This window comes from Pseudomonas sp. NPDC086251 (assembly GCF_044746405.1).
Lineage (GTDB): Bacteria > Pseudomonadota > Gammaproteobacteria > Pseudomonadales > Pseudomonadaceae > Aquipseudomonas.
Window position 1 is genome coordinate 1 of record NZ_JBIVBY010000003.1, and the last position, 98218, is coordinate 98218.

At 58.9% G+C, this 98218-nt stretch carries 86 protein-coding genes, 1 tRNA gene and 3 pseudogenes; 55 read left to right on the top strand and 35 right to left on the bottom strand.

Annotated elements, in window-relative coordinates:
* Positions 1 to 119 precede the first annotated feature (119 nt).
* The 20 genes from rpsU to ACIPL2_RS05855 all read left to right on the top strand — a co-directional run bounded on the left by rpsU (position 120) and on the right by ACIPL2_RS05855 (position 18777).
* Positions 120 to 290 (top strand): 30S ribosomal protein S21, encoded by a 171-nt coding sequence (gene rpsU / locus ACIPL2_RS05760; RefSeq protein ID WP_401354285.1) that lies wholly within the window; start codon positions 120 to 122, stop codon positions 288 to 290.
* Positions 291 to 760: 470 nt separating this feature from the next.
* Positions 761 to 2740 (top strand): DNA primase, encoded by a 1980-nt coding sequence (gene dnaG / locus ACIPL2_RS05765; protein WP_401353831.1) that lies wholly within the window; start codon positions 761 to 763, stop codon positions 2738 to 2740.
* 67 nt (positions 2741 to 2807) lie between these two features.
* Positions 2808 to 4658 carry an RNA polymerase sigma factor RpoD gene (gene rpoD / locus ACIPL2_RS05770; RefSeq protein ID WP_401353833.1) on the top strand — a complete coding sequence of 617 codons (1851 nt, stop codon included), beginning with the start codon at positions 2808 to 2810 and terminating at the stop codon, positions 4656 to 4658.
* Between the two features lie 123 nt (positions 4659 to 4781).
* Positions 4782 to 8528, top strand: a complete 3747-nt coding sequence (locus tag ACIPL2_RS05775) for a bifunctional diguanylate cyclase/phosphodiesterase (RefSeq protein ID WP_401353835.1) — start codon at positions 4782 to 4784, stop codon at positions 8526 to 8528.
* Positions 8529 to 8543: 15 nt separating this feature from the next.
* Positions 8544 to 8620 (top strand) — tRNA-Ile (locus ACIPL2_RS05780).
* Between the two features lie 124 nt (positions 8621 to 8744).
* Entirely contained in the window at positions 8745 to 9761 is a 1017-nt protein-coding gene (locus ACIPL2_RS05785) for a tyrosine-type recombinase/integrase (protein WP_401353837.1), read from the top strand.
* A 259-nt stretch (positions 9762 to 10020) separates the two neighbouring features.
* The gene (locus tag ACIPL2_RS05790; protein WP_401353839.1) at positions 10021 to 10290 is read left to right on the top strand and encodes a hypothetical protein; all 270 of its coding nucleotides are present in this window, start codon (positions 10021 to 10023) and stop codon (positions 10288 to 10290) included.
* 300 nt (positions 10291 to 10590) lie between these two features.
* Positions 10591 to 12798, top strand: a complete 2208-nt coding sequence (locus ACIPL2_RS05795; protein ID WP_401353841.1) for a DUF3987 domain-containing protein — start codon at positions 10591 to 10593, stop codon at positions 12796 to 12798.
* A gap of 258 nt (positions 12799 to 13056) precedes the next feature.
* Entirely contained in the window at positions 13057 to 13350 is a 294-nt protein-coding gene (locus ACIPL2_RS05800) for a hypothetical protein (RefSeq protein ID WP_401353843.1), read from the top strand.
* A gap of 358 nt (positions 13351 to 13708) precedes the next feature.
* Complete coding sequence (locus ACIPL2_RS05805; protein WP_401353845.1) at positions 13709 to 14119, top strand: hypothetical protein; 411 nt, start codon at positions 13709 to 13711, stop codon at positions 14117 to 14119.
* A gap of 95 nt (positions 14120 to 14214) precedes the next feature.
* Entirely contained in the window at positions 14215 to 14691 is a 477-nt protein-coding gene (locus tag ACIPL2_RS05810; protein WP_401353847.1) for a hypothetical protein, read from the top strand.
* Between the two features lie 3 nt (positions 14692 to 14694).
* On the top strand, positions 14695 to 15177 hold the full coding sequence (locus tag ACIPL2_RS05815) for a hypothetical protein (RefSeq protein ID WP_401353849.1): 483 nt from the start codon (positions 14695 to 14697) through the stop codon (positions 15175 to 15177).
* An 86-nt stretch (positions 15178 to 15263) separates the two neighbouring features.
* Positions 15264 to 15524 (top strand): hypothetical protein, encoded by a 261-nt coding sequence (locus ACIPL2_RS05820; RefSeq protein WP_401353851.1) that lies wholly within the window; start codon positions 15264 to 15266, stop codon positions 15522 to 15524.
* Positions 15517 to 15882 carry a hypothetical protein gene (locus ACIPL2_RS05825; RefSeq protein WP_401353853.1) on the top strand — a complete coding sequence of 122 codons (366 nt, stop codon included), beginning with the start codon at positions 15517 to 15519 and terminating at the stop codon, positions 15880 to 15882. The genes ACIPL2_RS05820 and ACIPL2_RS05825 overlap by 8 nt, the downstream gene beginning before the upstream one ends.
* Positions 15879 to 16811, top strand: coding sequence for a hypothetical protein (locus tag ACIPL2_RS05830; protein ID WP_401353855.1), 933 nt, complete (start codon positions 15879 to 15881; stop codon positions 16809 to 16811). The genes ACIPL2_RS05825 and ACIPL2_RS05830 overlap by 4 nt, the downstream gene beginning before the upstream one ends.
* 106 nt (positions 16812 to 16917) lie before the next feature.
* Positions 16918 to 17307, top strand: a complete 390-nt coding sequence (locus tag ACIPL2_RS05835) for a hypothetical protein (RefSeq protein WP_401353857.1) — start codon at positions 16918 to 16920, stop codon at positions 17305 to 17307.
* Positions 17308 to 17322: 15 nt separating this feature from the next.
* Positions 17323 to 17529 (top strand): hypothetical protein, encoded by a 207-nt coding sequence (locus ACIPL2_RS05840; protein WP_401353859.1) that lies wholly within the window; start codon positions 17323 to 17325, stop codon positions 17527 to 17529.
* Positions 17526 to 17963, top strand: coding sequence for a hypothetical protein (locus tag ACIPL2_RS05845; protein WP_401353861.1), 438 nt, complete (start codon positions 17526 to 17528; stop codon positions 17961 to 17963). Before ACIPL2_RS05840 ends, ACIPL2_RS05845 begins: the two co-directional genes overlap by 4 nt.
* 2 nt (positions 17964 to 17965) lie before the next feature.
* Positions 17966 to 18157: a hypothetical protein gene (locus ACIPL2_RS05850; protein ID WP_401353863.1), complete on the top strand. Its 192-nt coding sequence runs from the start codon at positions 17966 to 17968 to the stop codon at positions 18155 to 18157.
* Positions 18158 to 18246: 89 nt separating this feature from the next.
* The gene (locus ACIPL2_RS05855) at positions 18247 to 18777 is read left to right on the top strand and encodes a hypothetical protein (protein WP_401353865.1); all 531 of its coding nucleotides are present in this window, start codon (positions 18247 to 18249) and stop codon (positions 18775 to 18777) included.
* A 24-nt stretch (positions 18778 to 18801) separates the two neighbouring features.
* Here ACIPL2_RS05855 and ACIPL2_RS05860 read toward each other — a convergent pair whose 3' ends face one another.
* A complete protein-coding gene (locus ACIPL2_RS05860) occupies positions 18802 to 19017 on the bottom strand; it encodes a hypothetical protein (RefSeq protein WP_401353867.1) in 216 nt (71 codons plus the stop codon).
* A 178-nt stretch (positions 19018 to 19195) separates the two neighbouring features.
* Between ACIPL2_RS05860 and ACIPL2_RS05865 the strand changes: the two genes are divergently transcribed.
* Both ACIPL2_RS05865 and ACIPL2_RS05870 read left to right on the top strand, forming a co-directional pair.
* Complete coding sequence (locus ACIPL2_RS05865; protein WP_401353869.1) at positions 19196 to 19933, top strand: hypothetical protein; 738 nt, start codon at positions 19196 to 19198, stop codon at positions 19931 to 19933.
* A 54-nt stretch (positions 19934 to 19987) separates the two neighbouring features.
* A complete protein-coding gene (locus tag ACIPL2_RS05870; RefSeq protein WP_401353871.1) occupies positions 19988 to 20680 on the top strand; it encodes a hypothetical protein in 693 nt (230 codons plus the stop codon).
* 316 nt (positions 20681 to 20996) lie between these two features.
* Here ACIPL2_RS05870 and ACIPL2_RS05875 read toward each other — a convergent pair whose 3' ends face one another.
* The 3 genes from ACIPL2_RS05875 to ACIPL2_RS05885 form a co-directional block, all read right to left on the bottom strand.
* Entirely contained in the window at positions 20997 to 21302 is a 306-nt protein-coding gene (locus ACIPL2_RS05875) for an XRE family transcriptional regulator (protein ID WP_401354287.1), read from the bottom strand.
* Complete coding sequence (locus ACIPL2_RS05880; RefSeq protein WP_401353873.1) at positions 21295 to 21660, bottom strand: type II toxin-antitoxin system RelE/ParE family toxin; 366 nt, start codon at positions 21658 to 21660, stop codon at positions 21295 to 21297. The genes ACIPL2_RS05875 and ACIPL2_RS05880 overlap by 8 nt, the downstream gene beginning before the upstream one ends.
* A gap of 193 nt (positions 21661 to 21853) precedes the next feature.
* Positions 21854 to 22501: a peptidase M41 gene (locus tag ACIPL2_RS05885; RefSeq protein WP_401353875.1), complete on the bottom strand. Its 648-nt coding sequence runs from the start codon at positions 22499 to 22501 to the stop codon at positions 21854 to 21856.
* 411 nt (positions 22502 to 22912) lie between these two features.
* Here ACIPL2_RS05885 and ACIPL2_RS05890 point away from each other — a divergent pair, with 411 nt between their 5' ends.
* Positions 22913 to 23917, top strand: coding sequence for an Abi family protein (locus ACIPL2_RS05890; protein ID WP_401353877.1), 1005 nt, complete (start codon positions 22913 to 22915; stop codon positions 23915 to 23917).
* Between the two features lie 48 nt (positions 23918 to 23965).
* Here ACIPL2_RS05890 and ACIPL2_RS05895 read toward each other — a convergent pair whose 3' ends face one another.
* Complete coding sequence (locus ACIPL2_RS05895) at positions 23966 to 26320, bottom strand: glucose/quinate/shikimate family membrane-bound PQQ-dependent dehydrogenase (protein ID WP_401353879.1); 2355 nt, start codon at positions 26318 to 26320, stop codon at positions 23966 to 23968.
* Between the two features lie 176 nt (positions 26321 to 26496).
* On the opposite strand from ACIPL2_RS05895, the gene ACIPL2_RS05900 reads away from it, so the two are divergent.
* The 10 genes from ACIPL2_RS05900 (at position 26497) to ACIPL2_RS05945 (ending at position 37389) form a co-directional block, all read left to right on the top strand.
* Complete coding sequence (locus ACIPL2_RS05900; RefSeq protein ID WP_008067391.1) at positions 26497 to 26958, top strand: Lrp/AsnC family transcriptional regulator; 462 nt, start codon at positions 26497 to 26499, stop codon at positions 26956 to 26958.
* Between the two features lie 164 nt (positions 26959 to 27122).
* Entirely contained in the window at positions 27123 to 28805 is a 1683-nt protein-coding gene (locus ACIPL2_RS05905; RefSeq protein WP_401353881.1) for a flavin monoamine oxidase family protein, read from the top strand.
* Between the two features lie 12 nt (positions 28806 to 28817).
* Positions 28818 to 29612, top strand: a complete 795-nt coding sequence (locus ACIPL2_RS05910) for a carbon-nitrogen hydrolase family protein (RefSeq protein ID WP_401353883.1) — start codon at positions 28818 to 28820, stop codon at positions 29610 to 29612.
* A gap of 48 nt (positions 29613 to 29660) precedes the next feature.
* Positions 29661 to 32084, top strand: coding sequence for a pyrroloquinoline quinone biosynthesis protein PqqF (gene pqqF / locus ACIPL2_RS05915; protein ID WP_401353885.1), 2424 nt, complete (start codon positions 29661 to 29663; stop codon positions 32082 to 32084).
* 155 nt (positions 32085 to 32239) lie between these two features.
* The gene (gene pqqA, locus ACIPL2_RS05920; RefSeq protein WP_009045898.1) at positions 32240 to 32314 is read left to right on the top strand and encodes a pyrroloquinoline quinone precursor peptide PqqA; all 75 of its coding nucleotides are present in this window, start codon (positions 32240 to 32242) and stop codon (positions 32312 to 32314) included.
* A gap of 72 nt (positions 32315 to 32386) precedes the next feature.
* Positions 32387 to 33298: a pyrroloquinoline quinone biosynthesis protein PqqB gene (pqqB, locus tag ACIPL2_RS05925; RefSeq protein WP_401353887.1), complete on the top strand. Its 912-nt coding sequence runs from the start codon at positions 32387 to 32389 to the stop codon at positions 33296 to 33298.
* Positions 33299 to 33428: 130 nt separating this feature from the next.
* Positions 33429 to 34181 (top strand): pyrroloquinoline-quinone synthase PqqC, encoded by a 753-nt coding sequence (gene pqqC / locus ACIPL2_RS05930; RefSeq protein ID WP_401353889.1) that lies wholly within the window; start codon positions 33429 to 33431, stop codon positions 34179 to 34181.
* The gene (pqqD, locus tag ACIPL2_RS05935) at positions 34178 to 34453 is read left to right on the top strand and encodes a pyrroloquinoline quinone biosynthesis peptide chaperone PqqD (protein ID WP_008024193.1); all 276 of its coding nucleotides are present in this window, start codon (positions 34178 to 34180) and stop codon (positions 34451 to 34453) included. The genes pqqC and pqqD overlap by 4 nt, the downstream gene beginning before the upstream one ends.
* Positions 34425 to 35600, top strand: a complete 1176-nt coding sequence (gene pqqE, locus ACIPL2_RS05940) for a pyrroloquinoline quinone biosynthesis protein PqqE (protein WP_008024195.1) — start codon at positions 34425 to 34427, stop codon at positions 35598 to 35600. Before pqqD ends, pqqE begins: the two co-directional genes overlap by 29 nt.
* Positions 35566 to 37389: a S9 family peptidase gene (locus ACIPL2_RS05945; RefSeq protein WP_401353891.1), complete on the top strand. Its 1824-nt coding sequence runs from the start codon at positions 35566 to 35568 to the stop codon at positions 37387 to 37389. The genes pqqE and ACIPL2_RS05945 overlap by 35 nt, the downstream gene beginning before the upstream one ends.
* A 111-nt stretch (positions 37390 to 37500) precedes the next feature.
* On the opposite strand, the gene ACIPL2_RS05950 is transcribed toward ACIPL2_RS05945, so the two are convergent.
* The 4 genes from ACIPL2_RS05950 to ACIPL2_RS05965 all read right to left on the bottom strand — a co-directional run bounded on the left by ACIPL2_RS05950 (position 37501) and on the right by ACIPL2_RS05965 (position 39950).
* Entirely contained in the window at positions 37501 to 37659 is a 159-nt protein-coding gene (locus ACIPL2_RS05950; protein WP_007904205.1) for a YqaE/Pmp3 family membrane protein, read from the bottom strand.
* Positions 37660 to 37744: 85 nt separating this feature from the next.
* Positions 37745 to 38065: a helix-turn-helix domain-containing protein gene (locus ACIPL2_RS05955; protein ID WP_401353893.1), complete on the bottom strand. Its 321-nt coding sequence runs from the start codon at positions 38063 to 38065 to the stop codon at positions 37745 to 37747.
* On the bottom strand, positions 38058 to 38414 hold the full coding sequence (locus tag ACIPL2_RS05960; protein WP_401353895.1) for a type II toxin-antitoxin system RelE/ParE family toxin: 357 nt from the start codon (positions 38412 to 38414) through the stop codon (positions 38058 to 38060). Before ACIPL2_RS05960 ends, ACIPL2_RS05955 begins: the two co-directional genes overlap by 8 nt.
* Before the next feature lie 252 nt (positions 38415 to 38666).
* Positions 38667 to 39950: an aspartate aminotransferase family protein gene (locus ACIPL2_RS05965; protein ID WP_401353897.1), complete on the bottom strand. Its 1284-nt coding sequence runs from the start codon at positions 39948 to 39950 to the stop codon at positions 38667 to 38669.
* Between the two features lie 169 nt (positions 39951 to 40119).
* Between ACIPL2_RS05965 and ACIPL2_RS05970 the strand changes: the two genes are divergently transcribed.
* A complete protein-coding gene (locus ACIPL2_RS05970; RefSeq protein ID WP_401353899.1) occupies positions 40120 to 41049 on the top strand; it encodes a LysR family transcriptional regulator in 930 nt (309 codons plus the stop codon).
* 227 nt (positions 41050 to 41276) lie between these two features.
* On the opposite strand, the gene ACIPL2_RS05975 is transcribed toward ACIPL2_RS05970, so the two are convergent.
* From ACIPL2_RS05975 to bioB, 11 genes and pseudogenes are all read right to left on the bottom strand, one after another.
* On the bottom strand, positions 41277 to 43055 hold the full coding sequence (locus tag ACIPL2_RS05975; RefSeq protein WP_401353901.1) for an acyl-CoA dehydrogenase C-terminal domain-containing protein: 1779 nt from the start codon (positions 43053 to 43055) through the stop codon (positions 41277 to 41279).
* 262 nt (positions 43056 to 43317) lie between these two features.
* Positions 43318 to 45113: pseudogene (locus ACIPL2_RS05980) on the bottom strand (acyl-CoA dehydrogenase C-terminal domain-containing protein).
* Positions 45114 to 45203: 90 nt separating this feature from the next.
* Positions 45204 to 46493, bottom strand: coding sequence for a GGDEF domain-containing protein (locus tag ACIPL2_RS05985; RefSeq protein ID WP_401353903.1), 1290 nt, complete (start codon positions 46491 to 46493; stop codon positions 45204 to 45206).
* 152 nt (positions 46494 to 46645) lie between these two features.
* Positions 46646 to 48790, bottom strand: a complete 2145-nt coding sequence (locus ACIPL2_RS05990) for a cytochrome-c peroxidase (protein WP_401353905.1) — start codon at positions 48788 to 48790, stop codon at positions 46646 to 46648.
* 550 nt (positions 48791 to 49340) lie between these two features.
* Positions 49341 to 51146, bottom strand: coding sequence for a phenylacyl-CoA dehydrogenase (locus ACIPL2_RS05995; RefSeq protein WP_401353907.1), 1806 nt, complete (start codon positions 51144 to 51146; stop codon positions 49341 to 49343).
* A 277-nt stretch (positions 51147 to 51423) separates the two neighbouring features.
* Positions 51424 to 51720 carry a pyrroloquinoline quinone biosynthesis protein PqqE gene (locus tag ACIPL2_RS06000; RefSeq protein ID WP_401353909.1) on the bottom strand — a complete coding sequence of 99 codons (297 nt, stop codon included), beginning with the start codon at positions 51718 to 51720 and terminating at the stop codon, positions 51424 to 51426.
* A 107-nt stretch (positions 51721 to 51827) separates the two neighbouring features.
* Positions 51828 to 52508 (bottom strand): dethiobiotin synthase, encoded by a 681-nt coding sequence (gene bioD, locus ACIPL2_RS06005; RefSeq protein WP_401353910.1) that lies wholly within the window; start codon positions 52506 to 52508, stop codon positions 51828 to 51830.
* The gene (gene bioC, locus ACIPL2_RS06010) at positions 52505 to 53317 is read right to left on the bottom strand and encodes a malonyl-ACP O-methyltransferase BioC (protein WP_401353912.1); all 813 of its coding nucleotides are present in this window, start codon (positions 53315 to 53317) and stop codon (positions 52505 to 52507) included. Before bioC ends, bioD begins: the two co-directional genes overlap by 4 nt.
* Positions 53310 to 54041: an alpha/beta fold hydrolase gene (locus tag ACIPL2_RS06015; protein ID WP_401353914.1), complete on the bottom strand. Its 732-nt coding sequence runs from the start codon at positions 54039 to 54041 to the stop codon at positions 53310 to 53312. Before ACIPL2_RS06015 ends, bioC begins: the two co-directional genes overlap by 8 nt.
* On the bottom strand, positions 54034 to 55212 hold the full coding sequence (bioF, locus tag ACIPL2_RS06020) for an 8-amino-7-oxononanoate synthase (RefSeq protein WP_401353916.1): 1179 nt from the start codon (positions 55210 to 55212) through the stop codon (positions 54034 to 54036). The genes ACIPL2_RS06015 and bioF overlap by 8 nt, the downstream gene beginning before the upstream one ends.
* Before the next feature lie 153 nt (positions 55213 to 55365).
* The gene (gene bioB / locus ACIPL2_RS06025) at positions 55366 to 56421 is read right to left on the bottom strand and encodes a biotin synthase BioB (RefSeq protein ID WP_059407420.1); all 1056 of its coding nucleotides are present in this window, start codon (positions 56419 to 56421) and stop codon (positions 55366 to 55368) included.
* 92 nt (positions 56422 to 56513) lie between these two features.
* Here bioB and ACIPL2_RS06030 point away from each other — a divergent pair, with 92 nt between their 5' ends.
* From ACIPL2_RS06030 to rarD, 5 genes are all read left to right on the top strand, one after another.
* Complete coding sequence (locus tag ACIPL2_RS06030; RefSeq protein WP_401353918.1) at positions 56514 to 57251, top strand: double zinc ribbon domain-containing protein; 738 nt, start codon at positions 56514 to 56516, stop codon at positions 57249 to 57251.
* A 63-nt stretch (positions 57252 to 57314) separates the two neighbouring features.
* Positions 57315 to 58079 (top strand): TOBE domain-containing protein, encoded by a 765-nt coding sequence (locus tag ACIPL2_RS06035; RefSeq protein WP_401353920.1) that lies wholly within the window; start codon positions 57315 to 57317, stop codon positions 58077 to 58079.
* A 68-nt stretch (positions 58080 to 58147) separates the two neighbouring features.
* Positions 58148 to 60049 carry a PhoX family protein gene (locus tag ACIPL2_RS06040; protein WP_401353922.1) on the top strand — a complete coding sequence of 634 codons (1902 nt, stop codon included), beginning with the start codon at positions 58148 to 58150 and terminating at the stop codon, positions 60047 to 60049.
* A gap of 182 nt (positions 60050 to 60231) precedes the next feature.
* Positions 60232 to 61206: a serine/threonine protein kinase gene (locus ACIPL2_RS06045; RefSeq protein ID WP_401353924.1), complete on the top strand. Its 975-nt coding sequence runs from the start codon at positions 60232 to 60234 to the stop codon at positions 61204 to 61206.
* A 163-nt stretch (positions 61207 to 61369) separates the two neighbouring features.
* Positions 61370 to 62257, top strand: coding sequence for an EamA family transporter RarD (gene rarD / locus ACIPL2_RS06050; RefSeq protein ID WP_401353926.1), 888 nt, complete (start codon positions 61370 to 61372; stop codon positions 62255 to 62257).
* 215 nt (positions 62258 to 62472) lie between these two features.
* Here the strand turns inward: rarD and ACIPL2_RS06055 are convergent, their stop codons facing one another.
* Positions 62473 to 62991, bottom strand: coding sequence for a glycine cleavage system protein R (locus ACIPL2_RS06055; protein ID WP_046029919.1), 519 nt, complete (start codon positions 62989 to 62991; stop codon positions 62473 to 62475).
* A 560-nt stretch (positions 62992 to 63551) separates the two neighbouring features.
* Between ACIPL2_RS06055 and ACIPL2_RS06060 the strand changes: the two genes are divergently transcribed.
* A complete protein-coding gene (locus tag ACIPL2_RS06060) occupies positions 63552 to 65729 on the top strand; it encodes a malate synthase G (protein ID WP_401353928.1) in 2178 nt (725 codons plus the stop codon).
* Between the two features lie 176 nt (positions 65730 to 65905).
* Here ACIPL2_RS06060 and ACIPL2_RS06065 read toward each other — a convergent pair whose 3' ends face one another.
* Positions 65906 to 66352: a response regulator gene (locus ACIPL2_RS06065; protein ID WP_401353930.1), complete on the bottom strand. Its 447-nt coding sequence runs from the start codon at positions 66350 to 66352 to the stop codon at positions 65906 to 65908.
* A gap of 251 nt (positions 66353 to 66603) precedes the next feature.
* Between ACIPL2_RS06065 and ACIPL2_RS06070 the strand changes: the two genes are divergently transcribed.
* The 8 genes and pseudogenes from ACIPL2_RS06070 to ACIPL2_RS06105 all read left to right on the top strand — a co-directional run bounded on the left by ACIPL2_RS06070 (position 66604) and on the right by ACIPL2_RS06105 (position 75882).
* Complete coding sequence (locus ACIPL2_RS06070; protein ID WP_401353932.1) at positions 66604 to 68544, top strand: putative nucleotidyltransferase substrate binding domain-containing protein; 1941 nt, start codon at positions 66604 to 66606, stop codon at positions 68542 to 68544.
* Positions 68541 to 69248 carry a PolC-type DNA polymerase III gene (locus tag ACIPL2_RS06075; RefSeq protein WP_401353934.1) on the top strand — a complete coding sequence of 236 codons (708 nt, stop codon included), beginning with the start codon at positions 68541 to 68543 and terminating at the stop codon, positions 69246 to 69248. The genes ACIPL2_RS06070 and ACIPL2_RS06075 overlap by 4 nt, the downstream gene beginning before the upstream one ends.
* A gap of 238 nt (positions 69249 to 69486) precedes the next feature.
* Positions 69487 to 70005 (top strand): RNA polymerase sigma factor, encoded by a 519-nt coding sequence (locus ACIPL2_RS06080; RefSeq protein WP_401353936.1) that lies wholly within the window; start codon positions 69487 to 69489, stop codon positions 70003 to 70005.
* Entirely contained in the window at positions 70002 to 70964 is a 963-nt protein-coding gene (locus ACIPL2_RS06085; protein ID WP_401353938.1) for a FecR domain-containing protein, read from the top strand. The genes ACIPL2_RS06080 and ACIPL2_RS06085 overlap by 4 nt, the downstream gene beginning before the upstream one ends.
* 225 nt (positions 70965 to 71189) lie before the next feature.
* Positions 71190 to 73620: pseudogene (locus ACIPL2_RS06090) on the top strand (TonB-dependent siderophore receptor).
* A gap of 72 nt (positions 73621 to 73692) precedes the next feature.
* Positions 73693 to 74823 carry a PepSY-associated TM helix domain-containing protein gene (locus tag ACIPL2_RS06095; protein WP_401353940.1) on the top strand — a complete coding sequence of 377 codons (1131 nt, stop codon included), beginning with the start codon at positions 73693 to 73695 and terminating at the stop codon, positions 74821 to 74823.
* Positions 74820 to 74999 (top strand): hypothetical protein, encoded by a 180-nt coding sequence (locus ACIPL2_RS06100; RefSeq protein ID WP_401353942.1) that lies wholly within the window; start codon positions 74820 to 74822, stop codon positions 74997 to 74999. The genes ACIPL2_RS06095 and ACIPL2_RS06100 overlap by 4 nt, the downstream gene beginning before the upstream one ends.
* Before the next feature lie 253 nt (positions 75000 to 75252).
* Positions 75253 to 75882 carry a glutathione S-transferase gene (locus tag ACIPL2_RS06105; RefSeq protein ID WP_401353944.1) on the top strand — a complete coding sequence of 210 codons (630 nt, stop codon included), beginning with the start codon at positions 75253 to 75255 and terminating at the stop codon, positions 75880 to 75882.
* Between the two features lie 210 nt (positions 75883 to 76092).
* On the opposite strand, the gene creD is transcribed toward ACIPL2_RS06105, so the two are convergent.
* The 4 genes from creD to ACIPL2_RS06125 all read right to left on the bottom strand — a co-directional run bounded on the left by creD (position 76093) and on the right by ACIPL2_RS06125 (position 80320).
* Entirely contained in the window at positions 76093 to 77463 is a 1371-nt protein-coding gene (creD, locus tag ACIPL2_RS06110; protein ID WP_401353946.1) for a cell envelope integrity protein CreD, read from the bottom strand.
* Positions 77464 to 77655: 192 nt separating this feature from the next.
* Positions 77656 to 79074 carry a two-component system sensor histidine kinase CreC gene (gene creC / locus ACIPL2_RS06115; RefSeq protein ID WP_401353948.1) on the bottom strand — a complete coding sequence of 473 codons (1419 nt, stop codon included), beginning with the start codon at positions 79072 to 79074 and terminating at the stop codon, positions 77656 to 77658.
* Positions 79074 to 79754 carry a two-component system response regulator CreB gene (gene creB / locus ACIPL2_RS06120; RefSeq protein WP_401353950.1) on the bottom strand — a complete coding sequence of 227 codons (681 nt, stop codon included), beginning with the start codon at positions 79752 to 79754 and terminating at the stop codon, positions 79074 to 79076. The genes creC and creB overlap by 1 nt, the downstream gene beginning before the upstream one ends.
* 59 nt (positions 79755 to 79813) lie before the next feature.
* Positions 79814 to 80320, bottom strand: a complete 507-nt coding sequence (locus ACIPL2_RS06125) for an ATP-dependent zinc protease (protein WP_059407439.1) — start codon at positions 80318 to 80320, stop codon at positions 79814 to 79816.
* A 269-nt stretch (positions 80321 to 80589) separates the two neighbouring features.
* On the opposite strand from ACIPL2_RS06125, the gene ACIPL2_RS06130 reads away from it, so the two are divergent.
* On the top strand, positions 80590 to 81477 hold the full coding sequence (locus tag ACIPL2_RS06130; RefSeq protein ID WP_401353953.1) for an acyltransferase: 888 nt from the start codon (positions 80590 to 80592) through the stop codon (positions 81475 to 81477).
* Position 81478: 1 nt separating this feature from the next.
* On the opposite strand, the gene ACIPL2_RS06135 is transcribed toward ACIPL2_RS06130, so the two are convergent.
* Positions 81479 to 82033 (bottom strand): DUF2780 domain-containing protein, encoded by a 555-nt coding sequence (locus tag ACIPL2_RS06135; protein WP_401353955.1) that lies wholly within the window; start codon positions 82031 to 82033, stop codon positions 81479 to 81481.
* A gap of 291 nt (positions 82034 to 82324) precedes the next feature.
* Here ACIPL2_RS06135 and ACIPL2_RS06140 point away from each other — a divergent pair, with 291 nt between their 5' ends.
* From ACIPL2_RS06140 to ACIPL2_RS06155, 4 genes are all read left to right on the top strand, one after another.
* A complete protein-coding gene (locus ACIPL2_RS06140) occupies positions 82325 to 82918 on the top strand; it encodes a fasciclin domain-containing protein (protein ID WP_401353958.1) in 594 nt (197 codons plus the stop codon).
* A 123-nt stretch (positions 82919 to 83041) separates the two neighbouring features.
* Positions 83042 to 83608: a sigma-70 family RNA polymerase sigma factor gene (locus ACIPL2_RS06145; RefSeq protein ID WP_401354289.1), complete on the top strand. Its 567-nt coding sequence runs from the start codon at positions 83042 to 83044 to the stop codon at positions 83606 to 83608.
* Positions 83605 to 84279: an anti-sigma factor domain-containing protein gene (locus ACIPL2_RS06150; RefSeq protein WP_401353960.1), complete on the top strand. Its 675-nt coding sequence runs from the start codon at positions 83605 to 83607 to the stop codon at positions 84277 to 84279. Before ACIPL2_RS06145 ends, ACIPL2_RS06150 begins: the two co-directional genes overlap by 4 nt.
* Positions 84280 to 84549: 270 nt before the next feature.
* Complete coding sequence (locus ACIPL2_RS06155; RefSeq protein WP_401353963.1) at positions 84550 to 85677, top strand: RHS repeat-associated core domain-containing protein; 1128 nt, start codon at positions 84550 to 84552, stop codon at positions 85675 to 85677.
* 135 nt (positions 85678 to 85812) lie between these two features.
* On the opposite strand, the gene fdhA is transcribed toward ACIPL2_RS06155, so the two are convergent.
* The 8 genes and pseudogenes from fdhA to ACIPL2_RS06195 form a co-directional block, all read right to left on the bottom strand.
* The gene (fdhA, locus tag ACIPL2_RS06160) at positions 85813 to 87012 is read right to left on the bottom strand and encodes a formaldehyde dehydrogenase, glutathione-independent (protein WP_401353965.1); all 1200 of its coding nucleotides are present in this window, start codon (positions 87010 to 87012) and stop codon (positions 85813 to 85815) included.
* 204 nt (positions 87013 to 87216) lie between these two features.
* Entirely contained in the window at positions 87217 to 88074 is an 858-nt protein-coding gene (gene purU, locus ACIPL2_RS06165; RefSeq protein WP_401353968.1) for a formyltetrahydrofolate deformylase, read from the bottom strand.
* A gap of 117 nt (positions 88075 to 88191) precedes the next feature.
* Positions 88192 to 88824 (bottom strand): sarcosine oxidase subunit gamma, encoded by a 633-nt coding sequence (locus ACIPL2_RS06170; protein WP_401353970.1) that lies wholly within the window; start codon positions 88822 to 88824, stop codon positions 88192 to 88194.
* A gap of 143 nt (positions 88825 to 88967) precedes the next feature.
* A complete protein-coding gene (locus ACIPL2_RS06175) occupies positions 88968 to 91985 on the bottom strand; it encodes a sarcosine oxidase subunit alpha (RefSeq protein WP_401353973.1) in 3018 nt (1005 codons plus the stop codon).
* On the bottom strand, positions 91982 to 92311 hold the full coding sequence (locus tag ACIPL2_RS06180; protein ID WP_046818244.1) for a sarcosine oxidase subunit delta: 330 nt from the start codon (positions 92309 to 92311) through the stop codon (positions 91982 to 91984). The genes ACIPL2_RS06175 and ACIPL2_RS06180 overlap by 4 nt, the downstream gene beginning before the upstream one ends.
* Before the next feature lie 14 nt (positions 92312 to 92325).
* Positions 92326 to 93581 (bottom strand): annotated as a pseudogene (locus ACIPL2_RS06185) (sarcosine oxidase subunit beta family protein).
* Positions 93582 to 93598: 17 nt separating this feature from the next.
* Positions 93599 to 94852 (bottom strand): serine hydroxymethyltransferase, encoded by a 1254-nt coding sequence (gene glyA, locus ACIPL2_RS06190; RefSeq protein ID WP_401353976.1) that lies wholly within the window; start codon positions 94850 to 94852, stop codon positions 93599 to 93601.
* A 285-nt stretch (positions 94853 to 95137) separates the two neighbouring features.
* Positions 95138 to 95854 carry a TraX family protein gene (locus tag ACIPL2_RS06195; protein WP_401353980.1) on the bottom strand — a complete coding sequence of 239 codons (717 nt, stop codon included), beginning with the start codon at positions 95852 to 95854 and terminating at the stop codon, positions 95138 to 95140.
* 131 nt (positions 95855 to 95985) lie between these two features.
* Here ACIPL2_RS06195 and ACIPL2_RS06200 point away from each other — a divergent pair, with 131 nt between their 5' ends.
* Together ACIPL2_RS06200 and ACIPL2_RS06205 are read left to right on the top strand one after the other, a co-directional pair.
* Positions 95986 to 97026 carry a low specificity L-threonine aldolase gene (locus ACIPL2_RS06200; RefSeq protein WP_401353982.1) on the top strand — a complete coding sequence of 347 codons (1041 nt, stop codon included), beginning with the start codon at positions 95986 to 95988 and terminating at the stop codon, positions 97024 to 97026.
* Between the two features lie 236 nt (positions 97027 to 97262).
* Entirely contained in the window at positions 97263 to 98090 is an 828-nt protein-coding gene (locus tag ACIPL2_RS06205; RefSeq protein ID WP_401353984.1) for an SDR family oxidoreductase, read from the top strand.
* Positions 98091 to 98218 lie beyond the last annotated feature (128 nt).

Below are 98218 nucleotides of genomic sequence, written 5' to 3' on the forward strand. Positions count from 1 at the left end.
CGCCCCCCCCCCCCCGCCCAGCGCCCGCCTCCCCCCAGCCTCTCGACCCCGGCACTGAACGAAGCTCGCCCTGCACGCCAGCCGTCAAAGTAAAAGAGAACGAACCCTTCGACGTAGCTCTGCGTCGTTTCAAGCGCTCCTGCGAAAAAGCCGGTGTACTGGCTGAAGTTCGTAGCCGCGAATTCTACGAGAAGCCTACTTCTGAGCGTAAGCGTAAAGCAGCAGCCGCTGTTAAGCGTCACGCGAAGAAAGTTCAGCGCGACCAGCGCCGCGCCGTTCGTCTGTACTAATACACAGACGTTCGTAGCAAGCTTCTGCCAAGCCCGGCCCTCAGCCGGGCTAATGGCATTTGCGGAAAACGCTTGATGCTTCACCGTCAAAGCCGCAGACGCGACCGAGACAAATCTGCTTCACAGCGTCAGACCTGGCTCTTTTGCCAGCGGTGCACGTCTTTTCTGACGAGCCTTCCAAGGCTACTGACGAGCACACCCACTGATTCCTCTCACGACGATCAGCCCAAGGCACCTTCTTGCGTGCCCGCTTATGAGCTATCCGAGGCCATCGACTGGCCGCAGCGGATTTCAGCGCAATACTTTCAAATAGTCGAATACTGATTGGTACTAACGTCAGTGGATTTTCGGCAGATACACTTCCCGACAGCGATGACGCAGACGACACTGGTCGAGCCGCACATTTTGCGCGCCTCAAACCCAGCCGCCCTTCGTTTCGGGTCTATTTCAGCGCAGATGACGAGAACGCCATGGCCGGGCTAATTCCCCAGAGCTTCATTGACGACCTTCTGAACCGCACCGACATCGTCGATGTGGTCAGCTCGCGCCTGCAAATGAAAAAGGCCGGCAAGAACTACACCGCCTGCTGCCCGTTTCACAAAGAGAAAACCCCCTCCTTCAGCGTCAGCCCCGACAAGCAGTTCTACTATTGCTTCGGCTGCGGCGCTGGCGGTAACGCCCTCGGCTTCATGATGGACCACGACAACCTGGACTTCGTCCAGGCTGTCGAAGAACTGGCCAAAGCCGCCGGCATGGAAATCCCCCGCGAAGAAAGCGGCCGACCGCATAAACCGCGGCAGCCGACTGATTCGCCGCTGTACCCGCTGCTCACCGCCGCCGCCGACTTTTACCGGCAGGCCCTGAAAAGCCATCCATCGCGCAAAGCCGCTGTGGATTATTTGAAGGGTCGCGGATTGACCGGTGAAATCGCCCGAGACTTCGGCCTCGGCTTTGCTCCGCCCGGCTGGGACAACCTGTTCAAGCACTTGAGCAGCGATACTCTGCAGCAAAAAGCCATGGTCGAGGCCGGCTTGCTGATCGAGAACGCCGAAACCGGCAAACGCTATGATCGCTTTCGCGATCGCGTAATGTTTCCGATCCGTGACAGCCGCGGACGCATCATTGCCTTCGGCGGTCGGGTACTGGGCGACGACAAACCGAAGTACCTGAACTCACCGGAAACCCCGGTCTTTCATAAGGGCCAGGAGCTCTACGGCCTCTATGAAGCCCGCAAGAACAACCGCAACCTCGACGAAATCATCGTCGTCGAAGGCTACATGGACGTCATCGCCCTCGCCCAGCAAGGCCTGCGCAATGCCGTCGCCACGCTTGGCACCGCGACCAGCGAAGAGCATTTGAAGCGACTGTTTCGCGTCGTACCGAACGTGCTGTTCTGTTTTGACGGCGATCAGGCTGGCCGCAATGCCGCCTGGCGGGCATTGGAAGCCGCCCTGCCGTGCCTGCAAGATGGGCGACGCGCGCGCTTTCTGTTCCTGCCGGAAGGTGAAGACCCGGATACGCTGGTCCGCTCCGAAGGCACTGACGCCTTCCGCGCGCGAATCAATCAGCATGCCCAGCCGTTAGCGGATTACTTTTTTCAACAGCTGACTGAGGAATCGGATCCGCGCTCGCTCGAAGGCAAGGCCCACATGGCCACCCTCGCGGCGCCGTTGATCGATAAAGTCCCGGGCGCCAACCTGCGCATCCTGATGCGTCAACGTCTGACCGAAATCACCGGCCTTACCGGTGAAGCCGTCAGTCAGCTAGTCCACAGCGCCCCCCAGGAAGCGCCACCGGCCTACGATCCGGGCATCGATTACGACGCCATGCCGGACTACAGCGACTACCATCAGCCGCAGGCGCAAGAGATGTACGCGCCGCAGCAAGAGTGGACGCCAAAGAAACCCGGTGCCGGCGGCAAGAAATGGGACAAGAAGCCCTGGGACAAGAACGGCAAGCGTGGCGGTGATCGCGACCAACAGAGCGCCCCGCGCACCCCGATCGCCGTGGAAGCCCCAACGTTAATTGCGCTGCGCACGCTCATTCATCATCCGGAGCTGGCGGGCAAGGTAGAAACCGCCAATCACTTCGCCAATGAGAGCAACACCTACGCGCAGCTGCTGGTGGCCCTTGTCGAGGCCGTGCAAAAAAATCCTAAGCTAAACTCAATTCAGTTAATGGCCCGCTGGCATGGAACCGAACAGGGACGATTGCTCAAAGCATTGGCGGAAAAGGAATGGCTGATTGAAGGCGACAACCTTGAACGACAGTTTTTAGACACCATTACTAGGTTATCAGCGGCTCAACACACGGATAGCCTGGAAGCATTAATCAGAAAAGCAAGGCAGCCAGGACTGACCGCGGAGGAAGCAATTCAGATCGCAAATCAGATGCGCGACCTATTAAAACGCAATATGGCTGTATCAACCCCGACCTCAACTGGCGCGTGAGGTCATAGCTCAGGTATAATCCTCGGCTTGTTTTTTGCCCGCCAAGACCTTCAGTGGATAGGGTGTTATGTCCGGAAAAGCGCAACAGCAGTCTCGTATCAAAGAGTTGATCACACTTGGTCGTGAGCAGGGTTACCTGACTTACGCGGAGGTCAACGACCACCTGCCGGAGGATATTTCAGATCCGGAACAGGTGGAAGACATCATCCGCATGATCAATGACATGGGGATCAACGTATTCGAGGTTGCGCCAGATAAGGATTCCCTTATGCTGGCCGACGCCGATACCGACGAAGCCGCGGCCGAAGAGGCAGCAGCAGCGTTGGCAGCGGTCGAGACCGACATTGGTCGCACCACCGACCCAGTGCGCATGTACATGCGTGAAATGGGTACGGTAGAGCTCCTCACACGTGAAGGCGAAATCGAAATCGCCAAACGTATTGAAGAGGGAATCCGCGAAGTGATGGGCGCAATCGCGCACTTCCCTGGCACGGTTGACCATATTCTCTCCGAATACACTCGCGTCACCACCGAAGGTGGCCGCCTGTCCGACGTCCTGAGCGGTTATATCGACCCGGACGACGGCATTGCACCGCCTGCAGCCGAAGTGCCACCGCCTGTCGATCCGAAAGCCGTGAAAGCGGACGACGACACCGACGACGATGACGCCGAAGCAACGACTGACGACGAAGAAGAAGCCGAAAGCGGTCCTGATCCGGTCATCGCAGCACAGCGTTTTGGCGCTGTCTCCGATCAGATGGAAATCACCCGCAAGGCGCTGAAAAAGCACGGTCGTGGCAATAAGCTGGCAATCGCCGAGCTGATCGCCCTGGCTGAGTTGTTCATGCCGATCAAACTGGTGCCGAAGCAATTCGAAGGCCTGGTCGAGCGTGTTCGCAGTGCCCTGGATCGTCTGCGTCAGCAAGAGCGCGCGATCATGCAACTTTGCGTTCGTGATGCTCGCATGCCGCGTGCCGATTTCCTGCGCCAGTTCCCGGGCAACGAAGTCGACGAAAGCTGGACCGACGCACTGGCCAAAGGCAAAAGCAAATACGCTGAAGCCATTGGTCGCCTGCAGCCGGACATCATTCGTTGCCAGCAAAAGCTGACCGCGCTGGAAACCGAAACCGGTTTGACGATCGCCGAGATCAAGGACATCAACCGTCGCATGTCGATCGGTGAGGCCAAGGCCCGCCGCGCGAAGAAAGAGATGGTTGAAGCGAACTTGCGTCTGGTGATCTCCATCGCCAAGAAGTACACCAACCGTGGCCTGCAATTCCTCGATCTGATCCAGGAAGGCAACATCGGCTTGATGAAAGCGGTAGACAAGTTCGAATACCGCCGCGGCTACAAATTCTCGACTTATGCCACCTGGTGGATCCGTCAGGCGATCACTCGCTCGATCGCCGACCAGGCCCGCACCATCCGTATTCCGGTGCACATGATCGAGACGATCAACAAGCTCAACCGTATTTCCCGGCAGATGTTGCAGGAAATGGGTCGCGAACCGACCCCGGAAGAGCTGGGCGAACGCATGGAAATGCCTGAGGACAAGATCCGCAAGGTATTGAAGATCGCTAAAGAGCCGATCTCCATGGAAACCCCGATCGGTGATGACGAAGACTCCCATTTGGGTGACTTCATCGAAGACTCGACCATGCAGTCGCCAATCGATGTTGCTACCGTTGAGAGCCTTAAAGAAGCGACTCGCGAAGTGCTCTCCGGCCTCACTGCCCGTGAAGCCAAGGTTCTGCGCATGCGCTTCGGTATCGACATGAATACCGACCACACCCTCGAGGAGGTTGGTAAGCAGTTCGACGTGACCCGTGAACGGATTCGTCAGATCGAAGCCAAGGCGCTGCGCAAGCTGCGCCACCCGACGAGAAGCGAGCATTTGCGCTCCTTCCTCGACGAGTGATCACAAAACCCCCGGCCCAGGCCGGGGGTTTTGCTTTATGCAGATTAAATCCCCCCGCTACGCCCCTCCCGCCGATTTGCCCGTCTACACTCGAAACATTCCCCGAGCCATAACGAGACCGTTATGCCCAGACTGCCGACCGTGCTTTTTTTGCTGTCGCTATTGACCTGGACCGCAACGGCTGGCGCGCTGACTCTGACAGACGATGAACGTCGCTGGCTGGCGGCCCACCCGGACTTGCGCCTGGGGGTTGATGCGTCATGGCCACCCTTTGAGTTTCGCGACGATCAGGGCCGCTATCAGGGCCTTGCAGCGGACTATATCGACCTCATCCGTCAACGGCTGGCCATCAAGCTCACCCCTATCGAGCCGGTCAGCTGGACGGTGGTCCTGGAGCAGGCCAAACAAGCCAAGCTGGATTTGTTGCCGGGCATCATGTCGACCCCGGAGCGCCAGGCTTATCTGTCGTTTACCCGCCCCTACCTGGACTTTCCGATTGTCATTCTGGCTCATGTCGGCGGCCCCCAGCCACGCAAGCTGGAAGACCTGTACGGCCTGAAAATCGCCGTGGTGGAGAACTACGCGCCCCACGAACTGTTGCGCACGCACAATCCCGATTTGAATCTGGTGGCAATGCCCAATGTCAGCTCGGCGTTGCAGGCGCTGGCGACCGATGAAGTGGACGCGGTGGTGGGCGATCTCGCCTCCAGCGTCTGGAGCCTGCGCCAGCTCAAGCTCGACGGGCTGTATGTCAGCGGGGAAACCCCGTATCGCTATCAACTGGCCATGGGCGTACCGCAAGGCAACAAGATACTGGTCGGCATCCTGGACAAAGTCCTCGCCGACATGACCCCCAGTGAAATCAGCGCCATTCAGGAGCATTGGGTCGGCAACGTCCTCGATCACCGAACATTCTGGTCCGATTTGCTGGTTTACGGCCTGCCGGGATTACTCCTGCTGGTGGGCGTGCTGGCAACCGTAATCCGGATCAACCGCCGACTGAGCTCGGAAATCTCCCGTCGGGTGGATCTGGAACAGGAACTGCGCAGCAGCGAATACCACTATCGCGGACTGGTGGAGAGCCTGTCGGCTATCGCCTGGGAAGCGCGGATCACCGACTTCACTTACAGCTATGTGTCGCCCCATGCCGAGGATTTGCTCGGGTACCCGCTGTCTCATTGGCTGATTCCGGGCTTCTGGCGCAACATCATTCACCCCGCCGACCTGACTCGCGCCCAGACCTTCTGCGATCACGAAGTCCTGGCCGGGCGCGATCACAGCCTCGATTACCGGGTGATCACCGCCGATGGCCGGTGCATTTGGGTGCGCGACATCGTCAGCCTGATCGAACATGGCCATGAACCGGTGATGCGCGGGCTGATGATCGACATCAGCGAGGCCAAGCGCACCGAAGAAGCGTTGCGCCTGTCGGAACAGAAGTTCGCTTCGGTGTTCCAGCAATGCCCGGACATTCTGGTCATCGCGCGCCTCTCCGACGGCTGCCTGCTGGAGGTCAACGAAGCGTTCGAAGAACAGATTGGCCTCAAGGCCGAAGAGGTCATCGGCCAGACCGCCACCGACCTGAACATCTGGGGTATTCCCGGCGTTGGCCCGGGGTTGCTGCAACGGCTACAGGCCGGCAGCATCCGCAACCTGGAGATGCCCTTTCGCCGCAACAATGGGCAGGTGTTTACCGGCCTGATCTCCGCTGAACCGTTCGACCTCGATACGACGCCGGCGTTGGTGGTGGTCGTGCGCGATATCAGCCAGCTCAAGGAAACCCAGCAGCAACTGCAAACGTCCGAAGAGAAATTCGCCAAGGCCTTCCACGCCTCCCCCGACGGCTTGCTGCTGTCCCGGCAGAGCGATGGTTTGCTGCTGGAGGTCAACGAGGGGTTCAGCCGGATTACCGGTTTCAACAGTGCGATGTCGGTGGACCGCTCAGCCTTGGACCTGGGCATTTGGGTCAATCTCAATGAACGTAAGCAGATGCTCGACCTGCTGCACCGCGACGGTTTTGTTCGCGACTTCAGTTGCCATATTCGCCGCAGCGACGGGCAGATCCGTCTCTGCGAGGTGTCCAGCCGTCCGCTGCCGATCGGCGACGAAGACTGCATGCTGACCATCGCCCGGGACATCACCGAGCGGCACGTGATGCAGGAAAAACTGCAACAAGCTGCCACCGTGTTCGAGAGCACCGCCGAGGGTGTGTTGATCACCGACACGCAACAGCACATCAGCGCGGTCAATCGCGCGTTTACAGAAATCACCGGTTATAGCGAGAGCGAAGCCCTCGGCCACACCCCTCGCCTGCTCGCCTCGGGCCTGCACGACAGCGCGTTTTATGCGGCCATGTGGCACCAATTGACCGCCGAAGGTCATTGGCAAGGCGAGATCTCCAACCGACGCAAGAACGGCGAGCTCTACCCGAGCTGGCTGACCATCAGCGCGGTGCGCAATCGCGACAAGTTCATCACCCACTTTGTCGCGGTGTTTGCCGATATTTCCAGCCTCAAACACGCCCAGGCCAAGCTCGACTACCAGGCGCACCACGACCCGCTGACCGGCCTGCCGAACCGCACGCTGTTCGAGAGCCGACTGCTGACCGCGCTCAACAACCAGCAGGAAAACGGCGGACAAGGCGCCGTGCTGTTCCTCGACCTGGACCGTTTCAAACACATCAACGACAGCCTGGGTCACCCGGTCGGCGACTTGCTGCTCAAGGGCATTGCCGTGCGCCTCAAGGAGCAGTTGCGCGACATCGACACCGTGGCGCGCCTCGGTGGCGACGAGTTCATCATCCTGCTGCCCGGCCTGCAGCAAGCCAGCGACGCCGACAACATCGCGACCAAAATCCTCAATTGCTTCGGAGCACCGTTCCAGGCCGGCGAGCATGAGTTTTTCATCAGCGCCAGCATCGGCACCAGCCTGTATCCCAAGGATGGCTGCGACGTCGCCACACTGGTGAAGAACGCCGACGCCGCGATGTACCGCTCCAAGGCCAAGGGCCGCAACCGGGTTGAAAGCTACACCCGCGACCTCACCGCCCAGGCCAGCGAACGGGTGGCGCTGGAGCACGAACTGCGACGCGCCATCGAACGCAACGAACTGCACCTGCATTACCAACCGAAGATCAGCCTCGACGACCATCGCCTGGTCGGTGCCGAAGCGCTCATTCGTTGGCGCCATCCGACCTTTGGCGACGTGCCGCCGGAACACTTCATTTCCCTGGCCGAAGAAAACGGCATGATCCTGCAGATCGGCGACTGGGTCCTCGAAACCGCCTGCCGGCAGATGTACGAATGGAACCAGGACTACGAATGCCTCGGCCCGCTGTCGGTCAACCTGGCGGGCGCGCAACTGCGCCAACCGAACCTGCTGGGCCGGATCGAGCAACTGCTCAAGGACAACCGTCTCAGGCCCGATTTCTTGCAACTGGAAATTACCGAAAATTTCATCATGAGCCAGGCAGAAGAAGCGCTGGCGGTGTTGCATCAGCTCAAACACTTGGGCGTGCAACTGGCGATCGACGACTTCGGCACCGGCTACTCATCCCTGAGTTACCTCAAACGCCTGCCACTGGATATTCTCAAGATCGACCAGTCTTTCGTCCGCGGCCTGCCGGATGACCCGCACGATGCCGCCATCGTCCGCGCCATCATCGCGCTGGGCCGCAGCATGCAATTCACCGTGATTGCCGAGGGCGTCGAGACACTCGCGCAGCAACAATTCCTGGCCGCCGAAGGCTGTGAACAGATCCAGGGCTACATCGTCAGCCTGCCCTTGCCACCAGAGGAATTCGCCGCGACGTTTCTTCGTATACGAGTTTCAGACTTTTCGGATAGCACAGCCGAGAAACCGTCGCTATAATCCGCGGCCTACTGAGGGCCTATAGCTCAGTTGGTTAGAGCAGAGGACTCATAATCCTTTGGTCCACGGTTCAAGTCCGTGTGGGCCCACCAGATTCTCCATCAACATCAAGGGTTTACCTGAGATGTCGCAACAACTGAAAGCGTGCAAGGTACGGGAAAAGGTACGTCCTCCCGTTCGACTAGCTAGGCCCATCCGGGCCTTGGGAGTTCAACCATGCACGTCACCTACGTCAAAAAGCCGCTCAAGGTCGGGTTCAGCTGGAAAGCTGTAGTCCGCAACGGCGATAAACTGATCAGCAGCAAAACCTTCACCCTGAAGAAAGACGCCAAGACCTGGGCAGAGGACTTGCTGCGCGACAGCCAGCGCCTTGAAGCACTGGGCAACCCTAAAGCCAGGATCACCCTCGATACCTTGGCCGAGTCGTACCTGAAAGTCTGGACGGGTCGGGACATCTCCCGCAAAGGTCGCGTCCAGGCACTGACTGATGCTTACGGCAAAACCCGCCTGCTCGACATCACCACGACCTTGATCAAGGCCGATCTCAAGACCTATGCCAAGGGTCGCAAACCAGCGACGACCAATCGCAGAAAAGCGTGCTGGTCGGTACTGATGCAGTTCGCCGTTGACGAAGAGTACATCGCGACCAACCCCGCGAAGGGCATCGCCAGCAAAACCGAAAATAACGCCCGCATCCGCTTCCTCGACGACGAAGAACGCAAGGCCCTGCTGGCTGCCTGCGACGTATCCGAGTGGCCGTTGCTGAAGCTGCTGGTCACGTTGGCGATGTGCACTGGTGCGCGCCTGGGTGAACTGCAAAGCCTGCGCTGGGAAGGTATCGACCTCAAGAAGCGGACCGCTACCCTCGCCATGACCAAGAACGGCGATCCCCGCGTGCTGGTGTTCCCGGCGCCAGCGATTGCCGCGCTGATGCTGCACAGGAAGGCCGAGGGGTTGGTGTTCGGTCGCGCCGATGGTAAGAAGCCGATGTGCTTCAGGAAGCACTGGAACGCCGCGCTGAAAGTGGCTGGCCTTAAGGCGTTCCGTCTGCATGACTTGAGGCATGACGCAGCCAGCCAGCTGATCAACGCTGGCGTTGATCTGTACACCGTTGGCCAGATACTCGGGCATCGCAGCCAGCAATCGACGGCACGCTACGCGCACCTCAGCATCAAAACCAAGCAAGCCGCCGCCGACAAAACGATGGTCGAGGTCTTCGGGAGGATGAAATAAAAACCTGATTCGGACAGGCGGCACACGTTGGCATAATCCCCTACAGACCGGAAAACTGTAGGGGATTTTTTCCATTTAGCGAGCTGTTACCAGCAGAACCCCCTACAGTTTTAATTCGTCTCAATTGTAATGAAGTTACCCACCGCTTATCCCCTAGTTACCCTAGTTACCCACAACCCCGAAATTTGCTCGACTTCCAAGTTAGCAGTATTAAGTAGTTGTCACCGCAACTACAACAAACCTCTTCGGAGTCTTGATCATGACCACTGCAACTTCCCCTATCGTTACGCACGGCTGCGATCAGACCTTGCCGCAGCTGCTGGCGCAGGCCAAAGTCGTCGTTGTTTCGCGCCAACAACTGCTGGAAGCCATTCCCGCCCTTAAGCCTGCCACGCTCTCTTATCTGCTGCGTAACTCCGAACACAACGGTCTGGCTAAAGCGGGCGCCGTGTTGCGTCCAGGCAAGGAGTTTTTATTCGACCTGGAAGTGTTCCTGACTTGGCTGCGTTCGCAGAAAGCGTGGTCGTGATGGCTAACTTCCTGTGCATCAAAGGCGGTAAGAAATACATCAACGTCGACTTCATCGAGTATGTATATGTTAACGACGACGAGGGTATTGCTTACGTCTACACAACGGAACACCGCGAAGGACTTTCTTAGAAGAGAGCCTATGAAGTGACTGCCGACGACTGGCTGGCGTATTTAGATACACATAAATAAGCCCCGTCGATGGTGATGTTATCGAAAGGGCTTAGTTGGATGCACGCGAAGCAACCGAGGAAAGAATAAACCCCGTTTGCTTGCTTAGCAATACTGGGGATTCATGTATATGGACACTGGTGAAATTTTCCAAGGGCTGGCCTCACTCCCTAGATGGGTGAGTTACAAAATGGTATGGAATCTGAAACGGAAGAAGTTCGATAAAATCCCGGCGCGTGACGAACGCTACAACCTGTCGACTTCCACACCGGGGGATTGGTCGGATTTGATGACTGCCGTTCAAACCGCAAAAGATGTATATGGTTTGTCGGGTGTCGGTTTTGTCATGACTGGTGGTATCGAGTTAAACGGCTTGACTCTGATCGGCTTCGACTTCGACGATGTAACAGAAAAATGGAAACCACCATTCAAAACCTACGCTGAGAAGTCCCCTTCCAAGAAGGGCGCTCGATCCTTCGGCTGGGTGCCTGCTGCCTGGGCCAAGCAGTATCAGGATACCCTTGACACCACGCCGCCCAACTGCGCGCACGCCGAAGTGTATATCGGCACGGCGCCACGCTTCCTGACCGTGACCTTCGACAATATCAACGCCGAAGAGATCGCCCCGCTGACCAAGAAAGACCTTAAGACCATCGAGTCTTGGGGCATGCACACCTATGTAAAACCCACGCCAGTGTTGCCCATGGGGCCAGATGTCGCGGGTGAAGTATTAGATTTATCCAAATTCAAACTGACAAAAAACCAGAAGCATCTGGTCAAGGGTACGGGTGACATCGACAGGTCCGATACCATGATGGGCTTCCTGATCAACCTGCTGGATAACGGCGGCAAGCAGGAGGACATCTACGCCACCATCATCAAGACGCCCACGCTCTGGCAATACTGCATGAGCCACCGCAACACCGAAGAAAAGGCGCTCAAGTTTGCCAAGGATGAAATAAACCGGGCCTATAAAGACTCAATGACCGGCAAGCGTGAAGGTTTGGCACGCTTTAACAAGAAGTGGAAGCCAGCCACGGCGGTAGTAAAACCACGTACTGAATTTCCCGCCCCGTTCCCCGGCTTCATGGCTGACATGGTGAGTGATGCGATTAAAACGCAGGTTAAGCCGCAACCGGAGCTGACTCAATTGGCCGTGGCTATCGGGATGGCGGCTGCCCTTGGTGCGCACTGGCGTCTGCCTGGAGGGGGCAGGCTCAACCTGTACGGTTGTGGCATTGCCGACACCGGAGATGGTAAGGAAAACCCTCAACAAGCGGGGATCATGGTCGCCGAGGAAGCGCAAGCGCTGGTCATTGGCAAGCCGGGTAGCTTGGCCGGATTGGAAGATTCTCTAGTCCCTTGGGGCGGCATGCTTTGCGAGGTCAACGAGGTGGCGCACTTCTTCGCCGCCATGAATGACAGTCGCGCACCGTCGTACATGATTGAGATCGCGGGGAGTTTCCTGCGCCTGTTCAGTGCCTCACAGAACAAGTATCGCAAGCGCGTCCTGAAGGATAAAAAAGAGCGCGAAGATATAGATCACCCAGCTTTATCGTTCCTCGGTTTCGCTACACCGAAGAAACTCGGAACGGCGGTCAATACCACCAACGTGACTGATGGAATGCTTGGGCGTTTCCTGTTTGTACCAGGGTTGGAAGATCCTGATGAGTGCTGCGCCTGGGAACATGAACTTGGTGAGCTGGCGTTAAGGGTTTCGGTCAAGGCGCGGATAAAAGCCATTAACGGTGCCATGTCATACAGTCTACTTACGGGTTACGGCATCCCGATAACGGCTACCCCCGAAGCCATACAGGCATTCAAGGCCCTGATGCTGGAGTTCCGCCAGCTTCGGCGTTCAACCGAGTCGGCCCACGCCAAAAATCTTCTTAAGCGCAGCAACGAAAAAGCCAATCGGCTGGCCGGTGTGATCGCTGTATGGGACAACCCGACCAAACCCGAGATCACAGTTGAGCATGTCGCGTATGCAGCGCAGTTCGTCCGGGCTTCCGATGCCGCAGTGATCAACTTCATGGACGAGCATGTACATGATGGGGACGAACAAGCAGACGCAGCCACTTTGCTGAAGATGATGCAGCGCTTCTTGTCTGAGGATCTGACAACCCAAAACACCAAGTTCCGGGCGCTCATCAAGCGCGGCCTTGTCCCTCGTTCGTTGCTCATGTCACGGGCAAAGCTCAAGGATAAAAGGCGCTTTGACGCGGCAATAGACAACTTGGTGGCGACAGGTGTTATCGAGCAGGACGATGAGGAAAGCGAACATCCCAATAGCAGGAAAGAAACTACGAAGGTTCTATGGCTGAAGGTAGAAGACTGAGTAGGGCTACGATTTCCACGATTTCCACGATTTCCTGGGGGGGTGTAAGAGAGAGACAGAGGCAAAAAAAGATAAATTTAACTTAATTTTAATTAAAAACTGACACATCACTGAGGAATACACAGGGTCATAGGAAATCATATATATATATACAAAATATTCTCTACAGCCCTTTGTTTCCGGGGGGTTTACGATTTCCACAAACTGTAGGAAATCGTAGAAAAAAAGGAAATCATGATGATGGTGTAAGGAGGTTCTGTGAAGGCATTCCTGTTGGCGCGGCAGAGTCAGGTGGTGACGGTGTTAAGCCCTGACGATGCAGAGAAAATGCTGGCGTCTGATTACCTGAGGGTGATGCCGAGGATCAAGGCTCGCGGCAAGGATGCCAAGCGCATGCGCAACCTGCGGCGGGCGCGACGGGTTGAGGGCTGGCTGTCGCTGAACTTGTGGCTGTCGCCCGGAGACGTGGCTGCTGTAAAGGCCATTAAGCGCCCTGGTGAAAGTTATGCGGAGCTGCTGGTGCGTTTGGTCAAGGAACGGGGTTTGCTATGACGCATCCACTAGTCGGGCGTCCACAAATAGATTTGCAGGAGAACGGTAATGCCGTCTCGCAAACCTTTCCAGATTAAGGCACGCCGCCGCGAGGGCTGTGGCTTCAGGATGGCGTGGCTCGGGTTAATCAGAAAAACGGAACCGCTTGTGCTGACCCTAAACGGATAGTGAATCCGCGTGTCATGCCCATCTGATGCGGCGCAGAGCCCGCGAGGTACGTTTTTGAGGTACGTCAGGGTGTGAAATCCGGTATCCGACCGCGCAGGAGACGCGCCAAGGCATAGGCACTCAAGACCATTGACAAAGATCCAAAACGCCCCACACGCAGCCACGCTAAGCCACGTTGGAGATTTGAGGTATGAGCGAGATGAAAACCACCCTTGAAAGTACTTTCCCGCTCCAGGCGGCGATTGACTGGTGTATGCCACAGCGCAATCAGCCTGAATTGAACGCAATCCTGACCGATTACCAGCGGCTCAAGGCACTGGCCGCGGATCCCAAACAACCTATGACCCCAGATCCTGACAAGACCCAGGCCATGAAGGCGCGTGCTCTGCACGCTGGTGCCGTCAAGGTCAACGACCTGCATGCCGCCATCGATTCCGCTGTCGAACTGTATCGCTTGCAACTGGTGAACTGGACCGGATCGGACACCAGCCGCGCTTGCTGGTTGGCCAAGCGCGTCTACCCTAACGGCAAGAAGGACAAGGCCCGTAGACCCTGTGGTTGGCGTACGATTTACAACTACTTAAAAACAATGTCGTTGTAACTTTAGAACAACAACCTATTTAACTTTCGGGCCAGACAGATAGCAACCAAAAGACTATAAAACCAGTACGAACCAACGTATTGGAGTTCCATCAAATGTCACGATCAGACGTAAGCGCAGAGCAGAAGCAGTTCAAGCCAATCACCAGCCTTAAACCGCGTGACTGTAAACTGAGAGAGGCCGCGCATAACGAATGGTTCATCGTGGTCGAAGCCGGGACACCAGTAGAAAGACTCAGCGAATCATCGTTCTACGCAGCTGTTGCCCAAAGTTTCATTCAGTACGATGAGTTAATCATCGTCGATGCTGGGCGCACGTTTTATTCACGCTATCTCGTACTCCAGTGCGGCGTGGGTTATGTCGAAGTGCACCAACTGGCCTTTACCAAGTTACCAGCAATGTTGTGTTCCATTGGTGAACGTCTGCCCAGCAACCACAAACTTGTGTTCACCGGTCCCGAAACGGGCTGGTCTGCCATTCGCAACAGCGACGCTATCACGATCATAGAACGCGCCATCAGCCAGGAAGATTGTCTGCAACAACTTCTGCAACACGCGAGCTTGCGGGGCTAGAGCATGAACGAATTAATCCTTCGGCATACACAGGCGGTTGCTATCCAGTTCATCAGTTATCGTGGAACTTTGGATGCACTCGCCAACTTCGTCTCCCATTCAATGGGCGAAGTAGCGCCAAGTATGGAAGAAATCACTCACACCCTTAAAAAGTCCGAAACGCATAAGTTACTACTGCGTTACGACGTCGGTCTGTGGCGTAACACGATTGGTGACTGGTCCTTAGTCTCACTGGCTACGCCACCGACCGTGGAAAACATGAAATACCGGCTCAATCATTTCCCGGTGTCGAATACCTGCTGCCGATTCTGCCTACAGGATGCTAAGCGTCTCGCGCATATCGACTTGGTTCCCGAAAAAGATATCCACGGATTACCTGTGCACAACTCCATGTTACATCCGGGTGGCTGCATGAAAGCGTGGCTAACGATGCGACAACAAGTTGCCCGCGCCGACGCCGCACCACAAAAGGCCTCTTTACTGTGAACACGTTGCTGCATTCCCTGTTAGCCGCCATCCATTACTTGCCGAATGCCTGCCGCGTGCGCACACAAATTCTTCGGAGAACCACTATGACTTTTGCTCAAGAAGTAATCGCCGCCATGTTTAAGATTACCAATGACGAGCGTTATGGCTTTTATGTCGCCTATGAACCTGTGCTGATCGAGCGAATTATTGAGCTGACAGAATTACCATTTAATGGCGAGAGCGTCGCCAAGGTTAAAGCCAAGTTGCTAGTCCTGACGACGCCCCTTAAAGGCATTGGTGTCGAGGTTGTCCGTAATGGCGACTTCATTTCAGTGTTCGGCCCTGGAGTGCTTAAACATGTCTAAGGATATTGACGTTTACGATGTCCCTGGTGAAGTCGGTCCCGTTAACGATGATCAGCCTTTAGAGACGGCGCCAAGTCTTGACAGTACCGACATGGAAGCCCTCCCGGAACTCACGTCCGATGGCCAAATCCTTGACCCTCAGAGTTATCGCGACTGGGCGGATTCGGTCCGGGACCTCCCGGTGGGACAAGTCGCCGAATACCCGCCGGGTATGCAATTGCCGGACGGTCGGGTTATCCGGATCCTCTTTCAAAATGGGATAGGGCCTCCCCCTCAGCACCGTAACGCAAAACCGGTTGCAAAACCTGCGCGAAAATCGGCGATGAAAACCCTGCTGGCAAGGGCTAAAAAAAAATGAGTAACGATCTTACCCAACAAAGTGGCAGTGAACTGGCACCCGTTAGCAATCCGCTACAGCCGTTAGCGCCTGCGCCAGATACTTGGGGTAATAATACCCAGCTCACTAATAGGGAAATCAACGACTACACACAGTATTCAGGCGGGGGCCAAGTAGTCTTCGGCCAGAAACTCCCCCCTGGTGTAACCATTGCCCAAGTCCAGACGGCGTTCGGTCAAATGGCCGGTGTATTTCAATCTGACTTTGCCACCTTGGGGCATAAACATTCGCAAATCCAGGCCGCTGTTTCCTGGCTGATGGATGCGGTCGCAAACCCACCAGCACAACAACGCCAGCACCATCGATACAACCTCTTCGAGCATGCTAATGATCCCACCTTTCAAGCCTTTGCCAACTTCGCGCACGACCACGGGTTTAGCGCGAAGTTTGTACAGGATGCCTGCTGGTGGGTGACTGAAGCTGCTAAAAGACTCGGTCAACAGGTCGCGGTAAGCCAAGCGCCAAGGATGGCCCCTAATTCCACCGAAAGCCTTCTTAGTGAATTAAGTGAGGCCGAACTTGAGCAAGTGACTAAAATCAATGAAGCGGCCAAAGCACAAACCTATCACTACCTTGAAAAACTGTGGGGCGACAGCTTTACGATTAATCTTAAAATGGTCGACGACTACATTAAGTCTCTGCCGCTACACGAACATGTTGCCTTGGACGTCATTACAACGGGCTGGGTTTTCGCCCTTAACACTAAAGAAGTGATCCTCGGTCTTTATCAACAAGCCATTGGTGTCCATTCGTTGCCTTCTGGTGGCGCCGTGCAGTCAGAAATCGAAGAGTGTCAGCACATCATGAAAGTTGACCGGAAACGCTGGAACTCCGATGAACGGCTACAGGCTCGATACAGGACATTGCTCGAACTCCAGTCGCGGCGGTGAACCATGCACATTAAAAAGACGCAAAAGATGGATGCCCAACTCGCCAAGGAACGTAAAAAACTAGAACGGCGCCAAAAGCGCCAACAAGCTAAGGGGAGTAAATAAAATGGCAGTCAGACAAGTAAATCGTGCACGACCATCTAACCGTGCTGATTGTTCGGTGGAGATCGCCAACGGTGCCAGTGATAGTGACCTGATCAACATCACTGGACATGTCCTTAGCGCGATTCAGACAAGTTCCGGCTGGACTACAGCCGTTATAGGCTTCAAAGCATCAATTGATGGCAGTACCGGTACAATGTACTTGGTACGCAATAGTAACGGCGACGCGCTTACATACAATACGACGGCCAGCTCAATTGTGGCGGTAGATCCGGCGCCACTGGTAGGCCTGCAAAAGCTACAAGTTTGCAGCATGACGACCGCTGGAGTTGCCGTGAACCAAGGCGCATTGCGCAGTTTGGTTCTGTCGCTGACACCCGCGTATATAAACTAGTAGAGGCTAACTAAAATGAGTACTTACGAAGTAGGCTCAGATTATGTAACCGACCCCCATCCCCTGATTCTGGAAGCACGCGAGTGTGTGGCCCGCCTTCGCCTCCGGGGTGACGCCAAGCAACTGGCCGATAAGCTGGACGACATGCTTTTGCTCCCAGGATGGCATGGCGGCCATCAGCAAAAAGTAATCAATCTTCTGGATGAGGCCGCGACATTATGACCAGTCCAAAACTCGCGATACTGCTACGGCAGGTAGGGCGGCGAGCACCGGAAAAGGCCCCGGCGTCCGAGACTGGTTTGGGTGCGGCTATCGAACAGATGATCGATCAGGCCGTTGAACAGAAAGTGGCGGCTGCACAGCAAAAGCCATCTGCTCATGTTCAACGGCTGCTCGATCAACAGTTCAACAAGCCAGCGCCTGTCATTGTTAAGCAACTTCCACCAGCCCCTAAAACGCCAAAGGTGATTGAGTCTGTTGTCGTCCAACGAGACGAGCTCGGGCGAATCAAAAAAATGGTTTCCAAACCAGCTAGTGGCGACGGACCGACATTCGAAATGACCGTGGCCCAACGCGACGAAAACGGCCATATCGCGCGCATGGTGATGTCGCGGGTTGATGACGATTTACCCGACCCCAGCACCCTGAGGACTTGATCATGGCCGTCCTTTGGTTCACTCCATGCAGCGATGCGGTGTCCGAAGCCAGCGCACTGGTAAAAGCTTTGACCGATTGGCTGGCCCAGCAGCCCGCGCAACCTGTGCGCCCGCTGAAGGTCGAGATCGTCAAGTACGACGACGGTTCGCTGAGCGCGATCACCACGGTTCCTCTGATGAGGTCGGTGAAATGACAGCACGAGCTAAGACCGGTGGGAGGGTTCGTGGCTCCATCGACCGCGAAGAACGAAAAGTCCTGACGGACCGCATGGCCGGGGATTTGATGAGCGTTTACCTCAAGCTCGGCGGTGTGAAGTGGTTGCTTCAATTCGCCAAGGACAATCCAGCAGAATTTTTAAGACAAGGGCTCAGTAGACTTCTCCCAGCCCCGCAACGTGATGACCCGGACTTTGTGCAAAATAACCAATTCAATTTCGATAGTCTGAGTACGCTTGAATCCGCCCGTCGCGTCGCATTTGCCTTGAACGCTGGGCTCATCGCGCAACGTGAACTCGCACCAGTGGCCGAGGTTGTACCCGAGGTCGAGGCGCAAAACCCAAACGCGTGGCGGCCACCTACTGACGCGCCGGACATGCCACCGCCAGACGATAACCGGACCCGCTGGGCCGCTGAACTGCCGCTGACGCCCCAGGCTCGCGCTGATCAAGCGGTGGTGCGCGACACTGTCGAAAGCGATATCACAACCTATCGCGGTGGTGCAGGCGAGCAAGGCGGTTCATCCCCGCGCCAGCCGGCACCATCGTCGAGTCGAAAACCCACGGTCGCCGAAATACGCCGCCGCCAACTGCTGTGAACGCCCGTCAATTCGACCCAGCAATCAGGACTGACGCAGCCGCACAATCGCATCGGTAATCGCTTGAGCATTCGCGTCCAGCGTTTCCATGGCTCCCATTGCGTTAGCGGCGACACTTCCTACCCCATTCTCAGCAAGCCACTTGGTTATCTCTTCTAGCGCTGCACCTAGGGCGTGCTGGTTGTGCAGGAGCAGCGTCAGAGCATCCGCCGTGGCGATGTTGGCTTCTGAGTCGGGCATGGGGATCGTCCTTGAGGAATAGTGCGGGAAGCCTAGTTTATCTACCTTGGCTGAGGCTGCATGAACAGGATGACGGCTTGCTGCTCGAAGACCGGTTCGCCTGGACCTACCAGCAGTTACAACGCAACCTGCTATTCTCCCCGCCGCACCTCCAACGAGCAGGCCGGGAGCCTTTGAGATGAGCTTTATCCCTAGCTGTGACAATAAAGAAGATGCCATCCAATCTCTCGCGGAAATCTACTCCGTCCCAGTTAAAGAAATCGAAAGAATCCTTGAGCACCCCGATATTGTCGAAATAGCAAAAAGCAACACCGAGCTTTCATCTCCCTTCTTCCTTTTTGTAATCAGCCAGCTATTGCAGGCATATCCCAGATACGAGCTAACGCATGCCGCTTACTATCATTCGACGAGCTACGACGGGTGTGCCTCGTGGTTTGATGAGGGTTTGCTGGGCTCGTCAGCCGGGATTGGGCGGTTTATCGAAAAGATCTCAGGGTGGATTCCAGAAGAGAAAAGAGAGTCGGTAGTCCGGGAAAGCCGCAGGATAGTAGCTGTTCGAAGCGGGTTTGAAGGTTCGACGGCAGAGGGCACGGGACCTTTCGCTTGGAACACCTTAGCTGCGGCAAGCTCTAGTGAGAATGGCATACGCTATCAAGTGCCAGAGGCCATTCAAGATCTATGGGGACGTAGCGGTGTGGGGCATGGCGGCTTGATCGACCTCGGCGGGGTCATTCGAGAGAAGCTGAAGCCAGTCGTAGTGAAGTTCAAAGGCGCAACCTCAGACTTTGACGCCTATTGCTCTGTACTCTGGGCCTACCTTCTTTGCGAGAAGGGAGAAACCCATCTGACGCATACCTTTATAGGAAATGGAGTAGGTATACCAAGAGAAAGCATCCTCGCCATCATAGACGTATAAATTGGCGTTAGCCGGGCGTGCTAGCTGACAGGAAAACGACAAGGACGGTTTATATTGCGAGTGATTATATTTTTGGCTGTAGCCTTTTGGCAGGTTGCCTATGCGTATGCCGACAGCGTTTCTCCGTGGGAACCAGGCCAAGATCTTGAACAGTTCTACACCGAGTATTGCTTGGCACCAAACCTTGAAAAACACTTCTTCCCATTGCTTGATCCGCGACAGTTGGCTGGGCTCACTCGGCTGACCTCAGAGGTCTTGTGGGCTGACTTATCGGAAGACTTGGTGGGCCGCGAAGGCGCATCAACAAAGGTTGTTGAACGACTGCGGGCTTTGGGTCGCCCAATAGCACCGGCATTCACATCCATACTTCAGCAGGCTGCCAAAGAGCCCATGCGCAGCAAATATGTGTATGCGTACAACACCCATACGGACCAACGAGATCACGCCATTGATGCGTTCAAAGAATTGGGTAAGAGCGATGTCCGGTTAGGGTCGGCAATGGTGACCGTGCTTGAGTGTCGGATAATTCGCAACGTGAAGACCATGGATCCATTTGTGGCCAGTCGGGTGGACCAAGTCAAAGATATAAAAATCCCAAAGACCTCTACAAGCTCGGTCAAAGCCCAATCCGATGGCGGTTACTCCGAACCTGACTGTAGCTGCGGCGGCGGAAATTTTTGTTATGGGCCTCGGGGCGGGCATTACTGCATTACATCGGGCGGAAAAAGGGCCTATGTGAAGCATTGACAGACATCTGTGTATCCGCGACGCAACCCGCCAGAAACGACAAGGGCCTTCACCGCTGCAAGCCCCATCCCGAGGTACGTCGCGAGGTACGTAAAGCAACGCCAAGCAACTACATTGCAACTCCACGCAACTACGGCTAACCTTTGATTTAGCACGCTTTGCATGTAGTTGCGTGGCGTTCTGGTGACTATAAGCGGGACTCATAATCCTTTGGTCCACGGTTCAAGTCCGTGTGGGCCCACCAAACAAGAAAGCCGCGCAATGCGCGGCTTTTTCGTGTCTGGCTGGTCGGTTTTTGCAGAGGCGTCTCTATCGCTCAGTTGGCAAAGTTTTCGATCTTTACCTGCCCTTCGGGAAATGTTGCGATGATTTCCAGCTCGCCCCCCATGCCGCGAATGTAGTTGCGTAGCGTGCTGATGTACATATCCGTGCGCCGTTCCATCTTGGAAATCGCCGCCTGATTGACATGCAGCGTCTTGGCCAGCGTTTCTTGGCTCAATGCCTGAGCTTGGCGCAACTCGTGTAACGGCATTTCCGCTCGTAATTTCTGAACCAGCGCGTCGACACGCTCTTGAGACTCAGGAGAGCGCCGCTCCACCAAATCAGCGAATTTTTTAGCCATTCTCATAGCCCTCTTCCTTCAGTGACTCTAAATGCTCGTCGTACAGCCGTTCGGCCAGCGGCACATACTCCTGATACCAACGATCCTGACCGGTTTTGTCACCGCCGATCAGCAGGATCGCGCAGCGTCGTGGATCAAAGGCATATAGCACACGGTAAGGCTTACCAGCGTGTTGCACTCGCAACTCACGGAGGTTGCCATGCCGCGCGCCCTTGATATCGCTGGTGTGCGGAAAACCCAAATGCGGGCCGTCATCGCCTAGCAACATGACCGTGGCCTGGACCGAGTCCTGCTCAGCATCATCGAGGAGGTCCCACCAAGTCTCAAATTCATCGGTAAATTCAACGTCCCACTTCATACAAATATGCCACCAAAGGAATATAACCTCAAAGGAATAAATGTATGAACTGTAGCGGTCGTCCGACTACCCTGATTCCCGTGACAATTGTTAACGATGATTTCGGCAGATTGTTTACCCATTCGCCAATTGCTTGAAAAGTAACCGTGATAGAGCGGTGGGGTATGCGTTTGACTCAGCTGCTACTCTCAGTTCAAGAAGTCACGCCTAACGCTGGGATACCTTGCACTGACCGCAACCGCTCAAGCATTTCCCCAGTCAACACAACCTCATACGTATCCGCCGCCCTACCCCACTGCTCTACGATGGCCATGCCGTCCACCAGCGCTCCGGCCAGTTCAGTAATCGTATCGGCCAATGCCTCAACGATGGTTTGAGTCCGCAACCACACGCGATCAGTAATCTCTTTGAGCTCAGCCGCTATGCGCTCAGACGATGCAGGATCCGTATCGGGGAAGGCAATATTGCGCAGCAAATGCCGTAACTCCCTTATTTTTGCGTAGTCCTGTTCTGCCCCCAGCTCTCCATTCAGGATGGCTGCCGCTTTGGACTTATCGACACGTTTTTTGGTGGAGTTTTTGTAAGGCAACGTCTGCGCCATAGCGCCTGCAAAGAGGACCATCATCCGGGCTTCCAGGTGCGCCCTCATCGCGTCTATCGACGAAATGGACCGCGCCAAGGTGATGGATGCGCCCCCGTGATGCCTCAAGTCCAAGGTCACCGTCAGCGTCACGCCGCCCGTTGCAAACCCCAGCGCTCGGGCGATGACGTAGTGCCCCATTTCGTGATGGGCAATCTGCACTGCATGGTCCCGTATAGCGGGAGGCAGCATCTTGGTCATGTTCATCGCCTCGCGTCACAGCACTCGAAATTCGACTTCGAGTTAGTGTGGATATTTTCTGAGGTGCCCCAGGGATGAAACCGATTCGCCCCATGAGGTTGCAGGATAATTCCTAATTTAATGAGGCTCTATTCTGAGAGCCCTGTTTACGCCATATAACGCTTCAAATCCAAGATGCATAGCTAAGACAATCGAGTCAAAGGCATGAAAAGATAGGGCTCTTCAACATGAAAACAATCCGAGAGACCTGATGCAAAACACGGTATATCCGCCTATCGACCTGTCAGCAAAAAACTTGCAAAGCGAAGCGGTTGTACCTAGTCTTGCTCGCAATACACCCGCCATGCCTATGGTTGCGTCAGCAGCTAAGCACAAATTGTGCGGGTTTTTTTTGCCCGGAGTTTTTAGGGCATGAGCGTCTTTCATAAACCAGTGATCGATATCACTGCGCAGATTGAACTACTCAAGCAGCGCGGCCTGCAAATACAGGATGAGGCTCGCGCTCGATGTTTCTTGCAGGCTGTCAGCTACTTTCGCCTAACGCCCTATATGCGTACTTTTCAGCACACGGAGGACCGAGACCATCCTTTCCGCAAAGGGGCCGGATTCCGTGATCTGACGACTCTTTATGATTTCGACCGCAGGCTGCGTCTACTTGCCATGGACGCTATTGAGCGTGTCGAAGTTGCCGTTCGCTCATTGATCAGCAACCACATGGGTCCAAATCATGGTGGCCATTGGTACTTGGACGCTCAGCTGTTCCAGCACACCTACGACCATGTTCGATTGCTGGAAACGATACGCGTCAAGCAAAACACTGCTAAACGTGACTACGAAAAAGAATGCCAACGGATCGATCGCCTGCAATCCGATACACAGCGAAAAGATCACCTCAAGCGCCAGCGGGCAAAAGAAAGCTACGCGCGGCACTATCCAGTAACGTACGACCAACCGTCACTAATGCCGGGATGGGCCATGCTGGAAGAACTGACCTTCGGTGATCTGTCACATCTTTACAAAGGGTTAGCCCGAGACGCCGACAAAAAAGTTATCGCTAAATGCCTCGAATTGCCTGCACCGCTACTTCAATCATGGCTGCATACACTGACCACCATCCGCAACATTTGCGCCCATCACGCGCGGCTGTGGAATCGAGAGTTGGGCATACGACCGGAACTGCCGAAGAAAACCAACTTTCGATGGCCACAGGCATTACTTCAGCAGCATCAGCATCCGCGGATTTTTTCAGTTTTATGCATCCTCAATCACCTGATGCACCAGGTGAGTCCGCACACCCGTTGGGATCGCCGTTTAATGGAACTGATGCAGGAATTCCCCAATTTGGATCAACGGGCAATGGGGTTTCCTCAGGATTGGCACCAAGACCCGTTCTGGCAGATAACGATTAATCAATAACGAAAAGCCGCGCAATTGCGCGGCTTTTTCGTACCTGCGAATCAGCCTTTACTTGGGCAAGGCGTACGCAATCACGTAGTCCCCACGGTCCGTCGACTGACGCGCACCACCTACGGTCAGCAGGATGTACTGCTTGCCGGTTTTCGGCGAAACGTAAGTCATCGGACCCGACTGACTCCCTACCGGCAAACGAGCCTTCCAGATCTCATTGCCGTTGCCCGAATCGAAAGCACGCAGGTAGAAATCCTGGGTACCGGCGAAGAACAACAAGCCCGACTGTGTCGCCAGAGAGGCGCCCAGTGTTGGCATGCCGATCGGGATCGGCAGGTGCATGCGGATGCCCAGCGGACCGGTGTCTTGCACGGTGCCGACCGGCACTTGCCAAATCAGTTTGTGGGTCTTGAGGTCTATAGCCGACATAGTGCCAAACGGTGGTTTCTGGCACGGAATGCCGGCCGCCGAGAGGAAGCGTTCGCGCATGGCGCCGAACGGTGTGCCTTCCTGCGGCACGACGCCCATTTCGATACCGCTGGCCCCGGCGCCGATCTTGTCACGCGGGATCATGTAGTTGGCGAGGCCCAGGCGCATGTCGTTGACGAACATGTAATGCGTGTTCGGGTCCACCGAGACACTGCCCCAGTTCATGCCGCCCAGCGAACCCGGGAATTGCAGGGCGCGGTCCATGCCCGGCGGGGTGTAGACGCCTTCGTGGCGCATGCCTTTGAACTGGATGCGGCACATCAACTGGTCGAACGGCGTGGCGCCCCACATGTCCGATTCGGTCAGGGTCTTGTTGCCGATTGACGGCATGTCCACCGAGAACGGCTGGGTTGGCGAGTAGCGTTCGCCGGGCACATTGCCTTGAGGCACCCGGCGCTCTTCGACGCGGGCGATCGGCACACCGGTTGCGCGGTTGAGCAGGAAGATCTCGCCCTGCTTGGTCACTTGCGCCAAGGCTGGCTGCAGGCCGCCCTTGTCGTCCGGTACGTCGTACAGCAGCGGTTGGGCTGGCAGGTCAAAATCCCACAGGTCGTGGTGAGTGGTCTGGAAGTGCCAACGCACCTGTCCGGTTTTGACGTCGATGGCGACGATGGACGAGTTCCACTTGTCGTCGAATTCCGTACGTTGGCCGCCGAAGAAGTCCGGGGTGGCGTTGCCGGTCGGCAGGTACACCAGACCGAGTTTGGCGTCGTAGGACATCGCTGACCAAACGTTCGGCGTACCACGGGTATACGTCTCACCCGCCGGTGGGCGTTTGCTGGTGTTCGGGTTACCCGGATCCCACGCCCAGACCAGTTCGCCGCTGCGTACATCGTACGCACGGACCACGCCTGGTGGCTCGCCGGTGGAATAGTTGTCGGCCACGCGGCCACCGACGATCACCACGTCACCGGCGACCAATGGGGTCGAGGTTTGCTGGTAGTAACCGGGCTTCACTTCGCCCATGTCGGTTGTCAGATCGACGGTGCCTTTGTTACCGAATTCCTCGCACGGCTTACCGGTTTCCGCATTGATCGCGATCAGACGCGCATCGCCGGTCGGCAGAAACAGACGTTTCGTACAGGCGGTTGGCGAGTTGTCCGAAGTCGTCGAAGTTTCGGAGTAACCCAGGCCACGGCAGCGCTGCCAGTTCGGCGCAGTGCCTTGCGGATCGAACTTCCAGCGCTGGGCGCCGGTGTCAGCGTCGAGGGCGAACACTTTGCCGTACGCCGTGCAGGTGTAGATCGTGTCGCCGATTTGCAGCGGCGTGTTCTGGTCTTCGGCACCGGCGCCGGTGCTTTGCGGGATGTCGCCGGTGCGGAAGGTCCAGGCCACCTGCAATTTGTCGATGTTGCCTTTGTTGATCTGGTCCAGCGCGGCAAATCGATTGCCAGCGGTGGTGTTGCCCCAATGGGCCCAGTCTTTCTGTTCGGTACCCGGCACGACCGGCGTGACCGCGGGTTCGCTGCTGGCCTTGACCACGTGAGTGGGCACGAACATGTAAGCCATCGTTGCGACAACGCCGACGCCCAGAATGCCGGCCAAGCCATAAGCACCCCGGCCCGCCGTCGCGCCCGATGCACGCACGAGCGTTGGATAGATCAGTGCGACAACCAGGCCGATCACGGCAAACGTCAGTACGCGCGAAACCAGCGGCCAATATTCGAAACCGCTGTCCCACACCGCCCAGATTGCCGTCAGGATCAGTGCCAGACCATACAGCCAGGCACCCTGTGGTTTGCAGCGGGCGATCATCAGCCCGGACACCAGCATCGCCAGGCCCATCAGCAGGAAGTACCCGCTGCCGCCGAGCGAGACCAGATATCCACCACCACCGGCCAGGCCGAGTCCGATTAATGCGATCAGGACACCCAGCCCTATCAGCAACCATTTGCCGCCGCTGGCAGCCCCAGAAGTATTCATGTCGGAAATTTTCCCCATTTGTGACAAGCGCGGAATAATGTACCAGCTAGTTACTTATGGCAAATTGTCGCGGCCGAAAATGGCATGAACGGTCGTAAGGCCAGATCAAACATCCACTGCGCGGGATGTGCCTGTAACATGCTTGCCCATTGATCTGTGCCGCTGGAGATGCCGCTTTGCCTGACACTCGCCCGCCCGTTCTTGACGAAATCGACCGCCAATTGATCGCGGCCTTGCAGATCAATGCCCGCGAGAGCGTGGCCATGCTGGCTCGGCAGCTGGGCATTGCTCGAACCACCGTTACATCGCGCCTGGCGCGCCTGGAAAAGGCTCGGGTGATCACAGGTTATGGCGTGCGTTTAGGTCAGCGGGTAGTGGATGGCGGGTTGCAGGCCTACGTCGGGATTACGGTACAACCGCGGTCCGGAAAGGAAGTGCTGCGGCGGCTCAGTGCGATGGCTCAGGTGCAGCAGCTGTGTGCGGTGAGTGGCGAATTTGATTATGTCGCGTGGTTGCGCACTGACTCGCCGGAACAGCTGGATCAATTGCTGGATCAGATTGGCAGTGTGGATGGGGTGGAGAAGACGACGACGTCGATCATCTTGAGCAGCAAGATTGATCGGGGGCAGCCGGTTTGACCATATTGATCAGTGTGCAGCTCAAGATCGTCATATCGCTCAATAAACTAGCAAAACGACGACACTTTGCGTCTTATTAACGTGTTCTACGCTCTCTAGAATGGCTGGCATCTTTTCCTATACTCAGATGCGCATTCCGCGTAGGGTCGCCAGCAAGGTCAGCCATGAACAAGAACAATCGCCATCCTGCAGACGGTAAGAAACCAGTCACCATTTTCGGTCCGGACTTTCCGTTCGCCTTCGACGACTGGATCGAGCACCCGGCCGGCCTGGGCAGCATTCCCGAGCACAATCACGGTGCCGAGGTCGCGATTGTCGGTGCTGGCATCGCCGGTTTAGTCGCCGCGTACGAATTGATGAAGCTGGGCCTCAAACCCGTCGTCTACGAAGCCTCGAAAATGGGCGGTCGTTTGCGCTCCCAGGCGTTCAACGGCGCCGAAGGCATCATTGCGGAACTCGGCGGCATGCGCTTCCCGGTGTCCTCCACCGCGTTCTATCACTACGTCGACAAACTCGGCCTTGAAACCAAGCCTTTCCCAAACCCGCTGACCCCCGCGTCGGGCAGCACGGTGATCGACCTGGAAGGCAAAACCCATTACGCACAAAAACTGGCGGATCTTCCTGCACTGTTCCAGGAAGTGGCTGACGCCTGGGCGGATGCGCTGGAAGCGGGTTCGCAGTTTTCCGATATCCAGCAAGCTATCCGCGACCGCGACGTGCCTCGCCTGAAAGAGTTGTGGAACACTCTGGTTCCGCTGTGGGATGACCGCACGTTCTACGACTTCGTCGCCACCTCCAAAGCGTTCGCCAAGTTGTCGTTCCATCACCGCGAAGTGTTCGGCCAGGTCGGTTTCGGTACCGGCGGCTGGGACTCGGACTTCCCGAACTCAATGCTGGAAATCTTCCGCGTCGTCATGACCAACTGCGACGACCACCAGCATTTGGTGGTCGGCGGCGTCGAACAAGTGCCGCTGGGCATCTGGCGTCATGTGCCGGAACGTTGCGTGCACTGGCCTGAAGGCACCAGCCTCAGTTCGTTGCACCGGGGCGCGCCACGTTCCGGCGTGAAGAAAATCGCCCACGCCGCGAACGGTCGTTTTACTGTCACCGACAACTACGGCGACACCCGCGAATACGCAGCGGTGCTGACCACTTGCCAGAGCTGGCTGTTGACCACCCAGATCGAATGTGACGAAACCCTGTTCTCGCAAAAGATGTGGATGGCCCTCGACCGCACCCGCTACATGCAATCGTCGAAAACCTTCGTGATGGTCGACCGGCCATTCTGGAAGGACAAGGACCCGGAAACCGGCCGCGACCTGATGAGCATGACCCTCACCGATCGCCTGACCCGCGGCACGTACCTGTTCGATAACGGCGACGATAAGCCGGGCGTGATTTGCCTGTCTTACTCGTGGATGAGCGACGCGTTGAAAATGCTTCCGCACCCGGTGGAAAAACGCGTGAAGCTGGCGCTGGATGCGTTGAAGAAGATCTACCCGAAAGTCGACATCGCGGCGCGGATCATTGGCGACCCGATCACCGTTTCGTGGGAAGCCGATCCGCATTTCCTCGGCGCCTTCAAAGGCGCCCTGCCCGGCCATTACCGCTACAACCAGCGCATGTACGCGCACTTCATGCAGGACGACATGCCGGCCGAGCAGCGCGGTATTTTCATCGCGGGCGACGACGTTTCGTGGACGCCAGCCTGGGTTGAAGGCGCGGTGCAAACCTCGCTTAACGCGGTGTGGGGCATCATGAAACACTTCGGCGGTGAAACTCACGCCGAGAACCCGGGTCCAGGAGATGTGTTCAACGAGATCGGTCCGATCGCCCTGCCCGAGTAAGAGGAATCCGAAATGCGCGTAGCCCTTTACCAATGTCCACCGCTGCCCCTGGATGTCACAGGTAATCTACAACGCCTGCATCAACTGGCGCTGGAAGCCAAAGGCGCGGATCTGCTGGTGCTTCCGGAAATGTTCCTGACCGGCTACAACATCGGTACCGATGCCGTAAGCGTGCTGGCGGAGGTGCACAACGGTGAGTCGGCGCAACAGATCGCGCGCATCGCCAAGACGGCGGGAATCGCCATTCTGTATGGCTACCCCGAGCGCACCGAGGACGGGCAGATTTACAACGCTGTGCAGTTGATCGACGCCAACGGCGAGCGCCTGTGCAACTACCGCAAGACTCATTTGTTCGGCGACCTCGATCACTCGATGTTCAGCGCCGGGTCCGATGAGCTTCCGCTGGTTGAACTCAACGGTTGGAAGCTCGGTTTCCTGATCTGCTACGACCTGGAGTTCCCGGAAAATGCCCGGCGCCTGGCCCTGGCCGGTGCCGAGCTGATCCTGGTGCCGACGGCGAACATGGTTCCCTTCGACTTCGTCGCCGACATCACCGTTCGTGCCCGGGCTTTCGAAAACCAGTGCTACGTGGCCTACGCCAACTACTGCGGGCACGAAGGCGAGATCCAGTATTGCGGTCAGAGCAGCATCGCCGCGCCGGATGGCAGCCGCATCGCCCAGGCTGGCCTTGATGAAGCGCTGATTGTCGGCGAGCTGGATCGTCAGTTGATGGTCGATTCCCGTGCCGCCAATCGCTACCTGGTCGATCGTCGCCCCGAGCTTTACGGCGCACTGAGCAAGCGCTGATCCACCGTTATCCGCTAGCATTAGCGCTTCTCTGTTCTGGAAGTGCTCATGCCTGCGCTGAATCACCCTCGCCCCCACGCTGAAACCCTGGCCAACGGCCTGCGGGTGACGCTGCGTCATGCACCCGATTTGAAGCGCTGCGCGGCGGCGTTGCGGGTTGCGGCCGGCAGCCATGACGTGCCGCTGGCCTGGCCCGGACTGGCACATTTTCTTGAACATCTGCTGTTTCTCGGTACCGAGCGTTTTCCTGCGGGACAAGGGCTGATGGCCTACGTCCAGGGGCATGGCGGGCAGGTGAATGCGCGAACCAGTGAACGCACTACGGACTTCTTTTTCGAACTGCCGCCTCAGGCTTTTCGCGGTGGGCTGGAGCGTCTGTCAGACATGCTCGCTCATCCGCGTATGAATCTGGACGATCAGCGGCGGGAACGGGAAGTGCTGCACGCAGAATTTGTCGCCTGGTCCCGCGATGCGGCCGCTCAACAGCAATTCGCACTGTTCGACGGACTCTCGGCGGCGCACCCGTTGCGGGCGTTTCATGCCGGCAATCGCTACAGCCTGCCGGTGCCACACCCCGAGTTTCAGCAAGCGTTGCAGGACTTCTATCAGCGGTTTTATCAGACCGGGCAGATGACATTGAGCCTGACCGGGCCGCAGGGTCTCGATGACTTGAAGGCCATGGCCCTGAGTTTTGGTACGGCGATTCCTGTAGGAGAAAAAAACCCGCAACTAGCACCTACGGCTCTGATGGATTCTTCGCACAACAGTTATCAACAGGCCGGTGAGCGTCGACTGGATGCGCTGTTCGCCTTCGAAGCACTGCCCGATTCGTCGCCCGAGGCGCTGGCGTTCCTGTGTCATTGGCTGAACGCCGCGAAACCCGGTGGGTTGCTGGCGCAATTGCGCGCGCAAGGGCTGGCTGACAACCTGAAAGCCTCGCCGCTGTATCAGTTCGCCGGGCAAGCTCTGTTGCACATCGAATTCTCACTGCCGGCCAACACGCCACAAACGGGTATCCGCGAACAGCTTCTCGATTGGCTCGGCTTCTTTGCCAACCAGCAAGACTGGGCTGGATTGCGCGACGAGTACACCGCCCTGCTCCAGCGTCAGCTGCAAGTCTGCGGTGCTTTACAACTGGCCCGACTGGACAGCGAACAACGTGAAACAGGGTTGTCCGAGCAAGGCATTACTGCCCTCAAGGAAATCCTCAAACAAATCGGCGCTGTGGATAACTTCAGTAGCTCATGGCAACTGCCGACACCCAATCCGTTTTTGCGCGCAGAAACTCCGACCGCAAATGCCGGCCTGATTCGCGGCCAGACCAGCGCCCACCGTGGTCTGCGGACCTTTGCTCAGGATCGGTCGCGCACTCGTCGCGAACGCTCGCCGATGCAATTCAGTCAGGCGCTGTCGGATAACACTGCTGAAGGCGCCGTTTATTTGCGCTGGCGCCTGCACTCAGCGCCTGGCAGCAACCTTCAAGCAAGCCTGGAAAATCATCTGCAGTCGTTGCGCGAAGACGCGCGTCAGGCGGGTGTCGACTGTTCCTTCAGTGCATCGGGCAATGAATGGCTGCTGAAAATCACCGGCCTACAGGAACCCATGCCCACCGTCCTCGAACATGCGCTGAAAGGGCTGACAAAACCTGTCGCAATTTCCGCACAAGAAACACCTGCGTTGATGCCGATTCGGCAGCTGCTCAAGGTGCTGCCCGATCACTGCCTGGCGCACACGGCGGACTCGGACGACTGGCAGCAACTCTGGTCGGGTGCACGCTGGGATGGCCTGGCGATGGGTCTATCGGCCCAGACGCAGGCGGCGATGGGCCTGGCCTTGAGTCGTGTGCCCGGCACTGCGGACAGTCAATTGACGCCGCCACCATCGATCCACTCACAGCATCTCTGGAGCACCGTCGACACCCATTCCAGCGAACACGCGCTGCTGCTCTTCTGCCCGACCGCCACCCAGAACATCGCCGATGAAGCGGCCTGGCGTTTGCTGGCTCACCTCTGCCAGACGCCGTTTTACCAGCGCCTGCGGGTGGAACTGCAACTCGGTTATGCCGTGTTCAGCGCCCTGCGGCAGATTCATGGACAGACCGGGTTGCTGTTCGGCGTGCAATCACCGAGCGTCGCACCGCTGGACCTGCTGGAGCACATCGAACAGTTCCTCAATGGATTGCCCGGCCTGATCGACAGCATCGATGAAGCAAACTTCATCGTCCAACGCCAGGCATTGGCCGATCAGTTCGATAGCGCCGCACTGCCCAATGCGCAGGCGGCCGAACTGCTCTGGCAAGGCAAACTGGCGGGCCACTCGTCGGATTATCTGACGCAACTGCCCTTGGCGATTCTGGCCCTCGACCGCCCCGCGCTACACGCCGCCATACAACGATTGAACGACGCCGAAGGCGGTTGGCGCTGTCTGGCCAGCGGGCCTTGCCCGGACGCGCCTTGGCAAGCGGCAAAATGATCATTACCGGTGGCGCAATTAGCTTTTTCCGAGAATGGCGGCCAATCGCTCCGTAATTTTGAGTAACATAGCCACCTAACTATCTGAACATCTCCGGCTGGAGGTGGACTATATGTATAGATCTCAACTGTCCCATCACCTGAAGGAGCGCTCCCATGTCCTGGTCCAAACCTGCTTACACCGATCTGCGTATTGGCTTTGAAGTCACCATGTACTTCGCAAGCCGCTAAGTTTGTATCGAAGTGCAACGCCTCGGCTCGCCGAGGCGTTTTTATTTTCAGCGTTGAAATGATGGAGCTGCCATGTTTGTCCAGATTCTAGGTTCCGCCGCCGGCGGCGGTTTCCCCCAGTGGAACTGCAACTGTGTGAACTGCGCAGGTTTTCGCAATGGCAGCCTGCGGGCCAAGGCGCGCACCCAGTCGTCCATCGCGATTTCCGATGACGGCGTGAACTGGATCCTGTGCAACGCCTCACCAGACATCCGCGCCCAGCTCCAGAGCTTTACCCCGATGCAACCGGGCCGGGCCCTGCGCGATACCGGCATCAGCGCGATCATCCTGATGGACAGCCAGATCGACCACACCACTGGCCTGCTCAGCCTGCGCGAAGGTTGCCCGCATCAGGTCTGGTGCACCGACATGGTCCACGAAGACCTGAGCACCGGTTTCCCGTTGTTCACCATGCTGACCCACTGGAACGGCGGGTTGAACTGGAACCGCATCGAGCTCGACCGCAGCTTCACCATTCCGGCCTGCCCGAGCCTGCGCTTCACTCCATTGCCGTTACGCAGCGCGGCGCCGCCCTACTCGCCGCACCGTTTCGACCCCCACCCCGGCGACAACATCGGCCTGATCGTCGAAGACCTGAACACTGGCGGCAAGCTGTTCTACGCGCCGGGACTGGGCAAGGTCGATGCACCGTTGCTGGAGATCATGGCCGGCAGCGATTGCCTGTTGGTGGATGGCACGATGTGGGATGACGACGAAATGCAACGCCGTGGCGTCGGCACCCGCACCGGACGGGAAATGGGCCACCTGGCGCAGAACGGCCCCGGCGGTATGCTGGAAGTGCTGGAACAACTGCCCAAGCAGCGCAAAGTACTTATCCACATCAACAACACCAACCCGATTCTCGATGAGGATTCCCCCGAGCGTGCGGAGTTGGCGCGACGTAAGGTTGAAGTGGCGTATGACGGCATGAGTATTGTGCTGTAGCGGATGGCCTCTTCGCGGGCAAGCCTCGCTCCTACATTTGGAACGCATTCCCCTGTAGGAGCGAGGCTTGCCTGCGAAGGCGTCCGACCAGACACCAAAGAATCCACCGGTTATTCCCCGGAGAACCGCAATGACTGACACTCCAATGTCCCCCGCCGAATTCGAGGCCGCCCTGCGCGCCAAGGGCGCCTACTACCACATCTACCACCCGTATCACGTGGCGATGTACGAAGGCCGGGCGACCCGCGAGCAGATCCAGGGCTGGGTCGCCAACCGGTTCTACTATCAGGTGAACATCCCCCTGAAAGACGCTGCGATCCTCGCCAACTGCCCGGACCGCGAGATCCGTCGCGAGTGGATTCAGCGCTTGCTCGACCATGACGGCGCCCCCGGCGAAGACGGCGGCATCGAAGCCTGGCTGCGCTTGGGCGAGGCTGTCGGCCTTGACCCGGATCAGCTGCGTTCCCAGGAACTGGTACTGCCCGGCGTACGATTCGCCGTGGACGCCTACGTCAACTTCGCCCGCCGCGCCAGCTGGCAGGAAGCCGCCAGCAGCTCGCTGACCGAACTGTTCGCACCGCAGATCCACCAGTCGCGCCTCGACAGCTGGCCGCAGCATTACCCGTGGATCGACCCGACCGGTTACGAATATTTCCGCACGCGTCTGGGTCAGGCGCGCCGTGATGTCGAGCACGGTCTGGCAATCACCTTGCAGCACTACACGACGCGGCAAGGCCAGGAGCGCATGCTGGAAATTCTCCAGTTCAAACTGGACATTCTTTGGACCATGCTCGATGCCATGAGCATGGCGTATGAACTGAATCGCCCGCCGTACCACAGCGTGACCGAGCAACGGGTCTGGCACAAAGGAATCACCTTATGAGTTTCGATCGCAGCAAGACCCCGACCTGGCGTCCCGGCTACCGTTTCCAGTACGAACCGGCGCAGAAAGGCCATGTGCTGCTGTACCCGGAAGGCATGATTAAACTGAATGAAAGCGCCGCGCTGATCGGTGGTTTGATCGACGGCGAACGCGATGTTGCAGCGATCATTGCCGAACTGGACGCGCAGTTCCCTGGCGTGCCCGAGCTCGGTGATGACATCGAGCAATTCATGGAGGTCGCCCGTGCTCAGCACTGGATCGAACTTGCCTGATTCCGTGTCAGACAAGTTACCGCCCAAACCGGAGATCGGCCTGCCCTTGTGGCTGCTGGCCGAGCTGACGTATCGCTGCCCGTTGCAATGCCCGTATTGCTCCAATCCGCTGGACTTTGCCGAGCAAGGCAAAGAGCTGAGCACCGAACAGTGGATCAAGGTGTTCCGCGAAGCGCGGGAGATGGGCGCGGCGCAACTGGGCTTTTCCGGCGGTGAACCGCTGGTGCGCCAGGACCTCGCCGAGCTGATCGCCGAGGCACGCAAGCTGGGTTTCTACACCAACCTGATCACCTCCGGCATCGGCCTCACCGAACAGAAAATCAGCGACTTCAAGAAGGCTGGCCTGGACCATATCCAGATCAGTTTCCAGGCCAGCGACGAGCAAGTGAACAACTTGCTGGCCGGCTCGAAAAAAGCCTTCGCGCAGAAGCTGGAAATGGCCCGAGCGGTGAAAGCCCACGGCTATCCGATGGTGCTGAACTTCGTGACCCACCGGCACAACATCGACAAGATCGACCGGATCATCGAGCTGTGCATCGCCCTGGAGGCGGATTTTGTCGAACTCGCCACCTGCCAGTTTTACGGTTGGGCGCAACTCAATCGGGTTGGTTTGTTACCGACTAAAGAACAACTGGTCCGCGCCGAACGCATCACCAACGAATACCGCGCCAAGCTCGAAGCCGAAGGGCATCCGTGCAAACTGATATTCGTCACGCCGGACTATTATGAAGAACGTCCGAAAGCCTGCATGAATGGCTGGGGCAGTATTTTTCTGACGGTCACGCCGGACGGAACCGCACTGCCCTGTCACGGCGCCCGACAGATGCCGGTGCAATTTCCCAACGTGCGTGATCACAGCATGCAGCACATCTGGTACGACTCGTTCGGCTTCAACCGCTTTCGCGGTTACGACTGGATGCCCGAGCCGTGCCGCTCGTGCGACGAGAAAGAAAAGGACTTCGGCGGCTGCCGGTGCCAGGCGTTCATGCTCACGGGTGACGCGAGCAATGCCGACCCGGTGTGCAGCAAGTCGGAACATCACGGCGTGATCCTCAAGGCCCGCGAAGAAGCCGAGCACGCGACCCAGACCATCGAACAACTGGCCTTTCGCAATGAACGAAATTCACGACTCATCGCTAAAAGCTGAACCCTTCAGCGCTGCCAAAGCCGTCGCGGCCGGCATCGACTTTGCCGAGTTGCAGGTTGGTCGGCATGGTTTGTTCTGGAACGAATACCGTCCCGAAGACGCCGCGTGTCGAATCTGGCATTGGCGCGATGGCCAGGCGATTTGCCTGACGCCGCCGGGATTCAGCGTGCGCAGTCGCGTGTACGAATATGGCGGTGGCGCGTTTTGCCTGACCGATGACGGGATTGTTTTCGTCAACGAGGCCGATCAGCAGCTGTACCGACAGTCACTCACGGGTGCGCCAGAGGTGCTGACGTCCAGTGAATGCCGTTACGGGGATCTGCAGTTCGCCAACGGGCAGGTGTTGGCGGTTGAGGAAAATCGAGATCGGCATCGTCTGGTGGCTATCGATGTGGCTGACGGAACGCGTCATTTGCTCGCCGAGGGCGCGGACTTTTACGCCGCACCGACGCTGAGCCCGGATGCTCGTCGACTGGCCTGGATCGAATGGAGCCGCCCGGATCAGCCGTGGACCGCGACTCGCCTGATGGTTGCCGAACTTCAGAGCGAGGGTAGATTTGCGCTGCCGCGCTGCGTCGCGGGCAATGATGTTGAAGAGTCGCTGCAACAACCTCGATTCGATGACAGCGGCCGGCTGTTTTGCCTGACCGATCGCGGCGGTTTCTGGCAGCCGTGGGCGGAGTCGGCAGGTGGATTGAGCCCGCTGCCCAGTGCCGCCGCCGATCATGGTCCGGCGCCGTGGCAACTGGGCGGCAGCACCTGGTTGCCACTGAGCGAAGACACCTATCTGGCCAGTTGGACCGAAGGCGGTTTTGGTCGCTTGGGTATTTGCGGTAGCGTCAGTGAAGACTTCACCGGCCAGTACAGCCGCTTCCGCCATCTCGCCCTCGATGAGCAGTTCATTTACTGCATCGTCGCTTCGCCGGTCAGTCCCTCAGCGGTTATTGCCATCGACCGCAAGACCCGGAAAGTCGAGGTGCTGGCCGGTGGCGTGGCACCGTTGCCGGCCGAAAAGATCAGCGTTGCACAAACCCTGCGCTACCCCAGCGGTTCGGGTGAGGCTCACGGGTTCTTCTATCCGGCGATGACCGGTGACGAAAAACCGCCATTGGTGGTGTTCATCCACGGCGGCCCGACATCAGCGTGCTATCCGATGCTCGACCCGCGCATCCAGTATTGGGCGCAACGCGGGTTTGCCGTCGCCGACCTCAATTATCGTGGCAGCAGTGGCTATGGCCGGGCGTATCGCCAAGCGTTGCATTTGAGTTGGGGTGATGTCGACGTGGAAGACGCTTGCGCGGTCGTCACCCATCTCGCTGAACGCGGCTTGATCGACGGTAAAAAGGCGTTCATTCGTGGCGGCAGTGCCGGCGGTTACACCACGCTCTGTGCGCTGGCGTTCCACAAAGTCTTCCGCGCCGGCGCCAGCCTTTATGGCGTCAGCGACCCCATCGCGCTGGGCCGTGCAACCCACAAGTTCGAAGGCGATTACCTGGATTGGCTGATCGGCGACCCGGTGCAGGACGCCGAACGCTACGCCGCACGAACGCCATTGCTGCATGCGAGCAATATCAGTGTTCCGGTGATTTTCTTTCAGGGTGAACTGGATGCGGTGGTGGTGCCGCAACAGACTCGGGATATGGTCACGGCACTGCAGGACAACGGTATTTTGGTTGAAGCGCATTACTACGCTGACGAGCGTCACGGCTTTCGAAAGGCCGGTAATCAGGCGCATGCGTTGGAGCAGGAGTGGTTGTTTTATCGGCGGGTGATGGATCAAACAGATTGAAACCGCGGCGCGCCCTTCGCGGGCGAGCCTCGCTCCTACAGACGTGCCGCGACACCAAACCTGTAGGAGCGAGGCTTGCCCGCGAAAGCAATCTACCTGACGCCAACAAACTCAGCGCTTGGCGATAATGTAAACCGCATGCACGATCCCTGGAATGTAACCGCACAACGTCAGCAGAATATTCAGCCAGAACGCCCCGGCGAAACCGACTTGCAGAAACACACCCAGTGGCGGCAACAGAATGGCGATGATGATGCGAATAAAGTCCATGGGGTCAGCTCCTGATTTGAAGTTGGCTCGCGTGAGCCATACACCTAATCGACCTGTACCGTTCGTCAGGGTTCAGTGCGGTGCGTCAGGCCAGGATCTCGAGACCGTGCTTCTGCACGATACTCAGTAGCTTCAACGCCATGCCGCTGGGGTGTTTGGCCCCTGCTTCCCACTGCTTCACCGTCGAGGCGCTGGTGTTCAGATAACGTGCGAACACTGGCTGGCTGACGTTGTTACGTTCACGCAGCGCTTTGATCTGCTCCGCCGGGATCGCGTCCGGAACCGTCGCAAGGCACGACTCATCGAATTCGCGCATGGTCGCCTTGCTGATTGCACCAATGGCAAACAAGGCGCTGGCCGATTCGTGGATTGATTGCGACATTTCATTTTTGAATTTTTTACTCATAAGGTATCTCCACAAACTCCTTCATCTCCAGTAAGCGCTGGATTTCCATCTCGCTCAACCTTCCGTATGTCTTGGCTAACTCGCGCAAGTCAACTAACTGCCCCGGACTGATATTGCTCTGGTCTTTTTTGGCATACAGAAACTGATAAACCCAATAACGGTGACCTTTAGCCAGAACAATCGACCGATGGCGATTGGCATTCAAACGTTTTTTCCAGACCCCTCCGCCGAGATTGTCTGCCTGGCCATAGAGCATTTCGGTGAATGCCTCCCGAAGCTCCTCATCACTTATCCACGCCTTGCTGGCCTGCATAGCAAAACGTTTTGCCTTGAATAACCTTGGCGACATCGGAATCTCTTCCTCAAAACATACCACTCAGTGGTATAGAACTCAAAGCCAGCCCCACAACAATTTTGTTTCGCTGGCACCGGCACTCCTTGCCGGTCTTTCTAAAAAGCCATTAATCCCGCCACCACTCAAGCTCTGAAACGCATTCGGCAAAACGCAGAGACAAAAAAACGCCCCATGCCAAAAGAATCAGGCGTGGGGCGATGCGTTATACCGCGAGACGGTTCGGGAATTCGTGTAGGGCGAGTCTGATCAGACGGCAATCCCTTTGCGGCACTGCAGTTGCGCGGTGCGTACGCGGGAGAAGGCGCGGGCCAGGCGCAGGAGCATTTCGTCGATGTTGGCTTTGCTGACGGTGAGGGCTGGGGTGAATCGCAGGCAGTCGGGTTGCGGGGCATTGAGCAGCAAGCCTTCGTACAATGCGGCTTTGACGACGGCGTCCGCCGAATCGTCCGACAGGGTCAGTCCCCAGAGCAGCCCTTGTCCCCGCCATTCACCGTGACCGTAGCGATGGGACAAACGCGCCAAGCCATCGCGCAGGTGCTGACCGGTTTCCCTGACGTGCTCGAGAAAGCCCTTGTCATGCACGCTGTCGAGCACAGCCAGTCCGGCTGCGGTCATCAGCGCATTGCCATGATGAGTGCCGGTCATTTCGCCGACATCGAAACAGCAGGCCTTGCCCCGCGCCAGCAACGCCGCCAATGGCACGCCACCGCCCAGCCCTTTGCCTAGAACCACGATATCTGCCCGGACACCGTAGGACTCTTCAGCGAGTAAGGTGCCGCAGCGACCGACACCGGTTTGCACTTCGTCGAAGATCAGCAGGATGCCAAGTTCACGGCATAGGCGTTCGACACCCCTGAGGTAATGTTCGGTGGCTGGAATCACTCCGGCCTCGCTTTGAATTGGCTCAAGCATGATGGCTACGGTCCGGGCGTCAACGGCCGCATGCAACGCCGCAAGGTCGTTGAAGGGTACGTGGCTGAAGCCAGGCAATTGCGGCTCGAACCGGTTGACCAGCTTCGCACTGTCCGACGCCGAAATCGTCCCCAGACTTCGGCCATGGCAACCCTGATTGGCCACGATGATTCGTGACGCGCCACCGCGATAGAGTTGACCCCATTTGCGTGCCAGTTTGATCGCCGCTTCACAGGCTTCGCTACCGCTGTTGAGCAAGTACGCCTGATCGCTGCCGGTGCTGGCACACAGTCGCTCGGCAAGATTGAGCATGCCGCGGTTGTGCAGGCCGAAACCGGGATTAATCAGCGACTGAGCCTGCGCCGCTATAGCGTTGACCAGTACCGAAGGACTATGCCCGAGGCTATTCGCCCCGCCACCTTGGGAAAAATCCAGATAAGCGCGGTCATCGCTGTCCCACAACCACGAGCCCTGGCCGCGTACGAAAATCTGTTTCGGCCGCTCGACACTGGGCATCAGGCACTCGCTGGAAACGTTGTCGCCTTGGGATGGAAGGGAGCTGCCCTCGGCCAAGTCTTCAAGGCTCGGTGGACTGCGACGCAAGTTGAACAAATTCATCTGAAAAAACCTCGCGTGAGGTTTTTTGCCTTACCTATGTAAACACCATCGACGTAAACGGTATTCATCGCGCTCTAGGGCCCTGTAAGCCTTGTGAATGCGGTTAGACTAGGCTCAGCCAAGGCGTTGAGCCATTTCGATTTCAAAGCATTTTCGATAAGTACACCTTATGGATTTCAAGCAACTGCGTTATTTCGTCGCGGTCTATGAAGAGGGCCATGTAGGCCGGGCCGCGGAACGGCTTTCAATCTCTCAACCGGCGTTGTCCCAACAGATCCGCCACCTCGAACAGAACCTCGATGTAAGCCTGTTCGAACGCAGCAGCAAGCGTCTGCTGCCGACCTTGGCAGCCCACACGCTGTACAACCACGCCCTGCCCTTGCTCGATGGCTTGCAGCGGGCGCGCGAAGCATTGGGCAACTTCAAGGGACAAGCGCTGCGGACTCTGGCTATTGGTGTATTGCAGACCGTCCACAGCAGCCTGGTGCCGCAGATGCTGGAACGGGTGCGCAAGGCGCAGCCGCATCTGGTGGTGCAGATCTATGAACTGACCGGGCTGGAAATCGAACGGCGCTTGCTCAATGGCTCTTTGGATATCGGCATCAGCTACCTGCCGCCCCGTCAGCCGGGATTGCACGGCGTATTGCTGTACGAAGATGAACTGACCTTGGTCATCCCGGCAGACCATCCACTGCGGGAATTCAAGAAAGTCTCCATGAGTCAGGCCGCCGAGCTGCCGATGTTGCTGCTGGGTGAAGAATTTCAGGTGCGGCAGATCTGGCAGGCACAACTGGCCAGCCTGGGTCGACGCCCGCAAGTGCAGGCCGAACTGAACAACATGGCGGGCATTCTCGACAGCCTGCCCCACACGCGATTGGCCACGGTGTTGCCGGGGCGATCGCAACAGGCACATGGCAATAGGGAATTGCTGTGGAAACCGCTGACCGAGCCGCGGGTGCCGCTGAAAGTCGGGTTGGTGTGTCGCGATGTGCAACGTCAGCAAGCCTCGTTGGGCTTATTGCGGACATTGCTGGAGGAAGTGATGAATCGACCGGATGAGCGCTTGAACAGCGCAACAACCCTCGATGGGCTGAGCTGAATACTTTTTTGCGGGCAAAAGAAAACCCCGCCGAAGCGGGGCTTTGCAGACTGTTTCCCTGACATCCATTTCACTCCGCCATCCTGGCAGAATCCTACGTGTCCGTGTTGTTGCTTTGCGCTTCCTGCGCGACGTCCATGTGAATTAGATTAGCTGTGGATCCAATCTGCATCTATGGGAGAACAGCAGCACGTTATGTAAGAGAATGCTTACATCGCGTTACACGGTCAGAACTGCGCTGCATCCAGCAGGAACAGCGACTCGCTACCGGCCTTCACCGACGCGCTCAACGAATGAATTCGCGGCAGCAGGCGGGCGAAATAGAAGCGCGCCGTGCCCAACTTGCTCGCGTAGAAATCGTCCTGCGCTTCTTTACCAAAGGCGGCCTTGGCCATCAGCGCCCACATGTAGGCGTAGGCGACATAACCGAAAACTTGCAGATACTCGACCGACGCAGCGCCGATTTCATTCGGATTGCTTTTCGCCCGGTCGAGCAACCACGCGGTCAGTTCGTCGAGGGTGGTCACGGCATCGTTCAACGGCTTGGTGAACTCGGCCAGATCGGCGCTGGCGGTCGCGGTAAAGTGACGGATCTCGTCAGCGAACAGGTTGTAGAACGCCCCGCCGGTGCCGACGATCTTGCGCCCTACAAGGTCCAGCGCCTGAATGCCGTTGGTGCCTTCGTAGATCTGGGTGATGCGCACGTCGCGCACCAGCTGTTCCTGGCCCCATTCACGGATGTAGCCATGACCGCCGAACACCTGCTGGCCGTGAACCGTGGTTTCCAGACCCAGGTCAGTCAGGAACGCCTTGGCCACTGGCGTCAGCAGAGCCACCAGGTCTTCCGCACGTTTGCGCGTGGTTGCGTCTTCGCTGAACTTGGCGGTGTCCAGTTGCATCGCCACGTAAGTGGAGAACGCACGGCCACCTTCGTTCGAGGCTTTCATGGTCAGCAGCATGCGCCGCACGTCCGGGTGGACGATGATCGGGTCGGCGACCTTGTCTTTGTTCTGCGCGCCGGTTGGCGACCGGCTCTGCAGGCGATCGCGGGCGTATTCGATGGCGTTCTGGTAGGAGCGCTCGCCGGTCGCCAGGCCTTGGATACCCACACCCAGGCGCTCATAGTTCATCATGGTGAACATCGCGGCCAGGCCTTTGTTTGGCTCGCCCACGAGGTAACCCACGGCCTCGTCGAAGTTCATCACACAGGTCGCGGACGCCTGGATGCCCATCTTGTGTTCGATCGAACCGCAGTTCGCCGGGTTACGCGCACCCAGGCTGCCATCGGCATTGACCATGAACTTCGGCACCAGGAACAGCGAAATGCCTTTCGGCCCCGCTGGTGCGTCCGGCAGTTTGGCCAACACCAGGTGGATGATGTTCTCGGTCAGGTCGTGCTCGCCGCCGGTGATGAAGATCTTGGTGCCGCTGACTTTGTAGGAACCGTCGGCTTGAGGTTCGGCTTTGGTGCGAATGATCCCCAGATCGGTACCGGCGTGCGGCTCGGTAAGGCACATGGATCCGGCCCAGACACCGGCGTACATGTTCGGCAGGTACGCGGCTTTCAGCTCGTCGCTGGCGTGGGCGTTGATCGACAGGCAGGCACCGGCGGTCAGCATCGGGTACAGACCGAACGACAGGCTGGCGGAGTTGACCATTTCTTCGACCTGCGCCGAAACGGCTTTGGGCATGCCCATGCCGCCATAGGTCGGATCGCCACCGACACCGACCCAACCGCCTTCAGCGTAAGTCTGATAAGCCTGTGGGAAACCTGCCGGCGTGGTGACGGCACCGTCCGCCCAATGGCAACCTTCTTCGTCAGCCGCACGGCTCAGGGGGGCGATACTTTTGCTGGTGACCTTGCCGGCCTCTTCGAGAATGGCTTCGACGGTTTCTGCATCGACGGTCTCGGCGAGTGCAGGCAGCTCGGCCCAGAGTTTGGCGACCTCGAAAACTTCATTGAGGACGAAGCGCATATCGCGCAGGGGCGCTTTGTAGTCAGCCATGGCAAACCTCGCAAGATCTAAACGGGTGATTCGTAGGAATGATGTTGTCGTTGGGCCTGAGTGTAACTCAACAACTTTTGCGACACATAGGGTCAGGCGGTGACCGATTTGTAATTTTTAGTCATCGAATTGTTGTGTCTGTCATGACGCATTCGCGGGCAAGCCTCGCTCCTACAGGGTTTGTGTCGCACACACGAGATGTGAACAACACAAACCCTGTAGGAGCGAGGCTTGCCCGCGAAGCTTTTTTAAGGCGTAACCGTCAAAGCGCAAACAACTCTGCCGGCAGCTGCATCAGACAATCACTCCCCGCCTCGATAGCCGCCCGATGAGCAGCAGTGCGCGGCAACAAGCGCTTGAAGTAAAACTCACTGGTGGCCAATTTGCCCCGGCAGTAATCGGCATCACCGCTGCCAGTGTCGAGTTGCGCCTGCGCCACCAGCGCCATCCGCAGCCACAGATAGCCGAGGATGATGTAGCCGCTATACATCAGGTAATCCACCGACGCGGCGCCGACTTCATCCGGATTTTTCATCGCCGCCATGCCGACCTTGGTGGTCAACTCACCCCATTGCTGATTTAGCCCGTTGAGCTGCGCCACATAGCTGGCGAGTTGCGGATGCTCAGCGTTGGCGGCACAGAACGTGTGAACGATCTTGGTAAAGCCGCGCAGCAGCTTGCCCTGGCTGCCGAGCACTTTACGCCCCAGCAGGTCCAGCGCCTGAATGCCATTGGTGCCTTCGTAAATCGGCGCGATCCGGCAGTCGCGAACCAGCTGCTCCATGCCCCATTCACGAATGAAACCATGGCCGCCAAACACCTGCATGCCATGGTTGGTCACCTCCAGCCCGGTATCGGTCATGAACGCTTTGCAGATCGGCGTCAGGAACGCCAACAGGTCTTCGGCGTCCTGGCGTGCCGTTGCATCCGGGCTCAGATGTGCGACGTCCAGCAACTGCGCGGTGAAATACGTCAGCGCCCGATTGCCTTCGTTGAAGGCCTTCATGGTCAGCAACATCCGGCGCACATCAGGATGAACGATGATCGGGTCGGCGGCTTTTTCCGGCGCTTTCGGGCCGGTCAGAGAGCGCATCTGCAAACGGTCATTGGCGTACTTGATGGCGCCCTGAAAGCTCGCCTCGCCCAGACACAACCCCTGCATTCCGGTGCCGAGACGCGCGTGGTTCATCATGGTGAACATGCAGTTCGGCCCTTGTTCTGTTCACCGATCAAGAAGCCCTTGGCCTCATCGAAGTTGAGCACGCAGGTGGCCGAGGCCTTGATGCCCATCTTGTGTTCGATCGAGCCGCAGGAAACGCCATTGCGCTCCCCCGCTTCACCTTCGGCGTTGGGCAGGAACTTGGGCACGATGAACAGCGAAATACCCTTGGTGCCGGCTGGCGCATCCGGCAGCTTCGCCAGCACCAGGTGAATGATGTTGTCGCTCATGTCATGTTCGCCGGCGGAGATGAAAATCTTGCTGCCGGAGATCGCATAGCTGCCGTCCGCAGCAGGCACGGCGCGGGTTTTGATGATGCCCAGGTCGGTGCCGCAATGGGCTTCGGTCAGGCACATGGTGCCGGTCCATTGGCCCGCGGTGAGCTTGCTCAGGTACGTCTGTTTTTGCTCTTCGGTGCCGTGGGCATGGATCGCCGACATCGCACCGTGGGTCAGCCCGGGGTACATGCCCCAGGATGTATTGCTGGAGCCGACCATCTCACTGATGACCAGCCCTAGTGAGCTTGGCAAGCCTTGGCCGCCATAAGCAGGATCGGCCGACAGACCGTGCCAGCCGCCCTCGACGTACTGTGCGAAGGCCTGCTTGAAGCCGGTAGGCGTTGTCACCACGCCATTGTCGAAATGGCAGCCCTCTTCGTCGCCGCTGCGATTGAGCGGTGCAAGAACGTTCTCACAGAATTTCGCGCCTTCTTCAAGGATCGCATTGACCATGTCCGGACTGGCGTCGGTGGCACCCAGCGCAGCGTAGTTGCTGTGAAAGTCGAAGACGTGGTCGATCAGAAAGCGCATGTCGCGCAGGGGAGCTTTGTACTCAGGCATGGCCATTTCTCCGGCAGCAGATGCCTCAAACCTACTGCCGCCGACCTTGCCTCACAATCACAGTCCAGACGCTGAATGCGCCATCATCACTCAACCCGCAGCGGCGTCCATGCGCACGGCGCCACGGCGGTTCTGACCGAAGGCCACCACACAGTTGCGCCCGGCACCCTTGGCGCTGTAGAGCGCCTCGTCGGCAGATTTGAGCACTTGTTCGGGGATGCGCTGCTCCAGTCGTTCGGCGACGCCGATACTCACTGTGACCGACACACTGGAGGCGCCGGAACCCGCGCGGCGCTGGCGGCCCTGCTGGTCATCCTGTGGGCGGCTGTCCTGATTACGCAGTTGAATGTTGTAGGTGGCGATGGACTCGCGAATGACTTCCAGGTGCGGCATGCACTCTTCAAGGGTTTTGCCCGCAAAAACCAGCGCAAATTCCTCACCGCCGTAGCGATACGCCCTACCGCCACCGCCGATTTTTGACAGCTTGCTGGCGACCAGTCGCAGTACCTGATCGCCGACATCGTGGCCGTGGGTGTCGTTGAATTTCTTGAAATGATCGACGTCGCTCATCGCCAGCACGTAATTGCGCCCCAGGCGCTGCATGCGCTCATTCAAGGCGCGACGGCCGGGTAGCCCGGTGAGTTCGTCGCGGAAGGCCATTTGATAGGCTTCATGGGCAACTGCCGCGGCAATCATCAGCATCACCTGGCTGCACATGATGTTCAGGGTGAATGGCAGGATGAAGGTTTTCGGCAACATCCAGAACAACCCGAGCAAACCGACCAACTGCGCCGCGTGCAACGGCCGCGGGTTGCGCCAGTATTGCCAGCTCAGTAACACAAACGCGGCGATGAATACCGGATAGGACAGCTGAATCAGGCTCATCCAGGCGCCATGCAGCGCTGGCCAGCGAATTTCCGACAGCCACATCAGCAGCGCCTGCGGGTAACTTTGTTCCAGCCCCAACGCCACGCTGCCAACGGCCAACAACACGGCGAAGCGCGCCACCATGTCCTGAAACAGATGGGTACGTTCCTGCCAGGCAGCGAACACGCCAAACAACAGCGGCAGCAGCAGGCAGCACAAATGAAAGACCACGGCGGCGTCTTCACGCACCTTGCCGTTGTCGCGGTAATAGTCGGTCTGGGTGTCGAGCAGGTAGTAGGCGATGTACACCGTGACCATCAGAAACAGTTCACGCTGGCGTCGGTAAACCGCGCAGTAAGCACCGCCGAGCAACAACAACAGGGTGGGCAATACGTTGAACAGCGAGGTGAAGAAAACGTTGAGATCTTTGACGTAGGCAGCCGCAAGCCCCGCGAGCAAAAGCAGCAATGACGGTAGGAAATGGCTGAAACGTACAGCGGAAGAACGCGGCAAGGGGTAGAGCTCCGACCCGTCAGATCAATAGATGGCATTGTGCCCACCACGTTAACGGCAGAGGTCCTGACTTACTGAGTGAATTGCCGAGGTTTTTTTATAGGGGACGTGACTGGCCATAATCAGGCGGCCAGTCACGCCGGGTTATTCCGTTAAAGATCGTTGTAGAACGGCTGCAAGGGTCCTTCGCTTAGGCTGCGACCTTCTGCGCCGATGGGCTTGAGTGACACAGGCGCATCCAGTGCCTGGCGGGTCGTCACCTTCGGACTGACGGGCTTCAACGTCACGGCGTTTTCGTCACCGACGTGGCCTTGTGGAATGACCAGCGACGGATGATCGAACGGCGCGCGTTCCCAGGCGACTCGCGGATCGGTAAGACCGACCTCCATGAATTTGACCAGCGCATCCACTTCATCGGGCGTCAGGTTCAGGTTCGTCATGTCTGGATCGAGATTTGACGTGTTGTGCTGGTTCGCCGCCGGATGCTCGAAACCGCTGGTGTTGTTCGCATCCTCGCCGCGCCGGTCACCGCCGCGGTTATAGAACTCCATGACCTGCTTGAGCGTCGCCCGGCTACCGTTGTGGAAATACGGCCCGGTCAACGCGATGTTGCGCAGCGTCGGGGTCTTGAAGGCACCGTCGACTGAATCGCGGAAGCCGACATTGGGCGTGAGCGTTGCGTCACAAGGGATCGCCGCGCTCAATGGCGCTTCAAAGGTGCACACGTCGATATCCAGCGGGTCAGGCACCTTGCCGCCTTGCAGAGCCGTGTTGTACTCGCGGCTGAAGGACAGCGGATTACCCCAGGCGTCCGTCCCGCCGAGCGCCAGATCTTCCGACGTCGGGCGTACACCGGTGTTGTAAAAACCGTTGTCATACAGCGTGGTCAGGTTGTCCGCCATCACCATCCGCTCGATGCGCTCACGGGGGTGGAACAGCAAGCGGCTGCCGGCGTTGGTCAATTCCGCGCCGCCGTGGCAACTGACGCATTTGCCCTTGCCGAGAAACAGATTCATGCCCTCGACTTGCTGGGCATTCATTGCTTGATGGTCGCCTTGCAGATAGGCATCCAGTGGCGCTTGATCAGAAATCAGGGTCGATTCGTACATCTGGATCGCCAGTCCGAAGAACAGCGGGAAGTTGGCTTCCATCTGGGTATACGGTGCGCCACCCAGCGAGACCTGCTGCGTCGCGTTCCACAGCCGTGGCTGGAAGGCCGCCTTGATCAACTCACGGTAAGTGGGGCGACGGGCGCCGGAAACCGGGCCCAGTACCGAGTCGGTGGAGGAGATCCGTTGCTGCTTGAGCATCAGCGTGTCGAGCATGCGCCGGCCAATGTCGGCGAAGGTCCGCCCGCCGCAGGACATTTCGACGGCGCTACCGGGAGGCCCCACGGCCTGCGAAGCGGCAGAGGCATCGTTGAGCGCCAGTTTCACCTTCACCGCAACGCCGCTGCGATCGCTGGTCACGAAGATCCCGGCATCGGGATCGCGGTTGCCGAACGGCGAGAAGCCGTTGAACACGTTATTGGCCCGACCGTCCCAGAAATTGCGCACGTTGAACGCGGCGTTGATCACCGACGGTGCGTTGCGCCCGGTGCTACGCCGGACATTGATCCCGCCCACCTGGAAAATCCCGTCCGGTTGCTGGGTGCACTTGTCGAAACGCGGTTGGTTCGGCTTGACGAAGTTGGCGTCGAACACGCCTTGGGAGCCGATCACGTCGTCGCTCGAATAGACAATGGCCGAGTTGCGGTTGAGCGGATCAGCCAGCACGTGGGTCGGAAAATCGGTTTTCTTCAGCGTGTAGTTCGGGCCACCCTTGCCGCCGGAGAGGGTCGCGTAGGACGCCACGTCGCCAGGGATATCGGAGGCCACAAACGGCTTGTTGAAGATCGACGTGACGTTTGAATGGGTGCTCGCCTGACCAGGGTTGATCTGGTTGGTGATCCGGTGATCGACGCCGGCGTGAAAGTGACAAGACGCGCAAGCGGTGGCGCTGTCGCTGCCGACCTCCATGTCCCAGAACAAGGCCTTGCCCAGCAGGATTGCGGCGCCGCGATTGAGCACGTAGTCGGTCATCAGATCGACTTTGCGCCCGCCTTCGGTACCCGACGGGTCGGGCGGTGTCATGCCGCGAAGTGATTGCAACGCGGGAATCTCCACCCCAGGAACATCAACCTCTGGCACGGGGGCCGCGGCGAACGCATTCTTGACAGGCAGACTGACTGCAACCAGGCCGCCCGCGATCGCGCAGATCAGGCGGATAGTTCGAAGAAGGCTCAAGTTCGTCATCATGATGACACTCTCGATTTGATGCGGAATTGTCGGGCGCAAGGCACAGGCGAACAGGCAAAGTTCTCACTTTGTCTTTGGCCAGGTTCTAACGCTCTGTTGTCGCGCCGGGGTGGGTGCTTATGGGTACTGTAGCTGTAACAAATGATTTCAACAGCCGAAATACAAATAAATTTACACCGGTAATTAACCCACTCAGTTTCGGTGTAAGTGCCCCACTATCGGGGCCATATTCCCCAGCAACACCAGGACTTTTCCCACAGGTTATTCAGACCAACACCCCGCAGCCATTGGACTTTAAGGAGAGCTGCCGATCTTAAAGAAATTCTGGCAACCTAATTGCAATACAAGTTTTAACTATCGATTTGCGCAGCCAGACGTAGGTTGCATTACTTAATACCGAGGCAGGCATCAAACTAACAACCAACAACATAGCTCACTGATCACAGTGCTGTTAATACAGCTGTGGGCGACTGTATTGTTAATTATCAAGTGCAAAAAAAACCGCCACTCCCGAAGGAGCAGCGGCTCTTTTGAAATACTTCGTTAAGGCTTAGTAGCCCAGTGCGAAGTTTTCTTCTTTCATGTCCATCAGGTTGTTCGCGCCCGACAGCATGGTTGCAACGTGAGTACGGGTACGCGGCAGGATGCGCTGGAAGTAGAAGCGCGCCGTCTGCAACTTGGCGGTGTAGAACGCCTCTTCCGAGGTGCCGGCAGCCAGTTTTTCAGCCGCCAGGCGCGCCATGTCAGCCCAGAAGTAGGCCAGGCAGGCGTAACCGGAGTACATCAGGTAATCCACGGATGCTGCACCGACTTCTTCGCGATCTTTCATGGCCGCCATACCGACCTTCATGGTCAGCTCGCCCCACTCTTTGTTCAGCGCAGCCAATGGCTCGACAAACTCTTTGACCGCGTCGTTGCCTTCGTTGGTCTGGCAGAACTTGTGGACGATCTTGGTGAAGCCTTTGAGCGCCTCGCCTTGAGTCATCAGCACTTTACGGCCCAGCAGGTCGAGAGCCTGGATACCGGTGGTGCCTTCGTACAGCATCGAAATGCGGCTGTCGCGAACGTTCTGCTCCATGCCCCACTCGGCGATGAAGCCGTGGCCGCCGTAGATTTGCACGCCGTGGTTGGCGGATTCGAAACCGACTTCAGTCATGAAGGCTTTGGCGATTGGCGTCATGAACGCCAGCAGTGCGTCGGCTTTCTTCTTCTCTTCTTCATCCACGCCGTACTTGACGATGTCGACCTGCTTGGCGGTGAAGTAAACCATCGCGCGGTTGCCTTCGGCGAATGCCTTCATGGTCAACAGCATGCGACGTACGTCAGGGTGAACAATGATCGGGTCAGCGGCTTTTTCTGGCGCTTTCGGGCCAGTCAGCGAGCGCATTTGCAGGCGATCGCGAGCGTATTTCAGGCCGCCCTGGAAACCGATCTCGGCGTGCGCCAGACCTTGCAGCGCAGTACCCAGACGCGCGGTGTTCATAAAGGTGAACATGCAGTTCAGGCCTTTGTTCGCCGGGCCGATCAGGAAACCGGTGGCCGCGTCGAAGTTCATCACGCAGGTCGCGTTGCCGTGGATGCCCATCTTGTGTTCCAGGGAACCACAGGTCACTGCGTTGCGAGCGCCGATCGAACCGTCCGCGTTCGGCATGAACTTCGGCACGATGAACAGCGAAATGCCTTTGGTACCCGCCGGTGCATCCGGCAGGCGTGCCAGCACGATGTGGACGATGTTGTCGGCCATGTCGTGTTCGCCGGCCGAGATGAAGATCTTGGTGCCGGAGACTTTGTAGGAACCGTCGGCCTGAGGTTCAGCCTTGGTGCGCAGCATGCCCAGGTCGGTGCCGCAGTGCGGTTCGGTCAGGCACATGGTGCCGGTCCATTCGCCGGACACCAGCTTGGTCAGGTAAGCCTCTTGCTGCTCAGGCGTGCCGTGCTCGGAAATGGTGTTCATCGCACCGTGCGACAGGCCTGGGTACATGCCCCACGACCAGTTGGCTTCGCCGACCATCTCGCTGACCGCCAGACCCAGGGACTCCGGCAAGCCTTGGCCGCCGTGCTCTACGTCGTGGGCCAGGCTTGGCCAGCCGCCTTCGACAAATTGTTTGTAGGCTTCTTTGAAGCCCGTCGGGGTTTTAACGCCGGACTCGCTCCAGGTACAGCCTTCGGTGTCACCCACGCGGTTCAGCGGTGCCAGCACCTGCTCACAAAACTTGGCGCCTTCTTCGAGAATGGCGTCAACCATGTCCGGAGTTGCGTCTGCGCAAGCCGGAAGGCTCTGATAGTGCGCTTCGTAGCCGAGCAGTTCGTCACGAACGAAGCGAATATCACGCAAGGGGGCCTTGTAGTCAGGCATAGCGATAAACCTCTGCTGATGTAACCGGGAATGAACGACCGTGTTGATTTGTTGTGACGGTCAAACAGTTGTTTGAAACATACGTTTACGCCCAAATCTTGTCAAGCGCCGATCTTTTGCCGTTCGTCATCACGCCATGGGAATGTCGGGCACACAGAAACGCACGCTCGCTGCACAGGCAACACGCTGTTGAGGAAAGATTAGTTGAGGGAGAAGGACTTACGCAGAAAAACGCCGCGAAAAGTCGCGGCGTTGAATAAGCGGATTCAGCGAGGGATCAAGCGAATGTATCAATCAACGTACCTAGCATTTCATCCGATGCCTTGGCGACTTTGACGCCCAGCTCAACCTGAAACTTGCCCTGGGACAGCTCGACCACATTGCTGGCCAGATCGGATTGCTGACTGCGATCAACAGAACGCAGACGATCGACCTGAACCTCGGAAGATTGACTGCTCACCGACCGTTCGATGGTCGTGTTGGCGATCTGTCCGGCGGCTTGATCGACACGGTTCTGCCCTGTCTGAATCGTGCTCAGACCGGCATAAAAAGCGGTGTTTCCTGAGATTTCCATGGGAGAACTCGTCCTTGCAAAGGATCAACAGCGGCCATTGAAGCAGACGCACGGGCAAAACACCCGACAAAAACCCTAATGGCACAGTGCCTTGTCATAGTCAAAAACTAGTCCAGCAGATCCAGTTGAAGGTGTTCGGCCACCGCTTCCGCCGTCACCACCTTGAGTTTTGGCACCCGTCCAAGGCACGGCGCCGGGATTCGCTCGGCGAGCGTCGCCAGGTTTTCCTCCAGGCGCGAAGTCTTCGGATCGATGATATTGGCCACCCACCCCGCCAGTTGCAGACCGTCCAGAGCGATCGCTTCGGCGGTCAGCAATGCATGATTGATGCAACCCAAGCGCACGCCGACCACCAGAATCACCGGCAGGTCCAGCGCCATCGCCAGGTCCGACAGGTTGTCCTGATCGGCCAATGGCACGCGCCAGCCACCGGCGCCTTCGATCAAGGTGAAATCCGCCTGCATGTCGAGAATTTCCTGCATCGGCGTCAACAGCGATTGCACCGTCAACGCCACACCGGCCTCCCGCGCGGCCAGATGCGGGGCGATGGCGGGTTCGAACGCCACCGGGTTGACCTGGGCATAGGTCAACGGCACCGAACATTCCGCCAACAGCGCCAGCGCATCGGCATTGCGCAAGCCCTTGGGCGTCACATCGCAACCGGAGGCAACCGGTTTGCCCGCGGCCGTGCTCATGCCCGCCGACCGCGCGGCGTGCAGCAATCCCGCAGCAACGGTGGTCTTGCCGACATCAGTGTCAGTACCGGTGATGAAATAGGCTGCGCTCATAAGGGTTTCTCCAAAACGGCGTAGACCACTTGATAAGTCGCCGGCAGGCCTTGTGCCTGACGAAACTGCTCATAAGCCTCGACCAGGCCGAGGATCCGTGCCCTGCCGGTCAACCCGCCAGGCCGACCGGGGTTCAGATTGTGCGCGCCCAACGCCTTGAGTTCATGAGTCAGGCTGCGGACATCCGGGTAATGCAACACATGCGGACGGGTTTCCAGCGTCGCGATGTGCAAGCCACTGTCCGCGCACAGCTGCTGATAAATCCCGAACTCACGGAAGCGATTGACGTGCACCATGCCGTCCACCTGACGCCAACTGTCACGCAACTCGTACAACGTCCCCACGCACAGACTAGCAAACGCGAAAATGCCGCCCGGTTTCAGCACCCGATGCGCTTCACTGAGCACCGCGGCGAAGTCCGAACACCACTGTACCGCCAGGCTGGAAAAGACCAGGTCGAAGGTCGAGTCCTGCAAGGGCAAACGCTCGGCATCACCGGCGATGAAGTGCGCAGCGCCGCCCAACGGCCGGGCGTGATTGAGCATGCCTTCAGCGATGTCCAGTGCCACGCCATGACCGGCAGGAAAACGCTCACCCAGCGCACGGCTGAAATGCCCGGTGCCACACCCCAGGTCGAGCCAACGACCCGGCACACAGTCATCGGGCAAACGGCTCAATAATTGGCTGCCGACATCACGCTGCAATTCGGCCACGCTGTCATAGCTTGCCGCCGCGCGGGAAAAGGACGCCGCTACCTGGCGCTTGTCGGGCAAGCCGCCGGGCAGGTTGGGAAGGGATAAATCAGTCATCGCCGAACTCATGCAAAAAGGCCTGAATCGCCCCCGCTACACCGTGAGGGTCTTCCAGGAGAAACGCGTGGCTGGCCTGTTCGATCAGGCCGATTTCGACATCCGGCAGCAACGTCAGCAGGTCGCCCGCCGCTTCGGCCGGGACCAGTCCGTCGAGGCCGGCGAACAAGTGCAATTGCGGACCGCGAAAGGCTTGCAGAGCCTGACGAGTATCCAGTTGAGCGAGTAACTCCAGGCCGCTCATCAACACCTCTGCCGACGTGTGTGGCGCGCCACCGAGCAACAGCCGCGACAAGCCGCGCGGGTCTTCGGCGCCTTGCGCGCAGAGCAGTGAAAAGCGTTTCAATGTCAGGCGCGGATCGGCATTGCAGCCCGCCAGAAACGCATCGAAGGTCTCCCCGGGCATCGCGCTCGGCCATTGCTCATGGGCGACGAAAGAGGGGTTGCTCGCCAGGGTCAGTAATCCGCAACAACGATCACCGCGCCGGGCCGCCAACTCGGAGGCAAGCATGCCGCCCAGGGACCAGCCGCCGAGCCAGGCATCCGGTGGCACGGTCGAATCGAGTTCATCGAGCCATTCTTCAAGGTTGCTCGACGCCAACTCCGGCAATGGCTCGATCTCCACTTGCAAGTGTTCATCCAGCCCCTGCAAGGCGGCCGCCAATGGCTCCAGCGGCGAAATCCCGAGGCCCCAGCCGGGCAGCAGAATCAAACGATTACGCATGGCTTGGCTCCGGTCCCAGTTGTTGAAAACAATCGGCCAGTCCATTTAACAATAGCTGCACCTGCGCCTCGCTGTGGGCGGCGGTCAGGGTCACACGCAGACGGGCACTGCCGGCAGGCACGGTCGGCGGGCGGATCGCGGTCACCATCAGCCCGCGTTCGCGCAACATTTGCGACAAGCGCACCGCGCGCCCGGCGTCGCCGATCATGATCGGCTGGATCGGCGTGAAGCTGTCCATCAACTCCAGGCCAATCTGCTCGGCGCCATGACGGAACTGGCGAATCAGCGTCTTCAGATGCTCACGTCGCCAATGCTCGGTGCGCAGCAGTTCGAGACTTTTCAGCGTCGCGCAGGCCAGGGCCGGCGGTTGGCTGGTGGTGTAGATGTAAGGGCGAGCGAACTGGATCAGGCTCTCGATCAGCTCTTCGCTGCCGGCAACAAATGCACCGGCGGTGCCGAACGCCTTGCCGAGGGTGCCGACCAGTACCGGGACGTCTTCCTGACTCAGACCGAAATGCTCGACGATCCCGCCGCCATTGGCGCCCAGCGGACCAAAACCGTGTGCATCATCGACCATCAGCCACGCACCTTTGGCCTTGGCTTCCCGCGCCAACGCCGGCAGGTCGGCAATGTCACCGTCCATGCTGAACACGCCGTCGGTGACCACCAGCGTATTGCCGGTGGCCTTTTCCAGACGCTTGGCCAGACTCGCCGCGTCGTTGTGCAGATAACGGTTGAAGCGCGCACCGGACAGCAGGCCCGCATCCAGCAATGACGCATGATTGAGCCGGTCTTCCAGCACCGTATCGCCCTGCCCGACCAGCGCGGTGACTGCGCCGAGGTTGGCCATGTAACCGGTGGTGAACAGCAACGCACGCGGGCGACCGGTCAGGTCGGCCAAGGCTTCTTCCAACGCGTGATGCGGGCTGCTGTGGCCGATGACCAGGTGCGAAGCGCCGCCACCGACGCCCCATTTCGACGCGCCGGCACGCCAGGCTTCGATCACTTGCGGGTGATTGGCCAGGCCCAGGTAATCGTTATTGCAGAACGCCAGCAATGGCTGGCCATCGACCACCACTTCCGGGCCTTGGGGGCTTTCGAGCAATGGACGCTGGCGATAGAGATTTTCGGCACGACGGGCAGCAAGGCGTGCGGCGAGATCGAAAGACATGCAGGCCTCGAAGGTCAGATCACAAAACTCAAGGTGGACACAATCAATGTGGGAGCGGGCTTGCTCGCGAAGGCGACATCACATTCAACAGAGATGTCGACTGTCAGGCCGCTTTCGCGAGCAAGCCCGCTCCCACATTCGATTTGTGTCGGATCAGACGGCTGCGTTGTAGAACTGCTCGCTGCTCTTCTGCTCCACCAGTGCCTGCTCGATGGCGGCTTGGTGTACTTCATCGGCGTGCTCTTCACGCGCTTCCGGCAGGATGCCCAGGCGCGAGAACAGTTGCATGTCCTTGTCGGCCTGCGGGTTGGCGGTGGTCAGCAGTTTGTCGCCGTAGAAAATCGAGTTGGCGCCGGCGAAGAACGCCAGGGCCTGCATCTGCTCGTTCATCGCTTCACGGCCAGCGGACAGGCGCACGTGGGATTGCGGCATCAGGATGCGCGCGACGGCGAGCATGCGGATGAAATCGAACGGGTCGATGTCGTCGGCATTTTCCAGCGGCGTACCGGCGACTTTCACCAGCATGTTGATCGGCACCGATTCCGGATGCTCTGGCAGGTTGGCCAGCTGGATCAACAGATTGGCGCGGTCATCGAGGGACTCGCCCATGCCGAGGATGCCGCCGGAGCAGATCTTCATCCCCGACTCACGCACGTAGGCCAGGGTTTGCAGGCGCTCGCTGTAGGTGCGGGTGGTGATGATGCTGCCGTAGAACTCCGGCGAGGTATCGAGGTTGTGGTTGTAGTAATCGAGGCCAGCGTCGGCCAGCGCAACGGTCTGGTCCTGATCGAGACGACCGAGGGTCATGCAGGTTTCCAGGCCCATGGCTTTCACGCCTTTGACCATTTCCAGCACGTAGGGCATGTCTTTGGCCGACGGGTGTTTCCACGCCGCGCCCATGCAGAAACGAGTCGAACCGATGGCCTTGGCGCGAGCGGCCTCTTCGAGGACCTTCTGCACTTCCATCAGCTTTTCTTTTTCCAGGCCGGTGTTGTAGTGACCGGACTGCGGACAATATTTGCAATCTTCCGGGCAGGCACCCGTCTTGATCGACAGCAGTGTCGACACCTGGACCCGGTTGGCGTCGAAATGCGCGCGGTGCACCGTCTGCGCCTGGAACAACAGGTCATTGAATGGCTGAACGAAGAGTGCTTTGACTTCGGCCAAAGACCAGTCATGACGCAGGGTTGCAGTGGTGCTGGCGCTCATGGGCGTTTCCTTTGTTTTATGCTGGGCAAGCGGCTGGGGGACGGAATACCCACAGACGCGACACGGATGTTCGGCATATTTAAGGAAGACTCATGCGCTGTCAACCACGATACGATGGACCGGTTTACATCTGGTTAAAAAACGAACAACTTTGCTTGCTTTGCGGCGAAGCATCCGATGAAAGGACGCCCATCTGCACCGCTTGTGAAACCGAACTGCCCTGGCTTGGCGACCATTGCCAAACCTGCGCCCTGCCCTTGCCCGCGTCGGGGCTGACGTGTGGCCAATGCTTGAAGCAACCGCCGGCCTTCGAACGGGTCGTGGCGCCGTGGACCTACAGCTTTCCGATCGACAGCCTGATCACCCGCTTCAAGCACAGCGCGAAGTGGCCGTTCGGCCGCCTGCTCGCCGAACTCCTCGCTCAGTCCCTGCAACACCGTTTCGATGAAGACCTGGACAGGCCAGACGCCTTGGTCCCGGTGCCACTGGCGGCCAAGCGCCTGCGCGAACGAGGTTTCAACCAGGCCGCGATGCTCGCGCTCTGGCTCAGCAGCGGTCTCGACATTGCCTGCGACGAAACACTGCTGCGGCGGATTCAGGACACCAGCGCTCAACAGGACCTGAACGCCGATGCCCGCAAAAAGAACCTGCGCAATGCCTTTGCCCTGGCGCCCGATGCGCTCATCAAGGGGCGTCATCTGGCGTTGGTCGACGACGTGCTGACCACCGGCGCCACCGCCCAGGCCCTGGCTCACCTGTTGATGGAGGCCGGTGCCGCTCGGGTCGACGTTTATTGCCTGGCCCGCACGCCCAAACCCGGCGATGCCTGACTTGACTCCTGCAGCCCAAGCCGCCAACGTCGTCCCCATCGTCACAGCCCAAAGCGTCTCGCCATGTCCTTGCCTTCGTTGTTGTCCCAGCACATCGTCCGTCGCCCGCAGCGCATCGCGTTGCTGCAGCACATCGCCGAACAAGGCTCGATCACCCGCGCCGCGAAAAGCGCCGGCCTGAGTTACAAAGCGGCGTGGGACGCCATCGATGAGTTGAACAACCTCGCGCAAAAGCCCCTGGTGGAACGCAGCGTCGGTGGCAAGGGCGGTGGCGGCGCCAAACTGTCCAGTGAAGGCGAGCGCGTATTGCGCCTGTATCAAAAGCTGCAAGCCTTGCAGGCGCAAGTGCTGGAAGCCGCCGAAGACGCCAGCGACCTCGACTTGCTCGGGCGACTGATGCTCAGGACCAGCGCGCGCAATCAATTGCACGGCAAGGTCGTGGCGATCGAATCCCAAGGACGCAATGACCTGATCCGTCTGCAACTGGCCGAGAGCCTGACCATCGATGCGCAGATCACCCACGACAGCACCCTGCGCCTGGAACTGCAGACCGGCACCGAAGTAGTCGCGTTGATCAAGGCCGGTTGGCTCGATCTGCTGGGTGTCGAGGACACGGCAACGACTGGACACAATTGCTTGAAGGGCACACTCGAAGAGATTCTCGACGCCGAAGACGGCCCCAGCGAAGTGCGCATCGCTCTGCCCAATGGCCAGACACTGTGCGCGCTGGCCGAGCCGCTGCACTTGAGAACCCTCGGTCTTGCGGTCAAAAAACCGGTGCTGGTGCAGTTCGCGCCGTCCAACGTGCTGCTTGGCACGCCGCTGTAAACCCAGCTGCAACAAAAGCGTCATGCGCGCTCATTAAGGTGACTGCAAAAACCAGCAGGGAGCCTGATGTGAGCCTATTAGAAGACAACCAATCCACCGACCTCGAGAAAATGGTCGGCCTCAGCCGTCGTGGCTTCATCAGTGCCGGTGCCCTGTGCGGTGCGGCGATGTTCCTCGGCGGCAACCTGCTGAGCCGCAGCGTGCTGGCCGCCAGCGTCAGTGCCGGCTCCAGCAACCTGTTGGGTTTTGACAGCATTGCCGCCGCCACCAGTGACGCCATCAGCCTGCCGCCGGGCTACAAATCCTCGGTGTTGATCAGCTGGGGCCAGCCACTGCACAAGGACGGCCCGGCGTTCGACCCGAGCGGCAACGGCACGGCCCAGCAACAGGAAGCCCAGTTCGGCGACAACAACGACGGCATGAGCCTGTTCGAATTCCCCGGTGAAAAAGACCGGGCGCTGATGGCGATTAACAACGAATACACCAACTATCGCTACCTCTACCCGCACGGCGGCATGCCGCAGTCGGCAGAAGAAGTGCACAAGGCGCTGGCCTGCGAAGGCGTGTCGGTGATCGAAGTACAGCGCAAGAACGGCCAATGGCAATTCGTCCAGGGCTCACGCTTCAACCGGCGCATTCACGGTAACGCGCCGATCAGCCTGAGCGGCCCGGCCGCCGGGCACGAACTGGTGAAAACCAGCGCCGACCCGCACGGCAAGAATGTCCTCGGCACCTTCCAGAACTGCGCCAACGGCAAGACGCCGTGGGGCACCTACCTGACCTGCGAAGAGAACTTCACCGACTGCTTCGGCAGCAGCAATGCCGAGCAGAAGTTCGACCCCGCACAAAAACGCTACGGCGCAGTGGCGACCAGCAAAGAGATCAACTGGCATCAACACGACGAGCGTTTCGACCTGGCGAAAAACCCCAACGAGCTCAACCGTCATGGTTGGGTGGTGGAAATCGACCCGTTCGACCCGCAATCGACGCCGGTCAAGCGCACGGCACTGGGCCGCTTCAAACATGAAAACGCAGCCCTCGCGGAAACCAGCGACGGGCACGCCGTGGTGTACATGGGCGACGACGAACGCGGCGAGTTCATCTACAAATTCGTCAGCCGCGACACGATCAATCACAAGAATCCCAAGGCCAACCGCGACCTGCTCGACCACGGCACCTTGTACGTGGCGCGCTTCGACGCGGGCGACAGCAATGCCGATCACCCGAAAGGCCAGGGCGAGTGGATCGAGCTGACCCACGGCAAGAACGGCATCGACGCCAGCAGCGGGTTTGCTGACCAGGCCGAAGTGCTGATTCACGCGCGCCTCGCCGCCAGCGTGGTGAAAGCCACGCGCATGGACCGTCCGGAATGGATCGTCGTCAGCCCCAAGGATGGCCAGGTCTATTGCACGCTGACCAACAACGCCAAGCGCGGTGAAGACGGTCAACCGGTGGGTGGACCAAACCCGCGTGAGAAGAACGTTTACGGGCAGATTTTGCGCTGGCGCACCGACCGTGACGATCACGGCTCGAAGACGTTTGCCTGGGATTTGTTCGTGGTCGCCGGCAACCCGGGCGTGCATGCCGGGACGCCGAAGGGGGGTTCGTCGAACATCACCCCGCAGAACATGTTCAACAGCCCGGATGGCTTGGGTTTCGACAAGGCCGGGCGGTTGTGGATCCTGACCGATGGCGACTCGAGCAATGCCGGTGATTTTGCCGGCATGGGCAACAACCAGATGCTCTGCGCCGACCCGGTGACCGGGGAAATTCGCCGCTTCATGGTCGGGCCGGTGGGCTGTGAGGTCACGGGGATCAGCTTCTCGCCGGATCAGAAAACCTTGTTTGTCGGGATTCAGCATCCGGGGGAGAACGGTGGTTCGACGTTCCCCGAGCACCTGCCGAATGGCAAGCCGCGGTCTTCGGTGATGGCCATCTCGCGTGAAGACGGCGGGATCGTCGGCGCCTGATCGAGCCTCTTCGCGGGCGAGCCTCGCTCCTACATTGGAATGCATTCCCCCTGTAGGAGCGAGGCTTGCCCGCGAAGGCGTCAGCCCAAACACCACTCATCTCAAGGCCAGGCCCTAAAGACACCTCGTCTGCGCTACCATGCTTGGCCGGACGCGGCAGCCTGCTGCGCGCAGGAGTCAGCATGGCCCACCCGTTTGCAACCCTCACCCCAGACCTCGTGCTCGATGCCGTCGAAAGCATCGGCTTTCTCAGCGACGCGCGCATTCTGGCGCTCAACAGCTACGAGAACCGTGTCTATCAAGTCGGCATCGAAGACTCCGAGCCGCTGATCGCCAAGTTCTATCGTCCGCAGCGCTGGACCAACGAAGCGATTCTCGAAGAGCACCAATTCACCTTCGAACTCGCCGAATGCGACGTACCGGTCGTCGCGCCAATGATCCACAACGGCGCCAGCCTGCACGAACACAACGGTTTCCGCTTCACCCTGTTCCCCCGCCGTGGCGGCCGTGCGCCAGAGCCAGGCAATCTCGATCAGCTGTATCGCCTCGGCCAGTTGCTGGGGCGCCTGCACGCCGTCGGCTCGACCAAACCGTTCGAGCACCGTGAAGCCTTGGGCGTGAAGAACTTCGGCCAGGACTCGCTGAACACATTGCTCGAAGGCAATTTCGTGCCCAAAAGCCTGCTGCCGGCCTACGAGTCCGTGGCACGTGACCTGCTCAAGCGTGTGGAAGAGGTCTACAAGGCCACGCCGCACCAGAACATCCGCATGCACGGCGATTGCCATCCCGGCAACATGATGTGCCGCGACGAAATGTTCCACATCGTCGACCTCGATGACTGCCGCATGGGGCCTGCCGTCCAGGACATCTGGATGATGCTGGCGGGCGACCGTCAGGAATGTCTCGGTCAGTTGTCGGAATTGATGGACGGCTACAACGAGTTTCACGACTTCGACCCGCGTGAACTGGCGTTGATCGAACCACTGCGCGCCTTGCGTTTGATGCACTACAGCGCCTGGCTCGCGCGCCGCTGGGACGACCCGGCGTTCCCCCGCAGTTTCCCGTGGTTCGGTACCGAGCGGTATTGGGGCGACCAGGTGCTGGCATTGCGCGAGCAATTGTCTGCACTCAATGAAGAACCCTTGAAACTCTTCTAAACACCGCAACCCCTGTAGGAGCGAGGCTTGCCCGCGAACAACGAAAACGCGGTACGTCAGGCAGACCGCGTTATCGTTGTTCGCGGGCAAGCCTCGCTCCTACAAAAAACCCAGCACATCTATACAATCCCCACTTTGTTAGCTGCCTAAGCAAGGATTCTGCATGCAAGCCGCAAACCCGCGTCGTGGGTACATCCTGGGCCTGAGTGCCTACATCATCTGGGGATTGTTCCCGCTCTACTTCAAAGCCATCGCCAGCGTGCCCGCCGTGGAGATCATCATCCATCGGGTGCTCTGGTCCGCGTTGTTCGGTGCCTTGCTGCTGATGGTCTGGAAGCATCCGGGCTGGTGGCGCGAACTGCGTGACAATCCGAAACGCCTGGCAATCCTTGCCCTGAGCGGCACGCTGATCGCGGCCAACTGGCTGACGTATGTCTGGTCGGTGAACAACGGGCGCATGCTCGAAGCCAGCCTCGGTTACTACATCAACCCGCTGGTGAACGTGCTGCTGGGCATGCTGATCCTCGGTGAACGGCTGCGGCGCATGCAATGGTTGGCCGTTGGTTTGGCGGCGGTCGGTGTGGCGCAACAGGTGTGGCAAGTCGGCAGCCTGCCGTGGGTGTCACTGGTGCTGGCGCTGACGTTCGGCTTCTACGGATTGATCCGCAAACAGGCGCCGGTCAAAGCCCTGCCCGGCCTGGTGGTGGAAACCTGGATGCTGGTGCCGATTGCGCTGGCCTGGCTGCTGTTCAATCAGACAGCCACCAGCGCTCAGCCCGAATTCTGGACCACGTCCGAAGCCTGGTGGCTGGTGGCCGCCGGGCCGGTGACGCTGGTGCCGCTGGTGTGTTTCAACGCCGCCGCACGGCATTTGCCCTACACCACGCTGGGATTCCTCCAGTACATCGCGCCGACGCTGGTGCTGCTGCAGGCCGTTCTGCTGTTTGGTGAACACTTGTCATCCAGCACGCTTGTGGCCTTCATCTTTATCTGGGCGGGCCTGGCGATCTATAGCGTCGATGCGTGGATAAGTCTTCGTCGTCGCAGCTGATCAAAAAACGCACAACCCTTCACAGGCCACGTCACTCGTGGCCTGCATCATTCCTTCCCAAGGTTATCCACAGCGTGATCCCCGGCGTTTTTGCGCAACTTATTGAAACTGCTGGTTTTTTGATCAGTTGCTGAAGAGCCCCGGCCGACGTGGCCTGGCGGGCTGTCTCTACAGGTTATCCACAGGCAGGTGCACGTATAACTTGGATAACCCTGTCAGGGCTCGCTGCGTAGCACCAATTCCACCATCAAATCGTCCGCGAGGGTTTCCAGCCTGGACTGCAACACGTCCAGCGACAGCGTCAGCGGTACGGCGAGAATCGCTTCGGCGTGGAACAGTGGCTCGCTGCTCATCGGCGCTGGACGCACTTCGGTCACCAGCCGTTCCAGATTGACCCCCTGCTCACTTAACAGACGAGTGATGTCGCGAACGATGCCCGGGCGGTCATTGCCGACCAATTCCATCGCTATCGGTTTCCAGGTGCAGGATTGCTCGATGCCGCTTTCGGCAATCAATACGCGAATGCCTTGAGCCGACAGTGCTTGTAGGGCATCGACCAATTCATCGTAGGCTTCGGCCGGTACGCCCACCCGAAGGATTCCGGCGAACTGCCCGGCCATGCGCGACATCCGACTCTCCAGCCAGTTGCCGCCGTGCTCGGCAATGCACTGGGCGATGCGCTCGACCTGCCCAGGCTTGTCTGGAGCGAAAACAGTGAGTACGAGGTGGTCCATGGCGCAGCCCTCTTTTGTTATTGAAAGAGAAGTATAGGCAAGGGTTGTTTCTGTGCTGGCAGGCCTGGCGCCTTCGCGGGCAAGCCTCGCTCCTACAGGTCCGCGTCGTTCCCATGAATACGGTCTACACACGACCCTGTAGGAGCGAGGCTTGCCCGCGAAGGGGCCCCCACCGATCTGCAGCGAACAACAAATCGTGTACAACTTTTTATATTTAACTGGAACAATCTAATGGTTTTTTGAGAACATCCCGATCCCCGGCGTGACTGCAATGCGTCATGGGGTCGCAGAACGACGTAATTAGTCTAATTTTCACAAGCGCAATTCATCATGTAGTATGCCGCAGCGCGCACTACATAACGTTGGATCGATGTCTGCCTACCGGCGCAGTCGCATCCCTGAAAGCCCCGTCAGCAAGGCCTCCAAGCCGTTGATTGGTCCCAACCCAGCCGTCAGAAATGGCATGCACTGGTCGCAGGGTTTGTGGTTTAAATGCCAGAGGCTTCATTGTTAAATTGAAGAGCTGAAAAGCGAAATAGCTGAGCAGAGTGAGGCAAGCAATGACTGAACACGTTCAAGTCGGTGGCCTGCAGGTCGCCAAAGTCCTGTTCGACTTCGTGAACAACGAAGCCATTCCCGGTACCGGCCTCACCGCCGATAAGTTCTGGGCCGATGCCGACAAGGTCATTCATGACCTGGCACCGAAGAACAAAGCCCTACTCGCCAAACGCGATGATTTCCAGGCTCGTATCGATGGCTGGCACCAATCCCGTGCCGGCCAGGCGCACGACGCCGTGGCCTATAAAGCCTTCCTGCAAGACATCGGTTATCTGCTGCCAGAAGCGGCCGATTTCCAGGCAACGACGCAAAACGTCGATGACGAAATCGCCCGCATGGCCGGTCCACAGCTCGTGGTGCCGGTCATGAACGCCCGCTTCGCGCTCAACGCCTCGAACGCCCGTTGGGGTTCGCTGTATGACGCCCTGTACGGCACCGACGCCATCAGCGAAGCCGACGGCGCGGAAAAAGGCAAAGGCTACAACAAGGTGCGTGGCGACAAAGTGATTGCCTTCGCCCGCGCCTTCCTCGACGAAGCGGCGCCCTTGGCGGCCGGCACTCACGTCGATTCCACCGCCTACAAGATCGTTGACGGCAAACTGGTGGTTGCCCTTAAAGGCGGCAGCAACACCGGCCTGCGCAACGATGCCCAGCTGATCGGCTTCCACGGCGATGCCGCGGCACCGACCGCGATCCTGCTGAAAAACAACGGCCTGCACTTCGAAATCCAGGTCGACGCCAGCACCCCGGTTGGCCAGACCGACGCTGCCGGCGTCAAAGACATCCTGATGGAAGCCGCGCTGACCACCATCATGGACTGCGAAGACTCCGTCGCCGCCGTCGATGCCGATGACAAAGTGGTGATCTACCGCAACTGGCTCGGCCTGATGAAGGGCGATCTGTCGGAAGAAGTCTCCAAGGGCGGTCAGACTTTTACCCGCACCATGAACGCCGACCGCACCTACACCGGCGTCGATGGCAAAGAACTGAGCCTGCACGGCCGTTCGTTGCTGTTCGTGCGTAACGTGGGTCATCTGATGACCATCGACGCGATCCTCGACAAAGACGGCAACGAAGTGCCGGAAGGCATCCTTGACGGTCTGGTGACCAGCCTCGCGGCGATCCACAGCCTCAACGGCAACAACTCGCGCAAGAACAGCCGCACCGGCTCGGTCTATATCGTGAAGCCGAAGATGCACGGGCCTGAAGAAGCGGCGTTTACCAACGAGCTGTTCGGTCGCATCGAAGAGGTGCTGGGCCTGCCGCGCAACACCCTGAAAGTCGGGATCATGGACGAGGAACGCCGTACCACGGTCAACCTCAAGGCCTGCATCAAGGCTGCCAGCGAACGCGTGGTGTTCATCAACACCGGTTTCCTCGACCGCACGGGCGACGAAATCCACACTTCAATGGAAGCCGGCCCGATGGTGCGCAAGGCAGACATGAAGGCTGAAAAGTGGATTGGCGCCTACGAAAACTGGAACGTCGATATCGGTTTGAGCACCGGCCTGCAAGGTCGCGCGCAGATCGGTAAAGGCATGTGGGCCATGCCCGACCTGATGGCGGCGATGCTCGAACAGAAAATCGCTCACCCATTGGCCGGCGCCAACACGGCCTGGGTTCCATCGCCGACCGCCGCCGCGTTGCACGCGCTGCACTACCACAAGGTCGACGTGTTCGCCCGTCAGGCCGAACTGGCCAAACGTGCGCGCGCCTCGGTGGACGACATCCTGACCATCCCGCTGGCCGTCAATCCGAGCTGGACCACGGAACAGATCAAGAACGAACTGGACAACAACGCCCAGGGCATTCTCGGTTACGTGGTGCGCTGGATCGACCAGGGCGTAGGTTGCTCGAAAGTGCCGGACATCAACGACGTCGGCCTGATGGAAGACCGTGCGACGCTGCGTATTTCCAGCCAGCACATCGCCAACTGGTTGCGCCACGGTATCGTCACTGAAGATCAGGTCATGGAAAGCCTCAAGCGCATGGCGCCGGTGGTTGACCGCCAGAACGCCAATGACGCGCTGTACCGTCCGCTGGCACCGAATTTCGACAGCAACATCGCCTTCCAGGCGGCGGTCGAACTGGTGGTCGAAGGCACGAAACAGCCGAACGGCTACACCGAGCCGGTCCTGCACCGACGTCGTCGCGAGTTCAAGGCTGCCAATGGCCTTTGAGTAAGCGTTAACGCCAGACATGAAAAAGCCCTGATCTTTCGATCAGGGCTTTTTTTTGGTTCTGTGTAGGAGCTGTCGAGTGAAACGAGGCTGCGATCTTTTGATTCTGTTCTTTAAAAGCAAGATCAACAGATCGCAGCCTCGTTTTACTCGACAGCTCCTACAGGGGGATCGTGTTACAAATCCATTCCCAGCTCATGCTTGACCAGCGCCAACAGCTTGCCGGTATCGACAGGTTTGAGCAGGAAGTCCACGACGCTCAGGTGCATCGCAGCGATCGCATCCTTCACGTCGGCATCGCCGGAAACGATGATGAACGGCATGGCGGCCCGAACCGACTCGCGAACTTTACGGATCAAGTCCAGGCCATCGACATGGCCCATTCGCAGATCGGTAATCACCAAGCCGATTGCGGGTTTTTCGCTCAACATTTTGAGTGCGGTTTCGCCGCTGGCTGCGGTCATGCAACGAATGCCATCCAGACCGAGAATCTCCGACAGCAACTCGCGTGCGTCTTTATCGTCATCGACGATCAGCACCCGCTGCGGCGGCAGATCAGGTTCCAGCATGACGGCACTCAGCGCCTCGCGCTCGGCGTCACTCAAAATATCGTGGTCGGACATGGCTTACTCTACGTTTCATTCAATCTGTCTGGCTCATTCGTCAGACATCGCCAGTAGGACCTTCAATGTGCACTTCGTCGGAAAATTTTCCTATAGCCAATGTAGGAGGTTTTTCCGACAGTTGTGTCAGACATTTCCTAACTTCCGTCAGCGGTACTGCCTACCTAGACTTACGTCCAATGGGCACCCTGGGCCCAGGGGCCGACCATGGCTGAGTCATCCGACAACAACAATTCAAAAAGACTGCGGTAATGGTTATGAGTAAAGCGGACGCCTTCACACAGGCAGGGAAAACCGCGGTGTTGCAGAACATCCAGGGCACTTTGCAATTCCTTCAGCGTTTCCCGCCCTTCAATCAGATGGAACACGCGCACCTGGCGTACCTGGTTGAGCAATGTCAGCTGCGTTTTTATGCGCCCAACGAGAGCATCATCAAACCCGCCGATGGCCCGGTTGAGCATTTCTACATCGTCAAACAAGGCCGGGTCGTGGGTGAGCGCCCGCACACGGCCAAGGGCGGGACCGAAACCACTTTCGAAATCACCACCGGCGAGTGTTTCCCCCTCGCTGCGCTGCTGGGTGAACGTGCGACCCGCACCGAACACCTGGCCGCCGAAGACACCTTTTGCCTACAGCTGAACAAGCTGGCGTTTATCAAACTGTTCGCGCTTTCCAACGCCTTTCGCGACTTTGCCCTACGCGGCGTCAGCAGCCTGCTGGATCAGGTCAACCAGCAAGTCCAGCAAAAAGCCGTGGAAACCCTCGGTACCCAATATTCGCTCAATACCCGTTTGGGTGAATTGGCCATGCGCCATCCGGTGATGTGCAGCCCGACCACGCCCCTGCGTGAAGCCGTGACCCTGATGCACGAGCAGCAGGTCGGCAGCATCGTGGTGGTGGATGAACACAAAGCCCCGCTGGGCATTTTCACCCTGCGCGATCTACGCCATGTGGTGGCCGCCGGCACCAACGACTTCAACGAAGCGATCGAGCGCCACATGACCCAGGCGCCATTTTTCCTGTCGCCGGACCACAGCGCCTTCGATGCGGCAATTGCCATGACCGAACGGCATATCGCCCACGTCTGCCTGGTCAAAGATCATCGCCTGTGCGGCGTAGTGTCCGAACGGGATCTGTTTTCCTTGCAACGGGTCGACCTGGTGCACCTGGCGCGGACGATCCGCAGCGCCCAGCGCGTGGACAACCTGGTGGCATTGCGCGGCGAGATCGGCCAATTGGTGGAGCGCATGCTGGCCCACGGTGCGTCTTCGACCCAGATCACCCACATCATCACCCTGCTCAACGACCATACCGTGTGCCGGGTGATCGAACTGACCCTCGCCGAAAAAGGCGACCCCGGCGTGCCGTTCAGTTGGCTGTGCTTCGGCAGCGAAGGCCGCCGCGAGCAGACGCTGCACACCGATCAGGACAACGGTATGTTGTTCGAAGCCCGGGACGCGGCCCACGCGGCCGAGATTCGCGGCAAGTTGTTGCCCATCGCCCAACAGATCAACCAGAGCCTGGCGCTGTGCGGCTTCACGCTGTGCAAAGGCAACATCATGGCGGGCAACCCCGAGCTGTGTTTGTCTCGGGCCGAATGGTCGCGGCGTTTTGCAGCGTTTATCCGCGAGGCGACGCCGGAGAACCTGCTGGGTTCGAGCATCTATTTCGACTTGCGCGTGGTCTGGGGCGACGAGCAAGGTTGCGATCAGCTGCGCCAGGGGATTCTCGATCAGGTGAACGACAACCGGCTGTTCCAGCGGATGATGGCCGAAAACGCCCTGCGCAATCGTCCACCCGTAGGACGTTTCCGTGAGTTCGTGCTGGCGCGCAAGAATGGTGAGAAAGCCACCCTGGACCTGAAAATCCAGGGCCTGACCCCGTTTGTCGACGGGGCCCGATTGTTGGCGTTGGCGCATGGGATCGAGGCAAACAATACGCTGGAGCGGTTTCGCCAACTGGTGGACAAAGACGTCATCGAACGGCTGGACGGTGCGGCGTACGAAGAGGCGTATCACTTCATTCAGCAAACCCGCATGCAGCAACATCAGCTACAGACCCGGGAGAATTTGCCCTACTCCAACCGGGTCGATCCCGACAGCCTCAACCACCTTGATCGACGGATCCTGCGTGAATCCCTGCGCCAGGCGCAACGCCTGCAAAGCAGCCTGGCCCTGCGGTATCAGCTATGAGCCTGTTTTCATGGTTGCGCCCCGCCAGCCCACTGCTGTCCGGTGAACTGCAACAACGTCTGCAACACTTGCCGGCGGGTGCCGAGCTGGGCGAGTGCAGCCTGCGTGAACAACGTTGGGTGGTGCTCGACCTGGAAACCACCGGGCTGAACATGAGCAAGGATCGGGTGCTGTCCATCGGTGCGGTGGTGATCGAGGACGGGGCGATCGACTTCAGCCAGCAGTTCGAACGCACCTTGCAATGCACTGAACTCAAACTCGGCCCCAGCGTGCTGATCCACGGTTTGGGCCCGAGTGCGATTGCGGCGGGCAGCGACCCGGCCGAGGCGTTGCTCGATTTCATGGAATTCGTGGGGGACAGTCCGGTGTTGGCGTTTCATGCGCCGTTCGATCAGCACATGCTTGGGCGCGCGTTGAAAGATCACCTGGGCTACAAGTTGCAGCATCCATTCCTGGATGTGGCGGATATTGCCCCCATGCTTTGCCCGCAGGCGCACATTCGCGAGGCGGGGCTGGATCAGTGGATCGATTGGTTCAAGCTGGAAGTCTTCGAGCGTCACAACGCCAGTGCCGACGCATTGGCCACTGCCGAACTGGCGCTGATCTTGTTCAGCCGGGCGCGGCAGCAGCAGATTCATAGCCCGTTGAATCTGCAACAGCGCTTGAACCAGTGGAAACGGCGGCAGCATACGCATTCCTTCTAAATCTTCGGCGCCTGTTCTGACGCCTTCGCGGGCAAGCCTCGCTCCTACAGGGTTGAGTCGTTGTTTGGACGATACAAAACCTGTAGGAGCGAGGCTTGCCCGCGAAGAACGATGACGCTGTCCAATCGAAGACACACCGTTAAATCCACCCGACCAGCGTTAATTGCTTACCTCCCCCGCCTCTGCCACAATCGCGAACAATTCTCGTTAGTTAACACTTCCCAATCGGTGATGCTGCGTGTCGTCAGTCCAAAGCCCCCACAGTGAGCTCGTCGGTACGCTATATCGCGACCATCGCGGTTGGCTATTGGCCTGGCTTCGACGCAATGTCGCCTGTCCGCAACGGGCCGAAGACCTGAGCCAGGACACCTTCGTGCGCTTGCTGGGCCGCGATGAACTGAAGGAGCCTCGCGAACCGCGGGCGTTTCTGGTGGCGATTGCCAAAGGCTTATTGTTCGACTATTTCCGCCGCGCCGCGCTGGAACAGGCCTACCTCACCGAACTGATGCTGATTCCCGCCGGCGAGCAACCGTCGGTGGAAGAGCAGCAAATGATCCTCGAAGACCTCAAGGCCATCGACCGCCTGCTCGGCAAGCTCTCGAGCAAGGCCCGGGCGGCGTTTCTCTATAACCGACTCGACGGCCTCGGCCACGCGGAAATCGCCCAGCGCCTGGGTGTATCGGTGCCACGCGTGCGCCAATACCTGGCCCAAGGCATTCGCCAGTGCTACATCGCGCTGTACGGTGAGCCGGTATGAACCCGGTCAGTTCCAAACCGGTCTCGGCGCAGGTGCTGGATGCGGCGATTGCCTGGCAATTGTCCCTGGATTCCGGCAATCCGGTGGAACGCGAAGAGTTCGCCAAATGGCACGCCGCCCACGAAGAACATGCCCGCGCCTGGCGTCAGTTGGGCATGCTCGACCAGCGTTTCAGCGTCGCCAGCGGCCCGGCCCGCACGGCGTTGCTGCAATCGCGTGAAAGCATCCGCAGGCGGGTGCGCACACTCGGCAGCGGCGTGGCCAGTATTGTCGCGGTGATCGGCCTGGCGCTGTTCGCCGGTGATCGTTACTTGCCAATCGACTATTGGCTGGCCGACCAGCGCACCGCCACCGGCGAGCAACGCACCCTGCGCCTGAGCGATGGCACGCTGGTCAACCTCAACACCCACAGTGCGGTGGACGTGCGTTTCGATGAGAAGCAGCGGCTGATCATTCTTCAGGAAGGGGAAATCCTCGTCGAAACCGGCCATGGCGATGCCCGTCCCTTTATCGTCGAAACCCGCGAAGGCAGCATGCGCGCACTGGGCACGCGGTTCCTGGTCAAGCGCGAAGAAGAAGGGACGCGCCTGAGCGTGTTGCAATCCGCCGTGGCGGCTCACCCCGAGTCGAGCCCGGAGGAACAGATTCTGCGCGAGGGCCAGCAAGTGTTGCTGCGCAGCAACGGCCTCGGGCCGATCATCGCGCTCAACCCCGGCGCCGATGCCTGGACTCGCGGCATGTTGGTGGTGGATAACGCGCGACTGGAGGATCTGGTGCATGAACTTGGCCGCTATCGTCGCGGGCATCTGGGGGTTGCACCGGAAATTGCCGACCTGCGAATCACCGGCAGCTTCCCGCTGCATGACACCGACAAGGCGCTGAGCGCGCTGCTGCCGACGCTGCCGGTGCAGATTGAACAGCATACGCAGTGGTGGGTAACGGTGGCGGCGAAGCCCTGACCATCGTTGTGCCTGGTGTGACGCCTTCGCGGGCAAGCCTCGCTCCTACAGGTTGAGTCGTTGTTTGAACGATACAAAACCTGTAGGAGCGAGGCTTGCCCGCGAAGAGGCCTTCAGCCCCACCGCAATTACTGAATCGAAATTATTTTCATCCAGCCCTATCACTTTTTAATTCTCGTCCGGCACCTAGGCAATTGAGAAATATTTCCATTCAGGAGCCGCTGTATGTCCCGTTCGCTAGAAACCTTGTTGCGCCCCAGTTTGCTGGCGGTTGCCATTGCCTTTTGCGCCCCTCTGGCCAGCAGTCAGCTGATGGCCGCTGAACAGGCGTCCAGCGTTCGCGCCTACAACTTGCCGGCTGCGCCATTGGCCAGCACCTTGAACCAGATCGCCAGCCAGGCCGGCCTCGCGCTGTCGCTGAATCCGGCGCTGGCAGCAGGCAAAACCTCGGCCCCGGTCAACGGCCAGTTCGACGCTGCCGGCGCCCTGCGCGAAGCCTTGCGCGGCACCGGTCTGCAACTGGAACAAAGCAGCGCCGGCACCTTCAGCCTGGTGGCCGTGCCCGAGGGCGTGATGGCCCTGCCGGTGACCAGCGTGATCGGCGTCGAAAACACCGAAAACGCCTGGGGCCCGGTGGAAGGTTATTTGGCCAAGCGCACCGCCGCCGGCACCAAGACCGACACCGCGCTGGTTGAAGTCCCGCGTTCGATCTCCGTCGCCACGCGCGAACAGATGGATGATCGCAGCGTGCACAGCCTCGACGACGCCGTGCGCTACATGCCCGGCATCACCGCCAGCAGCTACGGCAGCGACACCCGCGCCGACTGGTTGCGCGTGCGGGGTTTCGAACCGACCCAGTTCCTCGATGGCCTGCCACTGCCGAAAGGCGTGTACGCCAACCCGAAGCAGGAAACCTGGAACCTCGACCGCCTCGCCCTGCTGCGCGGCCCGGCGTCCTCGATTTACGGCCAGACCCCGCCGGGCGGTTTGCTGGACATGGTCAGTCGCCGTCCCAGCGCTGAATCCAGCAACGAAATCCAGGTGCAATACGGCAGCGACAATCACCGCCAGATCAACTTCGCCAGCACTGGCAAGATCGACGATGAAGGCCAGTTCCTCTATGGCTTGAGCGGAGTGGTGCGCGACAGCGGCACGCAGATCGATCACGTCGACAACAAGCGCTACAACATCGCGCCGAGCCTGACCTGGAACATCGACGAAGACACCAGGTTTACCCTGCTCACCCAGTTCACCCGCGACGATACCGGCATCACCAGCCAGTTCCTGCCGGTGCAAGGCACCCGGATCCATTCGCCGCTCGGCAAGATCTCCCACCACAAGAACCTGGGCGACCCGGACTGGGAATACTACGATCGCACCTACTACGCGCTGGGCTATGCCTTCGAACATCGTCTCAACGATGTCTGGCAGTTCAAGCAGAATCTGCGCTACACCAAGTCGGACCTGTCGTTCCAGGGCCTCACACCGGGCGCCTATCCGTTCACTCAGGTCGATGCCGAGGGCAACGTCGGTCGTTCGAGCACCAGTGTTGACAAAAGACATCAGCCAATTCGCCGTGGACAACAACTTCCAGGGCGATTTTGCCACCGGCGACATCCATCACACGCTGTTGATCGGCCTCGATCACCAGCGCAGCAACACCAACTACACCTCGATCTTTGGCGACGGCCTGAGCACCAACGTCAACAATCCGATTTATGGCCAGCCGATCGTTCGTCCGCCACGCTCCGATGCGTTCTACGACTACGATCAGAAGACCTACCAGACCGGTCTGTACATCCAGGACCAGATGGCCCTCGACCAATGGCGCCTGACCTTGGGTGGTCGTGAGGATTGGGTTCATACCGGCACCAAGTTCTTCAACAAGGGCGACGCCACCAACACCGAACGGGACAAGAACTTCAGCGGCAACGCGGCCATCAGCTACGTGTTCGACAACGGCATCGTGCCGTACCTGTCGTACGCCGAGTCGTTCCAGCCCACCAGCAATGCCACGGCTTCGCCGACCGATTCGCTCAAGCCGACTGAAGGCAAGCAGTGGGAACTGGGCATCAAGTACCAACCGCCCGGCAGCAACACGCTGCTGAGCGCTGCGGTTTATAACCTGACGCAGAAAAACGTCTCTGTCACCACCACCAACTCGGACAACGTTTCGATCACCAGCCAGACCGGTGAAGTGAAAGTCAAAGGCCTGGAACTGGAAGCGGTTTCCGACGTGACCGAGAACCTCAAGGTCATCGCCGCTTACACCTTGGCCAAGTCCGAAGTGCAAAAAGGCGACTTCAAAGGCAATCGCTTGCAACTGATGCCTAACCAACAGGCGTCGCTGTGGACGGATTACACCTGGCACAACGGCGTGCTCGACGGTTTCGGCATCGGCGGCGGCGCGCGTTATACCGGCAACACTTACGGCGACCAGGGCAACACCTTTCTCGGCAAGGCGAACGCCTACACGGTGTTCGACGCGGCAGTCCATTACGATCTCGGCCGCCTGGACAACAGCCTGAAAGGCGCTTCGCTGGCACTGAACGCGACCAACCTGTTCGACAAGGATTACATCTCCACTTGCGACAGCTTCTATTGCTACTACGGCGACCAACGCAGTGTCGTCGCCAGTGCCACGTACAAGTGGTAATCGCTTGATCTGACACGCTCAATACCCAGGCCGTCCTTCAAGGGCGGCTTTGGTATTTCTGAAGGTCTGGAAATGAAAAGTAAAACAATTCGCCGCTGGTCCTTTGTCCACACCTGGACCAGCCTGATCTGCACGGTGTTTTTGCTGATGCTGGCACTGACCGGCCTGCCGTTGATCTTCCATCACGAGATCGACCATCTGCTGGGCGATGCCGCCGAGTTGAAGCCGATGCCGGCGGACACCCCGCAGCTGAATTTGCAGCAATTGGTGCAGGCGGCTGAAAAACATCGTCCCGGCGAAGTCTTGCAGTATTTCGGTTTCGACGAAGACGAGCCCAACGCCGCGCTCACCATCATGGCGGCCACCGCCGGCACCGAACCGAATTCGTCCCACACCTTCATGCTCGACGCCCGTACCGGCGAGGCGCTGGAGATGCCGTCGGCCAACGGCGGTTTCATGATGGTCATGCTGCGCCTGCACGTGGACATGTTCGCCGGTCTGCCGGGCAAATTGCTGCTGGCGTTCATGGGATTGATGTTTGTCGCGGCGATCATTTCCGGGACGGTGCTGTATTTGCCGTTCATGCGGCGGTTGAAATTCGCTACTGTGCGCCAGGACAAATCCACCCGCCTGCGCTGGCTCGACCTGCATAACCTGATCGGTGTGGTGACCCTGACCTGGGCCCTGGTGGTCGGCGTGACCGGTGTCATCAGTGCCTGCGCCGACCTGTTGATCGCGGCGTGGCGCAACGACAGTTTGAGCGTGATGATCGCGCCGTATCGCGATGCGCCACCGCTGACGCAACGGGCGCCGCCGACCCGTTTGCTCGACATCGCCAAGGAAGTCGCTCCGGGCATGCAGCCCGACTTCATCGCCTTCCCCGGTACGCGGTTTTCCAGTGAGCACCACTACGCGGTGTTCATGAAAGGCAGCACGCACCTGACGTCGCACCTGCTGACACCGGTACTGATCGACGCCAGCACCCTGCAAGTCACCGCCGTGGCCGAGCGCCCGTGGTACATGGACGCCATGGGCATGTCGCAACCTCTGCACTTCGGTGATTACGGCGGCATGCCGATGAAAATCCTCTGGGCGACCCTGGATGTACTGACCATCATCGTGCTCGGCAGCGGGGTTTACCTGTGGATCGTGCGGCGCAAAGCCTTGAAGCCCGTGCACGAAAAAGCGGAGATTGCGGCATGAGACCACGACAGTCGAACTTCTGGAAGGTCTTCGCTACCCCCACGGTCATCGCCCTGCTCAGCGCCGCGGGGTTGTTCGCCGCGCTGCTGGGCGATGGCGTGTGGGATGCCTTGAGCTGGCTCGGCCTGGGCGTCCCCGCCGCCCTCGCCCTGCGCGGCCTGCTGCACCGCCACTAACCCTTGTAGGCGCGTAGGCGCGTAGGCGCGTAGGAGCTGTCGAGTGCAACGAGGCTGCGATCTTTTGACCTTTCTTCAGGATACAAAAGATCAAAAGATCAAAAGATCAAAAGATCGCAGCCTCGTTGCACTCGACAGCTCCTACGCGCCTACGCTCCTACAGGGTTTGTGTTGGTTCTGCCGCAAAGCCGCCCCTTGAGCTACCGGACCAACGCGCTATGCTGCCGACACCGCCACCGACCGAGACGTTGCCATGTCCGCCCCGAGCATGACCCTTTACCACAACCCGCTCTCACCCTTCGTTCGCAAAGTCATGGTGCTGCTGCACGAAACCGGTCAGCAAGACCGCGTGGCCCTGCAAAACTGCGTGTTGACGCCGGTCGACCCCGACCTGAGCCTGATCGACGACAACCCGCTGAGCAAGATCCCTGCCCTGCGCCTGGCCGACGGCAGCGTCATCCACGACAGCCGGGTGATCCTCGATTACCTCGACCACCAGCACGTCGGCAACCCGCTGATCCCCCGCGAAGGCTCCGCCCGCTGGCGCCGCATGACCCTGGCCTCGATGGCCGACGGGATCATGGACGCGGCAGTGCTGACCCGCTACGAAGTCGCCCTGCGCGCCCCGGAAAAACACTGGGACGAGTGGCTCGACGGCCAGCGCGACAAAATCCGCCGTGCCCTGGCGCTGCTGGAAAAAGACGCGATTGCCGAGCTGACCAGCCATTTCGACGTGGCGGCGATCAGTGTCGCGTGTGCGTTGGGTTACCTGGATTTGCGCCACCCGGATCTGGAATGGCGCGGGGCGAATCCGCAATTGGCGGCCTGGTATTTTGAGGTGAGTCAGCGGCCTTCGATGTTGGCGACGATGCCGAAGCTCTAGATCTTCGCTACCTTTACCGGCCTCTTCGCGAGCAAGCCCGCTCCCACATTTGATCTATGTCGTACACAAACCTTGTGTTCACGGGAGATCCTTTGTGGGAGCGAGCCTGCTCGCGATGGCACCACACCGGATCAACGGGAAACAACCCAACAATCAGCGTCGCCAACACTTCCCCTTCCCGCTGATCCTCGCGCAACCCCAACGACCGGCTCATTCCACCGCCCCGATATCAAACTCCAGCGGCTTGGCGGTTTTCTGCCCAAGCCCATACCAATCCAGCTTGCGTGTCAGCACCATAAACACGCCCAACAACCCGAACAGCAGCAACGAGCCCATCAACAACGCGTAATCCTCGGCGCTCAACAAGCCATAGAGCAAGCCATACAACGCCGCCAACCCCGCCGAAAAACTCAAGCCGTGACGCACGCTGCGCAGCACGTGGCAGACATAGAAGCCAATCAACAACACACAACCACTCGCCGACAACAGATACGCCAACGCGAATCCAATGTGCTCGGACAACGACAGCAACAGCAGGTAGAAGAACGCCAACGCCACACCGACCAAGGCGTATTGCACCGGATGCACGGCCAGGCTTTTGAGCACTTCGAAGAGGAAGAAGCCGGCGAAGGTCAGGACGATGAACAGCAGCGCATATTTGATCGCCCGGTCGCTTTTCAGGTACTGGTCCACCGGGTCGATGAAACTCACGCCGAAGCTACGGCGGCTGAACGCTTCGCAGCCGCCACCGGACACGCAACTGCTCAACGCTTCTTGCAGGTTGGTGGAGAAAAACGAAGTCTGCCAATTCGCGCTGAAGCCCTGATCGCTGATGTCGCGCTGGGCCGGCAGGTAGTTGCCGATGAAACTCGGATGCGGCCAATTAGCCGTCAGCGATACCTTGCTGGTTTTACCCACCGGCAGAATCTGCAACTGCCCGGTACCTTGCAGGCGCAGGTCGAAAGCGAAAGCCAGTTCCGTCGCTTGCTTCACATCCAGGGCCGGCAGTGTCACGTGTACGCCTTCACCCAACCAACCCACTTGGCTGCCGGGAATGAAATCCAGATTCTGGCCGTTGAGTTCGAGTTTCAGCGCGTTCTCGATGCCACGAATGTCGCTGATGCCGACAGCGAGGAACGGCTGGTCGAACTGGTAATCGGTGAAATTTTCCTTGATGCCCAATTGCGCCGGCAGCGAAAAATGGCCGGTGATGCGGTTGTCGGCGTGGAACAGCCGCGCCTGATAAATGCCCCGGGAACGCAGCTCGGTCTGGATCTGGCCATCGAGTTCGAAGCGTTCCGGCAGGAAATACAAGCGGCCACGTTCTTCGCCGACGTCCTGATAACGCACGTTGGTTTTTTCGTTGGTCTTCCAGGTGCGCACGACTTTGCGATACGGCACCACCATCAGCGGCCCGCTCAGTTGTTGGCTGTAACTGGAACTGCGGGCGATGTCTTCAAGCACACCGTCACGCAGTTGCTGGCGGTCCAGGATGATGCCGTTGATCATCAAGAGCGGGATCAGCAACAACAGAATCAAAAGGGCAATCGCCCCGAGTTTTAGGGTCAGGCTGCGGTTCATGGGACTCTCCCTGTTTGGATGGGGAAAGTCTGGATTGGGTGCGTGGGGGATTTATGGGGGGAATGTGGAGAGTGTGTGGAAACTGGGCCGGCCCCTTCGCGAGCAAGCCCGCTCCCACATTTAACCGTGTTCTCACAAGGGAATGCGGTCAAATGTGGGAGCGGGCTTGCTCGCGAATGCCGCAACTCGGTCCTAAGCCAGGCGCAATATAACTTCCACCCCGCCCTCAACATTGCCAATGCTCATCACCCCACCATGCAACTTGACCACTTCCTCGACAAAATTAAGGCCAAGCCCCGTACTTTTCCGCCCACTGTCCGGTCGTGGCAGTGAGTAAAAACGTTCACTCAAACGCGGCAACGCATAGTCAGGAATCGCCTCGGCCTGGTTGAACAGTCGGAACTCGATGTGCTCCCCGACCTTGGCGGCGCTGAATCGCAGAACGCCTTCAGCGGGGGTGAAATCCAGCGCATTCTCCAGCAGATTACCCAGTGCCTGACGCAACAAAAACGGCTCGCCGAGCAGGTTCAATTCCGGCGCAATCCGCTGTTCAATCCGCAATTGTTTGCCTTCAATCCGCGCCGTTTGAGCACTCAACAATTCGTCCACCAATGCAGCCAACGGTACCGCCACCCGTTCCTCCAACCCTTGCCGCTGCTCAACCTGCGCCAGGTTCAACAACCGCTCGATCAACTGCTGCATCCGCGCACTTTCGCTGTCGATGTTGCTGACGAAACGCTGCCGCTGAACCAACGGCATCTCACCCTGGAGCAATTCCGCCGCACCGCGAATCGCCGCCAGCGGGCTCTTCAATTCGTGGGTCAGGGTGTGCACATAACGCTCGACGTAAGCCTTGCCTTCAAGCTGCGTGCGCATCTGCTCCACCGCCGTCGCCAGTTGCTCCAATTCGCCGCCGCGATAATGCGGCACCTCGACCCGACGGCCTTCACTCACCGCCTGCGCATAAGCCGTCAATCGCCGTAGCGCCCGGCTCAACCACCAGGACAACAGCGCACCGAACAACAAACCCAGCCCCATCAACCCGGCGCCATAGGCCAGCAAGCGTCGTTCGGTACGGTCCACGTAAGGCTGCAGTGAGCTGTTGGGTTTGGCCACGGTGACCACGCCGATGATCTGACCGTTGTCGCGAATCGGCGCGCCCACGTGCATCACCGAGGAGCTCGGATCATCCGGACTGCCGCGGCTGGAGCGGGCGCCGTATTCACCGCGCAAGGTCAGGTAAACGTCGTTCCAGCGCGAGTAATCCTGGCCCACCGCGACACCGCTGGAGTCCAGCACGACGATGCCCTTGGCGTCGGTGACATAAATCCGGTGATTGACCTGATTCTTCGACAAGCCCCAGATGTTCGCCGCCGGTTGCCGCTCACCGTAGGCCTTGAGCAGCTCGGGCCAGCGGTTCTGGTTGAGGCTGCCGGCCTTGAAATCATCGCGCAGGATCTCCGCCATCAGGTTGGCGGTGTCGACCAGCGTCTCTTCGGTGGACTGGCGCACGCCAGGGCGGATTTCTTCCATCACGGTGTTGAGCACGAAGTAACCGGTCAGGCCGATAAACAGCGCGTAGACCAGGAAAATCCGGATCCCCAACGGCATCAGCTGTGCCCCGGGTTGTAGCTGTAACCGAGGCCGCGATGGGTCTGGATCGGTTCGGCATCGGCCTTCACCAGGCGCAATTTGGCGCGCACGCTCTTGATGTGGCTGTCGATGCTGCGCTCGTATCCCGCATCGGCGGCCACGCCCAGCGCATCGAGCAATTGCTCGCGGCTGAAAACCCGTTCGGGTTGTTCCAGCAGGCATTGCAACAGGCGGAATTCATGGCGGGTCAGGCTCAACGGCTGATTGCGATAGCTGATCTGCACCCGCTCACTGTCGATACGAAACAGCGTCGGTGAGGTGTCAGCCACCGCGCGCGGCGCCATGCGTTTGAGAATCGCCCGGACCCGCGCCGCCACTTCCCGAGGGCTGAACGGCTTGACCACGTAGTCGTCGGCGCCGATCTCCAGCCCCACCACCCGGTCGATTTCCGCATCGCGGGCGCTGAGAAAAATCACCGGCACTTCGCTGAAACGGCGCAATTGCTTGCAGGTTTCGAAGCCGCTGATGTCCGGCAGGCCAATATCGAGAATGATCAAATCGGCCGGCGTCTGCCGCTGATGCTCAAGCGCCGCCGCGCCAAGGCTCAGCCACGTGGTGGTGAACCCCTCGCCCTGCAAGGCGAAAATCAGGGTGTCGGCAATCGCCGCTTCGTCTTCGACTATCAGGATATGAGGCATGGCGTCCGAGCCCGGAAGTTGGGTGGGCGAACGGTGACTCAAGCCTCACACCCCGTCAATCAGCAGTCCGGTTTGTCGGCGGTGAAACGCCGAGCCGGGTTCACCGCCGCACCAAACTCACGCAACGCCTTGGCACCAATCAGCAACGGATAGTTGAAGCTGCTGCGGTCAGTCAGGTTGACCTCCACCGTGCGCTTGACGTTGCCCAGGCACAGTTCCAGATCGACCACCGGGCGCTTGGTGGGTGCGATCTTTTCCTCATCATCTTCGTCTTCTTCGGAGCGGGTCTTGATCTTGCTGATCCGCGCGACCTTGTGTTCGTAGACCTTGTTGCTCGCGTCCTTGGTGGCGAGGCGGAAGCGTACCCACTCGTCGCCGTCGCGGGTGAAGGTTTCGATGTCTTTGGCCGACAGCGACGCGGTCAGGGCACCGGTGTCCATTTTGGCCTTGAGGACTTCGCCGCCGATTTCCGGCAGCGCAATGTATTCGTAGCGCCCGTACAGGGTCGGCTCAGCGGCCAGGACCGGCAGGGCCACGAGGGAAAGCAGTGCAAGGAGGGATTTCACGTATTGGGCTTCCTTGGAGAGTGGGCAGCGGGATTTTAGACCGTTGTTTGGATGATCGTTCCCACGCTCCGCGTGGGAATGCCTCTTGTGACGCTCTGCGTCACGCTTTTGGGACGCCGAGTGTCCCAGGCTGCATTCCCACGCAGAGCGTGGGAACGATCGGTGTAGAGAGGTTAACGGTTTGAAAGTGAAACATTCGTCACCACCGATTTGGCCTGCTGCCCGAAGCTGCTTATCATTGCGCGCCCAAACGCTTTCAAGAGTTACTTATGCGCCGCCTGCTCACCGGCTGTTTCGTCACCCTGCTGCTGTTACTCAACACCCTGGTCCTGTTCGGCCCGCTGATGGCGTTTGCCCTGCTCAAACTGGTACTTCCCGGACGTTTTCGGGATTACGCTTCGTGGGCGGTGATGTGGATCGCCGAGACCTGGGCCGAAATCGACAAGCTGATTTTCCGCCTGTGCATTCCCACCCAATGGGACATTCGTGGTGGCGATGACCTGCGCCGCGACACCTCTTACCTGGTGATCAGCAACCACCAGTCCTGGGTCGACATTCCAGCGCTGATCCAGACGCTGAACCGACGCACGCCGTTCTTCAAATTCTTCCTCAAGAAAGAACTGATCTGGGTACCGTTCCTGGGCCTGGCGTGGTGGGCGCTGGATTACCCGTTCATGAAGCGCTACACCAAGGCGTTCCTGGCGAAAAACCCGGAGCTTGCCGGCAAGGATCTGGAGATCACCAAAGAAGCCTGCGAGCTGTTCAAGCGTCAACCGGTGACGGTGGTCAATTACCTGGAAGGCACACGGTTCACGGCGGCGAAAAGCGTCCAGCAGCAGTCACCGTTCACCCACCTGCTCAAGCCCAAGGCCGGTGGTGTGGCGTTTGTGCTGGCGGCGATGGGCGAACAGCTGGACGCCATTCTTGATGTGACGGTGGTGTATCCGCAGCAGAAAATTCCGGGGTTCTGGGATTTGCTCAGCGGCAACGTGCCGAGGATCATCATCGACATCAAGACCCGCGAACTCGACCCGGCACTGTGGCAGGGCGATTACGAGAACGACCCGGTGTTTCGCGAAACCGTCCAGAACTGGGTCAACCAGCTCTGGATCGAAAAGGACCAGCGCATCGACGCCTTGCGCGCCGAGCGCCGCTGAATCAACTACCGGTGCCGGCGCCCCAGATCCCGCCCAGGCTTTCCAGCAGCGAACCGCCGACGCCCTGCTGGCCGAGGTATTGCAGAATCACCGGGGCAAACTGACCGATCATGCCGCTGTCCATGCCCAGCGCATTGAAGGCATTGTTCAGGTCGTTGGCGTTCTTCACGGTGCCCAAGGCGTTTTCCAGACCAGCGGACTTACCGGACGAGCCAAGCAAGCCGGCGAGAGCGCCCAGTTCACCGCCGCCCGACAACGTGTCGATCCCCGGTACGCTTTTCGCCAGTTCCGAGTAGTCGGTCGAACTCAACTGATTCTTCGCCAACCCCAGCATCGCGCCAGTACCGCCAACGGCTTGTTGCGGCGTCACGTTCAATTGGCTCAGCGCACTCAGCAGGCCGGCCGTCTGCGAGGTCGGCGCGGCCGCTGCGGCGGCGTTATCGCCCTGCATGCCGGAGAGGGCATTGGCCGCATCGCTCAGGTTGAACTGAGCAAAGACCGGGCTGGCGGCCAGACTCATCAGCGAAGCCAGTGCAAAACCGCGTGAAATCTTCATCGAGACAACCTCTTAAAGGCATATACCGCCCACCCATGAGCGGCGAAAAACTGTGTGTTGGACTGGTAACCCCGCACATTGTTCCCACCGTCTGTAGGCGCGAGCTTGCTCGCGATGGACGTCAACGATAACGCGTACTTCCTGAATCAACGCCGCGCTCTCGGGTCCATCGCGAGCGAGCTCGCTCCTACAGAAAAGAATTTTCCGCGCTGCATCCAGTCGGGTCCCGGCTACGTATATCAAGCACGGACAGACATTCCTGGCCGATTCTCCCCACACAGGATCATCACCATGAAACGCACTTCGATCAAAACACCGTTGATGGCCAGCCTGCTGACCCTGGCCCTTGGCGGCGCACTCGCCCTGAACACCGTGCAAGCGGCCAGCATGGGCCACGACAGTGTCACGGTCGGCGGCCAAAGCATGCTGCCAAGCAAGGACATCGTCGATAACGCTGTGAACTCCGCCGACCACACCACCCTGGTGGCGGCCGTGAAAGCGGCTGGCCTGGTCGACACCCTCAAGGGCAAGGGCCCGTTCACCGTGTTCGCCCCGGTCAACTCGGCGTTCACCGCCCTGCCCGCCGGCACCGTCGACACCCTGCTCAAACCGGAAAACAAAGCGACCCTGACCAAGCTCCTCACGTACCACGTGGTCGCCGGCAAACTCGACATGATGACCCTGGCCGAGAAGATCAAGGCCGGTGGCGGCAAGACCGAACTGACCACCGTAGCGGGCGGCAAGCTCTGGGCGATGATGAACGGCCCGCACAACATCACCATCAAGGATGAAAAAGGTGACGTCGCCGACATCACCACCTACGACGTCTACCAGTCCAACGGTGTGATTCAGGTCATCGACAAAGTCCTGATGCCGAAAAGCTGAGCTGTGCCGCCGACCCTGCGCATCAGGGTCGGCGGTTTTGCGAGGTGTCCACCCGTGAATGGAACAACCCCACGCCGTGAACTAACCTCTGCCTGCCACCGGCACCGCACGTAACCCGTCTCGATTGCCTGGAGAACCGCTATTCCCATCACCGACGCCGATCAACTCAGGCAGCTTCTCGCCCAGTGCTCACTGGGCGATCGCCGCGCGTTCGAGACGCTTTACCGTAGCGTCGGCCCGCGCTTGCACGGCGTAGCGCTGCGCTTCATGGGGCGTCCCGACCTGGCCGAAGAGGTGCTGCAGGAAAGCTTCGTGCGCATCTGGAACAACGCCTCGCGCTACGAAGCACATTTGTCGGCGCCGCTGACCTGGATGATCAACATCACGCGTAATCAAGCCATCGACCAGTTGCGCAAACACCGCGACCGGCCGTTGAGCGATGTCGAAGAGCAAGCGCTGGTGGATGACAGCCCATCGGCCCACGAACAATTGAGCAGTGCCCGCGACGCCAGCGCCTTGAATCGTTGCCTGGACAGTCTCGAAGGCATGCAGCGTCAATCGATTACCGTCGCGTACTTTCAAGGGTTGTCGTGTGCTGAACTGGCCGAACATCTGGCCGCGCCGCTAGGCTCGGTGAAGTCCTGGATCCGCCGCGGCATGGAACGCCTGCGCAGGTGCCTGGAATCATGAACTATCAAACCCCAACCCTGCGCCGCGCCCTCGCCGCCGATTACGCCATTGGCCTGATGCCGGCTGCCGCGCGTCGACGGTTCGAACAGTTATTGCTGGAAGACGCGGCGTTGCGCTCGGAACTTGCGCAATGGCAGGCAAACCTCGCCAGCTTGACCGACGCGTTACCCGAACAACCGGTGCCGGATAGCGTCTGGCAAGGGATTACCGCGCGGATCGAACCGCAAGTACTGCATGTGCCTGCAAGGCGTCCGTTCTGGAACTGGATGCGGGTGACGGCAGCCGTTTGCTCGCTGGTAGTCGCCGTGACGTTGGGTGTTATCTACAACCGCGACAGTGCGCGATACAGCGCCACGTTGCTGGCGGCAAACGCGCAGCCTGCGCTGAAGGTTGAAGCGCATGAGGATTATTTGAACGTCGAACCGCTGACCCTCGCCGCCGTCGAGCCAGGACAGAGCCTGGAGTTGTGGGCGATTCCGGCGGATGGCAAACCGATTTCCCTCGGGGTGATTCCGGCGGGAGGCAAAGGCAAAGTTGAATTGAACGACGCGCAGAAAGCACTCATCGGAAAGCCGATTGCCTTGGCGGTCAGCCTTGAACCGAAGGGCGGCTCGCCAACCGGACAACCGACCGGACCTGTGTTGTATCAAGGCGCACTAGCGGCGTTGTGACCGACTCCGAAGATGAAACGCACCCTTTGTAGCAGCTGCCGAAGGCTGCGTTCGGCTACGCAGCAGTCGTAAACCCGACATGCACGGTCTACCCGACACACCGCGAACCCCGATTTTACGACTGCTACGCAGCCGAACGCAGGCTTCGCCAGCTGCTACGGATCGTGTTGTGACCAAGATCCGACCCTATCAGTTCTGCTAGTAGGCAACCCTGTTCGATTGCGCCACAGTCAAACCCTGAATCGATGCCTCTTCAGGGAGATCAGACCCATGCAGATCGACAGCAAAACCTTGCTCTGTCGCTACCAGTACGACGCACTTAATCGACTGGTCGCGAACACGCCGTTGACCCAGGCCGTTACCCAGCGCTTCTACATGAATGATCGCCTGGCCACCGAGATTCAAGGCGCCGAGCAGCGCTCGATCATGCAGCACGACGATCAACTGCTGGCGCAGCAACAACGTCAGAGCGGCACCTTGGAAACCCGCTTGTTTGTCACTGATCAGCAGCGTTCGGTGGTGAACGTAATCGCTGCGGCACGGCGCAATCCTCTGGCCTACACGCCTTATGGCCATCGTAATCCGCAGAACGGGTTGCTCAGCTTGCTCAGCTTCAATGGCGAACGACCCGATCCCGTAACCGGCTGTTATTTGTTAGGCAATGGCTATCGGGCGTTTAACCCGGTGTTGATGCGATTTAACAGTCCGGACAGTTGGAGTCCGTTTGGGGAAGGGGGCTTAAATGCGTATGCGTATTGCGTGGGGGATCCAGTTAACGAAACAGATATGAACGGTCACTCATCAAACGCCTTACTGGGAGGTAAATTTAATCAATTGCCCCTGTTAAAAATGCGATTTAATAATACAACCAAAAAAAACATTCAAACGCTATCAGGAGACATGAAAGAAATAAAATCGCTCAACCACGGAATTTCAAGCTTTATAGACAACTACAAAGGACAAACACGACTCAACTTCATAGGCCACGGCACTGAAAAGCCGATCAACGGATATCACAAAATCATTGCTAAGGAAGGGGCACTTACACCGGACCAACTATATGAATCCGCTATCATCTCTGGAGTAGATATAGAGAAACACAAAACCATTCGCCTTTTAATGTGTTACTCCGCAAACGGCGGATCAGCCTCCTTCGCCCAGCGTTTCTCTGACATAACGAAAACCATAGTAAAGGCATTTGTAAATCCCGTATCGCTGGATCCTGGAGTAGATCGAGTCACCTTTATGCTTCAGGACCAATCAAGCGCACTTCGTCAACAAACAGACGGCTCCATCAGCTATAAGGGAATGAAAGTATTCAAAACAAACCCTTATACTCGCGGGACAAAGGAACGACGCACATTCTCCTATCAACCGGTAAAATTTTATCCCCGATAAACTCGTGTCTGTCTAAGTTCAATGGTTGATTTTCATTTCCTAGAATCCATGCCTTAGTCAAGCGATTTGGTTCGCTGATATTTAGATAAAAATCGTTCACCCTTGCGAGTGAACGATTTTTTCTATCTTTGGTCCTTACGCTGCACTAAACATCTTATGCGGATCAATCACAAACTTCTTCGGCACGCCCGCATCAAACTCGCCATAACCCTGCGGTGCCTGATCCAAGCTGATCACCTGAACGCCCACCACTTCGGCGATGTTGATACGGTCCCACATGATCGCCTGCATCAGCTGGCGGTTGTACTTCATCACTGGCGTCTGGCCGGTGTGGAAGCTGTGGGATTTAGCCCAGCCCAGACCGAAGCGGATGCTCAGGCTGCCCATTTTCGCGGCGGCATCCACAGCACCTGGATCTTCAGTCACGTACAGGCCCGGGATACCGATTTTGCCGGCCACCCGAACCACGCCCATCAGCGAGTTGAGCACGGTCGCCGGGGCTTCGTGTTTCACGCCGTCATGGCCGTGGCCGCGCGCTTCGAAGCCTACGGCGTCGATGGCGCAATCCACTTCCGGTTCGCCCAGCAATGCAGCGATTTGTTCGTGCAGCGGGGTGTCCAGGGACAGGTCGGCGATTTCGAAACCCTGGGCCTTGGCGTGTGCGAGGCGGACGGTGTTGACGTCGCCGATGATCACCACTGCCGCGCCCAGCAGGCGAGCGGAAGCGGCGGCGGCCAGACCGACCGGGCCGGCGCCAGCGATGTACACGGTGCTGCCTGGGCCAACGCCGGCAGTCACTGCGCCGTGATAACCGGTGGGCAGGATGTCGGAGAGGCAGGTCAGGTCACGGATTTTTTCCATGGCGCGATCGCGGTCCGGCAGTTTCAGCAGGTTGAAGTCGGCGTACGGCACCATCGCGTATTCAGCCTGACCGCCGGTCCAGTCGCCCATGTCGACGTAACCGTAGGCACCGCCTGGACGCGCCGGGTTAACGCTGAGGCAGACACCCGTGTGCATTTCCTTGCAGGAACGGCAGCGCCCGCACGCCACGTTGAACGGTACGGACACCAGATCGCCGATCTGCAGGTTCTCGACGTCGCTGCCCTTCTCGATCACTTCACCGGTGATCTCGTGACCCAGCACCAGGCCGGTTTGAGCGGTGGTACGACCGCGCACCATGTGCTGATCGGAACCACAGATGTTGGTGGAAACTACGCGCAGGATGACAGCGTGATTAATCTTCCTGCCACGCGGGTCCTGCATTTTCGGATACTCGATATTCTGTACTTCGACCTTGCCAGCGCCGAGATACACCACACCACGATTGCCAGACATGCTTTCACCTCGCTGTTGTTTTTATGTAGCGGTCGCGTCGCCCAGGATCGGCGGCGCGTTGATTGCTCGGGTTATTGCCTGTGTCTTTTTGCGTTGTCTGTCAGGGCCTCTTCGCGGGCAAGCCTCGCTCCTACAGGATTGGGGTTGCCCCATTATCGCGTCCGCCCCACCCCTGTAGGAGCGAGGCTTGCCCGCGAAGGCGATCTAAAGAACGACGGTGCGATTGGCGTTCAAAAACACCCGTCGTTCGATGTGATATCCAACGGCACGCGCCAGGGTCAGCCCTTCGATATCCCGCCCCTTGGCGATCAGGTCTTCCGGGTAATGACTGTGGTCCACGGCCTCCACGCCCTGGGCGATGATCGGGCCTTCGTCCAGGTCGTTGTTGATGTAGTGCGCCGTCGCGCCGACCAGTTTCACGCCCTTGTTGTAGGCCTGGTGATACGGCTTGGCGCCCTTGAAGCCCGGCAGCAGGGAGTGGTGAATGTTGATCGCCTTGCCATCAAGTTTGCGGCACAGCTCTGGCGACAACACCTGCATGTAGCGGGCGAGAATCACCAGTTCGGCACCGGACTCTTCAATCACCTGCCAGACCTGACGCTCCTGTGACGGTTTGTCGTTCGGGTCCAGGGGAAAATGGTAGTACGGAATCTGGTGCCAGTCGGCCAGCGGTTTGAGGTCCGGATGATTCGAGATCACGGCGGCCACGTCCATCGACAATTGGCCGATGCGCTGGCGGTAGAGCAAGTCGTTGAGGCAGTGATCGGCCTTGGAAACCATGATCACCACTTTCGGCCGGTAATTCGGCGCGGTCAGTTCGAAGACCATGCCGAAGCCCTGGCCACGCTCCTCAAGTCCGGCGCGGAACGCTTGTTCGTCGAAACCATCGGGCTGGCGGAATTCCACACGAATGAAGAAACGACCCGAGAGCCGGTCATCGAAGGAGTGGTGTTCGGTGACGTAGCAGCCCTGCTCGAACAGAAAGCGGGTCACCGCGTCCACGGTGCCGAGGACGCTGGGGCAGTCGGCGGTCAGAATCCATGTGTCTGGGGCGCGGCTCATAGTGCGGTGACTCCTGTTGTTATGGGCAACCGCTTCGCGGTTGTTCGCGGGCAAGCCTCGCTCCTACAGAGGAATGCATTCCAAATTTAGGAGCGAGGCTTGCCCGCGAAGGCAATTTCAAGCCTGAACGCTAAGCCCGTACTCAGCCGAAGCATCCTGCAACCACAGCCACCAGTAATCCGAGAAGCTGCGGCGGATCAGCAGTTCCCAGGTGTCTTCAGCGGTATGACGGATCACCAGTTGCGACTTGGCGAACACCGTGCCGACGGCCTTGCCCACCGGGAAGCTGTTCGGGTGCACGTCGTAGCTGGTGGATTTCATCAGCACCTGGCGCACCTTCGGGCCGCTCAGTTCGAGGATCTGCTGGCCGCCGCTGACGTTGGTGATTGCGATGTGCAAGTCACCCAGCGCTTCACGGAGTTTCTGCTCGGCGGCGAATTCTTCACCGGTCGGCACGATCAGCAACCATTCATCCGGCCCCATCCATTGCAGGCTGGTTTCACCTTTGACGACGACGGTCAGCGCTGCCGGCAATTCGATGCCGAGGGCTTTGTGCACGCCCGCGGCGAAGGCGGCATCGTGGCCATCGCCACGGATGGTCAGGTGGCCGAGGAGTTTTTTCTCACGCACGGTCACGCCGGCGCTTTTGCGACCCTTGCCCACCAGGCTGGCGAGGTCGGCGTGATGCAGCGACGACTCGGCCTTGGCCCCGGTGGTTGGGCGTTGTTGGTAAACATTGGCTGCGGTCATAAAGCACCTTTCCTGAATTCTGTTGGTTCCTGTGGTGAAGGCACTGCCGTCATCGCTAGCAGGCTAGCTCCCACATTCGACCGTGTTTCCCTGTGGGAGCTAGCCTGCTAGCGATTGGCAGCCCCCCACAGATCTCGAGGCCATCAAATATTCTGGCGATCGCCTTTCGGATCGAAGAACACCGAAGAAACGATTTCCGCTTCGATCACGCTACCGTCCGCCAGTGGCGCAAACACGCGTTCACCGATGCGCTTCAAGCCGCCCTTGACCACACCCATGGCAAACGAATAGCCGAGGGAGTTGTGCAAGTAGCTGGAGGTCACGTGACCAACCATGGTCATCGGAATCGCTTGCTTGGTGTTGAACACCAGTTGCGCACCTTCCGGCAGCCATTTGGTCGGATCGATCGGCTTCAGGCCAACCAGCTGTTTACGTTGATCACGCACGCAGTCTTCGCGGTTCATGCCACGCTGGCCGATCCACGAGAACGGTTTGGTGCGACCGACACACCAGCCCATGTTCAAGTCATCCGGCGTCATCGAGCCGTCGGTGTCCTGGCCAACGATGATGAAACCCTTCTCGGCCCGCAGGACGTGCATGGTTTCAGTGCCGTATGGCGTCAGGTTGTACTGTTTGCCGGCCTCGACGATTTTCTCGAGCACGCCCATCGCATAGTCGGCCTGCACGTTGACTTCGTACGACAGTTCACCGGTAAACGAAATCCGGAACACCCGCGCCGGCACACCGCCGACCAGGCCTTCTTTCCAGGTCATGAACGGGAACGCTTCGTTGCTCAGATCAATGTCGGTGACCTGGCTGAGCAGCTTGCGGCTGTTCGGCCCGGACAGGGTCATGGTCGCCCAGTGATCCGTCACGGAGGTGAAGTACACCTTCAGGTCTGGCCATTCGGTCTGGTGGTAGATTTCCAGCCATTGCAGTACGCGTGCTGCGCCGCCCGTGGTGGTGGTCATCACGAAATGGTTGTCGGCCAGACAGGCGGTTACGCCGTCGTCGAAGACCATGCCGTCTTCTTTACACATCAAGCCATAACGCGCCTTGCCCACATCGAGCTTGGTCCAGGCGTTGGTGTAGATGCGGTTGAGGAACTCGCGCGAGTCCGGCCCCTGGATGTCGATTTTGCCCAGGGTCGAAGCGTCCAGCAGACCGACGCTGTCGCGCACGGCTTTGCATTCGCGCTTCACGGCCGCGTGCAGGTCTTCACCGTTTTTCGGGAAGTACCAAGGACGCTTCCACTGACCGACGTCTTCAAACTCGGCACCATTCTTCACGTGCCAGTGATGCAGCGCGGTGTGACGGACCGGCTCGAAGATGTGCCCACAGTGACGGCCGGCCACGGCGCCGAAAGTCACCGGCGTGTAGTTCGGGCGGAACATGGTGGTGCCCATCTGCGGGATGGTCACGTTCAGCGAACGGGCGGCGATGGCCAGGCCGTTGACGTTGCCGAGTTTGCCCTGGTCCGTACCGAAGCCCAGTGCGGTGTAGCGTTTGACGTGCTCGACCGACTCGAAGCCTTCGCGGGTCGCCAGTTCGATGGCGGCTGCGGTGACGTCGTTTTGCAGGTCGACGAATTGCTTCGGCGCACGTGCGGTGTTCTTTTCGTGCGGTACCTGGAACAGCGCCAGGGTCGGTTCTTCGAGACGGCTCAGGGCTTTCGGCAAGGTGCCTTCGACCACGCTGAAACCGGCTTCGCTGGCTGCGCGAGCGCCGCCTTCAAAACCATCGGCCAGGGAATCGCCGAGGCCGTAGACGCCGTTGATGCCACCGACGCACACGCGTTTCTGCGGTGCTTCGCCCGGTACGAAACCGAGGATGTCTTCACGCCAGATCGGCTTGCCGCCCAGGTGCGAAGCCAAGTGAACCACCGGGCTGTAACCGCCGGAGCTGGCGACCAGGTCGCATTCGAGCCACTCGCCAGGACTGGTCACGGCGTGCGCTTTGACGTCGATCGCGGCAACGCGAGCGGCGGTCACGTGCTTGCTGCCACGGGCCTCGATCACGGCGCTGCCAGTGAGGATGCGGATGCCTTTGGCGCGCGCTTCTTCAACCAACGCACCGCGCGGATTGCTGCGAGCGTCGGCGATGGCCACGACTTGCAGGCTGGCATCGAGCCAATCCAGAGCAACGCGATAGGCGTGGTCGTTGTTGGTCGACAGCACCAGTTTTTTGCCTGGTGCCACGCCGTAACGACGAACATACGTCGACACTGCGCCGGCGAGCATGTTGCCCGGCACGTCGTTGTTGCCGTAGACCAGTGGACGCTCGTGCGTGCCGGTCGCCAGCACGACGCGCTTGGCGCGAACACGGTGGATGCGCTGACGCACCTGGCCAATCGGGGCGCGGTCGCCGAGGTGATCGGTCAGGCGCTCGTGGATGGTCAGGAAGTTATGGTCGTGATAACCGTTGACCGTGGCGCGCGGCAACAGCAGCACGTCCGGGGTGTTTTTCAGCTCGTCGATAACGCTGGCGATCCACTCGGCCGCCGGCTTGCCGTCGAGGCTTTCGCGGGAATCGAGCAGGCTGCCGCCGAACTCTTCTTGTTCATCCGCCAGAATGACACGTGCACCGCTGCGCGCCGCGGCCAATGCAGCGGCCAGGCCAGCAGGGCCACCGCCGACGATCAGCACGTCGCAATGCTGGTTCATGTAGTCGTAGGTGTCCGGATCGTTCTCGGTCGGCGATCGGCCAAGACCGGCGGCTTTACGAATGTACTTCTCGTATGTCATCCAGAACGATTGCGGGTACATGAAGGTTTTGTAGTAGAAACCCGGCGGCATCAGCTTGCCGCCGACCTTGCCGAGAATTCCCATCATGTCGTTGTTCACGCTCGGCCAGCCGTTGGTGCTGGTGGCGACCAGGCCTTGGTACAGCGCTTGTTGCGTGGCGCGTACGTTGGGGATCTGCGTGGCTTCGGTCGCGCCGATTTGCAGCACGGCGTTCGGCTCTTCGGCACCGGCGGCGAAGATGCCGCGCGGACGGGAATATTTGAAGCTGCGACCGATGATGTCGACACCGTTGGCCAGCAGGGCTGCGGCCAGGGAATCGCCTTCAAAGCCTTTGTAGACCTGGCCGTTGAAGGTGAAGCTCAGCACTTTGTTGCGGTCGATCCGTCCGCCGTTGGACAGGCGATTGATCTGGCTCATACCTTCTCTCCCAGAGCCGTGGCGGCCGCTTTCGGGCTGTCGGTCTTGTCGGTGAATTGTGGCTTGGTGCCGATCTTGTAGGTCTCGAGAATCTCGTAGGTCACGGTGTCACGGGTGGCGTTGAAATACTGACGGCAACCGGCGACGTGATCCCACAGTTCGTGGTGCAGGCCGCGAGGGTTATCGCGGAAGAACATGTAGTCGCCCCACTCCTCGTCGGTGCAGCTGTTCGGATCCAGTGGACGCGGGATGTGCGCCTGGCCGGATGCGTGGAATTCCTCTTCGGAGCGCAGCTCGCCGCAGTGAGGACAGAAGATATGCAACATGGGGATTTCTCCTGTTAGTGGGCAACCGCAGCAGCGCCGTGTTCATCGATCAACGCACCGTTGTGGAAACGGTCGATGGAGAAAGGTGCAGCCAATGGGTGCATTTCACCCTTGGCCAGGCTCGCGGCAAAGACGTTGCCCGAGCCAGGTGTTGCCTTGAAGCCACCGGTGCCCCAACCGCAGTTGAAGAACATGTTCGGGACCGGGGTTTTCGAGATGATCGGGCAGGCATCCGGCGTGGTGTCGACGATGCCGCCCCACTGCCGGTTCATGCGTACGCGGGACAACACCGGGAACATCTCGACGATGGCCTGGATGGTGTGCTCGATCACCGGGTACGAACCACGCTGGCCGTAGCCGTTGTAGCCGTCGATACCGGCGCCGATCACCAGGTCGCCCTTGTCGGACTGGCTGATGTAACCGTGTACGGCGTTGGACTGATCACGCTGTCGATAATCGGCTTGATCGGCTCGGACACCAGCGCTTGCAGCGGGTGGGATTCTATCGGCAGACGGAAACCGGCGAGCTTGGCCATGTGTCCGGAGTTACCGGCGGTGACCACGCCGACGCGCTTGGCGCCGATGAAGCCCTTGTTGGTTTCAACACCGATGCACACACCGTTTTCCTTGCGGAAGCCGATGACTTCGGTCTGCTGGATCAGGTCGACGCCCAAGGCGTCAGCGGCACGGGCAAAGCCCCACGCCACGGCATCGTGACGGGCCACGCCGCCACGACGCTGGACGGTGGCGCCCATCACCGGGTAGCGGGTGTTTTTCGAGCAGTCGAGGTACGGAATCTCGTCGGCCACTTGCTTGGCATCGAGCAATTCGCCGTCCACGCCGTTGAGGCGGTTGGCGCTGACCCGACGCTCGGAATCACGAATGTCCTGCAGGGTATGGCACAGGTTGTAGACGCCGCGCTGGGAGAACATCACGTTGTAGTTCAGGTCCTGGGACAGGCCTTCCCACAATTACAACGCGTGTAGTTAAAGTTCCGCCTCCTCTACCCACTGGTATTTGTTGCTAACGATGGTGGTGTTGCGCGCGGTGTTACCGCCGCCCAGCCAGCCTTTCTCGACCACGGCCACGTTGGTGATGCCGTGTTCCTTGGCCAGGTAGTAGGCGGTCGCCAGACCATGCCCGCCACCGCCGACGATGACCACGTCGTAGACCTTTTTAGGGGTCGGCGTGCGCCACATTTTCTGCCAGTTTTCGTGATGGCTGAGGGAGTGTTTGAAGAGGCCGAAGCCTGAATAGCGTTGCATAGTCATTTACTCCAAAACCGCGCTCAGCGATAAACCGGGAAGTCCGCGCACAAGGCTGCCACTTGCTGTGCAACATTGGCCTCGACATCGGCGTCGCCGAGGTTGTCGAGGATGTCGCAGATCCAGCCGGCCAGCGTGACGCACTGGGCCACCTTGAAGCCGCGAGTGGTCACCGCCGGGGTGCCGATACGCAGGCCGGAGGTCACGAACGGCGACTGTGGATCATTCGGGACAGCGTTCTTGTTCACGGTGATGTGGGCGCGACCGAGTGCTGCATCCGCCTCTTTACCGGTGAGGCCCTGACGGATCAGGCTGACCAGGAACAGGTGGTTGTCGGTGCCGCCGGACACTACATCGTAGCCGCGTTTGATGAATACGCCGGCCATGGCCTGGGCGTTGTCGATCACTTGTTGCTGGTAAGCCTTGAAACCGGGCTCCAGCGCTTCCTTGAAGCACACCGCTTTACCGGCGATCACGTGCATCAGCGGGCCGCCCTGCGCGCCGGGGAATACTGCGGCGTTGAGCTTTTTCTCGATCTCTTCGTTGGACTTGGCCAGGATCAACCCGCCACGCGGACCGCGCAGGGTCTTGTGGGTGGTGGTGGTGACCACGTCGGCATAAGGCAGCGGGTTCGGGTACAGACCGGCGGCGACCAGACCGGCCACGTGGGCCATGTCGACGAACAGCAGCGCACCGACCTTGTCGGCAATCTGCCGGAAGCGCGGGAAGTCGAGGGTCTTGGAGTAGGCCGAGAAGCCGGCAACGATCATCTTCGGCTTGCACTCGACGGCCAGGCGCTCGACTTCGTCGTAATCGATCAGACCGGTCTTGGTGTCGATGCCGTACTGCACAGCGTTGTACAGCTTGCCCGAGGACGACACTTTGGCGCCGTGGGTCAGGTGGCCGCCGTGGGCCAGGCTCATGCCGAGAATGGTATCGCCCGGCTGGATCAGGGCCAGGTAAACGGCGCTGTTGGCGGAAGAACCGGAGTGCGGCTGCACGTTGGCGTAATCGGCGCCGAACAGTTGCTTGGCGCGTTCGATGGCCAGGGCTTCAACCTTGTCGACGTGCTCGCAGCCACCGTAGTAGCGCTTGCCCGGATAGCCTTCGGCGTATTTGTTGGTCAGGCCACTGCCTTGCGCTTCCATGACGCGTTTGCTGGTGTAGTTCTCTGACGCGATCAGCTCGATGTGATCTTCCTGGCGTTGCTCCTCGGCATTCATGGCCGCCAGCAGTGCATCGTCGTAACCCTTGATCTGGTCTTGCTTGCTGAACATCGCGTCTCTCCCAGCGGCATCTATGCGCCATTCGTCTCGGTAAGGCACTGGCGTTTCGGCAGTGCCCTTTGAATGCGATGGTATGACCGGCGCAGACAGGTCAAATGCCTACGGACGCCACGCAAAGGTGCGTTTACGACATGGGCTGAAATGGCTGACTGAAGAGGGTCCTCGAATCAGCCTGGATCCCTTGTGGGAGCGGGCTTGCTCGCGAATGCGGTTGTTCATCCGACACAGATGTTGACTGGCCCGACGCATTCGCGAGCAAGCCCGCTCCCACAAGGGTCAGGCGATGACCTGTCGCACGGCGAGCAACAGCAGGAAGTGCACGGGATAGAGCGCGTACGCCCCGCGGCGCATGGGTGGTGGCTGAATACCTTTCGCGTGTCGCAACAAGAGCAGCCCCAGCAGTGGCGCGATCAGACAAGCGGCAATGCCGAGGATGGCCTCACTGCTGTGAAACCGCGCGGAGGCATACAGCACTTGCCACTGATTGGCCGCCAGGCAGACCAGCCCCGGCAACAGGCTGAAATACCAGGGCCGACGGATCACCAGCAGCATCGCCAACGGCAGCAGCACACCGAAGAAACCGAACATCAGTCGCTCCGAGAACACTGCCGCCAAGGCTAGAGCGCCGACCGCCAGCAGTCGCGATTGCAGGTTTTTGTGCTGCCAACCACGCGCCAGCAGCAGACCGAGCGCCAGCGTGGGCATCACGTTCAAGGTGTCGGGATCAGGAATGTACAGCCGATAAGGAATTTCGCTGATGGCGCTAAACAACAGCAACCAACCCAGATAACGCCATTGACTGCCGTTCGACACGACACGCGTCCGCGCGAGATTGGCGGCCATCGCCAGGCAGAACCACGGAAACGCCAACCGTCCCGGCACATACAGCAGATCGACGGAATAACCGACATATCGCAGGTGATCGAGCACCATGCACAGCAGCGCCAGCCATTTGAGCAGATCGAGCGCCCCATCCCTTGGCGTCATGTGCATAATTGCCCGTCGTCCCTGTATTTTTCTGACAGCATCATCCCGTGTGCTCTCCTGACGATCTTGGGTAAAGTGCGCACCATCATTGACCACGAAGCTCTTCACCATAAGAGCCTCGACCACGGAAGCCGGCCATGACCGATAAGAGCCAACAATTCGCCAGCGACAACTATTCCGGTATCTGCCCTGAAGCCTGGGCTGCCATGGAACAGGCCAACCACGGCCACCAACGCGCTTATGGCGACGATGAATGGACCGCCCGCGCGTCCGACGATTTCCGCAAGCTGTTCGAAACCGACTGCGAAGTGTTTTTCGCCTTCAACGGCACCGCCGCCAACTCCCTGGCCCTGTCGTCGCTGTGCCAGAGTTACCACAGCGTGATCTGCTCGGAAACCGCCCACGTCGAAACCGACGAATGCGGCGCCCCGGAATTCTTTTCCAACGGTTCCAAGCTGCTCGTCGCCCGCACCGAAAACGGCAAGCTGACCCCGGAATCGATCCGCGAAATCGCCCTCAAGCGCCAGGACATCCACTACCCGAAACCGCGCGTCGTGACCCTGACCCAAGCCACCGAAGTCGGCAGCGTCTACACCCCGGAAGAAATCCGCGCGATCAGCGTCACCTGCAAAGAGCTGGGCCTGAACCTGCACATGGACGGCGCGCGGTTCTCCAATGCCTGCGCATTTCTTGGCTGCTCGCCAGCGGACCTGACCTGGAAGGCCGGTGTCGACGTACTGTGCTTTGGCGGCACGAAAAACGGCATGGCGGTGGGCGAGGCCATTCTGTTCTTCAACCACAAACTGGCCGAAGACTTCGATTACCGCTGCAAACAGGCCGGGCAACTGGCCTCGAAAATGCGTTTCCTCTCGGCGCCGTGGGTCGGCATCCTCGAAAACGACGCCTGGCTCAAATACGCCAAACACGCCAACCACTGCGCGCAATTGCTGGCGGAACTGGTGAGCGACATTCCTGGCGTCGAACTGATGTTCCCGGTGCAGGCCAACGGCGTATTCCTGCAACTGTCGGAACCGGCCATCGCCGCACTGACAGCCAAGAGCTGGCGCTTCTACACCTTCATCGGCAACGGCGGCGCACGCTTCATGTGCTCGTGGGACACCGAAGAAGAACGCGTACGCGAATTGGCGGCGGACATTCGCGAAGTCATGTCCCGCTAAACCTGCTTGACTGTAAGACTGTGGGAGTCGTGTAGGAGCTGTCGAGAGAAACGAGGCTGCGATCTTTTGACGTTGGTTTTTTAAGATCAAAAGATCGCAGCCTCGTTTCTCTCGACAGCTCCTACACAGCTCCCGCAGTCCTGCAGTCCTGCCGCCCCTGATCGTTTGCCCTGAAAGACATGGTCTACATTGTTTGTCGAGCCTCCGCTCACATAACAATAATCAGGAGCGCACGCATGTCTTTACAAGGCAAAACCCTGTTCATCACTGGCGCCAGTCGCGGGATCGGTCGTGAGATTGCGCTGCGGGCCGCGCAGGATGGGGCCAACATTGTGATTGCGGCCAAAAGCGCCGAGCCCCACCCCAAACTGCCCGGCACTATTTTCAGCGTGGCCAGGGAAGTCGAAGCCGCGGGCGGCAAGGCGCTGGCGTTGCAGGTGGATGTTCGCGATGAAGTCGCGGTACGCGAGGCGCTGGCCCAGGCCCACGAACATTTCGGCGCCATCGATGCGCTGATCAACAACGCCGGGGCGATTAAGCTGACCGGTGTTCAACACATCGAGCTCAAGCGCTTCGACCTGATGCACCAGATCAACACCCGCGCCGTGCTGTTGTGCAGCCAGGCGGCCCTGCCCTATTTGAAAAAAACCAATGGCCACATCCTTAACCTGTCGCCACCCTTGAACCTGGCGACAAAATGGTTTGCCCAATACAGCCCCTACACGGTGACCAAATACGGCATGAGCATGCTGACCCTGGGCATGAGCGAGGAATTTGCCGGTTATGGCATCAGCGTTAATTCACTGTGGCCGCAGACGATGATTGCCACCGCTGCCATCGAATTTCAGCTCGGCTCACGCGAGTCTTTCAAACACGCACGAACACCGGCGATCATGGCGGACGCTGCCCATGTCATCCTGGACAGCAGCGGTCGCAGCATTACCGGTCGGTTGCTGATTGATGAAGAGATTCTGAGTGAGCACGGCGTGACGGATTTTCAACCGTATCGGTTTGCGCCTGACTCCACCGACAAACTGATGCCGGATCTGTTTGTCGACGAATGAAACGAGCTGTGTAGGAGCTGTGGGGGGGAAAGAGGGGGGGGGGTTTTTTTTTTTTTTTTTTTTTTTAAAAAAAAAAAAAAAAAACACCCCGGTGAATAGCAAAAACAAAAAAGTGGGTTTTTTGTTGG

Excerpts from the sequence above, each read along its gene's own strand:
- ACIPL2_RS05880 (WP_401353873.1), bottom strand. The coding sequence starts at position 21,660 with ATGAAGTGGGACGTTGAATTTACCGATGAATTTGAGACTTGGTGGGAC.
- ACIPL2_RS06070 (WP_401353932.1), top strand. The coding sequence starts at position 66,604 with ATGGTTATGAGTAAAGCGGACGCCTTCACACAGGCAGGGAAAACCGCG.
- pqqD (WP_008024193.1), top strand. The coding sequence starts at position 34,178 with ATGAGTTTCGATCGCAGCAAGACCCCGACCTGGCGTCCCGGCTACCGT.
- ACIPL2_RS06055 (WP_046029919.1), bottom strand. The coding sequence starts at position 62,991 with ATGGACCACCTCGTACTCACTGTTTTCGCTCCAGACAAGCCTGGGCAG.
- ACIPL2_RS05810 (WP_401353847.1), top strand. The coding sequence starts at position 14,215 with ATGTCACGATCAGACGTAAGCGCAGAGCAGAAGCAGTTCAAGCCAATC.
- ACIPL2_RS05955 (WP_401353893.1), bottom strand. The coding sequence starts at position 38,065 with ATGAGTAAAAAATTCAAAAATGAAATGTCGCAATCAATCCACGAATCG.
- dnaG (WP_401353831.1), top strand. The coding sequence starts at position 761 with ATGGCCGGGCTAATTCCCCAGAGCTTCATTGACGACCTTCTGAACCGC.
- bioB (WP_059407420.1), bottom strand. The coding sequence starts at position 56,421 with ATGAGCGCCAGCACCACTGCAACCCTGCGTCATGACTGGTCTTTGGCC.
- ACIPL2_RS05890 (WP_401353877.1), top strand. The coding sequence starts at position 22,913 with ATGAGCGTCTTTCATAAACCAGTGATCGATATCACTGCGCAGATTGAA.
- ACIPL2_RS06155 (WP_401353963.1), top strand. The coding sequence starts at position 84,550 with ATGCAGATCGACAGCAAAACCTTGCTCTGTCGCTACCAGTACGACGCA.
- creD (WP_401353946.1), bottom strand. The coding sequence starts at position 77,463 with ATGAACCGCAGCCTGACCCTAAAACTCGGGGCGATTGCCCTTTTGATT.
- pqqF (WP_401353885.1), top strand. The coding sequence starts at position 29,661 with ATGCCTGCGCTGAATCACCCTCGCCCCCACGCTGAAACCCTGGCCAAC.
- ACIPL2_RS05885 (WP_401353875.1), bottom strand. The coding sequence starts at position 22,501 with ATGACCAAGATGCTGCCTCCCGCTATACGGGACCATGCAGTGCAGATT.
- ACIPL2_RS05910 (WP_401353883.1), top strand. The coding sequence starts at position 28,818 with ATGCGCGTAGCCCTTTACCAATGTCCACCGCTGCCCCTGGATGTCACA.
- pqqC (WP_401353889.1), top strand. The coding sequence starts at position 33,429 with ATGACTGACACTCCAATGTCCCCCGCCGAATTCGAGGCCGCCCTGCGC.
- ACIPL2_RS05825 (WP_401353853.1), top strand. The coding sequence starts at position 15,517 with ATGTCTAAGGATATTGACGTTTACGATGTCCCTGGTGAAGTCGGTCCC.
- bioD (WP_401353910.1), bottom strand. The coding sequence starts at position 52,508 with ATGAGCGCAGCCTATTTCATCACCGGTACTGACACTGATGTCGGCAAG.
- rpoD (WP_401353833.1), top strand. The coding sequence starts at position 2,808 with ATGTCCGGAAAAGCGCAACAGCAGTCTCGTATCAAAGAGTTGATCACA.
- ACIPL2_RS05855 (WP_401353865.1), top strand. The coding sequence starts at position 18,247 with ATGAGCGTTTACCTCAAGCTCGGCGGTGTGAAGTGGTTGCTTCAATTC.
- ACIPL2_RS06015 (WP_401353914.1), bottom strand. The coding sequence starts at position 54,041 with ATGCGTAATCGTTTGATTCTGCTGCCCGGCTGGGGCCTCGGGATTTCG.
- ACIPL2_RS06095 (WP_401353940.1), top strand. The coding sequence starts at position 73,693 with ATGAAAAGTAAAACAATTCGCCGCTGGTCCTTTGTCCACACCTGGACC.
- ACIPL2_RS05975 (WP_401353901.1), bottom strand. The coding sequence starts at position 43,055 with ATGGCTGACTACAAAGCGCCCCTGCGCGATATGCGCTTCGTCCTCAAT.
- ACIPL2_RS06105 (WP_401353944.1), top strand. The coding sequence starts at position 75,253 with ATGTCCGCCCCGAGCATGACCCTTTACCACAACCCGCTCTCACCCTTC.
- ACIPL2_RS05965 (WP_401353897.1), bottom strand. The coding sequence starts at position 39,950 with ATGAATTTGTTCAACTTGCGTCGCAGTCCACCGAGCCTTGAAGACTTG.
- ACIPL2_RS05845 (WP_401353861.1), top strand. The coding sequence starts at position 17,526 with ATGACCAGTCCAAAACTCGCGATACTGCTACGGCAGGTAGGGCGGCGA.
- fdhA (WP_401353965.1), bottom strand. The coding sequence starts at position 87,012 with ATGTCTGGCAATCGTGGTGTGGTGTATCTCGGCGCTGGCAAGGTCGAA.
- ACIPL2_RS06180 (WP_046818244.1), bottom strand. The coding sequence starts at position 92,311 with ATGTTGCATATCTTCTGTCCTCACTGCGGCGAGCTGCGCTCCGAAGAG.
- ACIPL2_RS05960 (WP_401353895.1), bottom strand. The coding sequence starts at position 38,414 with ATGTCGCCAAGGTTATTCAAGGCAAAACGTTTTGCTATGCAGGCCAGC.
- ACIPL2_RS06075 (WP_401353934.1), top strand. The coding sequence starts at position 68,541 with ATGAGCCTGTTTTCATGGTTGCGCCCCGCCAGCCCACTGCTGTCCGGT.
- ACIPL2_RS05895 (WP_401353879.1), bottom strand. The coding sequence starts at position 26,320 with ATGAATACTTCTGGGGCTGCCAGCGGCGGCAAATGGTTGCTGATAGGG.
- ACIPL2_RS05945 (WP_401353891.1), top strand. The coding sequence starts at position 35,566 with ATGAACGAAATTCACGACTCATCGCTAAAAGCTGAACCCTTCAGCGCT.
- ACIPL2_RS06100 (WP_401353942.1), top strand. The coding sequence starts at position 74,820 with ATGAGACCACGACAGTCGAACTTCTGGAAGGTCTTCGCTACCCCCACG.
- ACIPL2_RS06170 (WP_401353970.1), bottom strand. The coding sequence starts at position 88,824 with ATGACCGCAGCCAATGTTTACCAACAACGCCCAACCACCGGGGCCAAG.
- ACIPL2_RS06000 (WP_401353909.1), bottom strand. The coding sequence starts at position 51,720 with ATGGAAATCTCAGGAAACACCGCTTTTTATGCCGGTCTGAGCACGATT.
- ACIPL2_RS05840 (WP_401353859.1), top strand. The coding sequence starts at position 17,323 with ATGAGTACTTACGAAGTAGGCTCAGATTATGTAACCGACCCCCATCCC.
- ACIPL2_RS05865 (WP_401353869.1), top strand. The coding sequence starts at position 19,196 with ATGAGCTTTATCCCTAGCTGTGACAATAAAGAAGATGCCATCCAATCT.
- ACIPL2_RS05820 (WP_401353851.1), top strand. The coding sequence starts at position 15,264 with ATGACTTTTGCTCAAGAAGTAATCGCCGCCATGTTTAAGATTACCAAT.
- purU (WP_401353968.1), bottom strand. The coding sequence starts at position 88,074 with ATGAGCCGCGCCCCAGACACATGGATTCTGACCGCCGACTGCCCCAGC.
- ACIPL2_RS06135 (WP_401353955.1), bottom strand. The coding sequence starts at position 82,033 with ATGAAGATTTCACGCGGTTTTGCACTGGCTTCGCTGATGAGTCTGGCC.
- bioC (WP_401353912.1), bottom strand. The coding sequence starts at position 53,317 with ATGACTGATTTATCCCTTCCCAACCTGCCCGGCGGCTTGCCCGACAAG.
- ACIPL2_RS06200 (WP_401353982.1), top strand. The coding sequence starts at position 95,986 with ATGACCGATAAGAGCCAACAATTCGCCAGCGACAACTATTCCGGTATC.
- ACIPL2_RS05805 (WP_401353845.1), top strand. The coding sequence starts at position 13,709 with ATGAGCGAGATGAAAACCACCCTTGAAAGTACTTTCCCGCTCCAGGCG.
- ACIPL2_RS05860 (WP_401353867.1), bottom strand. The coding sequence starts at position 19,017 with ATGCCCGACTCAGAAGCCAACATCGCCACGGCGGATGCTCTGACGCTG.
- bioF (WP_401353916.1), bottom strand. The coding sequence starts at position 55,212 with ATGTCTTTCGATCTCGCCGCACGCCTTGCTGCCCGTCGTGCCGAAAAT.
- ACIPL2_RS05785 (WP_401353837.1), top strand. The coding sequence starts at position 8,745 with ATGCACGTCACCTACGTCAAAAAGCCGCTCAAGGTCGGGTTCAGCTGG.
- ACIPL2_RS05795 (WP_401353841.1), top strand. The coding sequence starts at position 10,591 with ATGGACACTGGTGAAATTTTCCAAGGGCTGGCCTCACTCCCTAGATGG.
- ACIPL2_RS06195 (WP_401353980.1), bottom strand. The coding sequence starts at position 95,854 with ATGCACATGACGCCAAGGGATGGGGCGCTCGATCTGCTCAAATGGCTG.
- ACIPL2_RS05995 (WP_401353907.1), bottom strand. The coding sequence starts at position 51,146 with ATGCCTGACTACAAGGCCCCCTTGCGTGATATTCGCTTCGTTCGTGAC.
- ACIPL2_RS05815 (WP_401353849.1), top strand. The coding sequence starts at position 14,695 with ATGAACGAATTAATCCTTCGGCATACACAGGCGGTTGCTATCCAGTTC.
- ACIPL2_RS06085 (WP_401353938.1), top strand. The coding sequence starts at position 70,002 with ATGAACCCGGTCAGTTCCAAACCGGTCTCGGCGCAGGTGCTGGATGCG.
- ACIPL2_RS05830 (WP_401353855.1), top strand. The coding sequence starts at position 15,879 with ATGAGTAACGATCTTACCCAACAAAGTGGCAGTGAACTGGCACCCGTT.
- ACIPL2_RS06130 (WP_401353953.1), top strand. The coding sequence starts at position 80,590 with ATGCGCCGCCTGCTCACCGGCTGTTTCGTCACCCTGCTGCTGTTACTC.
- ACIPL2_RS06060 (WP_401353928.1), top strand. The coding sequence starts at position 63,552 with ATGACTGAACACGTTCAAGTCGGTGGCCTGCAGGTCGCCAAAGTCCTG.
- ACIPL2_RS05950 (WP_007904205.1), bottom strand. The coding sequence starts at position 37,659 with ATGGACTTTATTCGCATCATCATCGCCATTCTGTTGCCGCCACTGGGT.
- ACIPL2_RS06065 (WP_401353930.1), bottom strand. The coding sequence starts at position 66,352 with ATGTCCGACCACGATATTTTGAGTGACGCCGAGCGCGAGGCGCTGAGT.
- ACIPL2_RS05970 (WP_401353899.1), top strand. The coding sequence starts at position 40,120 with ATGGATTTCAAGCAACTGCGTTATTTCGTCGCGGTCTATGAAGAGGGC.
- ACIPL2_RS06030 (WP_401353918.1), top strand. The coding sequence starts at position 56,514 with ATGCGCTGTCAACCACGATACGATGGACCGGTTTACATCTGGTTAAAA.
- ACIPL2_RS06205 (WP_401353984.1), top strand. The coding sequence starts at position 97,263 with ATGTCTTTACAAGGCAAAACCCTGTTCATCACTGGCGCCAGTCGCGGG.
- creB (WP_401353950.1), bottom strand. The coding sequence starts at position 79,754 with ATGCCTCATATCCTGATAGTCGAAGACGAAGCGGCGATTGCCGACACC.
- ACIPL2_RS05850 (WP_401353863.1), top strand. The coding sequence starts at position 17,966 with ATGGCCGTCCTTTGGTTCACTCCATGCAGCGATGCGGTGTCCGAAGCC.
- ACIPL2_RS06150 (WP_401353960.1), top strand. The coding sequence starts at position 83,605 with ATGAACTATCAAACCCCAACCCTGCGCCGCGCCCTCGCCGCCGATTAC.
- creC (WP_401353948.1), bottom strand. The coding sequence starts at position 79,074 with ATGCCGTTGGGGATCCGGATTTTCCTGGTCTACGCGCTGTTTATCGGC.
- ACIPL2_RS06140 (WP_401353958.1), top strand. The coding sequence starts at position 82,325 with ATGAAACGCACTTCGATCAAAACACCGTTGATGGCCAGCCTGCTGACC.
- pqqB (WP_401353887.1), top strand. The coding sequence starts at position 32,387 with ATGTTTGTCCAGATTCTAGGTTCCGCCGCCGGCGGCGGTTTCCCCCAG.
- glyA (WP_401353976.1), bottom strand. The coding sequence starts at position 94,852 with ATGTTCAGCAAGCAAGACCAGATCAAGGGTTACGACGATGCACTGCTG.
- ACIPL2_RS05905 (WP_401353881.1), top strand. The coding sequence starts at position 27,123 with ATGAACAAGAACAATCGCCATCCTGCAGACGGTAAGAAACCAGTCACC.
- ACIPL2_RS06175 (WP_401353973.1), bottom strand. The coding sequence starts at position 91,985 with ATGAGCCAGATCAATCGCCTGTCCAACGGCGGACGGATCGACCGCAAC.
- rarD (WP_401353926.1), top strand. The coding sequence starts at position 61,370 with ATGCAAGCCGCAAACCCGCGTCGTGGGTACATCCTGGGCCTGAGTGCC.
- ACIPL2_RS06035 (WP_401353920.1), top strand. The coding sequence starts at position 57,315 with ATGTCCTTGCCTTCGTTGTTGTCCCAGCACATCGTCCGTCGCCCGCAG.
- ACIPL2_RS05990 (WP_401353905.1), bottom strand. The coding sequence starts at position 48,790 with ATGATGACGAACTTGAGCCTTCTTCGAACTATCCGCCTGATCTGCGCG.
- ACIPL2_RS05835 (WP_401353857.1), top strand. The coding sequence starts at position 16,918 with ATGGCAGTCAGACAAGTAAATCGTGCACGACCATCTAACCGTGCTGAT.
- ACIPL2_RS05775 (WP_401353835.1), top strand. The coding sequence starts at position 4,782 with ATGCCCAGACTGCCGACCGTGCTTTTTTTGCTGTCGCTATTGACCTGG.
- ACIPL2_RS06045 (WP_401353924.1), top strand. The coding sequence starts at position 60,232 with ATGGCCCACCCGTTTGCAACCCTCACCCCAGACCTCGTGCTCGATGCC.
- ACIPL2_RS05790 (WP_401353839.1), top strand. The coding sequence starts at position 10,021 with ATGACCACTGCAACTTCCCCTATCGTTACGCACGGCTGCGATCAGACC.
- ACIPL2_RS05875 (WP_401354287.1), bottom strand. The coding sequence starts at position 21,302 with ATGGCTAAAAAATTCGCTGATTTGGTGGAGCGGCGCTCTCCTGAGTCT.